Raw genomic sequence first — 115,343 nt, 5'->3', positions numbered from 1 at the left:
GAAATCAGCCCTAAAACCTGCTTTAAACGCGAATGCCAAAGCTCATGCTAAGTACTGCTCCCAAGGTCTAGTTCAAACCTTTCATCCAAAGTACAAAAGCCTTTTCTACACTTTTCATTTGTCAATTCTTGTTCACTTGTTCACTTGTTACTTGATGCTTTTTGCGCTGCGCCATTTTGTCAGCAAACTGACCTTAGTGGATCTCGAGTTGTTTGACTATGCTGCTCCAAGGTAACCATTTAAAAGCTTGGTTGACATCGGGTAAGTGGTTGTGACCGTCCTGCACTACCAGCATTCCCTGTTGCCACACACTGCTGCCGACGGGCAAATGCGTGACGGCTAGACCATCGGTTTCGGCGCTGCCGTCGATGCTGGTTTCGCGGCCATTTTCCATTCCGTTCAAGTTCACGCCAATGCGAAAACGTCCCACTTGGGTATAAGGCGCGCTTGCTTGATAAAGCAGATAACTGTTATTGCCTTGACTGGAGACCACCAGCAAATCTTGTTTTTTACCGTGAATGTTCGCACCTTGGTAGAGTGAAATTCCTTCCACATCGGCGACTAAATCACCCTCGGCCTTGATGATCAGTTTGCCTTCAGTGCTGGCGTTCGGTTTGGCATCAAAGCGCCAAATGCCTTTGTCTTCTTCACCGATAAACAGTGCATGTTGGGCTTCATCGACCACGCAGCCTTCAACTTGGCTAGGGGTATGAATATCCCGCACGAGTTTGATACTGGGGCCATTTTGTTGCCAATCGACACGATATTGGGCGATGCGGCCGGACGTGTTTCTTCATTTTGACCACTAACTTAATGCAGGTCTTTCGTTATTAGTTAATATAAAAGTGAACTTATATTCAAAAAAATGCGTATTAGTTAGCAGATTGTCCGAGGCTATACCTCTGATTTTGCATATTTAAAGCATAGATATTCATGTAAACACGGATTAAGGATGCATATTCTATGTTGTCATTTTTCATTGATTTAACTTTAAGGATAAAATAAGGCTTATGCTGAGTACTTAAAGGCATAAACTCGCGAGTTTTAGAGTGATCCCTGCTAATCTGATTGAGTCTATTTAATGTTATCGCTAGGAATGCCGATGGATAAGAAACCCCTTGAATTGGTTTACCCATTTATAACGGAAGCTTTGCGGCTGAGCGAGAATGGTCTAGCGGTGTTAGACAAGCATAATCATTTTATCTTTTATAATAATACCTTTGCGAAAATGTTTGGTTTTGTTGATCAAGACATGGTCGGCAAGCATTTTGACGACATGATGCGCTTTGCCTTTACCCATAAACAGGGACCGAAAATTGAGCATGAAACCATAGAGGAATGGCTCGAGCTTATTCATGCGAATCAACGTAAATCGGCTTTTAGACGTTTTGAAGTGGATCTGGTCGACGGTAGCTGGTTGCAACTCTCGGAGCAGGTTTATCACAATGGCGATATGGTGATTGTTTGCACGGATATCACCCAGTTAAAACAGGTCGAATTTGCCCTCAGGAATGCGCAAACGGAGTTAAATCGCCTCGCGCTCACCGATGAGTTAACAGGAATTGCCAATCGGCGGCATTTTTTTCAGCAGTTAGAGCACGAAATCAAACGCTTGAGTCGCTTACAGTTGCCATTATGCCTAGTGATGATGGATATCGATAATTTTAAACTCGTCAATGATCGCTATGGCCATCAAGTCGGTGACAAAATCTTGCAGCATTTTACCCAATTCATCAGCGCCCGAACCCGTCCCTACGATATTTTTGGCCGCTTAGGCGGTGAAGAGTTTGCTCTGTTACTGCCAGAAACCACGGTTGATGCGGCCCAGAAAATCGTAATGCGTATGATGTCATCCCTTGCCAATGAAGATATTTCTGCAATCGTGGCTGATTTTCAATATCAATTTTCAGCAGGGGTTAGCGCATTAACCCCTGTGATTATTCACCATGGAATCGATAACAGTGCTGATATTGCAGATGTGGAGCAGGTTGCATTGCCTGTCGAAACAGGAAGTCAGTGCCGCTCGGATGCTGAAAAGCTGGTGGCCGAGGCGGATAAAGCGCTCTATCAAGCTAAAACCCTCGGGCGCAATCGCGTGGTGATATGGGACGATGTGATGTTAACGGGTAACCTGCCTAGCTGAGAAAAGTGCATATTAATCAGTATATTATTTATTCATGGCGCCAGTCATCCATGTGTAACTAAGACTGAGCCGCTAGCCCAGCGTGTCGCTAATCCAACAATAAAACTCAAAGTTGACAAAAACCAGCGCTAATCCAAAAAAAGAAACACGCTTAGCGGGAACAGTACTCATCACACTATCACGCATTCGCTTAACTTAGTGTTGTACTCAAAACGACGTTTTGTTCCTTTGGTTTTTCACCTAAAATAGCCGCCATATCAGTCCACATTGCTTTAGCCTTCAAGGGAAACCGTGTTAATCAATCAGCAATATACCCGCCATGGACCCGATTATCGATTTGGTGAGCAAGTGACATTTCTTGATGTTAAACAAACCTTTGGGTTTAGCCATGTGCGCGTTGGCCGCTGGGTCACGCGGGATGAATCGCGCCTTGCTGCGGATCTGGTGTTTGATTCGCTCGCCGATCTGGCCTTTATCTTAAAGCTGCCGCCTTTGACTTTAGGGCTGCGGGAAACCGTGAGTCTGGCCTTTGGTCATGGCGGCCAAAAGGGCGTGCAGGCCCATTATGCGCCCGCGACTCGGGAATTGGCCTTGGCTAAAAATGCCGGCGCTGGCGCTTTGGCCCACGAATTTTGGCACGCGTTTGACCACTATATTGCCGCTAAGTCCTTCAAATCTTCGTCTAAGCGCTTTCAATGTGCGAGCGATCTTTGGTTATCGGATCTGCCCATCATAGAACATCCACTGAATGCACGGTTATCGGAGATATTCAAGGTGACGTTTTTGAGTAGTGATGGCGATGAGCCCCATGATTATGTGCGCCGAGCGATTGCCATAGATAAAAAACATAGCATGCGGTACTTCGCACGGCCAACTGAAATGATGGCGCGGGCATTTGAAGCCTGTATTGAATCCTATGATGATATTTCTAATCCGTATTTAGTGTCAGGGACACGCTTTTCAGCAATGGCAAAGGAGGGGGCTTATCCCGATGAAGCCCACAGAAAAGTGATTTTTAAAGCTTTGATAAATTACTTCGAGCCGTTAGGAATGGCATTAAGTAAACATCCGCTCGGCTGATTTAAGCTTTTGAAAGTACGTCAAAAACACGGCAAATGGCAGTGTGATGCGAGTACGAGCTTAGTTGGCGAGTCGACAAATTAGAAACTGATTTAACGATTTAACGATTTAACGATTCAACGGTGAGTGAAGGTGTGAGTCGTGCCGTTTTGTTTAGTCGAAAGTGTTTGCCAGCAGTAGGCCAAACTGTGGCGGATAGCATCCAGATATTGGGACGCCTGAGTATCCATTAAATACCAATAGCTGGGTTTTGATTCTGGCATGTGATTAAAAAATAATGCTTCGGCATTGATGACTTGTTTTAAATCTGCATATTTTAGCCAAACGTCGATAGGCGTATGAGCCAGCGCAATCAGCCCATCGAATTGTATGTGTTTTACGGAATATGGAATATCTGCCGATGGGCTTGATTCTTGTAAACGCGCAAGTAAATCAAAGGGATTGCCCGTGTTCATCATAAGCGAAGCTTGGGATGAACTCTCTTTGTCTGTTGTAGCTAAGTTTGCTAAAAAAACCGGTGACAGAGTGAACTCCGGCCAGTCGAGTGCGGGCGCGAACGTCTGCGCAATCCGCCGCTCGCCTAGCCAGTTATGCACCATACAAGGTAAGTGGTCTTCAAGTGGTAAATCATTGGGCCTTGCTAAACTCGGAAACAGCGACATACGCTGCACTTGTACATGCTGAGACAACTGCTGCATCAATACGATTGTGGTTAAGCCAGATGAAGGCCAGCAGCCAAGCTGAGGCGTTAATTCAATCGCAACTTGTGTCAAAGCTTGGGTAAGTAAATCATTTTGCGGGTGACCTTGTACCACAAAAGCATATTTTGATTCGGCAAAACCGCCATTAGCGATATTCACTATCTGATTATTTTGGTTACTTTTCTCATTCCATTGAGTGCCGTTAAAGATAAATGTCGTGCCCGTAGTCGCAGGCTGCCAATTGCCAGAAGCATTCCCAATAATTGTCACTTGCTCGAAGGCAAGTTCGCGCGCCAAAGTGTGCAGTTCGACTCGCGAATGCGGCATCTGCAAATGTTGGTGCATGTGGGTATGAGACTTAGGCATAGGCTGAATATCTGTTTCACGGACTCAAAATGAACTTCATTGTAATGGATATCTCCCTGAGCCCAAAGGCTTAATCCTCTGTCGTTTACCGGATGATGTTTTAACACATGATAGTGCTGCCTTAGGGATGCCGCGCATAAAAGCGATGCGCGGTATCCCTAGTGAGTAAGATGATCAGAAATTGTAGCTCAGACTAAGTTCGACATTTCTCGGCTCGCCGAAGAACCCTTGATCGTAGAAATCGATACTGGAGTAGTACTTTTCATCAAACACGTTTCTAATATTCAAGCGGACAATGGCATCGTCAGTAATTTGATAACTCGCCATCAGGTTGGCAATGAAGTAACTGTCTTGTTCAGAGCTTGCGCCGTTAGGACCTGCATTTTCTACATAAATCTTGCTCTGCCAGCTTAAGTTACCACCCAATGTGAGATCTTCGAGAGCACCATTAAAATGATAAAGCGTGGATAATGTTTGTCGATTATCTGCCTGAGTTAACCGTGGGTGGTGGTATTAATTGGCAGAGTGACAGTTACTCTGAAGGCGGCACAGTGAAAATAGATCAGGAGTCTCACTCCATCGTTAACCTGATGGCCCGTTATAACCTCGCCGATAATATGGATCTGCAACTTAACGTGGAGAATTTATTAGACGAAAAATACTACGCTTATATGTCAGCCTCATCCTCAATGTCCGAAGCTTATAGCGTGTATCACTATGGCACGCCACGTAATGTGACCTTGAGTTTTAATTACCGCTTTTAAGTTTTCCGCTAAACAGGGTAGCCGAGTGATCGGCTACTTCTCCTGCATATTCTATTATTGCTAATGTTTTAATTGCTCGTGCTAGTTCGTATTAACGACTCAGCACTGACATCTATAGATGTTGGACTAAGCCAACCTTTGCTTTGTACCCTAATCCAATACAGTTATCGCCTGAAAGTGAAAGGATGATGTGGTTCAACCAAGTCATGGAAGGACAACACATTAGGTTAGCAGTTTCTCCCTATTTTTTGCAGGCATTATACTGTTCGCAATCAGTGCGGCAACGAACAGAGTCAATGAATAAAAACGGGTATACTCATCATTAATAACCTTATGCTGAGGCTAAATATGCAAATTGAAACGCTTTATGATGTTATGCAATGGACTAAAAATATCCACCAACAACTGCATGTGTTTGCGGCACATTGCGCACTGGAAAATGATAGCGAACGGAGCGAATTACTGCTGGAATATATTTCATCTCACGAGCAGAAAATGGCACGGGTCATCAGACAGTTCGAAGATAATGGCAATAGCAATGCACTTAACACTTATTGTCGACATTTCTATGAAAAAACGGCCATACCTATTCACTTAACAGGTGAACATCCGTTTGAGAAGATGGATACGGATGAAATAGCAATAGCCACACTTGAATATCATAAAAATATTGTTGGACTGTTTGAATATCTACAAAATTGCAGTTCTGCACCTTCCGTAACTGAATTTCTTAGCAATATACTGTCTCTTGAAGAAGCAGAAAAGCGGTTGCTGGCACGTAACATGAAACAAATTGACGATTTATAGCATGTACAGTCCAGGCAGGCTCTGAATTTATTCAGTAGTTAAGGAATTAACTCATCTCAAGCGTTGATGGTAAACTGATATATAGCGGGATTAGCTATATAATAGAACTAGATGCGTTAAAATTCATATTGAAATCTAGTGATAAGTAATTTTTAACGTTAGTCATATCAAGTGTGTTTAGTTTATTGATTTAGTGTGGTTTATTATTTTTGAGATTTGTGAGCGACTACATTGATACAGTCTGTACGCTATCGCACAGACGCACTTTCAAAGAAAGTATAAATTTGGTTATAGGTTTAGATTGATATATCTTCAAAAATTGACATTCACATTAATTAATATAATTCCTGTTATTTAATCTGATGATTTGTGAATATGACTCGGTTACAGCCTTAGTCCACAGTCACAAATAGTTAGATAATAGAAAATAAAAGTAATTCATAATGGATTTTAAATTCACAGTGACATGTTCACTATGGTGCACACTCAAGGATTTACGCGCAAGATAAAGTTCAATATGGCGATAAATCATTCCTATATTAGAATTCATTTTCATTTTGCATCATTATTAATATCAAAATTGATACTATGTGCTTGATGTAAAGCATTGCCAGTGAAATCTTACACTAATAAATCGATATTACTTTCCTTTAACCTAGTATTACTAATGCATTTACTCATTAAGATATTCACTAAAAATCAACCCTGGCTCAGAGCTGATTATGAGCACTTATTATTTAAACATTATATCAACAACTTCAAAAGGAAATTGACCATGAACAAAGACTTGATAGAAGGTTCAATAAAAGATGCTGCAGGCAAAGCGCAGCAAAAAATAGGTGAGATAGTTGGAAACCCCAAACAACAGGTAAAAGGTGTTCAGAAGCAGATAAAAGGTAAAACTCAAAAAACAATGGGTAATGTAAAAGAAGCGGCTAAGGATGTCGACAAACATAGTTAATGTAAGAGGCTTTACGATTAAGTAAGCACCTTAAGCATAAGGTATGACTACTTTATGTGAGTTTTTAAAAGAGTCTTAGTCTGTAGTGCTCAAGTCATATTAATTAAGATTTCTGGTTCGAGTGATATCCATAATGTCTAGGAGACTCTCATGACGGTAGGAACAATATTATTGGTTGTTTTGATTCTGATGTTGATCGGTGCGGTACCGACGTGGCCACACAGTAAAAGCTGGGGGTACGGACCAAGCGGTGGATTAGGTTTGGTGGTATTTATCCTCGTTATACTCCTTCTACTCGTTATACTCCTTCTACTCGTTATACTCCTTCTACTCGGTAAAATTTGAGTTATAAACCCTAAGTGATGTGATACCTCAATATTGAGTCGTCATTTCAATGTAAACAAATAATGAGTGATGTTTTTAGTCGTTTAGAAATGACTGGCATCGCTCGTTTTTCTAGCACAGCAGTGCTCGCGATACTGGCATTTAAAGGTCCCATACTGCTAAATGACTTTACACGCGAGATCGCTTGTTAAGGCCACATCAAGTGTCGTCCTTACGATAATGATAAAAGTCACTAAGCCCGTAGTGATAAACTTTGCACGCTAGTATTCAGCAAGGTTGTATGAAGTGAGCTAAATGGCGAAATAATACATGCAGAAATGGGTATTACAACAACGGCAGCTTAGTAACTAAAGGCGTTTTCTCGTGCAAATCGCTTGCACAAACAACCAGATTGAATGCTTATTTGTGAGCAATAGGTGTATCTGTAAATAAGTAATGTTTTAGCTGTTTATCAAAGCTTTGGTCTTGTCTCCTTATCCATTCCTGTAGCATTGCAGCATGTTCTTTCTCTTCGTCTCGATTATGTTCAAGTATCTCTCTCAACTCATTATTCTTGCACGCATCAACTCTTTGGTTATACCAGTCTACCGCTTCGAGCTCTTCCATCAGTGATGTAAGTGCTCTGTGCATGTCCTTGGTTTTATCTGTGAGTTCAGTGATAGATTCATGAAAGCCTTCATTCGACATTGGGAGTTCCTCGCTAAATGCTGATGGGATCGCTCACTATAGAGCGATTATGATAATTGCAGGTGATTGTCTTAACGCTATTTTTAACGAACAGACGATGAATGTATGATTCTGCAACATTGACCTTCGAGTGTCTGTTCGATGCCGTACTTAGTCAGAGATTTTTAGGAAGCTAGTTTAAAAAGATTGAAGAGGGCGCAACAATTCTACTGCCAATATTGGGTTTAGTAGGGGATATTACGTTTTGGATGTTGAATAGTGTAGATGTTCTGGAGTTTATTTAACTAAATCAAAAGTATAGAGGCAATGGAGGATATGACGATGTGTTTTAAACACGGTTTGATTTAATTTTTTATTGATAATTGGATTACTAACTAGGCGAATAGATGAAATGCAGAATAAGAAATGGTACACCCGAGTGGACTCGAACCACCGACCCCTACCATGTCAAGGTAGTGCTCTAACCAACTGAGCTACGGGTGTATTGTATTATTTTCACGTTTTAGACTCTGTGAAGAGAGTGGTACACCCGAGTGGACTCGAACCACCGACCCCTACCATGTCAAGACGTTAGTATTCATTAATTAGATAAAAGCCAATTTAGCATTATTAACATAACTATATGTTTTATAAAGATCAATATAAATCCAAACTCACTTCTCTAGGTGTTTTGGCGTATTTTCAAGCATTTATTTACTTGATTTTGGCACACTTTAGGCACAACCTGTAAATGTCATTTTTGACCACTATTCCATCGCAGGGTAGGTTTGCAGATGAATCATCAAGTTGAAATCATACGACGTGAATTGGAAAAGCTTCTTGAAGGTGTTCAACTAGAGAGGGTAGATTTGAAGTTCATCAGTCTTGATAAAGATGTGGAGGAATTTGCTAAGAGCTTTAATTTAATCAGCGCATTGAAGCCAAGTTCAGATGATTCATTCGAATCACCAGTTACCATTTTACTCGATGCCTATCAGTCCCCATTTTTGGTTTGTAAAACCGAAGCAGGACATTATCGGGTGTTATCAGGTTTATTAACTTTTCAGAAGTTATGCAAGGCCAAATATGCCAAAAATGGGGATTCAACCGTCCCTTGTTTAGTCCTGTCTCGAAGACCCAAGGCGCAACTGAGACGATTAATTTTAATGAACGATGTAGTGAGGCCGCTGTTAAAAGAATTTGTGGATATTAGCGCCGATACCATTAACTATACATTGCCCCATTTGTTTACGAGTGTAGATCAGCAATCAGTCTTTTTTTCCCCCGAATGGCAGTCATTATTCCCGTCGATTAAAACAAAGACTGAACTATGTCGATGGCTACATATCAGTACTAAATCGGTGAAGTTAAAATGACAATACTTGAACAAAAAGTCCTAAAACACATAGAAGGCTATTGTAAGATAAACGCTATAGAGATCGATGCCGAGACCATTTTAGCTGATCTCCATGAGTTTTTAGAAAGGGTCAATGCGCCTGATGATCTGAGCGCTTTTTTCCAATTAATTGTGTTAATTACTCGTGTGAATAATGTTTCTACTGAAGTAGCGAATTTTATTCAAAAAATGCTGTGTCTTGCGCCTTACATTTATAATGCCTTCCATGCACACCAAATGGTAGTGAACGATTTATCAATAAACAAAGAGTTTTATCGAAACACGTATCGTAAGGGATGGTGTCATGAACGCCCATTTTATGTGCTTTTGATCTGTTCTTGGAAATATAAGGTTGATTACCATTCCTGTGCGTTACTTGCCGCCTTCATCAAGCAGTATTTTGATACCCTTGACTCGCTGACTGATCCTGAATTTGCCACTAAAACGACATCAAGAGAAGAGGAAGCATGCAGTAATTTTCGATTAATGATGGAATTAGGAGATAAGACGTTCGACGCTAGTCGAGTACACATATTGAATTCTCATCTTGATAGCCCAGAATCAATAGCAGCTAATCTCGATAGCATTTTTGCTGGAAAATATAGCAAACTTAATATTTATCCGACGTCCCATGTTAGAGTTCTGCGCCATTTTTTTCGCAATAGTTGGTGTCCCGCCATTAGCCGTACTCGTGGACATGGCGATAAAGATAGAGGACCCAAGAGATATGGAGATCCGGTTACCGACCCCATAGTGGGGACTGATGATGGTTTATCTGCGATATTGCCACAAGATAATATGATTCCAGATAGCGAAGGTCTGGACGAAGATGATTTCTACCCGTCGCAATCATTTGTGATGGCTAATGCTGATATGTCGGAAAAGCGAGACAGAACGGCGTTGCTTGACGTTGCAATTAATTTTAATCCAATGGTTAAGCACCGGACTGAAATTGATGTTACTAGCCGAGTAAGACGATCTCATAACATCGGCATGCAAAATACTCAGTTATTGATGCCTGCCGAACTCTACCTGCTCGCTAAAAAATTATTGGTTTATGGCCGTCGCGGATCAACTCGAGAAACCGCAATAATTCTATGGACTATGCTGATTCTCAGTAAATCGGTTTCAGAGGTCAAAAATCTGTGTGTGTTTCGTGATTTGTCATCTAAAAAACAAGGTCTTTATATCGATCCTAGCGGAAATGGATGGTGGTGTTTTCCTCTATCGCACTCAACAGGACCTCGTCTGAACCAAATAGGGCTAAGAAAAACGGTTGAAGATGTCTTTACTGCGTGTCCAAACTTTTTGGTTAAATTAATCACCATTCACATGGGAGCACGTTTAGTCGGCAATCTTATTGAGGACGTTGACGTTGAAAAAATTGAGTCTAAATTGGCCCAAAAGCTGGCGAAAATTTCTGACAACTCCGGTGGTGGGCGTTTAAGTCTTAAAAGATTAACCAACTTTGTATGCAATTACATCAACTCTACAAATGTGATAGATCCCATTTATATCGATTTTAGTTATGCAGTTAATATGTATACAACTCGAGTCGCCCGCAGTTATTCAAGTGTTCGAGATCAAAAACGCTGTGAGCAGTTATTGCATTTTTGGAACGATGTTGAAAAGGGGATCTCCGTTTACAGTGGTAACCAACTTACAGTCAGCTTATTTGAGTTGAGATACTGGCAGCAAGACGAGCAATATTTGGGCTCGACATTTACTCCTACACAAGCCACTATCCAGCAGTTGATAATCCATTTGTCTTTGCAAACAAAGGCGTTATTCCCAACACCTCAACACAGGTTAGAGGATATTTTAGCCTATCATAATGCATTTGTAGCTTACACTGCATGGATGTTGCTGTTTGGTACCGGCTATCGTGCGGCTTGGAATCCATTACCTACCTTGGCTTTGTTTCTACCTTCTTTTAATTTGATGGGAATAAGCGACAAAGACGATAGCGACTTTACTCATTCACGTATTGTCGCAATCCCATCAGTGTTAACGGCTCAATTAGTCGAATATCGAAGGCACCTTGGCTGTTTGCGCGGATTGTTGCGGCTATTAATGCCACAATTATGCAGCGAACTAGACAATATAATCGATGTTGATCGGCAAGTATTAAGCTATGACAATTTACAAGCCTCAGCTTGGTATACAAAGATAAGAAACTCCCGAAGTCAACATGGTCCATTTTTTTTCTTTCAAAAGCAAAAGTCAGGAATTGTTACCCGCAGCTTGTCTCCTTCACAATTAATTAGCGTACTAAAGGAAAAAAACTCCATACCAGCCAATGCAGGTCGTCACTGGTTAAAAAGTAGTTTATTAGATCAAGGAGTCGATCCTGAGTTAATCAACTTTCAAATGGGTCATTGGCAAGCTGGTGAAGTACCAATAGGAAATTACTCAGCGTTAAGCCATATCGAAGCCATTAATGAATTAGTGCCTATCTTAGATAAGTTATTCAGGGAGGTAGGATGGCAACCACTAAAGTCAGTGCTTTCATAATCCAGCTATCAAAAGAGGGGAAGCTACATCCATTATACATAGAATGCCGCACCGCATTTTTAAAAAGCATATCGCCATCTATTGCTGTAAAAAATAAAAAGTCAGAAAAAATTGAAAACGAATTTTTTGCATCCTATCACAATCTGCTCGGGCATCTAAAAAAGGAGATTAAACTTTCTGATAACGCTTTTTTACCAGAAGAGTTAGAAAACGTGCTTGCCGCATTGAAGCCTGAAGTGCTAAGCAAACAAGCACAACTTCTCATACTGCAATCTATACTCAACTATGCCAAAAAGTTCTTAGACATAGACTCGCCAAACATTCCTTCAATCATCACGTTAAAACGTGATAAACCGATGTTGACCCCGGTAGATTTGACAAAATTACCCATAGTCGAGCTCATTAACACTCAATTAAGCAGGGAGTTGATAGCGCCTCATAGAGATTTAGATGACAAGGCTAAGTTGGGGAGACTATTACTCGTCTTATATTGCACAGTGAACATAGAGAAAACTGAACATTTACAGCTTATGGTTGAATACCCACAGGACATATTCTACGTGGGAGGAATTTGTTATTGGCAATGCCAAAATATCAAAATAAATTCGCCACGGTATGTGCTAAGTGATATGGCTGTCATGGCTTTACAGCAATGGCATAATGTGCACCATAGCGCGTCTTTCGCAATAAAGCCCAGTCAGTTCAAAGCTGCTTTAGTGCATTATCTTAATTACGGATCGTATTTCGATTGGTCAGATATATCACTATTGAAGCTAAGGGTGCTGCGACGAATTGATAACGTCCTCCGTTATGGCCCGGTTCAATATCGTATGTACATGTTACCTGGCGCTTGCCAGCCATTGCCCACACATGCGTTTGTACGTATCCTGACAGGAAAAGTTTATGCAAACGCCGAACCGTACCTTTCAGAAGCCATTTCTGATAAAACCAAGGCTTTTCGTGATTGGTCCGTTGTCACGAACGAGAAAACTTCTTTTGTGTCGATGGAAAAGACCCTCGAACAATTAGATAAGGTATATACCGAGCTCTGCTATCTTGTAGATAGCAACAAACCTCGAGCCGATTGTCTTGGGGCTATAGCAATCATTCTGGATCAACAATCATCTAAGAGTAATCCATACTTTTGGATTTTATGTGCATGGCTGTATTCGTTACTAAAGACAGGTGGTACGCACAAGCGGCGGCTAAAAGTCTCGACAACTATTGATTATGTCAAAAGTTTAAGCCGGCCATTTCTAATCATTTTTTGCACAAGCGATATTTACTTATTGTCTGGTGAGGATTGGGCTGAGAAATTAAATGATGCTGCTGACCATTTTTCTTCGGCACAGCGAAAAAAATATATCTACTATTTTGCGCAGTTTCTGAGTGATTCAGGCTTTGTTCGAGATTTATGTTTATCTGATATTGAGGTGTTTGGGAGCTCCAGTGAGGTAGATAGCAACCTGATTTCCCATGAGCATGTGCAAGTCATGTTGTCCTATTTAGATCATCAATCGGCACATTGTCCGGCGCACCACGATGCCTATTTTCTTTTGTGTTTCTGTTTTTACAGTGGATTACGTCGAAATGAAGCCGCCAAGTTAACCTGGGGGGATTTTACATTCTCTCTGACTGAACCAACCCATAACGACTTTGATTATGTTCAGCTTTCAGTGAGACCTAATAAACATAGGACATTAAAAACGACCTCCGCCAGAAGAGAGTTACCTTTAGACGCTTTGTGGCCGAAAACGGCATTGAGTAAGTTGCGATACACTTATCGAATCATCCATGGAGCAGGGGCTAAGAATAGCACCTTACTATTTGATAATCAGAGAAGAGTGAATCAGGCTTATGACTTAATAACAGACTTAATGCGTCATTACACCCAAGATCAAAGTTTACGTGTACATCATTTACGACACAGTTTTGCTAATTGGACCTGGTGTCGTTTGAATGCCAGCATCATAGATACGGGCAGGCGACATTTGACCTTGTTCAATGATGAGTTTTTTGATGAAAAGTATCTAAAAAGGTTGCAAACTCGTCTTTGCTATAGTGATAACACCCGCAAGAAAATGTTTATCCTGTCTCATATGATGGGCCATAAAGACGTGCAATCGACGCTAAATAGTTATCTTCATTTAAAAGACCTATTGTATTACCTGCAGCACAATTCGCGCTTTGAACTGACAAAATACTTTACATCAGAGTGCGTGGGTCGTGTGACACTGCAACCCCTTGAACCAGGATTGAGTCTAGCTGAGCGCATAAACTACTACACTCAGGACGTAATGCACAAACTTGCCATTAAACCAGCTCAACAAACAGTCAGCCTAGTGATGCCAAGTTTAGCGAACTTCTCTGTCAATATAAAAACAGACTTAACTATCAGTAGCTTAACTTGGGCCAAAGCATTAAATGCGTTACATACATCATCGACCACCGAAGTTGCCGCGCACTATGTGGTTCCATTAGATCAATTACAAAAGTTACTCAGTAATGCCGAGGCTATTCATAAGAATTATCCTCGCAGAGGTAGGCACTTACCCTTAATCCCTAAGTTTCCGCGTATAGACGTTTCAGTTGTTAACATCCAACAAAATAAACATTTAGCTAATTCAACACGTGTGTTTATCTTTTTATGTAATAAATTGGATAACAACATTAGTGAAGGTTCATTGACCTTAGAAAATATTCGCCTAGGGATAGAAATTTTGCGGTATGCGGTTCCCGGTAAAAATTACGCCTTACGCTGTCCAGACTCAAATATTTCAAGAATGTTTATCCGCCTATGTCAATTGCTGGATTTAAAAGTCAGGCATTTACAGTTTCGCTATCATAATGCAAACCTAGCCCCTGAAAAGTCTAATCTTATCCAGGCTAGATGGAGGAAGACACTTATCAAACATGGTTTTAGTGACACTAACTTTGTCGTTGCTAGTGAGAGTGAAGGGCTTTATTTAGGCAAGCATGATGGTAATGGGTTTCTAGAGATAGCCGTAGTTAACAATTCATATAAGCGAATACAAAGACATCAAAGCATATTCAGTTTTTTACATTTGCTGCTTATTTTGAGCTATTGATGTAGATCTTTTTTGAGGTTTATGCCAACGAAACTCTGATGGAACAGTTGTCACATTAGCATTTTTTATCGTCATTTATCATTAAGATTGCTCAACTTAATTTAATCTTCGGATGACAGAATCACCGACTTTTCTAAAATCATAGTGGGCGGGTAATGACTTAAACTGATCACGTACATACCCCGATTGTGCAGAGCTGCGGTCTGCTTGCTGAAGTACGTATTCCATTGCATAGCGGACTTTATGGCCATAGGGTTTTGCAGCAAGTAAGTCGCTCAGTAGAGCAAATACCTTACTGTTGATGGTGCCCAGTTCACCCAGAGGCTTAGCTAGAATCGCGAAGTTGTAGCTCTCATGTGGGCCAGGCACATAATGTTCAATGTGCTGGTTTAACATGGCATAAATTTTACCAATATCATGAAATAACCCCGCTACCAGTCCTGTCTGACACTCGATTTCTGAATGCTGTAGATGTTTGGCATTGTGATAGGTCATCTCAGCGACCTCTATGCTATGTTCAAATAGTCCATTGGCATAGGAATGGTGATGCTGATAACTGGCTTTGGCCTTGATAAATATCTTAAGAATGTCTGTTCTCTCAAAGATAAAATTGACGAAGGGCTGTAGTTCAGGACAAGTCACTAGGCTTAATAACTTCAAAAAACGACCTAGCAACTTCTCTTTTGTCGAACCCAGTAGCTGAGTTAACTGAATATATTCATTTTCACTGTAACGAGTGAGTATGGGTTTCATCGCACAGATAACGACATTGCCTCGGCTATCATGAGTAATGTTCATTTGAGCTAGCCCATAGTTGAATTGACATGTCCTGGCAATATCTGCAGATGTGATGGCATGTATTGTCTTTTGGTTTGAAATAAATTCACAGTTAGCAGTAGGTAGATGACCACTGATTTTAATGTCTTTAACCCATGCAAATATAACGTTATTCATAATGGGGATCTCCTGATGTAGCTAGCTGAATTTGTTTTACTAAGCGGTCGAAAGCACTGCCGTCCTGTCTTGTGATATTGGGTACATAACGGCTATACACCTCGAACAACATTTTGGTCGTGCTATGCCCCATTTGTTTAGCAATCCATTCAGGGCTCTCGCCAGCTGCTAACCATAAGGTCGCGCAGGTATGTCTCGTCTGATAAGGGCGACGACGTTTTAGGTTCAAAGCGGTTAATGCCGGATACCAGATCCGCTTGGTGACATTTCGATGATCGAGTGGCTTACCTTGAGAGTTACAAAAAACGTACGTCAATCTCCCTGTCTGGCCGAATTGACGCTTAAGCGCCTCAGTTACAGGTTGAGACAATTGAATACTGCGATAAGATGCCGATGTCTTGGGTGTTTCGACATTGCCATCAACCAGAGTCTCTTGAACTAATATCTCACCACGCTCTAAATTGACGTATTGCCATTTAAGACCATCGATCTCAGCAGTTCTCATCGCGGTAAAAAAACGCACCGTATAGTAGTCACGAAAATCTTCTCTAACGTTAGATAAAAACAGCTGTACATCTGCTAATGAGAAAGGCTCTATAGGTGTTTTATCAATTTTTAACGGCCTAATATTGGTAAATGGCGTTGGAAACTCAAAACGAAGAGCCGCTTCGTTTAAGATCCCTCGCAGCGGAGTCATAACATGATTAATCCAGTCATTACTGAGTTTACCTTGCCTTCCTTTCCGTTTCGGTTCACTGATACTAGCCCGATATTTAATCAACTGTGGGCGGGTGATTTCGTCTAAACGAAAATGACCGAATTCAGGCATCAAGTAACGCTCAAATATCATAGCGACATTCTTGTAGTGACTAATTTTCCACTGTATCCGGTTCTCAGCCAGCCATTCAGCGGTAAATAAACTGAATGTGGGGATATTGCTGAGTAATGTTGATCCACTGTATTTTTGTACTTCGACTAGATTGTTCTCGATAAGCACATCAGAATCGACAAAATGTGAGCATCGTGGACTTGATGGAAAATAATTCCTAAATACAAATCTATTTAATCTTATCTCGGCTTCCATTGTGTTAAGCATTCCCATTAGACGAGAACGGTTCAGCCGGTTATCGAGCAATGTGGTCTGTTCGCGACACCTAACGCCCTGATAGGTAAAATCAAATAACAATTTACCATTTCGTGCACGAATATTAGCCATGACATACACCTCCTCTAGCCATTGGAATGATGAATTTAGCAGGGGAGCTTGGTTTAAATAATTCCATTTCAATTACTTCCCAGATGTAGAAAATTTTTCGACCACCGAATGGCTTTATGTAATGAACCCCTTCGATGAAAACATTATCTTTCAATGTATGGTTGATATAAGGCGCGCTAAACTTTATTCTTTGAGAAAGTTCTTTTGCATTGAGTAATGTTTGTGGCATAAACACCTCGAAATGTTCTTTGGGTTGATCAAATGTTCTTGATAGGAACATTTAAGCATGGCGGCGATGTTCTTACAAGGAACATTTAAATGTTTTTACGTATTTTAAGGATGGAATTGAGTGATTAGATTTAAAATCAAAGAGTTAATTGCTGAAAAAGAATTCAGAGAGCGAAGAAAAATCACACTTCAGGAAGTCGCAGATTCAGCTTGTGTTAATCGAACGGCCTTATCTAAGATGATGAACCCAAGCTACGAATACTCGACGACGACCAAAGCCATCGACTCTTTGTGTCACTATTTTTGTTGCAAAGTAGAGGATGTGATTGAGTACGTAGAAGATTAATAGCTGCGTTTCTTAGTAGTAAATAAAATTATTTGATGTAATATTATTTACAAACTAATGGATGAGTGACCACATTGAACATACTACTTACCTGGCTTGGTAATAAAGACCTTGAAAACATGCAGTCTGACAAGGGCGCCGCAATTGTAACCTTGGCAATAAAATCCAAAATTCCCTTCGATAAAATAGTTATTTTATCCAATAAAGATGAACAGCTGTGGCCACAATTTGAACGCTATTTAAAAAAACAACTGGCCATTAATCAGCGTCCTTTTCACGATATTCAAGTCTTTAAAGCCCATATAAATAGCCCGATTGATTATCAGTCAATTGCAAAAACTAGCGAACATTGGATAGCAAAACTGAGTGATGAAGCGCAAACGCTTTCAATAAACCTCACATCCGGCACGCCAACCATGACCACTTTGTCAGTGCTTATAGGTAAAGGAAAGCCCAATACCCACTTTTTACAAACCACCCCAGATAATCAATTAATTGAGGTGGATATCCCCCTCGATTTTATTCATACCTATGTCAAATCTGCCGCTAAGAACATTGCCTCGAGTGCAAGTGCTTTATCCATGCACAGCACAGCGTTTACAGCTTTAACTGCCCAATCACCCGCCATGAAAGCCCTTATTGTTAAAGCTCAAAAAATTGCCGCCGCTGAAGTCCCTGCATTGATTTTAGGTGAAACGGGTACCGGAAAAGAATTAATGGCTCATGCCATCCATAAAGGAAGTTTAAGGGCCAATAAACCCATCAGAATCGTCAATTGTGGCGCTTTTGCGCAAAACTTGGCAGATTCTACATTATTTGGCCATAAAAAAGGGGCCTTTACGGGGGCGGACAAAGACTATGCTGGTCTATTTGAGCAAGCCGATGGCGGCACGCTTTTTCTCGATGAAGTAGGGGAGCTGCCTCTTGATATTCAAGTTAAATTGCTACGAGCCTTACAGCAAGGTGAGATTAATCGCCTTGGAGACAATAAACCCATTTATGTGGATGTGAGAATCATTGCGGCCACACATCAAGATCTACAACAACAGATCGCCGCTGGCCAGTTTAGAGAAGATCTGTTTTATCGACTCGCGGTCGGCATTATCCAAATGCCAGCACTAAGAGAGAGAAAGCAAGATATCCCAAAATTAGTCAATCAGCTCATTAGCCAAATTAATCACGTTGGGTCCAAACATCCTCAGTATCAAAGTAAGAATATTTGCGAAAAAGCAATAGAGTTTATTTCCAATCAAGCTTGGCCAGGTAATATTCGTGAGTTATGGAGCACATTAAATCGGGCCTGCTTATGGTCCGACTCAAGCATTATCACAGCTAACGATCTTGCAGATGCCTTGCTTGCATCACATAAACCACAACAAGCCACTGATATATCTATGTCTCTTCACGATAAAGTTGATATAGTTCAACTCACTGATGATATTCAAAAAAACTATGTCAAAGCCGCGTTAAAGGCCAGTGGCAATGTAAAAAAGCAAGCCACGCAAATGTTGGGCTTAAAAGATCATCAAACGCTAACCAATTGGATGAAGCGTTTGCAGATTGACATAGAAAAATAACCATCGCGGCAGATTGGCATTGTTATTGCGAATGCAGTAGGGACATAAGGAAGCAACACGGAATGAAGCAATCAATGAATTTTGAGCATATTCAAACAAAATGGCCACAGCTCCATCAATTAGCAGCATTTGCTGAAGAGTATGCGATATCAGATCCACAAAGTGCATTGGTTAAACTTCGCTGTTTTGCTGAACAGGTTGTCGGCTATTTTTATAAAGAACTTCAATTACCTGCTTTTCCCAATTCAAATATCTATGACAAGCTCACATCGGATGATTTCACTAGCGTAGTCCCCAATTTAATTACCGATAAACTTCACGCAATACGCAAAAGCGGTAATCAAGCGGCACACGAAGGTCGAGTCGATCAACAACAAGCTATTTGGATTTTAAAAGAAAGCTATTATGTTGCCTGTTATCTATTTATGGCTTACGGAAATGGGAAACAAGCTGATTGCCCAGAATTTACTGCGCCAGAACAAAAGCAGCCCTTAAATCAAGGTGATGCTGAATTTACTAAAAAAAATAAACAACTAGCACTACAGCTGAGCCAAAATGAAGCTCGGCTCAAAAAAGCGTTAGAAGAATTAGAGGCGTCTCAACAAGCACAAAAACAAGCCCAACAAGAAGCCGAAAGACTCAAGCAAACGATAAATGAAGCAAAAGTCGGTGAAATTAAGGCGCTTAACAAACTTATCACTGCAAGTTTTAACTTTAGCGAAGCAGAAACTCGTGCGCGGATCATTGACATGGATCTACGGGCTGCTGGTTGGCAGGTGTCTCTTGATGAAACGAGCACAGATGAAGTAGGTAAAGAAGTACAGGTAACTGATCAGCCTACCAGTACAGGCATAGGTTATGTAGATTATGTGCTTTGGGACGATGACGGAAAACCACTCGCAGTAATAGAAGCGAAGCGGACTCGTGAATCTGTCGAAAAAGGCAGGCAACAAGCTAAGCTTTATGCCGATGCACTCCACAAACAGTACAATCAACGACCGGTTATATTTTACTCTAACGGTTACGACATCCGTATATTAGACGATGTCCAAGGCTATAACAGTCGTAAACTTTACGGCTATTACTCTAAAGACTCGCTGCAATATCTAATTAAACAGAGAGGCCTTAAAAAAGATTTAAATCAAACACCAATCGATACCAATGTCGCAGGCCGTTTGTATCAAATGGAAACAATCACTCGTGTATGTGAACGTTTCGCCGATAAACATCGCAAATCTCTTATCGTACAAGCAACCGGCACAGGAAAAACGCGTGTATCTATTGCGCTGGCTAAACGGCTACTCGATGCAGGCTGGGCCAAACGCGTACTGTTTTTATGTGACCGTAAAGAGCTACGTAAACAGGCGGGCAATGCCTTTAATGAGTTTACCAATGAGCCACTATACATCGTAGGTAAAACCAAAAAAGAGTTAGCTACAAATTCAAGGGTATTCATTGCTACTTACCCTGGCATGATGAGTATTTATCAAAAATATGATGTTGGTTATTTTGATTTAATTGTCGCTGATGAATCACACCGTTCTATCTATAATATTTATGGTGATATTTTTAAATATTTTGATGCACTAGAGGTCGGCTTAACCGCCACACCTGTTGAAATGGTATCGCGCTCAACGTGCCAGTTATTTGGTTGTGATTTCAAATTGCCTACGGCTAATTACCCATTAGAAAAGGCGATTGAAGAAGGTAACTTAGTACCTTATAAAATTGTTAGTTTAACCACTAAATTTTTACGCGAAGGTATCAAAAAAGATAACCTCACAGATGAACAAATCGCACAATTAGAAGATCAAGGCTTTGACCCTAACGAGTTAAACTTTGACGCTAAACAAGTCGATGAAGCGGTAAAAAATAAAGACACCAATCGCGTTATTTTACGTAATTTAATGGAAAAAGGCCTGCGTGATAGTGACGGTCAACTACCTGGTAAAACCATAGTATTTGCCCGCAACATTGCTCATGCTGAACTCCTGTCGCAGCTGTTTGGCGAAATGTATCCTCAATTAGGCAGTAACTTTTGTCGCGTTATCCATTCAAAATATGAACGGGCAGAAGAGTTAATTGATGACTTTAAATCAAATGAAGTAAACAGTGCTCGCATTGCTATCTCAGTAGATATGCTCGACACCGGAATTGACGTTCCAGAATGCGTAAATCTTGTATTTGCCAAACCCATTAAGTCAAAAGTCAAATTTTGGCAGATGATTGGTCGTGGCACACGCCTATGCAAAGATCTCTACGGAAAAGGCAAAGATAAAACCCACTTCTTAATTTTTGACCACTGGGAAAACTTCAACTACTTCGATATGGACCCAAGCGAAGAAGATGTAAAACAGGCTAAATCTCTTACGCAAAAACTGTTTGAAAGCCGTCTGTTACTGGCTGAAACCGCGCTTAAAAAGGCAGACATAACGACCTTTGATGCCGTGATAAAGCTTATCCATCAAGATATTAAAGCACTTGATATGAACACTATCGCGGTGCGCGATAACTGGCAAGTGGTTGAATCCTGTAAAGATGATAAAACGCTTAACCAATTTGCGCCACAAACAAAAGCCAATTTGTTTGAGTATATTGCACCACTAATGCAATGGCGTAACATAATGGGGCAATCTGAAGCCTATAAATTGGATAATGAAATTGCCACCATTCAAATGCTAATGTTTACCGATCCCAATCAAATAGATCTTGTTAAACAAAGTTTAATGGGCAAGGTAGAGTCATTACAAATGCACCTAAATGAAGTGCGTGCAAAAGCGAAAGATATTGCCAACATTCAAACCCGTACATACTGGGACTTGCTAACCTTTGATGCATTAGAACAAAGTCGTTTAGCACTGCGCAGTATCATTCATTTACGCGACAAAACTGCTCAAGTTCCAACAGTTGATTATGTTATTGACGTAAAAGAAGAGGTTAGTGAAATACGCGAAACAACACGACCAACAAAAATTGTCTCTATCGACTATCAAATATTTCGTCAAGAGGTAGAAAAAACACTTTCGCCATTGTTTGCAACGGACCTAGTTCTGCAGAAAATTCGCAATGGCGATCCGGTAACAGAGGATGATTTAGCAAAACTAAACTCCCTTGTGCATACCCAAAATCCGAACGTTGATTTAAATACCCTAAAAGATTTTTTCCCTGAATCAACCGCCACGTTAGACAAAATATTGCGCACTATTGTCGGAATGGATAAAGACAATATTGAAACAAAATTTACTGAATTTGTTCAACAAAGCCATACCCACATGAATGCCAAACAACAGCGTTTTATTAGCATGTTGCAAAATCATTTAATTCGTTATGGGTCGATACAAATATCCCAACTTTATGATGCACCATTTACTCAAGTCCATGACATGGGATTAGATGGGGTATTTAGCGAGCAGCAAGCAGATGTTATTCAAGATTTCATTACTCAATTTGATGTTCAATTAGGCAATAAAATCTATTTAATTGAAAAAAATCAAGAATTTAAACAAATGATATGACAGGGAGTCATTCAAAATGAATCAATTAATAACCCCATCACAATGGCTTGGTCAATTTCTAAAAGACAGAGGATTACGGCAACCTACAGGTAAGCCATTATATGAATATCAAGCAACTGAAGCTGAATATACGTTACTTAAAGAACTAGTTTTTAAGCATAAAGACAGTAAACTTCATGGATACAATAATATTTCATGGGCAGCCATTTTTTGCTTGTATTGCTCCGTATGGTATCAGCGTAACTATGAAAGCAATGATGGTTGGAGTTGGCATGCTATATGGGTTGATTTGGGGGATGAATTAACTCCGTCTCAAATTGAAAAAACAGTGCTTAAAGGTATTGAATCTTATTGGCTGAGACCTATAAAAACTTACACCGAACGCCGTAATTTTTTAGGTACTCTGTTTTCAGAAGGAGGACTTCCATTTAAATTGTTAAGTAACAATGACAATAAATTTGGGCAAGTCCTTAAGCGGATTTTGAAAAATGTCGCGGTAGCAAAATTACTTGGAGAACCAATTGAAAAGCTTGTAGCCATCAATGTTCAATCGTTACCTCAAGCATTTAATGAACAAGAATCTATTCAATTAATCACTTTAATGACAGAAAAACTGGTCAATCTTGTGGATATTTTTGCATTAGAAAACAAATCAAACCCCGCAGACTACCTAGATAATGTTTCACCCAAATGGCGCGAAGATTTCCCAATTCCTCTAGATAACAGTATTGGAACAAACATCGTTAACTCTTGGTTATTACAAGCAAGTCATGAAGGTTTTAAACGCACCAAATTTAATAAAAAGTTATTAACAGAACATTACCTAAATATAAATGAGCTAACCATCACTACAAAATTGCTTTTACCTGATGAACTCATAATGAAAACACAACCACATCAACTTAAATCAAACCGATTAGAGTTGTTTTTGGCGGAATCAACCCAGGATTTACAAAATTTAGGTGTTTCATATATAAATGGAACAGGTGAGTCCGCATTAATCAAAGTTAGAAATCGAAGTATTAGGGTGTTGAGAAAATCATCCGAGACTCAATTGTCAGTTGTAGCTAGGCAAGGTGGAAGCGAAATTGCTCGATGGTTATTGGATAACACTAGTGTGTTTCTCAATGAGATGCCAGTTGGATTTATCAAGCAAGATGGCGAGTATAAATATGCTGGTCAAGCCACATTTAGTCACAAAGAAGAGTTGTATTTAATATTACCAAAATCGTCTAATTACAACATCATTAACGGTGAAGTTTCGTCATGGCCACAAAATATTCATAGTTCAAAACCCAATTTCATATTACTTCAAGGTGAAATTGTTATAACCCTTGACGATGATAAATATCGTGTTAAATCATTGAATACATCAACAGCCGAGTTAGGACTTAACCTATTCGGGGACATGATAACTTACGACACGGAACCTAGTGCGACGTATCTAGGACTGCCTAAATACCGGTTTATAGACAGTGACCTTTCTTTGGATCATGTTTTAACTGAATACATAAGTGGCCAACCTAAGTCAGAATTAATGTTGCACGAACTTTATGGTCGCCAAACATTTGCATTAAAAAACCAACATGGTGAAACCTTATTCCGAAAACGAATAGGCCTGTTACCTCCTGGAGTGAAAATTTCAACTAAAGCAGGAATACAGATCGGTCAGGGTGAAATAAATATAACAACAAAAAACAAAATGATTTACAGCATATCAACCGATAGAGTGACTTTTATCAAAAAAGATACACCCGACGGAGTTTGTTTACAGTTATCTTGTGACGGACTACCCCCATCAGAGTTGACCCTAAGTATTACACCAAACTTAATGGCTACCCCAATTCATATAAAGCTGCCTTATCCAAGACAAGGAGCATTTGTATTTGATGCTATAGGGGAGCCTCTCAAGAAGCACTTATCAATAGATGATCTGCTCGGCAGTCGTTTACATTTGTTTGCATCAGCTGAATGCTCTGCTAACTTCGAAATAGATATTGTTTTAGAAAACCAAGGTCGATCGCCACCATACTTTAAACATCAATTCCGTGTTGGTGAACAACCTACAATTATAAGTTTACATAGTTTTAAAGATGAAATTAACGAATTACTTTCTTTAGCCCCAGATCTGGATGCACAGGTCACAATGACCATTTCGAGCTTCTCTGGCAACTTAAAATATAAAATATATCGTTATAGTAGCCGAATATACGAAACTGAAGATAAACGTTTTTTTAAAATTTCAGCGGAAGGTCAAAATGTTGTAGCCGGTGCAGAGTTGTTACTAATGCAAATGAGCAATCCTGAAAGAACACCCACAAAAATAGAAGCATTAATTAGTGAAGGCATATCCACTGGTCATTATGAAATGCCGCAAGTAGATAAAAATGAAGGTCCATGGTTAATAGTACCAAGCTCAAATAGTGCGACAAATTTCAGAGCAAAATTGCTCGTAGGTCATGACAGTAGCAATCATATGTCAGAAGACGAAGCTGATCACGATCAAGTAAAACAACAGGTGAACTCACTACAACGGGCTGTTCAAGCATATCATCCTAAATTTAATACTCACGTGATAGCTGATGTTGTAATGCAAATGGCTGATAACCTACAACATAGTGGATGGGAGTTTTTGGTTAAACTCTTCAGCAACTATCAAAATTTGTCCTTAACAACATTCCAAGTTTGGCGTGAAATTGTGGCAAACCCCAAAGCATTAATACTGTGTTTTTATCGTTTCGAAGCTAATCCACAATTTATGGCGCGAATAGAATCAGAGTTTCCGGTTCTATGGCAAGTGACACCACCAGAATTATTCATCCAAACTTATAAACAAGTTCTCGATTGGTTAGAGCAAAAAGGTGTCGATAAACAATACGTAAAAATGATAGCAGAGCCTTGGTATGAATCTATTTTGTATCATATACCAGGTTTTAGCGAAGAGTTAGTGAGTTATCTGATTACAAATAAGATTGACCCCAAACTTAAGCTACCACTACCAATAATGAACATAGCTGGACAGGATTGGCTACAAGACCTATTACGAGAACACAGTGAAAACGATGTGTGGCCTGATAGTGAAGGTTACGAATTAAGTAAATGGTATCAAAATAATTCACTCGGACAGATAGATATTAACAGTCTACATAACTTCCAAAACTCTGTTATTTATTTACCTGTGTTCTTAGCTGCTGTATCAACGGGTAAAGCTAATTTATCAGACATTTATGATAGTTCATCAAATGCAATTTTTAAGTTGAAGAAAGTACGTGACTTTGATCCTAATTGGTTTGCAAGCATGTATACATTCCATTTATTAACGTTTTCAGAATTGATTTAAGGCTTTATTATGGAATATTTTTCACAGCTAACGAAGCAAGCAGCAGAGCGTGCACAAGAAGCGTCATTGAGTGTATTTGGTATTAGTAACCCATCCTTAAGAACACACCTAAAAAGTGTATTAAATCAACCGAGTGGCAAAGGCGAGTCTTTATTATCTTCACCTTTATTTGAACATACTTTTGGTTGGGAGCCTGCAAAAGTCAGTATATCTGAATTGAAAGGCACACTACTGTCTAAAGAAGTCATCACAGCACTCGATCATACAAATAATGGGCGCTATCGATTCAATGCAGAGTATTCGCCATTTACTCATCAATTGAAAAGTTGGCAAATGTTGTTAAATGATAATCCTCAATCTGTTGTCGTAACCAGTGGTACTGGTTCAGGTAAAACAGAATGTTTTATGGTACCAGTGATTGAAGATCTTTATCGGGAGATAAAGCAAACCAATGAGCCCCTTGTGGGCGTCCGAGCGCTATTTTTATATCCACTCAATGCATTAATCAACTCTCAAAAAGAGCGTTTGGATGCTTGGACTAAGCACTTTGGCAACAACATGCGTTTTTGTTTGTACAACGGTAATACAGAAAATTTGAAGGCTAAAGTTTCATCAGCTCAAAATTTAGTACCCAATCAGGTTTTGTCACGTGAATTAATGCGAGAAAAGCCAGCACCCATTTTAGTCACAAACGGCACCATGCTTGAATACATGATGGTGCGACAAGTTGATGCTCCTATCATTGCAGCATCAAAAAAACAAAAATCACTAAGATGGATTGTACTTGATGAAGCACATACTTATGTAGGGTCTCAAGCCGCTGAGTTGGCTTTGCAATTACGACGAGTATTAATAGCCTTTGGTGTTGAAGCAAAAGATGTTCGATTCGTGGCAACATCGGCTACGATCGCCGGTAAAGATACCGCTAATCAACTCAAAAAATACTTAGCTGACCTGGCTGGTGTTAACCAAGATCAAGTTACCGTGATTGGTGGCCAAAGGGTCATTCCACAAATACCCCGACTTGAAGAGAAACATACCAGTATTAAAGACTTAATGTCTATCCCAGCAGATGAAACGGTAAAAAAAGAAGATTTTAGTTTGGACGTTTCACGCACTAGGTTTGATGCTCTAGCCAGTTCATCAATTGCTAAAGCGATTCGAACTGTGTTTGTGAACTCATCAATACCTCAAACATTAGAAGACATAAATCAGAAAGTGTCTAATCTATTGGGTGATAAACCTTTTGATGAACAAACTTTATTGCTTTGGATAGATTTACTGACGGCGACCAAACCCGCGCCCAATAAAGAAGCATTTTTAAAAGTCAGAGCGCATTATTTTCAACGTATGTTCAGTGGATTATTTACCTGTATCGATCCTAGCTGTTCGAAAAAAGCAGATACAGAGCTTAAAACAAACTGGCCATATGGTTACGTTTATTCAAAAAGTAGAACTCATTGTGATTGTGACACTAAAGCCCCAGTGCTTGAGCTAGCTTTTTGTAATGAGTGCAATGAACCGCATCTATTGGGGGCAGATAAAAATGGAAAATTAAGTCAATGGCAGCAAGATGCTGGTGATGAATTTTCACTGACTGTAGAAAGTAACGATGATGATGATGAATCAAAAGAAACTAAAAAATCTTCTTCAAGTATTTCAAAAATTGTTTTGTCTAGTAAACAAGATAAAGCAGACAAAGATGATAAACGATATTTTTCACCAATCAAAATTGATATTAAAACTGGTGAAATTGCAAGTTTAGCCTCCAACAGCGTGCCTTATTTTTACAATGAAACAACGCAACCGATATGTTCGAATTGCAGCTATAAAGGGTTTAGTGGTCATTTACCCTATCGCCGGAGTATTCTCGGTGCGCCATTTTATGTAGCTAACGTAGTTCCAACCATTTTAGAATATTGCCCTGACCATGAAATGAAGCCTGGAGATCAAGAAGGTCCTCAATCTTTACCCGGAAGAGGTCGGAAATTAATTACCTTTACTGATAGTAGGCAAGGAACAGCCAGAATGGCTGTTCGGATGCAACAAGAAGCGGAACGTTCAAAGTTGCGTGGATTAGTTGTAGACATCCTAAAAAAAGCTCAACTTGAAGCACCTATCCAAGAAAAGCCAAATGCAGATGCCAAACCCGAAGATCTTTTTGCATTAGCAAAACAAATGGCCTCTATGGGACTTAAAGACAAAGCAAATGAACTAAATGAACTTGCTGCATCTTTATTGGCAGGTACTGCAAGTAAACTCAACCTGATTACATTGTCTTGGTCTCAAATGATAGACAGTTTGATTGCACATGGCAGTGTAAGCAAAGCAATGCTTCAATATAATAAATATGCAAATCCAGAAGTGTTTGATGGTTCTGCAGGACCAAGAAAGCTTGCCGAGCTGCTGCTTGTTCGTGAGTTTGCTCGTCGTCCTAAACGTCAAAACAGCTTAGAAACTCAAGGAATGGTTAAAGTTAGCTACCTTGGTCTCGATAAAATTACTAGTTTACCCAGTATCTGGCCAGGGTCGATTGAGGATTGGCGTGATTATTTAAAAACGTGCCTCGATTTTTATGTCCGAGAAAACAGTTATATAAATTTAAATGAAGACTGGAAAAGTTGGATTGGAAGTAATTTTGCAACAAAAACGTTAAGAAACCCTTTATCTAATGAAGATGATGAAAATAGAGTTAAGAAATGGCCACAAATTAAAGGTAATCAATTAAACAGACTAGCTAAGTTACTAGTGTTGGCTTTTAATCTAGATATCGAAAAAAATATAGATAAAGATATTATTAATAATATATTGCGTGATGCATGGGATGCCCTAACAGAAGGACTTCACCCCATATTAAGCTATGAAGGTAATCAGTTCTTTTTAGACCGCAGTAAAATGACTTTTTCATTCGTTGAAAAAGCTTTCATTTGTCCAATTACTAATAAACTTATAGATACAACGTTAAGGTCTATTACCCCGTATCTACCGAGGGATCTGAATAGTGGTAACTTTAGATGTGAAGAAGTCAATTTCCCAGCAGCTTGGAGCTTCTCGGCTAAACAAGAAGATTTTCAAATTGGCGTTAATAAAATTAGAAGATTAGTCGCTGACAATGTAGATGTGCAGTTATTACGTTCTCGAAACCTCTGGACAGATATTAACGATAGAACTATCGAAGGTGGCTTTTACTACCGCACTGCAGAACATTCGGCGCAGCAGTCATCTGAACGTCTAAAAAATTATGAAAAATTATTTGAGCAGGGCAAAGTTAATGTGCTGAATTGTTCGACCACCATGGAAATGGGTGTCGATATCGCCGGTATTTCAGCCGTTGTTATGAACAACGTGCCACCGCACCCAGCTAACTATTTACAGCGAGCAGGTCGAGCAGGGCGAAGCAAAGAGTCCCGAGCTTTAGCTTTTACATTGTGTAAATCTAACCCACACGATACTCAAGTATTCAACAATCCGGCTTGGCCATTCACAACATTAATATCGGCGCCGATTGTCTCACTTAACTCGGCGCGATTAACACAACGTCATGTTAATGCATTTTTACTGGGTATTTTTTTAACACAAGAAGTAGGTCATACCGAAAAAGAGAAAACATCACTCAATTTAAGCTGGTTTTACGAAAGTGAAACCTTGAGTATTTGTGATCGATTTAAAGCCAATATAGCAGCCCAAATAGATTCATTTGAGAAAGATATTTCACGACTAACTAAGGGGACAGTTTTAGAAGGTCGATCAATCCAGTCATTAGTCGATGTAACGGTTAATAGCATTGAAGAGCTTCAAACTGCTTGGTTAAAAGAACTTCATAGTGTTGAAAAAGAACTCAGCAGCACTCAAAAGGATGGCCCTTATGCATTTAGACTAGGCATGGAATTACAACGTCATCGTCGCGAGTACTTGTTACGTGAGCTAGCAGCAAAAGCATTTTTACCCGGTTATGGATTCCCTACAGATATTGTCAATCTGGATAATTCCAATATTGAAGATTTCATACGTGAGCAAAAAGGACGTAGCAAAAATAATGCTGAACGAGAAGACAATATCTCTCGTTTGCGTGGCTTACCGTCACGCAATCTAGCAATTGCCATACGTGAGTATGCACCAGGTGCTGAAATGGTCATCGATGGCCGTGTATTCCGTTCTGCTGGCGTATCGCTTAACTGGCAAAATATTGCTGTTGCAGACGCTAAAGATGCCCAAAAATTTGATTTAGCATGGCGCTGCGTTAGCTGCGGGCAAACAGGTTATACAACAGAAATTCAAACGTCTGACAGTAACCTGTGTTGTTCTCATTGTGGCCATTCAATAAAAGTTGAAGACAAATTAAAAGTGCTTCAGCCCACAGGTTTTGTCACCGATTTCTATGCATCGCCAACAAACAATATTACCACTCAACACTATATCCCTGTTCAACCAGCTTGGGTCAGTGTTAATAGTCCAATTCACCCGTTACCTAATCCTAAACTGGGTTTTATGCGCTACGGTACAGACGGAAGTGTATTTAACTACAGCGCAGGCGAACACGGTAAAGGCTATGCAATGTGTCTGAGTTGTGGACGCGCAGAATCCCTTACCGCACAGGGTGAATTCCCCACAACATTAACACCTGAAAAGCCACATAAACCAATCCGCGGATCTAAAAAAGATAAAAATGATGGCCGTCACCACGACTGCGAAGGGTCTTCACATATTCACAAAGATATTTATCTCGGTAGTCAAACTAAAACCGATGTACTGGAAATAGTACTTTGCCACCCAAAAACCGGTGAATATCTAAACGACACCGGACCAAATACAGAAAATAGATCAATCGCATTAACCCTTGCAGTTGCCACGCGTAACGCACTCGCAGCAAGTTTAGGCATATTGAATAATGAAATGGGTTATACAATAAAACCTACGTTAATCAATACACAGCCGGTATTAGCAATACAACTTTATGACACGATAAGTGGAGGAGCAGGCTTTGCCTCTAGTGGGTCTACCATGATTGCCGCTATCCTATCAAAGGCCTATGACACGCTTCACTGTAAAGATCAATGCGACAGCCTATGTGCCGCTTGTTTACTTGATGCCGACACGCGTCACGATGTCGATAATCTAAATCGCTTAATGGCTCTGGATTGGCTAACAAAAGATTTCAGTCTAAGTTTAGCTATACCTGAGTCAATGCAGCTGCTTACCCAATCACAACATGCAAGCCAAAGTGCATTTGAAGAAATACACATAGCGTTGAATAAGCAGGCTACGGCTATATCTTTGTTTTTATCAAACGATCCAAATGAATGGGATTTAGCGGCAAGTACATTTAGACGAAAGCTAAAGCAGTATGATAATTTCAATGATGAGCTTTCATTAAATATCGTAATACCTTCTGACGTACAGTTAGCATCATTCGAGCAAGTCATAATTGACGACTTACTTCAACTTCATGCCAAAGGCGTTAAGCTTTATCAAGGTAACCCAAGTGTTTCAGCTGTAAACGGCGACAGCGGCCATATATTGGCGCAAGTTCATAACAGTGATGGAGTATTTACCATCGCCAGTAATAACCTCACTGTGGCAAACCCAGATCAAAATTGGTTACAGCATAGAGATAACTCATATTTAATTAAATCAAACCTACATCAAGATGTGTCTATAGTGTCTATTGATACCTCTGTGTGGCAAAAAACCGCAAAGGTAACCCAAATTGCGGTAGAGCTAACTAAAGAATGTAATGGTCTGTTAACTGAATTTGGCCAACATTTTTGGCAAGCCTTAAAAGATAACAACGAAGTGCTTAAACAGGCTTTAGACTCGCAACACATTGAAACCATTCAATACAGTGATCGCTACCTTCAAAATCCTTGGTCACTGCTAATGTTGGGGGAATTACTTAAACCATTTGCTACCGTGTCACCAAGAGTCGACATTTTTACTTTATATAACAGAAAAGATTCTATTGGCTCCAAGGTCGAACATGATTGGGACGACCAGCAAGAAATGCGTGAGATGTTTGAACACTGGTTTAAATTGGGGTTAAAAATGCCTATCAATTTAGATGTTGCGACTTATAGAGGCAACATACAACATCGTCGAGAACTGGTTCTAACATTTGCCTCAGGATTAAGCTTCTCAATACGCTTTGATCAAGGCTTAGGTTACTGGAAACATGATCTCAAGTATCACAATGCAAAATTTGAATTTTATGATGTCCAAGATCAATTAATCCAATTAACTAAAATCTATGACACTGTTAGTGTCAAAAACAGTTTTGATTGGTCAACCGATATTTACGTTAACCAGATAACGTAATAAACCTAAACTGATTAATTTACTAGCACACACATCATCTTGGCGATAAAACACTTATCGCCAAGGGTAAAACTGACTAGCATAGGCTCTATAGCCAAGTAAGCAGCACATCAACAATAAGAGTACACCATGATCACAGGTCAACTAAAAAGCAAAATCGACAAGCTATGGGAAGAATTTTGGACCGGCGGCATTACCAATCCGTTAACGGTTATCGAGCAAATTACCTTTTTAATGTATGCCCGCATGCTCGACATGAACGAACAAGTTGACGAAAAACGAAGTGCACGAACTGGCCAAGCGTTTAACCGTCGTTTTAATGATGCGCAGCAACACCTGCGTTGGCAAAATATTCGTCATTTAGGTGCCGAGCAGCTATACAAAACAGTTAAAGATGAACTCTTCCCGTATTTTGGTTCAAGCTCTGCAGCATCAGTAAAAGAGGGCAACGAAGGCTCGTTATTTTCTGAGTTTATGAAAGATGCCCAGTTAATGATCCAAAAACAAAGCTTATTGGTAAAAGCGGTTGAAATGGTTAATGACTTGCCACTTGATAACAGCGATACCAAAGGTGATTTGTACGAGTATTTGCTCAGCAAACTGACCACCGCCGGCATTAACGGCCAGTTTAGAACGCCGCGCCATATTATTCGCGCCATGGTAGAAATGCTAGACCCAAGCACAACCAGCCGTATTTGTGACCCAGCGAGTGGTACCGGTGGCTTTTTATCCATTTCTTACGAATACCTGCTCGAAAAATACACCTCAAAAGACTGTATAGAACGTGAACCATTATTTGATGAAGACGGTAAACCGCTTCTAGACAATCAAGGCCAGCAGCTTGAAAATATACTATTTTCTGGTGATTTAATCGATCAACAAGCACGCCAACACATAGACACCGACATGTTTCACGGCTTTGATTTTGATGCCACCATGCTTCGGGTTGCCGCAATGAACCTAGTGATGCACGGCATTAAACAACCCGACGTGCATTATCAAGACACCCTAAGCCAACGCTTTAGTGAAAACTTCCCACAGGATTCAAAAGAAAGCTTCGATATCATTCTTGCTAACCCGCCATTTAAAGGCAGTTTAGATGAAGAAGACGTTTGCCCTGAGCTGCTGCGAAAAGTCAAAACTAAAAAGACAGAACTGCTGTTTGTTGCCTTAATCGAGCGCATGTTAAAAATTGGCGGTCAATCGGCCACCATCGTGCCAGACGGTGTGTTATTTGGCTCATCCAATGCCCACCAGCAGTTGCGTCAATTATTAATCGAAAGCAACCAACTTGAAGCGGTCATTTCATTACCTAGTGGGGTATTTAAACCTTACGCTGGTGTGTCTACTGCTATCCTTATTTTCACCAAAGGCGGCAGCACCGATCATGTATGGTTTTATGATGTCCAAGCTGATGGTTTTTCGCTAGATGACAAGCGAACGCCAATCAAAGACAACGACTTACCAAGCCTAGTGAGTGAGTTTAAAGCCCGTGATAAAGCCATTGCTCAAACCGCTGAAAATGACAAAACTCAAAAGGCATTTTGGGTCAGTAAAGACGATATCGTAACGAACAAATATGACTTGTCGATCAATCGCTACAAAGAAGTGGTGCACACTGCCGAAGTCTATGACGACCCAAAAGTCATCCTAACCAAGCTTAAAGCCCTAGAAAACGATATTCTAAAAGACTTAAATGAGCTGGAGGCAATGCTGTGAGTTGGGGATATGAAAAATTAAGCATTATTGCACCTTCAAAGCCATTAAAGCATCCTGTCATATCAAATTCTGAAAAAGTGTGGATGCTTAATTTGGATATGGTTGAGGCTAATAGTGGTCAAGTCATAGGTAAACAAAAGTCACCACTATCTACAGCGGGTTCATCGACTCATTGGTTTGATACATCACATGTTTTATATTCTAAATTACGACCATATTTAAACAAAGTGGTAATGCCTGATGAGGAGGGGCTTGCTACAACAGAACTTGTTCCTTTAAAACCCGATAGTAAAAGGCTAGATCGTGCATATTTAACCTATTACTTACGTTCTAAGACATTTGTCGATTGGATCAGTGAGCAAGTAGCGGGCGCCAAAATGCCACGAGTGTCAATGAATGTGTTTTGGAACCACGAAATTCCAATTCCTTTCCCTGACGATCCGGCTAAAAGTTTAGCCGAGCAAAAACGCATTGCCTCAATTTTAGATAAAGCCGATGCCATCCGTCGCAAACGCAAGCAAGCCATCCAACTTGCCGACGACTTCCTCCGCAGCGTCTTCCTCGACATGTTCGGCGATCCCGTCACCAACCCAAAAGGCTGGGAAGTTAAAGAGTTAAAGAAATTAACAATTAAGTTAGGAAGTGGATCAACTCCTAGGGGGGGTAAAGAAGCTTACCTTGAAGAAGGAATTTCTTTAATTCGTAGTTTAAATATCCATGACAATAGATTTGTTCATAAAAATCTGGCTTTTCTATCTGACGAACAAGCTGAAAAACTTAAAAATGTGGTAATCGAAAAAAATGATCTTTTGTTAAATATTACTGGAGCTTCAGTGTGTAGAGCTACCTTAGTTGATAACAAAATTTTACCTGCTCGAGTAAACCAGCATGTTTGTATAGTGAGAGTTAAAGAAGACGTTATATTACCCACTTATATAGCAAGGCTAATCACTGCTAAAAGCTATAAACAAAAGCTAATGAGTATTGCGACTGCGGGAGGCGCTACAAGAGAAGCGCTGACTAAACAACAAGTTGAGTCGCTTGAGATAATCGTACCGCCAATAGAGTTGCAGAAGAAGTTTGAAATGATAGTCATTAAGATTTTAGATATGCTTGAAAATGCAGAAACTCAAAATAAAAAACCATTATTTGATTCATTAAGCCAAAAAGCCTTCGCTGGCGAGCTATAACTAAAAACAATCAATACCCAAAATACTAAGGGAGTAGTAATAATGTTGGATTTTTTGCCATCGCATTGGTTGATACCTCAATCACTGCTTGGGGTATCGTTTTGGCTTGCGCTATTGATAGTGTTTATTATTGCGCTGATAACCATTATTTCGCGTACGCTTAAAAGTAAAAGCAGAGTAGAGCAAGTCAGGCAGATTATTAAGGGTGAAACTATCACCACGCTTTATGATAATAGCCTGACTATTGCTGAACGAGCGAGCGCATCAAAAGATAAAATAGTGCATAGCTTGTGGCATGAATTTAGCGAAAGTTTAGTACAAGATGATCGCACCCAGCGCGTTTATAATACCCTAGATGCAGAGCACTTTTTTAATCATAAAACCCTTTCTGCTGGGTTAACCTCTAACAGGTTATTAGCTGCAACCCCTTCATTTTTAACTGCAATTGGTGTGTTAGGTACCTTTATGGGCCTGACTATGGGCCTGCGTGATATTCATATTGAAAGTAACGATATTGAAGTATTAAAAGCCGGTATTGCTAGCATGATGAGCGGCGCGGCGTTTGCCTTTGTGACCTCTGTTTGGGGGGTGGGTTTAAGCTTACTGCTTAACTTTATAGAGAAAATAGCCGAACGGACCATTTTAAGTAACATTATCACCGTACAGCAAAAAATTGATTTTCTTTATCCTCGTTTACCTGCTGAAAAGTCGTTAGTTGATATCTCTAAAAACACCAGTGAAAGTAGTCAAGCTCTGCAAGAGCTTCATGAGCGTATTGGCGACCGTTTGCAAGAAACCATTTCTGGCGTCAGTGACAGCATGCAAGAAGCATTTACCAATGCGTTAAACAACGTAATGGCACCTGCAATGCAATCATTAGTGAGTAATGCCAGCCAGCAAACCAGCGGGGTGTTAGAGCATCTTATTGGTAACTTTACCGAAAGCATGCAAGCAGCAGGTAGAGGCCAAGGCGAGCTCATGCAAAAGTCGACTGAGCAAATGCATGAGGCGGTTAGTCGTTTAAGCGAGCAAATGAACGCGGTACTTGAACAAAGCAGCAAACAATCACAGCTAATGGCAGAGCAGCAGGCTGGAGCATCTTCACAATTTAATCAACAGCTTGAAGCAATGCTGAGCCAAAGCGAACAACGCCAGCAGGCGATGGAGCAAAAGCTGTTTTCAGCCATTGAGTCACAGCAGCAGTCGCAAGCTGCACGTGAAGCAAGCCATGTAGATAACTTACAGTCGGTATTAGGTGATTGGTTAACTGAGCAGTCGCAAACGTTAACGCAGTTATCTGAGTCTATGAGCCAAGTGCAAAATGCTATGGGTGAATCAAATCGTAGTTTTGTGAGTGATATTACTAGCCAAAATGAAAAGACCACTGCACAGCAACAAGCCTTTACCAGTGGGTTAGAAACCAGCTTACAAAGCTTTATGCAGAACTCAGCACAGCGCCAACAAAAGCTTGAAGAAAACTTTAGTTCGTTATTACAAAACCAACAAGTTGAGGCATCTAAACGAGATGAGCAATATCGTGATCAGCTGCAATCTCAGCTAAGCAAATGGTTAGCGCAGCAAGACCAAATGCTGACGTCAATGACCGATGCGGTAAAACGGACACAAACCCATATGGATATGGTTGTTGCACAACATAAAGAAGTCGTAGGCGAACTTAAAACGGTTGCACAATCATCGGCGACAAGTAGCCAAAACTTGAGTAATAGTTCAAACCAAATTGCCATGTTATCCACTAATTTAGTGAAGGCCACTGAGCTGTTTGATACGCGTTTAGCTGACATGACGGACACAATTGAAGATATTTGTGCTCAAAATGATGAATTAGCAAACCATGTCATTGAACAAGCAAAAATATTAAAAGAGCTTGAAACGTCGCTTGTGACAACAACAGAACAGTTTGGCGATACTGCAAAGTTAGCCTTTAATGGTTTCACTGAAATGAAAACACACCAAACCGAGTTCATAAAAGGAATTGAGTCTTCATTTGAAGGTTTAGGTAATACATTAGCTAAACAGGTATCGGATATTGAGAAACAAACAAATGAATGGCTACGCAGTTACTCAGCAGAAGTAAATACCCAAGTTAAAGAACGCATGGAAACCTGGAATACAACAACACTTGAGTTTAGCGACCAGATGCGCAGAACAGTGAGTTCAATTTCTGACTTAGTGGATGAATTGGAGCAAAGCTAATGCGGATATTTAGAACAGACGACGTGAGTGTAGATGAGGAAAACCCCTATTGGATGTCGTTTTCTGACATTTTGTCTGGGTTGTTAATTTTATTCATTTTAGCGTCTGTTGTGTTAATGGTTGAGCTTATGGAAGCCAAACAAGAGCTTGAAAATAAGCAACAAGCATTTACCCAAGAGTTAGAAATGTTGCACTTAGCTGAAGGGGTTCGTAAAACGATATTACATGAAGCCGCTGATTTATTAAGGCAACGTGGCATACAAGTGACCGTTAGTGAAAATGAAACCGTGTTAAGTATTCCTAACGATATTTTAGGGTTTGATAGCGCCGCATTTAATATTAATCCTCAATTTGAACAAACCGCGCTTGAAATTGGCGAAGTGCTTTCAATGGTGATTAATACAGACAAGCGTGAGCAATTTCTGGATACCATTTTTATTGAAGGCCATACCGACAGTAAAAATTTCAATGGCATGCTGGGCAAAGGTAATTGGGGGTTATCTACTTTTCGAGCGATTTCACTGTGGGAGTTGTGGAGCCAATCATTACCGAGTCACCTTAATTTAGCGAGTATTAACAACAAAGATGGTAACCCTCTTTTTTCAGTAAGTGGCTATGCAGCAACACGAAGAAAAGTAGTTGATGAACTGACAGATGTAGATTTTGGTGCCAATAGACGAATTGATATTCGCTTCACTATTCGTAGACCTACAAGTTCGGAATATGAATCAGTAAGAAGTCGTTTGGAGATGCAGTAATTATGCTGTTTTTACCCCCTAAACCAGAGCTCGCCCAGTTTAACTGGGAGCGTATTACAAAGCAGTGGAGCAGCCTTACATTACAAACTAAGACAATTGCTGATGGTGCAGGGCAAGGTGAAGAGTTTAAGGCTCTAGAACAGCAAGTTAGTGGTTTTGTGGTTAATGGGGATGTTGCGCAATTAAACCATACACTGCTTAAACGCAAAGGCGTTAGGGTGTTAACTCAGCTGTGGATTGATAAACAAGAGATAAGAAAAGGCTCATTAAACGAAGCGACCATTGATTACATTCAAGCTAAGCACCCTAAGCTTGGCATGTCGTCGTTAATGAATTTAATTTCGTTAGTTTATCGTTATTTTGATGCCTTGGTTGATGGCAATATTTTTAATAAATTAACAGCATGGATTAAGCAACAAATAGCGCAACGTTTAGATGAGCGGAAAAAAAGCAGTGATACCATTATATCTGTTCTGAATAGTGCAAAATGGTTGTTTGATTTAACTGCCCCTAAGGCGTTAGTGAATCTTGCAAAACAAAACCACTTAGATCTTAGTGAACAATTAAAAAAATTGCGTTTAAACGAGTTACCACAAGGGCGTTTTTTAGATGTATGTCATGCTCAATACTACCTAGACACACTAAGGGAAATACCCGTTGGTGAGCCGAACGATATTCTACACGAACTATTAAAGCGTGATGTTGCAACCATGCCTTTTGAAGAGGGCAAACGCATTGGCCACATCGCACTTGAGATTATTATTGACCGCTCTGCCGGTGCACCAAGTGAAGTGTGGCAAAATTTCGTGCTCAATTTAGCGGGTGATCCCCGTATTGCCAATACCGCAAAAAACTATCGTGAGTGGTGGAAACCCATTGGTGAACATAGAATAAAAGCGGTAACAAGCTGGCTTGCTAAAGAAGACCTAAGGTTATTTTTGGGCGCTATTGCAGAGTACGCTAATCACACTGGTGATGAATCACTCAATAGGATGTACCCTGCGCGGAAACGATTTTTAGAGGGGCTTTACGAACATGGCTTTGTTCGTAATGCACGACTAATGCTTGGCTATCAAGCTGAAAATACAGTAAAAAGAGTACTTGGTAAGAGCTTAACGACCAGTTATATCAAATTAAAAGCAATGCCACAGACGTCAATTATTTATTTAGATTGTGGTGACTTTCATATTGTTGAAGGCTCGCATAATTTTAAATTATGGATTTATATGGGCTTACCTAGTGAGAGGGTAACAAATTACTCGTTAACCGAGTTAACTCATGGCGAGCTCACAAATCGCTTTCCAGCTGAATTTAATGAAAGGTTACCTAACGGAAAATACTTGGCTATTCAACATTCACCAACGTCTTGGCAAAAAAATGCCATTGATTTTTTGACGGATAATGGTGTTGAACTGGATTTAGAGAAACTGTTTGATAGCGATAAGTACAGAAGGTATGTCAATCGTTATGGATTGCCTGTTGTTAAGAAGAATACACAAGAAAATAATCTTTTAGAGGTTAACTTGTTAAAAGCTTTACACGCTTACCAACCTATTACGGCTAAAGAGTTAGTTAAGGTTTTAGACAATGAATTTTCGATGTTTGCAGATCGCCCGACAGTTAACGCTAAGCTTTATACAATGTTATCACAAAAGAAAGTGACTCGAGACGAGAGTTTTTGTTGGTATCTTGCCGACTGAAATGTGATTGACACTAGTAATATTTAAAAGGAATTAAAACATAAATGTCACTTGTTAGCTTAATAAAAGGGCTTTTGCCTAACAATAATAATAGTCATTTAGCAGACGATAGATATTCCTTAGTGTATGACTCATATGGCGTTAACTTTGTAACTGACGAGGCTTCTTACCATTGTTTAAACAAAGGTGAGGGCGGCGGCAGTCAGCTCATTGCGCATGTTGTGTTAAAAATGCTCCAAGAAAGAGACATCGCACAAACGATACCTAATGGCTTTAGAGTGGATAGCGAGCAAGCTTGTTTACTCGACCCAGAAGATGCCGAAGTTCTTGGACTGCCACCTTTTTGTAGTCACGATTTTGACATTGATATTCAAGGTAGAACAACTAAAAGTAGTTTTACATTACAGTTGTTTGCAATGCTTGGTCATCAAAAATATCCCGTCAAAAGAAAAGGGCCCATACTGGCTTTTAGTGAGCAAACACAGTTTTTAATGACACCTGAGCAGCTTAATGCTGTTTTGGCTGTAGAAGATCATTCATCTCTTACACCAGATGACCGCACTGAACTTAATAATGTTTTGGCTATCGCCAGGTTACAACAAGCGGTAAAAGACGGTTTAAAACTCGATTTAAAGCAGTTTGATAAATTTAATTTAGTCCAACCAGAGCAAATTACTGTTACCGCTAACCAAAAAGCAGATGGTAGCTTAGAGCTTAGCCCAAGCTTTGGTGATGGCTCATCGATTGAAGAACTGCAAAATCGATTTGCTCAGTTACAAGGTGACGGACAGGTAATGCGAGTAAAAGATCGCATTGTGTTGTTGTCAGATGATAAAAAACAAGCCATAAAAGAAGTGCTGCAAAATCGGACCATTCCAGCACATAAAGTCGCAGAATTTATTAAAACACCATCCGCTTTTTTAGATGCATCCATTCTTAATCTTGATTTAGGTTTTTCCATTCGTGTTTATGGTATCGGCAAGATGGTTCATATTCCCTTTGGGCAAGATAATGATGGAAGTAACGGCTGGTTTTCAACTAATGCTGCGAGTGAACCTCCAGAGCGTTTAGTTAGGTTGCTTGAATGTGAAGAAGATATAGCTTCTTTTGAACAAAGTTACGAGCAAGCTAAAGGGCAAAATGCCGACAGTGTCATTGTTGATGATGAAATCATTGATATTCGTGATGAGCAGCGTGTAAATGAAGCGCTTGCAGAGGTAAGGGACAATTTAGCAAATCCTATTAATGATACTGACCTACCTGGTTTTGATGATATTCCGGACCGTAAAGAACAAGTGTCTTTATTGCTAAAAGATGCAGAAGATCATAATCAAGATATTGTAAATAAGGTCGCACAGTTAGACCGAAAAATTAATTTTGATCGCAGTAATTTAGCCAGAACCCCTTTCCCTCATCAAGAGTCTGGTGTTAGCTGGATGATGTCGTTACTTAAATCGGCGCAAATGGATAACTATGATGATATGTATCGTGTTCAAGGCGCCTTGTTAGCAGATGATATGGGGCTGGGTAAAACGTATATGACGCTAGTGATGTTAGCGGAATATTTAACAATGCAAAAACAAAACAACAAATCTGAAAAGCCTATTTTAATCGTCGCTCCACTTAGTTTATTAGAAAACTGGGAGCAAGAAGTGGCAGTAACGTTTAAGCATTCGCCATTTCGAGATATAAAAGTATTACAGTCAGCAAGGGATTTGAAAGAGTTTAAAGTTCAAGGGGCTGAACGAGAGTCCATGCAGCTTACTACTGTGATGAATGAATCACATGCTGATCATAAATCTATTCGTTACGCCCTACACGTGGGTGCTGATGCAGCTACTAAACGCTTAGATATGGATAGACGTATCGTTATTACTACTTACCAGACTCTACGAGATTACCAGTTTTCTTTGTGTGTAATTGATTGGGGGGTTGTAGTGTTTGACGAAGCTCAAAATATTAAAAACCCTAATACGCAAGCGACACGCGCAGCAAAGGCGTTAAAAGCTGACTTTAAACTACTCGCAACGGGCACGCCTGTTGAAAATAGCTTAAGTGAGTTTTGGTGCTTAATGGATACAGCACAACCAGGATTATTAGGTGATTGGAGCTATTTTAGAGAGCGTTGGATTAAACCTATTAGTAATGCTAATGAAGAAGAAAAAACTGAGGTACGCTTAGACGTTGGACATGATTTACGCTCCTCTGTTGGGCAGTTTATGTTACGCCGTACCAAGGAAGAAGAATTAACTGGAATGCCAAAGAAAACTATAAAAACAGGTATTCATAAAGATCTTGCTGACAATATGCTATTTGCACCCGAGCTCGCTCGTAATATGAGCGGTGGTCAGTTACTTGGCTATAACCAAATTGTTGAAGACTACAGAAAAGCCAAAGCAAAGGAAGAGGGCGGCACTCATGCTTTAGCAGTACTTCAGCAATTAAGAGCGGTTAGTTTACACCCAAGACTGAATGAGATTTTTAAAGCGCCGCCAAGCACAGCGAAAGAAGCGCTGCATAAAATGCAGGAATCTGAAAAGTTGCTTATGTTGATAGATATCTTGGCAGATATAAAAAACAAACAAGAAAAAGTCATTATTTTTGCGACGACTAAAAAGCTTCAGGCAGTGCTTAAAATTTGCTTAGACAAAATTTATGCGTTACAGATTCATGTCATTAATGGTGACAGTAAAGCGATGGCAACGAAGAAGGACCAACTGTCGCGTAAAGGAATGATTACCGACTTTGAGTCGAGACAAGGCTTTAATATTATCATTATGTCACCGGTTGCTGCTGGCGTAGGATTGACCGTTGTTGGCGCAAATCATGTAGTGCATCTAGAGCGCCATTGGAACCCGGCAAAAGAAGCTCAAGCAACAGATCGAGTCTATCGAATTGGTCAGGAAAAACCTGTTTTTGTTCATTTACCCTGCCTTTTACATCCAGAGTATGATTCGTTTGATGTGAATTTAGACAAGTTATTAGCTAAAAAAACGATGCTCAGTGATGCAGTAGTAACGCCAGAAGCCGTCAGTGAACATGAGCTTATGTCTTCAATGGGCTTGTAGGGAATATTTAAACATGTCACAGGGAAGCTGCTATTCATCGATTCTTATATCTAAATTTGATTCGTTGTTGTGATTCTTGTAACGGGAACGATAAAAAAAGTATGAAATTATTACTATCCGCAACCAATGCACTCAACAAATGGCTTAAAGCCGACTTGTCTCGCTTGCCTGAGAAAGATGGCCAGAGAGTAGGGGTCCATAGCTTAGCGTCAGATAATCACACCTGTTGCTGGCAAGTACATATTATCGATAATGCCTATAAATCACGTCACAAAACCATTATTGCCTGTGAAGCAAACAGCCGTTTTACTGTATTTATACCCGCTGATACAAAACTAACGCTGGATGAATTAGCAGCACGCTTGCAAATGGAGTGGCAATATTCATTAGCAGAAACCTTGCAGCAGCTGCGTGCCATCCCAAGTAGTGATATTGCTATGCTATTCAGTGAGCTATCTAAACTGAACATGGATACTCATTGGGTTAAAAATACCGATTTAAGCATTAGCGGCCATATTAGTGATGCCGCACTTTGGGTTAGCCAAACGTTGGCGGAGCAGGAGCTTAATGAGCTGCCTTCCGATTTGTGCACCGATTTATCGATTCATCTAAACACTCAAATGAAGCGAGCTAAAAATCAAAAACAAAAATTTCTACCAATAGTAAAGATGATGGATTACTGCCAAGATATTTTAATGGAACCGCAACCACTACCAGCAAAGCCAGATTTAGCATCTGTTACTAATACGGCTGAAAATAGTACTCTTGCTGGCGACAAGATAGTGCAATTGAGTGATTACAGAAAGTAATAATAATTACCAATTGTTAAGATTGATTACCTGGTTTAATTGGTGTGATTAAACAAATTTGTCGCAAGAAATTGAAATATAAGTGTTTAAATAACTTATAGCTGTTGGCGTGATTGTGGCGCAGTTCTGGCATTAGTCGTCATACATTTATTGAAAAGGTATGAGCAATGTCCAAGCTGTTGTTACTGTTAGCCCTGTTAATGGTGATTTTGATCATCAACGCCATCGCCTTGCTAGTATACCTTGTCAAAGGCGACACCTATGAAGTGCCAGTTAGCAAAAACATTGCTAGCCAAGATACTAAGCTTAAACAGCAAAAACAGTTAAAGGATTAATATGACTAGCTTAGGAATAGTATTAAACAAAGGTAACAAGCCGAATTCAATTAAATGGATATGCTGTGTATTCAGCAGTATTTTTTATGATTATTTAACTTTTCTATCAAAAAAAATTGAGTTCAGCAAAGCTTCATGCTTGAATACAAGCCTCTGAAACAAGGATGTTTTTATGCCACTAGATCTCTCTAATACCTTAGTCGTTGGTATTTCAGCCACGGCCTTATTCGATATGGCGGAATCTGATCAAATTTTCAGAAAAACCTTTGAATCAGATCCTGATACTGCCATTGAAAAATACCGCGAGTTTATGCTGGCACACGAAGATGAACCGCTAAAACCTGGGACCGGTTACCCTCTGATCAAAGCTTTACTTGGCCTTAATCAATATCAGCAGGGCAATAGCCCTCTTGTTGAAGTTGTAGTGATGTCACAAAACAGCCCAGATACCGGTCTTCGGGTGCTTAATACTATTCGCCACGACAAGCTCAACATTACCCGTTCAGCCTTTACCGCGGGCGAAACCGTAGCCGATTATCTCGATGCCTTTGATGTGGACCTGTTTCTCACCACCAATGTTAAAGATGCTCAGCAGGTGATTGATTCTAAGAACTGCGCCGCGGCAATATTAAAAGCGCCGCCAACGGATGCACCGGAAATACCAGAGGGTCAAGTCCGCATCGCCTTCGATGGTGATGCCGTATTGTTTTCCGATGAAAGTGAATTAGTTTACAAAACCCAAGGCATGGAAGCCTTTCATGCTCAAGAAGACGCAAAACAAAATATCCCAATGGCAGAGGGGCCTTACGCCAGTTTATTGCATAAGTTGTCTCGCTTGCAGGATAGATTACCCATTCGCGTTGAATACTCACCGATCCGCATTGCATTAGTCACTGCTCGTAATAGCCCTTCGGAGATGCGAGTAATTAAAACCTTAAGGCATTGGGGCGTGTATGTTGATGAAGCTTTTTTCTTAGGAGGAGTAGAGAAGACTAAAGTGTTAAAAGCCTTTCGGCCTCACATCTTCTTCGATGATCAGGACGTGCACCTTGATGCTGCTGCTAATTTAGTTCCTTCCGGAAAAGTCCCTTATCTAAGCGATTCAGCATTGTCTGAAAAGTTAGCAAGTGATCTCATATCAAAACACAGGGAGTAATTAATAATGGTTATGCCACATGGAAATATGGCTTGGCAGTGTGAGAACTGCGGTTGGAAAAAAGAGCAATACTGTAGATCTGATGTCATCATTGGGCCTCCACAAGAGTGCCCAGAATGTAAAAATACAAATTTTAAGTTTATAAAAATGCCTCAGTCATTGAACTATCAACGACTTGTTTAGCTTGCTGTCTCAAGATTGGTCTAAAACGGGCTTGATAGTTTAGAGTGAAAATGACATGGCATTTTACTGGTAAGCAATACATCATAGACAACAGCTATCACCTACTGTGAAATAACTACGTGTATAACCTTTTTTCAGTGTATTCAGGTGGCAAAAAAGCTCTTCTAGTAAAGGCGCCTAGAGTGCACTTAATGAATTTTGTAGAGATTCTATTGTTAAAGCTGTAATGGATTGAAAATACTAGCCCCTTTGATGAGTAGCAACCGAGAACAAGACAACAAAAAAATTTGGGCCGAGTACAATTATTGTTTTTTCCGAAAATAAATGGAAGTTTACTTGGCTATGTTAGTCAGTTTTTTAGGAAAATAAATGTGTAATAGTTTTACTGAATCGCGTGCTGAAACGAAGACATCTGCTAATTTTAAACAAAAAGAGAAACCATCAATACAGAGGGGTGAAGATCCTGAACCGAGTGTTGTCGATGTCTGGTATCCGATCTGTGTTTATACAGTAACTGTTCAATATAAATTACTCAGTGAATTAGGTGAGCTTTCACACTTTATCTTGAGTGTGATGGATTCACATAACTTAAATTTAACTCAGATTGAAGAGATCACCGATCTTAGTCAAGTACAATTATTCTCGGTGATTGAGCGACTAAAAGGTTTACAGCTACTTAATGAGGATGGCATAACAGCTAAAGGGAAAATGCTTGCCTATATATTACGCCATGTCCATGATAAAGAGTTGACCCTTGGACTCGATCGTCATTACCATCATTCATATAATGACATAGACATGTTGATTGTGCCTGGAGAATCATCTGAACTAAAGAATATTCCACAAAATGTGTTTGTTATCCCTGCGGTCCGTCAGGCTAGATATAACATGACTGAAGACTGTTTTGCCCAGGCTGCGCGTTTTCAAAGAAAACTGCCTGAGCTATTACCAAAATTAATTCCTGAATTTGAAACCTTGTTAAGCCAACTTGGTGAACGTTGGGGGCTTGAGTGGAATGTTACAATACGCCAGATTGATAAAAATAAAGGTCTATGTCAAAGCCTGCCCCTGAAAATGTATCTAAATATTAAAGAACAGGATAAGACTCATTTAATCTTATATACACCCGCATTAGTATTGAACACTCGGTTTACCCTGGCTGAAGGCTTTGACTGGGATGATAATTTAACTCCACCAGAAGACGTTTGCACGGTATATTCCGATGTTGATAAGCAAATTTACGAGCACAATAATGTTGTTGCTTCTTCAAACCCTGAGTTTACCTTGCAGGGTGAAACTTATTCACTCAACTTAGATGTTGCGAAGAACATGATCACATCAGGTTCGAGCCAGCTAAACACTGGTCATGAGCTGTTTTCACGAAACCATAGCTTCACTAAAGCCTGGCAGCTACATCAGTACACTTATCATGAGTTGATGGATAATTTGATTCACTCAGATTTAATCAGAGGATAGCGATGAAAACACTAGAGAAATATTCATCATTAACTGAGCATTTATTTAATGACAGCCGTGTTCAACGCTATGGAATGATGTTGGTTAAACATGGTCTAAAAGGGGCAGCGAAAAAAGTTAATCCAGCCCTGATGGTGATAGATGCCGGAATGGCGGTACTTGATGCTTGTAATAGCTATCTTAAATACGCCAAAGAGTGCGAAGTCACACGCCAAATTGTGGCTGAAAATAGATTAATTGAGGCACAGCTAAGTCAGCAACTTGAGATCCTGAAACTTGATCATAAACTGATGCTTGAAAGTAGCGAAATAAGATACCAGGCGTTAGCTAGAGCTGTTGCCGAAAGCTCGGTAGCAGTTATGCAAATGCAAAAGTCCATAAACCAATCGCTTAAGCACGCACATAAAATGCAACTTCTTGTCAGAGCCGAAAGAGAGAACGGTATATCTTTTGAACAGTTACAGGCGTTGCAAAAGCAACTAGATGAATTTATCCGTTCAGCCATGATGTGTGTCATGAGTGCAGTAGAAGATTAATGGAAGAAAAGAGAATAAAACAATGAAAAAAGTACCACCAATCCAAGGGCAACATATCCCACGCTCTAATCAATCGCGATCTAGCACGATGATTAAAAGCAATAATTCAAAAATTGATCTTAATGAGGTGCTTAGGAAGCTTGACGGTGCTCAACTAGTAGAGTTAGGCAGTAAGGTACTTGATACAGCCAAGAGTGGCATTGATCTATTTAAGGAAATTGAAAAAACCTCACAGATACGCGCTCAAATTTCACTGGATATGGAAAAAGTGGAAGCAGGCAAGCAAGCTGCTAACTTAGACTTTAAAATTAAAATGGCTGGATTTGATACCGAAGATAAAATTGACCAGCGCAGGCATTCAGAAAGAATACTTGAACTATCAGAGTTTGGTAAAAAGCAAAATGATGAAGATGGCCAAATTATGAAAATATTGGCGTTGGTGGAAACTGGGACAATTTCTGCCGAGCTGTTGGCAGAATTAATTAACCAAACTAAAAGTTGAGGGTTAAATGCCATTTCCATTATTTGCTGTTGCTGGGGCCGTTATGCTTACTGCAAGTGCAGTAGCTTGGTATTTTAACCAAAAAACAGATGAAGAAAAGCATCGTCAGGGAAGGGCTTATCAAGAGCGCGACAATATTCGGTCACGTTTTGAAAGTGCTGCGGAGCAAGAGTCAAGCTATTTTACTGAAGAGCAAATAAAACAAGCTGAACGAGATAAGACGCTGCTGTTAGCCGAAATTGAAAAGCTATCTGAAAAGATCACACCGATTTCAGAATCCTTGAGTGAATTATACAAAATTATCCAATCGGAAATTGCTGCTGAGACGACGAGTCCTTATCGTCGCTCTGCTTTATTAAGGGAGTATGCTCGGATACAGGATGCCCAAAAGCGCCTGATTGAGTACCGAAAATATTTAGAATTTGAAAAGAAACAAATTATTAATTATTGGCAACAGCAGAAATACGGGCAACTTATCGATTTAGATTTGGCGGATGCTTTGTTACCACTGGAATGGTTGTATGAAGGAAAGCTTGTCTTAGCTGAATTGTCCGATATTGGCAGGCAGCAACCCAAGTTTGAACATCGGTTGTTGTTTAATGGAAACCGGGAGCAACAACAAGCGCTAGCGATAGGCTACGGTGATGACTTCCCAATTTTAGTTGTTCGTGAAGGCAACAAAAAAGACGGCGCATTTTTTGGGTGCGTCGCGAAGGGTCTGTGCTTTCACGATCATATTCGCTCAAATACGCCTGCGTATATGGTTGTAGAACGATATTTAGCCAAAGATAAATCCTATTTAGGAACCCTGTTTGATGGGTTGATAAAAGTTCAGTTACCAGAAATGGCTCTGTTACATCCTTCTTTGAAGTGTATCTCAGGTCAAAAGCTGCCCGTGTTTTTTGATTCGTTTGATTCTACTCTCTCATGTAATCCTGCTGGAAAGCCAAATCAAAGAGGCCGAATGCCTTTACCGACAGTTAGTGCCAAGCCTCCTGCTTTTCTTGGGCAAGATCATCTTGAGCTATACATTGAGGTGGAGGAACAACAATTAGAGTGCATTACTGATGAGCTGTTTTACTCTGAGCAAAGCCAATGGACTTTAATCGGTCATGACTTTGAAACTAATGAAGTGGTTCTTGGCAAAGCGAGTGTTCAATTAAGTTGTGTGCCAACAGCTACAAGTGATGGTTTAAGTGTTATTAAGGCGTCTCAACATAAAACTACACAGATCGGTGTTGACCTACCTTTCGACTTTATTCTGGCGTCAAAAGAGATCGAACCAAATAAATATTTTAGCTGGTCCTATGGTTTAGAGCAGTTGTATACCTTTGTGAGTCAGGCACTAATCGATAAAAACTCAACCCAAGAGCGACTACAACAAGTCGAATTTTTTAAGCGCTGGCAGAGAGTTGTTGATTATCAGAGAAAAGTTGAGAGTGAAAGAACTGTCGAATTTGATGTTACTCCGGAGTTGGTGGAAAACAGCAGTTATATTTTGAGGATCTCGAAAGAATCGATACAGCAAGCGTACATCGATGAAAGTTCGGTTACTTCATTTATCAAAGATATTGAGATGGATGAGTACCTTTCTTTAAATCGATCTTTTCGCTTGCAGATTTGGGACGAAGAACGAGGCGGCTATCTACCCGCTATTGATCGTAATAAAATATACGATAGTGAAATATCTGTTACTCCCGAACAGTCTGTCGAAATAAGAGCTACTTTGTTCAAGTTTAATAATATCAACCTAGAACAAAAACAAAAGTTCAAGTTTTCTATCTCCAAACCCAATAGCGCGTTACAAAGGCAGCAACAAGCGCTGGATGCTTTATTTGAGGACAGATTAGTTGAATTACGCCTTAAAGACATATTTTTATCTCCATCAAGCTATAAGCCAGAATATATAGCACATTGGAAAAATAAAGATATTGAATGGCGGGACTCACTAAGGCCAAGCCAGCAGGAGGTTGTAAAAACAGCCCTGTCGGCAAAACATATAGCGATGATTCAGGGGCCTCCGGGCACAGGGAAAACAACTACTATCGTTGAGATGTTGTATCAACTTATCTCTCACAATCCTCATCAGCGTATTTTGGTTGTCTCACAGCAAAATACTGCAGTAGATAATGCCATTATAAAATTTAAGAAAAAATATCCAGAACTGATTGCTGACGGGGTGAATATTGTTCGAATCGGCAATCCAGGAAAGCTTGATGATGAAATCAAGGAAGATCATTTTGGCAGACTCTATGATGAGTTTTTGTCAAATAAACTGGACACTATAAGCAGCAAAGTGCATTTACTAGAAGATACCGTTAGAAATGCAACCTATGAATGGGCCGCGTTGCTAAAAGAAATGCAAGCTAAGTCAAGTAGCAATAAGGTTTCAGATGAATTTTTTACAACCATGCTAGCAGACAAAAATTTGATTGGCGCAACCTGTGTTGGCCTGGCGGCAAGGAAAGCGGGTCTGGACCATTTAGAGTTTGATGTTGTTATTGTTGACGAAGCCGGTCGCGCAACGGTCCCAGAGCTGCTAATTCCCTTGCTACGTTCAAAAAAGGCTATTTTGATTGGGGATCATCATCAATTACCACCGAGTATTTCACCTGTTCTTAGGGATGATTCGGCAAAAGAAGAGCTCGAGTTTCTGAAAGAAACTTTCCTAGAAAGCAGTTTTTTTGAGGTGTTATTTGAGCAACTCCCAAACGATTGCACTGCTTCATTGCAAGAGCAGTTCAGAATGGCGTCTCCTATCGGAGATCTCGTTGCTGAGCTGTTCTACACAACGAACGGTGAACGTCGTCTTTTCAATGGTGCTGTTGATGCGAGTAACACAAGTGATTTTGTACATCCTGCTTGTTTAATTTGGCAGGATGTCAGGGGTGAGCAGAATAGGCCGCATAATTCTACCAGTATAGAAAATCACGATGAAGCGATTGCAATTCGAGATTTTTTGCGTCAAATAGCCGGTAAACAAAAAGTACCTATAGACGTTGCAGTCATAACACCTTACGGTGCGCAAAAAAGGAAAATACGTCAGTTGTTAACTAAAGATGGTGAGAGTCAAAATTTGATTCACCTTGGTAATCTTAAAATAAAAGTTGATACTGTGGATAGTTTTCAGGGCAGTGAAGCTGAATTAGTTTGCTATTCGACTGTCAGGACTTATGGGGCGCTACAATTTTTGTTAGATCGAAAACGTTTGAACGTTGCTTGCTCAAGGGCTAAGCAAAATTTGGTATTTTTCGGCCACAGTCAGTTTTTAAAAAATTGGAATCCTAACAACGGAGAAATAAATTTATTTTCGGAGATACTCAAAAGAACAAAGTTGATTAGCATTGATATAAATACCAGGAAAAAAATATAGCATAATGCTAATCTCCCCTTCCATAAACCAAGCATGACAAGGACAGCTACTTGGTTTATTATTTTTTAGCTTAAGAAAACCTCTGTGGCAAATGATTAACCACGAATTAATATGATTTAAACTGGTACATGTTATGGTTCTACGGGTTCAAGCTTCATCGCTTAGTGTATGAATGTTCTGATCTAATCCCATCGGACACTTAATCTTGAGAAGTATGGTCAATAAATTAAGAGGTCAGGTATTCCACTGTGACTGAGGCTTGAAACACGATTGAATTTTTAAAGTGACTCAGCCTACAAGGAAGTTTTTGAAGCAAGATGTGATGGCTTACATGAAATATTACAACTTGGGGTGACTTCATTCTGCTAATGATGATCTGTTATCTGTAGAGTTTAAAAATTCTCAACTTAAAGTGTACAAAGCGGTGTGCCTATCCTGGTGGTGGTCAGCGTCACAAACGGCAAAAGCTTCTTGTGCCAACATGTTTGGCACAAAACGGGCACAAATTATAAAAAATGCCAAATTTTCAAGTTACTGCGATAAATGTGGGTTAAGCAATCGAGGTATAATCAGAGAGCTAAGGAGGAGGGCATGTTTGAATGTCACTGCAAAAAAATGTGTTTAGGCACGAAAGTTTTACATTAGGCACAAATAAAAATTGAGAATCTTAATGGAAGATTATAGTAAATTGAAGTTTTATAGGGAGTTAAAGCAAGAAATGGTACACCCGAGTGGACTCGAACCACCGACCCCTACCATGTCAAGGTAGTGCTCTAACCAACTGAGCTACGGGTGCACTGTTTGAATTTCACTTTTTATACTCTGTGAAGAGAGTGGTACACCCGAGTGGACTCGAACCACCGACCCCTACCATGTCAAGGTAGTGCTCTAACCAACTGAGCTACGGGTGTATCGTAAATTTTAACTTGCTATTCAAAAGCGTTGCGCCTTGGAACGAGCGCTATATTAGGGGCATAGCGCAGAGCTGGCAAGCAAAAAAATCAAATTTGTAGTCAAATGGTGAATTGCTGTGCAACTTGTCCAGTGTTTCAGCAAAGTCGCTGATAAAACCGCAGTTTCTTATCCGTTTATACCAATCGTATAAAATATCTGCTCATTCAGCGGGAGTTCAACGCGCTTTAGACAAGGCGAAGGCTAGGGCATAGTGGTGCTCTGTCTAAAGCCTTAAACGCAGTATAAAGCGCGTTGCCATGCCGTTAACATCAGCCGGCCTTCGGGAGCCACACAGGCATCCCACTCCGGTGTTGCATTGACTTAAAAGGGAATGACCACTTCTGCGTCAATGCGCCTTGGATTGAGATGCCTGTGAGGCTCTGAACTGATTGTGATTGGTATTAGAGAAGGCATCGAAATCAAACTGATAAACAAAACGGCGAGCATCGATGCTCGCCGTTAATGCTATCAATGATGCACACTATCACCATCGATGAGGCTCAAATGCACGCCATGTTTTTGGATATAACGCAGTCGAATGAAAAATAGCAGCGCCGCCGAGGTGAGACCTGCAATCAATCCGGCCCAGAAACCATGGGCGCCCATGGCAGGAACGATATGATCCGTATAAGCCAAGGTATAACCGAGTGACATCCCTATGCCCCAATAGGAAAACAGCGTGATATAAAAGGCACTGCGGGTATCTTTATAACCACGTAGGGCTCCGGCGGCAACCACTTGGACTGAATCCGATAATTGATACAGTGCCGCCATTAACATCAAGCTGCCGGCTAAAGCGACAACTTCAGGATCACCATTATAAAGCTCTGCAATCTGGAATCTAAATATGACGGTCAAGACTGCAGTTGATAATGCAAGGGACAGCGCCAGCCATAAACCTACTTTGGTAACCACTGCGGAAATATCGGCGCGATCACGGCCTAAGTAGTAACCAATTCGAATCGATACCGCGATACCAATAGATAACGGCAGCATAAATACGATGGCAGAAAAGTTCAGTGCTATCTGGTGACTTGCCACCACAGTTGCGCCTAATGGGGCGAGTAACAGCGCGATAATGGCAAATAAACTCACTTCAAAAAACAGCGCCATTGCTATCGGCATGCCGAGTTTGGTCATTTTTTTCATCGTTTCAAAGTCAGGACGATGAAATTTACTGAAAGGAGCCAAGGCCGCGAATTTCTTATGCAGCTGCATATAAATCGTCATGGCAATCAGCATGGCCCAAAAAACCAAGGCAGTGGCAATACCGCAGCCAGCGCCACCCATCGGAGGTACGCCAAAGTGTCCGTAAATAAAGATGTAGTTGGCGGGGATGTTCACTGCTAAGCCGACAAAGCCAATGACCATAGTCGGTAACGTGTAAGAAATCCCTTCACTACAGCCGCGCAGCACTTGATAAAGCACAAATGCGGGCGCACCCCATAAAATACCGTCGAGATATCCAATGGTTAAGCGGTATAATTCGGGTTCTAAATCCATATGGCCAAGCACAAAGGGCGCTGATGCGAGGAAAATCATCACGCCAATGCCACCAATGATGGCAAGATAGGCACCTTGAAAGGCCAAAGGTTGGATGGCTTTTTGATTATTCGCTCCATTGTAGTGGGCAAATAAAGGCGTAAAAGCCATCAGCAAACCTTGGACAAACAGAATAGCGGGTAACCAAAGGCTAGTGCCGACCGCCACAGCGGCCATATCAACCGCGCTAACACGGCCCGCCATAACGGTATCAATAAAGCCCATCATGGTCTGAGTGACCTGAGCTATTAGCACCGGCAGCGCCAATTGGATTAAACGTTTGGCTTGATAGCCTGAATTATTCATAAATACAGCCTTTAACGATTAAGCGAGCAGAAAATGTTTACAGGTATAGTTCAAGCCACCTGCGAGGTGGTTGCAATACATAAGAAAGATGGCCTAAATACCCTTGAGGTAGCGTTCGAACCTGATTTGCATGAGGGACTTGCGATTGGTGCAAGTGTGGCAAATAACGGGGTATGTCTTACTGTGACTCAGGTCGTTGATGATAGGGTATTTTTCGACGTAGTGGAAGAGACCTTGCGACTGACGAATCTGGCTAATTTGTCTATAGGTCAAAGCGTTAATGTTGAGCGTTCGTTGACTTTTGGTAGTGAAATTGGTGGTCACATTCTCTCTGGCCATATTCATACCAAGGCTAAAGTCGTCGATATTAGCCATACAGAACAGCATTATGATCTGACACTGGGCATTGAGCCTAAATGGATGGATTACATTTTTTATAAAGGTTTTGCTGGCGTTAACGGCTGCAGCTTAACGGTAGGCGAGGTGAGTGACTCCGGCTTTAAGTTGCACTTAATTCCTGAAACCCTAAAGCTGACCAATTTAAGTCAGTATAAAGTGGGTGATGAACTTAATATTGAGATCGACAGCCAAACGCAAGTTATCGTCGACACAGTCGAGCGCGTGCTGGCCAGGCGTTTTAACGAACAAGCACGTTAGTCTCGTGACATCGCAGCCTTTAGTGCAATCTCGTTTAATAGATTTGCTCGTCGTCTGAATCGATATACAGCTCAACGGTACGTCTCAATTCGTCGATATGTAAGCGTAAGTGAATGGGATTACAACAAATTCGGCAATCATCGTAATAATCTTGATCTCCGCAGCTGGCATCGATACTGATATCTTGATGGTGCCCGCAGTGGGGACAAGCAATAACTTTGTTCATGACTCTCATGGTGTAACTCCTTATAGCTAATAGAAGAAAGCCACAATAGAGCAGAGCCCCAATAGAATAGAGCGAATCACTCAGTTCAATCAGTACATCTCACACTTAGTTCGTTCATCGCACCTATTGTTGTGCGCGTTGGTCATGTTCAAACCTGAGTGCTGTTTATGCGCGTCCTATTCGAGTGCTTCTATTTAAGTGCTTCCTATTTGAGTATACAGCAGAGTGCAGTGCGCTGACTTAGACGAAGTCGGTCTCAAAACGCAGCATGATAGACCTTCTGGTTAAATGCTTTGCTTAGTGGATCAATAACCCTTTTAGCATTTAGTCCTTAACCGTGACTAACCCTTCCATTTCGCTGCTGTGTAACACGCCATCGCGGGCATTTTGGGTAATATTCAGCGTTAAACGCTGCATCTGTAGCTCAAGCTCACTTTTAATATCAACGAGTAATACTTGAGTATCGATCTGAGGTTCGTTTGTACTTATATGCTGCGGTTCAGGTAAAGCGGCGGCTGTGTTCGTGAGTGCTACAGCCAGTAGAATGCAGTTCAACATATCAACTCCCTTGTCATGTTTTCAGTGATGGCTAATAAACTGGCGCCAGAATAGGGGAGTTAGATGACCGCTAAGTTACCAAGACACTGCAAAATCATGAATTTGCTTTTTGCTTTCAATCCCAATTCTGGCCAATATGCTTGCGCCTTTTAGCTACAATCCCTTAGAATAAACGCCCTGCTACGCAAGGCGGCTAAGACTCCTGTACTGTCTTAACCTAGCGAGCATTTCTCTTACATTAACTAAAACCAAGTGGCCCTACGTGTGGGTCACCACTGGAAAGGACATTTCATGCCTGTAATTACACTTCCCGATGGTAGCAAACGCGAGTTTGCTCATGCTGTATCGACCCTCGATGTTGCCGCCGATATTGGCCCAGGTTTAGCGAAAGCTTGTATCGCTGGCCGCGTTAATGGCGAATTAAAAGATGCTTGCGATCTCATTGAAACCGATGCAGAACTATCAATCATTACCGCCAAAGACGAAGAAGGTGTTGAAATTCTTCGCCATTCTTGCGCGCATTTGTTAGGTCACGCGATTAAGCAAATGTGGCCAGAAACCAAGATGGCGATTGGTCCTGTTATTGATAACGGCTTCTACTATGATATCGACCTTGAGCATAAGTTGACTCAAGATGACATCGATGCCTTAGAAAAGCGCATGCTTCAACTGGCCAAAACTAACTATGACGTAGTTAAACGTGTAGTTAGCTGGCAAGAAGCGCGCGATACATTCGCGGCGCGTGGCGAAGATTATAAGATTGCCATTCTGGATGAAAACATCAGCAAAGACGCGACGCCTGCGCTGTATCATCACGAAGAATACACTGATATGTGTCGTGGACCGCACGTACCTAACATGCGTTTCTGCCAACATTTCAAATTAATGAGCATTGCTGGCGCTTACTGGCGTGGTAACTCAGAAAACAAGATGTTGCAACGTATCTATGGTACTGCTTGGGCTGACAAAAAAGCCTTGAGCACACACTTAACCCGTCTTGAAGAAGCGGCTAAGCGTGACCACCGTAAAATCGGCAAGCAGCTCGACTTGTATCACATGCAAGAAGAAGCACCAGGTATGGTGTTCTGGCATAACGACGGTTGGAGCATCTTCCTCGAATTAGAAAGATTCATTCGCCGTAAGTTAAACCAATACACTTACCAAGAAGTAAAAGGTCCATTAATGATGGACCGCGTGTTGTGGGAACGTTCTGGTCACTGGGATAAATACTCAGAAGCCATGTTCACGACCAGCAGTGAAAACCGCGAATATGCAATCAAGCCAATGAACTGCCCAGGCCACGTGCAGATCTTCAACCAAGGGTTGAAATCTTACCGCGACCTGCCATTACGTATGGCTGAATTTGGTTGCTGTCACCGTAATGAACCTTCTGGTTCGTTACACGGATTAATGCGCGTACGTGGCTTTACCCAAGACGACGCCCATATTTTCTGTACTGACAGCCAAGTTCAAGAGGAAGTGAGTGCTTGTATCCAGATGGTTTACGATACATACGCCACCTTCGGCTTTGAAAATATCGTGGTAAAACTGTCGACTCGCCCAGAAAAACGTATCGGTGACGATGCGATGTGGGACAGAGCGGAAGAAGCGCTTAAGCAAGCTCTGCGTGACAATAATATTGAATTCACCATTTTGCCAGGTGAAGGCGCGTTCTACGGACCAAAAATCGAATTTACTTTACACGATTGTTTGGACCGTGCGTGGCAATGTGGTACTGTGCAGCTCGATTATGCGTTGCCAAGCCGTCTTGGTGCAACTTACGTTGCCGAAGATAATAGCCGTCAGACCCCAGTGATGATCCATCGTGCCATTTTAGGCTCTTTGGAACGATTCTTGGGTATCTTGATAGAAGAATATGCAGGACGTTTCCCAACTTGGTTAGCCCCAATGCAAGTTGTCGTGATGAATATCACTGATAAACAGGCTGATTATGTTGAAGAAGTCGTAAAATTCTTCAAAGAACAAGGTATTCGAGCGTCTTTTGACTTGAGGAATGAGAAAATAGGCTTTAAAATACGCGAACACACCTTAAGGCGTGTCCCTTATTTGTTGGTCGTTGGCGATCAAGAAATGGAAAATAAGGAAGTAGCGGTGCGTACCCGTGATGGTATCGATTTAGGTAAGATGCGACTTGAAGATTTCGCCACTAAAATCCATCAACAGATTTCGCTCCGTAGTCTCAAATTGTTGGAGGAATAGGTCATAAAGATCAAAAAAACAGCAGGGCGTCAGCCGGCCCCTAATAGAATCAATGAAGAAATAACAGGTGTACCTGAAGTACGCTTAACTGGCATTGATGGTGAAGCTATTGGTGTGGTAAGCATCAGAGATGCTCAGAATTTGGCAGATGAAGCAGGTGTAGACCTGGTAGAAATCAGCCCAAATGCTGAACCTCCAGTATGTCGCATTATGGACTACGGTAAGTTCCTTTTTGATAAGGCTAAGTCAGCCAAGGAACAAAAGAAGAAGCAAAAGCAGGTTCAGGTTAAGGAAATTAAATTCCGTCCTGGAACTGACGAAAACGACTATCAGGTAAAACTACGCAACCTGATACGTTTTCTGGAAGACGGGGACAAAGCGAAGATTACGCTACGTTTCCGAGGTCGCGAAATGGCACACCAAAACCTGGGTATGGATCTATTGAACCGTATCAAGGCTGATTTGGACGAGTATGCGGTTGTTGAATCTTTCCCGAAAATGGAAGGTCGACAAGCAATTATGGTGCTAGCGCCTAAAAAGAAATAAGTAGGGCAAAACTTAAAGTAGCAAAGGCCTATGGCCTTTGCTCGCCTTGCTTTTTATTAAACATCCCAATGCGGAGTTTTAGAAATGCCTAAAATGAAAACAGACAAGGGTGTAGCGAAGCGTTTTAAGAAAACCGCTAATGGTTTCAAGCGCAAGCAAGCACACTTACGTCACATTTTGACGAAAAAAAGCACTAAACGTAAACGTCACTTACGTGCCAAATGTTTAGTATCAAAAGCTGACGTTCCAGCAATCGCGCGTCAATTACCTTACGCTTAATTTAGGAGTTTAGAAAATGCCAAGAGTTAAGCGTGGTGTAACCGCTCGTGCTCGTCACAAGAAAGTTTTAAAACTAGCTAAAGGTTATTATGGCGCTCGTAGCCGTACTTACCGTGTTGCTGTTCAAGCAGTAACTAAAGCTGGTCAATATGCTTATCGTGACCGTCGTCAGAAAAAACGTCAATTCCGTCAACTTTGGATTGCACGTATTAATGCTGCCGCTCGTCAAAATGGTCTGTCTTACAGCCGTTTCATCAACGGTCTGAAAAAGGCGTCTATCGAAATCGATCGTAAGATTTTGGCTGACATCGCTGTATTCGACAAAGTTGTATTTGCAACTTTAGTTGAAAAAGCAAAAGAAGCGTTAAACTAAGAAATTAGTTTGTTGCTGTAGAGAAGGGACCATTTGGTCCCTTTTTTTGTGCGCCATTTTTGACTTAACCCAATGATGTTATTTACCTAAACACTTATAAGCGCTCATCTAAAAGCATCGTGAAGCAAAGACACTAACACGCGTGAACAGTGCTAATTGGTAAGCCCGCAAAAAAATTTGCTATCTCTTAACGATTTTGGGCTAAAAAAATAGCAGGCTTAGCCTGCTATTCGTTGAAAAATCGAGTCTAGTTACTTTTTAGCGTCTAAATAACGCTCAGCATCGAGTGCGGCCATACAGCCTGTGCCCGCAGAAGTAATCGCTTGACGATAATGTTGGTCCATCACATCACCACAAGCATAAACACCTTCGATACTGGTTTGCGTGGCGTTACCTTGCAAACCGCTCTGTACTTTTAAATAACCGTGGTTCATTTCCAACTGGCCTTCAAAAATACCGGTATTAGGACTGTGACCAATGGCGACGAACACACCAGCAACGGCTAAGTCAGTAATAGAGCCATCTTTGGTGCTCTTCATCTTCAGGCCGTTCACCCCCATAGCATCACCAACCACTTCATCCATGGTTTGATCTAAGTGAAGGATGATGTTGCCATTAGCAACTTTGTCCATCAGACGGTCGATCAGAATTTTTTCTGAGCGGAAGGTGTCACGACGGTGGATCAGATGCACTTCAGCGGCAATATTGCTTAAGTACAATGCTTCTTCAACGGCAGTGTTACCGCCACCGATCACAGCGACCTTTTGATTGCGATAGAAGAAACCATCACAGGTCGCACAGGCTGATACACCGCGGCCCTTGAATGCTTCTTCTGACTCTAATCCTAAGTAACGGGCAGAAGCGCCAGTTGCGATGATCAGCGCATCACAGGTGTACTCACCGTTATCGCCTTTCAAACGGAAAGGGCGCTCAGTTAGAGTCACTTCGTTGATGTGATCGAACAAGATTTCAGTATCGAACTTTTCAGCATGCTTCTGCATACGTTCCATCAGCGCTGGACCGGTTAAGTCATCCGCGTCACCTGGCCAGTTTTCAACTTCAGTCGTAGTGGTTAATTGACCACCTTGCTGCATACCTGTGATCATCACAGGTTTTAAATTAGCACGCGCAGCATAAACGGCTGCGGTATATCCTGCTGGGCCTGAACCCAAAATCAATAAGTTACAATGTCTGACCTGGCTCATTTTTATCTCCGTGCCTTTAGCAAATTGCAAGGATTGTAGGGAATTTACCTGTGGGGGTAAAGTGTTGGAGGGCGATTCTTTTAGATTGCGCTAATCGAGTCAGTGCGCTTTGGTATTCAGAGTGTCAGTTTTACTTTACTGCGGCGAAATAAACAGCTTGAGAGGGCATCACTAGCGAAAGCACGGGACAAGTTTGGATACGGGAGATTATCGATTCGCATGCTTGAGCTTTGGTTCTAGCCAATAAAAAATCGGCCTCAACAGAGTCAAGGCCGATTTGGATCATTTGCTAGGTAAAGCAAACGCAATGTTACATCGAAAGCTTAAACTACCTAAAAGCTTATGCTAGTAATGCAACTGGAGAGGTGAACGCTAAGTTCAGGGCGTGAGCCACTTCCTTACAGACTACTTTACCGTGCATCACGTTTAAGCCATTGAGTAAGTGCTTGTCTTGCAACAGCGCTTCTTTATAGCCTAAGTTAGCTAACTTAAGAATATACGGTAGCGTTGCATTGTTAAGTGCGAAAGTTGAAGTACGAGCAACCGCACCTGGCATGTTCGCCACACAGTAATGCACAACATCATCAACGATATAAGTTGGATCTTGGTGAGTGGTTGCGTGTGAAGTTTCAACACAACCGCCTTGATCGATTGCTACGTCAACGATGGCACTGCCCGGCTTCATACGTGAAATCATGCTACGGGTAACCAATTTGGGTGCCGCAGCACCTGGGATCAGTACGCCACCGATCACAAGATCGGCTTCAATAACATGACGTTCAATTGCATCAGCAGTAGAGTAAATGGCTTTTACGGCAGAGCCGAATTGCACATTTAAGCGACGCAGTGCATCAATGCTACGGTCAAGTACAACCACATCAGCACCCATGCCAACCGCCATTTGTGCAGCGTTAGTACCGACCATACCGCCGCCAATGATAACGACTTTAGCCGGTTCAACCCCTGGAACGCCGCCCAGTAACATACCGCGACCACCAGAAGATTTCTCTAATGCCATAGCGCCAGCTTGGATGGACATACGGCCAGCAACTTCTGACATTGGGGCAAGTAAGGGCAGGCCACCACGGTCGTCAGTCACAGTTTCGTAAGCGATACATACGGCACCACTTTTAATTAAATCTTCAGTTTGCGGTAAATCTGGCGCAAGATGCAGATAAGTAAATAAAATCTGATCGTGACGCAACATAGCGCGTTCAACTGCTTGAGGCTCTTTTACTTTTACAATCATCTGCGCTTTAGAGAAAACTTCAGCAGCAGTCGCTAAAATTGTGGCGCCAGCATCAATATAATCTTGATCTGAAAAACCAATACCTGTGCCAGCATTTGTTTCTACAAAAACTTCGTGACCTTTGATCGCTAACTCGCGAACACTAGAAGGAACCATACCGACACGATATTCGTGGTTTTTAATTTCCTTGGGAACACCAATAATCATCTTTGAGCCTCAATTGCCTGAAAACCCACTTTTAATGGGCATAATTGTTATTTTATCGTGACCTGAACGTGATTAATTCAGGGATATCTAGTATAGTATCGGCGACGCAGTTTATGCTGCTGAACTTTCGGCATACGTAGAATAAAATGTTGTTTTAGTGATAAAGCAAGGTTAAATAAATGGCATATAATAAAAAGAGTCCTGTAAAAGACTTGGATCGCATCGATCGCAACATTCTTAACGAATTACAACTTGATGGCCGCATTTCTAATGTGGAATTATCAAAAAGAGTCGGACTTAGTCCAACTCCGTGTTTAGAAAGAGTGAAACGACTCGAAAAGCAAGGTTATATCAATGGCTATACCGCATTGGTCAATCCTCATTTCCTGGGTGCATCCCTACTGGTATTCGTGGAAATCACCTTAAGCCGTGATACTCCCGAAGTGTTTGATAAGTTTAACCGTGCAGTGCAGTTACTCGACGACATTCAAGAATGTCATCTGGTTTCAGGCGATTTTGACTACTTACTGAAAACTCGTGTTTCAGATATGTCGGCTTATCGTCGCTTGTTAGGTGAAACCTTGTTGAAATTACCTTCTGTTTCCGACACGCGCACTTATGTCGTGATGGAAGAGGTTAAACACACCAGTCGCGTAGCGATAAATCATCTACTCTCAGATATCTAAATTACCCTGATTGTTTGGTTTTACAATAAGGGGCTTAGGCCCCTTATTTATTGTTCAAGTCAGCACAACTATCCCGTTTAACACCTACGACGACTAACCTTGTTATAGCCCTTAAGTTCGCCAACTTAGGGGCTTATTTTTGTGGCATTTTTAAGCAGAGTTGTTAACGGAAGTGTTTGTGTAATAACTCATTCCTCTCCAAAAGCACACTTAAACACCCCAATAGGTTAATTTTTGCCAATCATGGCCAATTCTGCACAGAAAAACAGGCTAATGTGCTCCACATTTAGTGGGATTCTGGTATCGTTAGGCCACCTGTTTTCACTTTTTATGGATTACGTCGTTTGTCTCAAGGAAATAGTGTACGCACGCTCACTGGCCTGCAACGTCTGCTGGAAGGCGGACTCATCATTTGTTGTGTCCTCGCCACTTATATTTTACTCGCATTGACGAGTTTTAGTCCGTCTGATCCTGGTTGGAGTCAGTCGCATTTTCAAGGCGATATTAAAAACTGGACCGGAGCAGTAGGGGCTTGGATAGCCGATATTCTGTTATATTTCTTCGGCGTCACGGCTTACATCATGCCAATCATTGTCGCGTCGACCGGCTGGCTGCTGTTCAAACGCGCCCATCATTTGCTCGAAGTTGATTACTTTTCAGTGGCCCTGAGATTGATTGGATTTTTGCTGATCATCCTTGGGTTTTCTGCATTAGCGAGTATGAACGCCAACAACATCTACGAGTTTTCGGCAGGCGGAGTGGCGGGCGATGTGATCGGCCAAGCCATGCTGCCGTATTTCAACAAACTCGGCACCACCTTATTGCTGCTGTGCTTCTTAGGTTCTGGCTTTACCCTGTTGACGGGGATCAGCTGGCTGACCGTGGTCGAGAAAATCGGCTTAATCTCTATTTGGATTTATAAGAAACTTAAATTATTACCGCAAGCGATGAAACGTGAGCGTGAAACCGAAGATACCCGTGGTTTTATGTCTGTGGTTGATAAGTTTAAACAGCGCCGCGAATCACAATACGTGCTTGAGAAGCCGCCAGTCTTTGCAACGCCAAAGGTGCGTGAACGTCATATTGGCCGCAGAGCCGAAATAACCCCAACCCTGTCTACTGCCGCAGATGATGGGTTTATTACCGAAAGCATTAATACTGACGAAATTGCACCACAAAAAACCAAGCTATCGGCCCTTGCAAAAATTTTGAGTTTGAATGGCAGTAAAAGCAAAAATGCACAAAGGGTTGAGCCTCAAATCGATCAAGAGGATTTTGCCGCCCATGGCAATTTTGAAGCGCCACCTTGGTTAGCCGAACCTCAACATGCAAGAAATGATGAGCAAGAAAGAGCCGACTTCAATTCGCATTCATTCGATCACGACGACAATGAGCCTGTGTTTAACAGCCAAATCTTGACGGAAGATGACGATGAAAGCTTAGGTTTTACCGATGATGACGTCATTGATTTTGATACAAAAGCCTCAACAGGCGCCGTGAATCAAGCCCAGCGTAAAAAGCAGGATCAAAAAGCGAAGATTGTAGATGGCATTGTGGTGTTACCGGGACAAGAAGATAAACCCGCGCCGAAAAAACCAATGGACCCGTTACCCAGCATCAATTTGCTTGATGTGCCAGATCGTAAGAAAAACCCGATTAGCCCTGAAGAGTTAGATCAAGTCGCTCGTCTAGTTGAAGTGAAGTTAGCCGATTTCAACATCATCGCCAATGTGGTGGGTGTGTATCCAGGGCCTGTGATCACGCGCTTCGAATTAGAATTAGCGCCTGGCGTTAAAGCGTCAAAAATCTCTAATCTGTCGAAGGATTTAGCCCGTTCACTGCTGGCTGAAAGTGTGCGCGTGGTTGAAGTTATCCCGGGCAAGGCTTATGTCGGACTCGAGCTGCCGAATAAATTCCGTGAAACCGTGTTTATGCGCGATGTGTTAGATTGCGCCGCCTTTACCGACAGCAAATCCAACTTAACTATGGTGTTAGGTCAAGATATTGCCGGCGACCCAGTCGTGGTTGACCTTGGAAAAATGCCACATTTGTTAGTTGCTGGTACCACAGGTTCAGGTAAGTCTGTGGGCGTAAACGTGATGATCACCAGCTTACTGTACAAGTCTGGCCCAGAAGATGTGCGCTTTATCATGATCGACCCAAAGATGTTGGAACTGTCTGTCTATGAAGGCATTCCGCATTTGCTCTGTGAAGTGGTTACCGATATGAAAGAGGCCGCCAATGCACTGCGTTGGTGTGTGGGCGAGATGGAACGTCGCTACAAGCTAATGTCTATGATGGGCGTGCGTAACATCAAGGGCTATAACGCCAAAATTGCCGAAGCGAAAGCCAATGGCGAAGTGATTTTAGATCCTATGTGGAAGTCATCCGACAGCATGGAGCCTGAAGCGCCTGCGTTAGATAAGCTGCCATCGATTGTTGTCGTGGTCGATGAATTTGCTGACATGATGATGATTGTCGGTAAGAAAGTTGAAGAGTTGATTGCCCGTATCGCGCAAAAGGCCCGCGCTGCAGGCATACATTTGATTCTGGCAACCCAAAGACCGTCAGTGGATGTGATTACTGGCTTGATTAAAGCTAACATTCCGACACGTATGGCGTTCCAAGTGTCATCGCGTATCGATTCGCGCACCATTTTAGATCAACAGGGTGCTGAAACCTTACTCGGTATGGGGGATATGTTGTTCTTGCCACCGGGTACTGCGGTTCCAAACCGTGTCCATGGCGCCTTTGTTGACGATCATGAAGTTCACCGCGTCGTTGCCGATTGGTGCGCCCGTGGTAAACCGCAATATATCGATGAAATTCTCAATGGTGCCAGCGATGGTGAGCAAGTCTTACTACCGGGTGAAACTGCAGAAACCGATGAAGAATATGATCCACTCTACGATGAAGCCGTCGCCTTTGTGACTGAAACCCGTCGCGGCTCGATTTCAAGCGTACAGCGTAAATTTAAGATTGGTTATAACCGTGCAGCGCGCATTATTGAACAGATGGAAGCCCAAGGTATCGTTTCGGCTCAAGGCCACAACGGTAACCGTGAGGTCTTAGCGCCGCCGGCACCAAAACATTATTAAGCCGCGCTGAGGCGTGGCTTTGATACACCCAAAGGTTTTACAGGGTAAGGAATAAAATGAAAAAACGATTATGCGCTGTGTTGTTAGCTTCACCTTTACTATTTAGCGCGACTGTGTTTGCCGATGATGCGCAGCAGTTAAGAGACAAGTTGATTGGTACTGCTTCACTAAAAGCCGATTTCAAACAAACCGTGACTGACGTCAATAAAAAGGTCATTCAGACGGGTTCTGGTATCTTTGCCTTGGCGTATCCAAATCAGTTTTATTGGCATTTAACTCAACCCGATGAATCGCAAATTGTCGCCGATGGTAAAGATTTATGGATTTACAATCCCTTCGCCGAAGAAGTGGTCATCATGGATTTTGCTGAAGCCATTAATGCTTCGCCTATTGCTTTGTTAGTCCACCGCGACGATGCCACTTGGTCACAGTATTCAGTGACCAAGCAACAAGACTGCTATGAGATCAAACCTAAAGCGATTGATTCGGGCATATTGTCCGTCAAGGTGTGTTTCAAAAATGCCCAGTTAGCCAACTTTAATGTTGCCGATGACAAAGGTAACTTGAGCCAATTTGATTTGAGCAATCAGCAAGCGATTACTGATAAAGACAAAGCGCTGTTCAGCTTTGTGCTGCCTGACAATGTCGATGTCGATGTTGATGATCAACGTCGTAAAACAGCGCACTAGGCGATAGCGTGAGCAGTTTATCCTTTAATTTCGCCCCCGACTTTCGTCCCTTGGCCGCACGTATGCGGCCAAGAACGATCGCTGAGTACATAGGCCAAGCCCATTTACTGGGTGAAGGCCAGCCGCTACGCAAAGCATTGGAAGCGGGGCGCGCCCATTCCATGATGTTGTGGGGGCCGCCGGGCACAGGTAAAACGACCTTAGCCGAATTAATTGCACATTATTCAAATGCGCACGTTGAACGCATCTCTGCGGTCACCTCTGGCGTCAAAGATATTCGCGCGGCGATTGAGCAAGCGAAAGCCGTGGCTGAATCCCGTGGTCAACGCACGTTATTGTTTGTCGATGAAGTCCACCGATTCAATAAGAGCCAGCAGGATGCATTTCTGCCATTTATTGAAGATGGCACTGTGATTTTTATCGGTGCGACCACTGAAAACCCATCCTTTGAAATCAACAATGCGCTGCTCTCGCGGGCACGGGTTTATCTTATCAAGCGCTTAAGCCATGATGAGATCGCCCACATAGTGACTCAAGCCTTAAGCGATACCGAGCGAGGCTTAGGCCAACGCCAATTTGTGATGCCAACCGATGTGCTCACCACACTGGCGCAACTTTGTGATGGTGATGCCCGTAAAGCGTTAAATCTAATTGAGTTGATGAGTGATATGCTCATCGACGGTGGCACCTTTACCACTGATATGTTGATCCAAGTGGCGGGGCACCAAGTTGCCGGATTCGATAAGAACGGCGATCAGTTTTACGATTTAATCTCAGCCGTCCATAAATCAATCCGCGGTTCAGCACCCGATGCGGCGCTGTATTGGTTTTGTCGAATATTAGAAGGCGGCGGCGATCCGCTGTATGTCGCAAGGCGCTTACTGGCAATTGCCTCTGAAGATGTCGGCAATGCCGATCCTGCGGCGATGACCATAGCGCTTAATGCCTGGGATTGTTTTCACCGTGTTGGCCCAGCCGAAGGTGAACGAGCAATAGCACAAGCCATTGTTTATCTTGCCAGCGCGCCTAAGAGTAATGCTGTCTATACCGCATTTAAGGCCGCGCGTGAGTTAGCTCGCGATACTGGGCAAGTCGAAGTGCCGCACCATTTACGCAATGCACCGACTCAGTTAATGAAAGACATTGGCATGGGAGCAGGGTATCGATATGCCCACGATGAAGCCAATGCCTATGCCAGTGGTGAAAATTATTTCCCCGAATCCCTGCAAACAGCGCAGTTTTATTTTCCGACTGAGCGAGGGTTCGAGAAGCGAATCAAAGATAAGTTGGCGCAATTAGCCCTGTTAGATCAAGCCAGCGAGCACAAAAGATATGAATAATCTCTTACTTGTGGCGCTAGGTGGTTCAATTGGGGCTGTTTTTCGCTATCTTATTTCAATATTCATGATCCAAGTATTTGGCAGCAGTTTTCCTTTTGGTACACTGTTGGTTAATGTCCTCGGTTCATTTTTAATGGGCGTAATTTACGCACTGGGGCAAATGAGTCATATCAGCCCAGAACTCAAAGCGCTGATCGGTATCGGCCTGTTGGGCGCTTTGACAACGTTTTCGACTTTCTCTAATGAAACCTTATTGCTGTTGCAAGAAGGGGATTGGCTGAAGGCGACTTTGAATGTGGTGTTGAATCTAAGTCTATGTTTATTTATGGTGTACTTAGGTCAGCAACTGGTTTTTTCTCGCATTTAACTATTAAGAATATATCACATGTTAGATCCTAAATTTTTGCGCAACGAATTAGAAGTTACCGCTGAGCGACTGGCCACCCGTGGCTTTATTTTAGACATAGCTCACCTCACTCAATTAGAAGAAAAGCGTAAGTCACTGCAAGTGGCTACCGAAGAATTACAAGCGTCGCGTAATGCCATCTCCAAATCTATTGGCCAAGCTAAAGCCCGTGGTGAAGATGTTGAAGCGATAATGGCGCAAGTGGGCGATTTAGGTTCACAGCTGGATGCCAAAAAGATTGAACTGGCGGCTGTGCTTGAAGAAGTGAATGCCATTGCCATGTCAATGCCAAACCTGCCAGACGAATCCGCGCCAATCGGTGCCGATGAAACGGAGAACGTTGAAGTTCGCCGCTGGGGCACGCCACGCACTTTTGATTTCCCAATTAAAGATCATATCGATTTAGGCGAAGGCCTAAACGGTTTAGATTTTAAAAATGCAGTGAAAATCACTGGCTCACGTTTCATCGTGATGAAAGGCCAAATTGCCCGTTTAAACCGCGCCATTGGTCAGTTCATGCTGGACTTGCACACCACAGAGCACGGTTATACCGAAGCCTATGTGCCGTTACTGGTTAATGAAGCAAGCTTACTGGGCACAGGTCAACTGCCTAAGTTTGGTGAAGACTTATTCCACACTAAACCTGCCACCGAAGAAGGCCAAGGCTTAAGCTTGATCCCAACTGCCGAAGTGCCATTAACCAACTTAGTGCGCGATAGCATTGTTGATGAAGACGAGCTGCCAATTAAGTTAACCGCGCATACCGCATGTTTCCGCAGCGAAGCGGGCTCATACGGCAAAGATACCCGTGGTCTGATCCGTCAGCATCAGTTCGATAAAGTTGAAATGGTGCAAATCGTTAAGCCGGAAGATTCAATGGCGGCGCTCGAAGCGCTAACCGGTCACGCTGAAACTGTATTGCAACGTTTAGGTCTGCCGTACCGTACTGTGATTTTATGTACTGGCGATATGGGCTTTGGCTCAAGCAAAACCTACGACATCGAAGTCTGGTTACCGGCACAAAACACTTATCGTGAAATTTCTTCTTGTTCAAACATGAAGGATTTCCAAGCACGTCGTATGCAAGCACGTTACCGCGTGAAAGCAGATAATAAGCCCGCGTTACTGCATACTTTAAACGGTTCCGGTTTAGCTGTGGGTCGTACCTTAGTCGCTATTTTAGAAAACTATCAAAATGCTGACGGCAGTATCACAATCCCTGAAGTGCTGCGTCCCTACATGGGCGGCTTGACTCAAATAGGCTAATGGAACGCAAAATAATACTATGGATAAAGGCCAGCGCTATCTCCGTTGGCTTTCCTATACCGCTGTCATTGCTGTATTTTTTGCGGTGATGTTGGCGACCATAGGCAAAGCCGTCTGGGTTGTGCTAGAAAACGTCAAATAACCCTATTAACTTTGTTCAAGTAAAAAGAAAGGCATGTTTCCCAAGGGAACATGCCTTTTTGTTTGTGCCATATTGATGTTCAATGCTCATATTTGACGCTTACGTTCAATATTGAGTTAAGTGTGATGACTTAACCTATACGATTAAATGCATTTAGCTGGCTTTGGCAGGCCCGCAATTTTGGTAGCTTGTTTTGCTGGCCCAATAGGAAACAAGGTATATAAGTACTTTGAATTGCCTTTGTCTGGCCCTAAAGCTTGGCCAATAGCTTTGACTAATACGCGAATAGCAGGGCTCGTTTTGTATTCAAGATAAAAATCGCGAACAAAGTTAATCACTTCCCAATGGGCGGGCGTAAGCATGATTTGCTCTTCTGCCGCCAATAGTAAAGCCATATCTGGTTGCCAATCGTTGAGATCTTTTAAATAACCTTGATGGTCACGGGCGATTTCTGCGCCATTAAATTGCAATGGATTTACCACGTTATCACCTTGTCATGGAGTAATGATTGAGCCACAAACTCATTGTAATCGATAAGCGTCACGTTCTTTAAACGCTCAGATAGGCCGCGTGCGACGACATCGTCTTTTAAGACCATGAGCTTGAAGGGCGATAATGCCATTGCCCATTGACGCAGCAGTAACGCGTTCACGCCATCGCTCGATAGTAGAATCGCATCTTCCTTACAGGCGTAACGTAAGCAGAGTTTCAACGCACTATCTCGGCTGGGAGATGTTTGAATATGATGTAAAATCATCAGAATACTAAGACCTCATCCACCCGTTTTAAATGGGCTGCTATGGCTTCATCGTTGACCACAGTAACAGGAACTGACAGTAAGCCATGGCTTAAGCCGTAGTCGGCTAAGGATTGCTTACAGACAAATACCGACTCGATATCGTACAGCGGCAGTGCTTTAAAGGTAGAGATGTAATCTTTAGCGCCGATAAGCTCAGGCTGTTGATCTTTAATCAAATGCAGCACACCTTCATCGACAAACACTAAACTTACTTCTTGCTCAAAGCTAGCGCTTAGCAGGGCGAGATCTAAACCTTCGCGGCCACGAACAGTACCGTGTGGCGAACAGCGAAATAGGATACACAATTTTTTCATAGTCACCCTGAGAGTTAAAAACTGATCAAACGATCGGCCGATTCAATGCCGGTGACAAGCTCGCCTAAACCGCCCATGATAAATGACTCGCCCACATTCCAGTGGCTTAGGCCATTCTCGCTAGCATCTTGCTTGCTTACAATCCCACGGCGCAGCGCTGCTGAAACGCAATTGACTAACGGGAACTGATGGGATTGCGCGAGCTTTTTCCAGTCACTGATCACATCGTTTTCATCGGAGGCGGGTAAGCTTAAATCTGTGGAGTTATACACGCCGTCTTGATAAAAAAACACACAGATAATCTGATGCCCAGCCAAAAGTGCAGCTTGGGAAAAGCGTAAGGCGTTAACACTCGCCGACGTGCCATAAGCGGGCCCGTTCACTTGGATAATAAATTTGCTCATTTAAAATAAAAATGGCCCAAAAAGTAGGGCCATTCTAACGCAAGTTAAGCTAAAAATCGCTAACTAGGATTAGTCATCGTTGCCTATGCCCATAAGGTGCAACAGCGCGATGAAGAGGTTTAAGAAGTCTAGGTATAATGAGATAGTTGCGCGAATGTAGTTCGTCTCGCCACCGTTCACAATACGGCTAGTATCAAACAGGATAAAACCTGTCATTAATAATGCAATACCGGCATTAATCGCCATAAAGGCAATGCTGTTACCCATAAAGATGTTAATTACGGCAGCGGCAATCACCACAATCAAGCCAGCAAACAAGAATCCACGTAGAAAAGAGAAATCTTTCTTAGTGGTCACAGCATAGGCTGATAACGCAACGAAAATCACTGACGTTAACCCCAGTGCTTGCATGATCAGCTGTGGACCGTTTGCCATGCCTGCATAGTGATTCAGCATGTAGCCCAGTGACGCGCCTTCCATACCAGTAAAGGCAAATACCCAGAAGATACCCGCTGCAGACTCGGCTTTACGTAAGGTCACAAACAACAGCACTAGGCCACCAATGGATAAGCCAATGGAGAGTAATGGACTGATATTTAATGCCATTGCCAAGCCCGCGCACAGGGCAGAGAAGGCCAATGTCATAGACAACAGCATATAAGTGTTTTTAAGAAGTTTGTTCACTTCCAGTGTTGACGCACTTGTCGAATATAAGGTTTCTTGGGTCATGTTGATCTCCGTTGACACATTTCCAAACTGATCATTTTGATTATTTACAGCACACTAAGTTCCCGTAAAATCCTAAAACGAACTTAACTGCATTCATGATACCGTACCTGAGATACGGGTGAAAGTCATAGAACCATGAATAACAAATTGTTAATCTTAAAAATTTTGCCTCATCTCACAGATCAATCTTAAGTGCTAAGCGCTGAGGATTGAGATGGCTGCATCCGTATCTTTATCCACTCAGCACATGAATGCTTGGTTAAAACTTAATTGGCTTGATAAATAGGCCTGCTGAACTTAGGTGCACTTACAGTAAATTTCAAGTTCAATGTTAATTTCAATGCCGATTTCAAAGACAAGTCCAATGCTAATTTCAATGCCAAGTATAAGGACTAGATCAGCATATTGAGTTTAAACCAAGCTTAAGCCAGCCACTCTTTATGCAATTTTTCAGTATCGCCCAGATATTCCAGCACCCAAGCGAGCGCAGGCGACATCTTGTCGGCATTCCACGCGAGACAGCATGGACTAGTCTGCTTAGGATTTTCTAGCTGTTTCTCAACCAGCGCACCCGCTTTAATAAACACACTTGCTAAGTGCACTGGCATATAACCAACGCCTAAACCTTCGCGGAAACAGTTAATGGCGCGGATCCAATCGGGGACAACAAGGCGACGTTGATTTTCGAGCAGCCAAGTCATACGTTTTGGAATTTCCCGAGAGGTGTCTTCTAGGCAAATCGAGGGGAAAGGGCGCAGCTCATCGTCGCTTAGCGGACGGTCAATATTGGCCAATGGATGATTTTTGCTGACTAAAAAAGCCCACTCAATATCGCCCATGTCTTTATATTGGTACACGCCGCCGACCGGAATTGCGGTTGTTGCACCAATTGCAATGTCACTGCGGCCCGTGGCAAGTGCTTCCCAAACGCCGTTAAAGACCTCAATGCGAATAATCAATTCAATATCATGGAAATGCCGATAGAAGTCAGCAATCAATACGCTGATCCTATCGGCACGGACGATATTATCCAGCGCGATGGACAAGGTCGGTTGCCAACCGTTGGCTACGCGCTGCGTGCCACGCTTCATCTCGTCCATCTGCGTAAGCAAGGTTCTGGCTTGCTTAACAAAATGTTCACCCGCAGGCGTTAAGGTTACGCTGCGATGGTGACGTTCGAAAAGAATGACGCCGAGTTCTTCTTCTATTTGCTTGACCGCGTAGCTCACGGCAGAGGGCACTTTATGCAGCCGATTCGCCGCCGCGGTGAAACTTCCTACACGAGCCACAATATCTATGAGTTCTAGCGCTTGTTCTGAGAGCATAGCTGACGTCCGTTCCAATGAAAATAATTGATAGCACAAGTCAAAAATAAACGTTTCCAATAGATTTAACAAGTCATTAGACTGCACGCTTTAGTCAATCCGACCCGATTATTTTATGAAAACGTCTAGTAACACCTTTGTAAACATAAAGTTCTTTATGTTTCTATTCTATTTAGCCATGTTGAGCATGCTCGGCTTTATTGCCACTGACATGTATTTGCCTGCTTTCAAAGCAATTGAAGGCTCGCTTAACAGTACCCCGTCACAGGTGGCGATGTCGCTGACCTGTTTCCTGGCGGGTCTTGCCTTAGGTCAGCTACTTTATGGCCCCTTAGTCAATAAAATCGGCAAACGTTGTGCACTGATTTTTGGCCTAGTGCTATTTGCCGTTGCCAGCGTGTTTATTGCCAACAGTGATTCTATCCTAATGCTCAATACCGCGCGCTTCTTCCAAGCGATTGGCGCCTGTAGTGCAGGGGTTATTTGGCAAGCGATTGTGGTTGAACAATATGATGCTGATAAAGCCCAAGGTATTTTCAGTAACATTATGCCACTGGTCGCATTATCGCCTGCATTAGCACCGATCCTTGGCGCTTACATTCTGAACGAATTAGGCTGGCGTGCAATCTTTATCTCTTTGTGTGTTATCGCTTTTCTACTGATATTGATGACCTTGTACTTTGTGCCAGGCAAGCGTCAGCATACACACAGTGAACATGCTGCGGTATCTTATGGGCAAATTTTGAAAAACACCCGCTATTTAGGCAACGTCGTGATCTTCGGCGCCTGTTCCGGTGCTTTCTTTGCTTATCTAACCGTATGGCCGATTGTGATGGAAATGCACGGTTATCTGCCAACTGAAATCGGCCTTAGCTTTATCCCGCAAACCATCATGTTTATTGTCGGTGGTTATGCGAGTAAGTTACTGATAAAACGCATTGGTGGGCATCAAACGCTGAATATCTTGTTGTCGATTTTCGCAGCCTGCGTTATTTCGATCATCATGTTCACGCTGATTTTCCCAGCAAGCACTATTTTCCCACTGCTTATTTCGTTCTCGATTTTGGCCGCAGCTAATGGCGCCATTTACCCGATAGTCGTGAACAGCGCGCTACAGCAATTTAGTCAGAATGCCGCTAAGGCCGCAGGATTACAGAACTTCTTGCAGATCAGCATTGCCTTTGGTGCATCTAGCTTAGTCGCTATGTGGGCAAGCCTAGGTGAAGTAGCGATCGGTTGGGGCATCCTATGTTGCGCTATCTTAGTTGTGGTCGGCTATGTGCTGAAGAGCCAACAAGGGTGGGGCGATTTTGCCAAACATTTCACGAAGCCAGATCCCGCACGTGTTGGCATAGTGGCCGATGTGAAGCAAAATCCAGCGGATTGAGTGTAATAGCAACAATCGGCACATAATTGAGAGTTAGTGCTTTACAGTCAACACACTTACTTATATTATGCGCCTCGTTCGGAGGGGTGGCAGAGTGGTTTAATGCACCGGTCTTGAAAACCGGCGTGGGTTTATAGCCCACCTAGGGTTCAAATCCCTACTCCTCCGCCATATTTAGTCAAAAAGCCGCTAAGCAATTAGCGGCTTTTTGCATTTTAGCTATTCTAGCTTTGAGTTTCTGATTCGAAACGCAGCGCCTCCATCATAGTTTACCAACAAGGCCATCAGCACTGATGGCCTTGTTGGTTTTTGTCATTTAACTCTAGATTTGCTCATTCAAGATGATGCACTGACAATCTCAGCGATCATTACACTTTGGGTAATTTGTGTTGGATCATGGCCAGCGCAAAGGCGTTCCAGTCTGCATTAGCATAGCTACTCACCAGATCCCGCAGGATTGTCGGTTCGCTGGCGTTATCCACCTGTTGCGAAGTTATCGACAAATTCAGCGCATTGCAGTAATCCTGCCGCTCCACCACAAAAAACTGCTTCTTGTAGGGGAGTAACAATGTGCTCTCAGCTTGCGTATTAAAATCACGCGCGGCTAAATAGCCAGTAAACCAATGATTAAGTAGCGTCTCGCATTGCTTAGTGTGGAATAAGTTTCCCCAATCATCCCCGAGTATGGCTTGACCCGACAGGACTCGCTGGCAATGATAAAAATCGATAAAGCCTAGCTCACGAGCAATCACTTGTTGGCAATGCTTTAACTGGAGATCTGAGTGTAAGATACCCAACTTCGCTATTAAGGTTGTGACTCTTTGCTTGGCTGACGGCTCACCCTGCTGACAAGCTTTGAGCAGCTTCTTAGCGCGAATTTTGGTTTCATTTAATGCGATAGCACTTGAGTCTTTCATATTGGCTAACTTCATTTTGCATTACCTCCATGACTGACTCTATTTGCTTGCGGCACGTGAATGAAAGGCCAAATACTGATGATCAATAAACTCAAGAGACAAGCTAAGATGTCCGCGATTGGAAAGGCCATCCATAACTCAATCAAAGCGTTTGGCATGATCTTAATGTTTAATGCACCTGTGATAAATGAAATATCTGTGAAGGATAGTTGAGGTAACAGAACCAGCAGGGGCAGTAATAAACCATAGATTTTTATCCCAGATAATAGCAATGCAAGCTTAGGGCGGTTTGTGCCTTGATACACAGCAATCGCAATACCTGTGATCCCCGCCAAAGGTAAGGCGATAAACGTCACACTCGAAATCTTAACACAGGCGGCAATGAGTGCGAGGTCATCGGTGAAAACACCAAATACTGAGGTAGGAAACCCCATAAATATGATTGTCACTACACTCAGATAACAGCAGGTCAAGACGATTCCCCATTTAGCACACGCTAATACCCGAGAAGATGCCATCGCCCCATAGTTATAGGCACTGATCGTTTGTGCTGCACTGGTGAGAGCCATGAGCGGCAGGGCGATAAAGATATTAAAGCGTCCGATCAAACCATAAGCGCTAATCATGTACGCGACCTCATTCGCTGCTGGCGTATTGGGCACTACATTGGCTAAATGACTGACTAAAATATGATTTACCAATGAGATCACGCAGGCAATCCCAAGATATGACAATAATATCGGGCTACCCAAGCCAAGAATCGCTTTTATCTCAGTGAAGTTGAGCTTTATCTGCTCCATTCTAAAACAAATGGGCTGGGCAGCTTGCCTATGAAGCGCCTGCTTATTGGCAAAGCGGTTATTGGGGACAAAATAGACGACGGCGATAAATAGACTCACACACTGGCCCGCCACCGTTGCCCACGCCGCACCACTTACGCCCATCTCCAATACGGCAATAAAGAGTGTATCGAACAGAATGTTCATAACCGCCGACAACAAGATAACCAGCAGCATCACCACGACTTTGCCTTGTGCTCTGAGTAAATCGCCGCTAAGGGATAACAAAAAGGTGAACAGACTAAAACAGAGAATGGGTTGTAGATACTCTGTAGCAGCTAAGGCAAGTGTTGAGCTTACCCCAATAAACGCTAATAGATTATCGAGCTGGGCGAGTGAAACGACAGTGACGATCACGCCGCAACATAGGGCTAACGCGAAACCGGTGTTCGCGATTTGACTCGCCTTATCAAATTCGTTTGCCCCTAAAAATCGGCTCACTAAGGTCGCAGTCCCATTTCCTATCATGCAGGCTAAAGCGAAAATCATCATTTGTAACGGGAAGGCAATCGTTACCCCAGCCAATGCATCGGCGCCGATGTATTTCAAAATAAAATAAGAGTCGACTAAGTTGTAACTGCCGCTGAGCATCATGGCGAATGCCATGGGTAACGCAAAACGTAAATACAAAGTAGGGATAGCTAACGTACCTAAGGACTCTGTTGACTGAGAGCCTGAGTGATATTTCCCGTGGGAGGCTGTTTCGGTGGCTGCTAAGGGCACAATGTCAGAAGGTTCAACATTGATACTGGCGGGTTTGAAAGTGTTGGCGGTTGCATGTTTCACAAACAATTCTCCTAAGTTTATTGGCATTCCGCTAAGCCAAACTTATTTGATTGCTGTGGGTTCGATATGAAATCGATTCGCAACGCTGTTAATTTATCAGAGTGATATCATCTTTTGCGGACAGGCTTCTCTGCAACCTGCACGTATTATTCTCACTCATCCGCTCGATGTCAATCACCAGATTAACCACGCCCCCCAAAAAATCGCCACAAGCGAAACTTTTCAACCCTTTAAGTGGGATGAAAAGGCCTGCCTAACTTTGGTGAGCCAATGGCAGATAAGCAACCTTTACTCGTTCCAAGTGGTGAGTTTTGGCCATTGAAAGCCCAAGTTGAAGGGGTGAAATACCGAATTGTTAACCATGATACTGACCAGTGCCTCATTACCAATGCCAAGGGCAATGTCAGCGTTAGCCGTTGTGACGATAAAGCCAGTACTTGGGTGGTTGATCCCACCAATGACGGACTTTATCGATTTGCTAACGTGGCCGAAGGCACCTTTCTCACCCAAGAAAATTGCCAAGACAGTGAAGCCTTGGGCGTGAGTGCTGCGCCTTGGGTTGCTTCCCGTTGCCAACGTTGGTCAGTGGATGCCAGCCATGATGGCTGGTTCCGTTTTGCCAATGAGCGTTCTATTCAAAATCTGCAAGCCGCCAATTGCACTACCCAAAAGGGCGCAGCTGTGGTTACCTGTGAAAACCGCGTCAGCGATTGTACTGACTGGCGGATTGAACCGGTATCTCATTTAGCGATTGTAAATGCCCACAGTGGACGAGTGGTGTCGGCGCAACAATGCGACGTTAAAGCCAATGCCAATGTGGTTCAACATGAATATACCGCCAATGCCTGCCAGCAATGGCAAGCAACATCCACCAGTGATGGTTATTACCGCCTGCAATCGAAGCAGCTAACGGCGAACAAACAAGCCCAATGCTTAGTGAGTGTTGATGGCAACTTGCAGCTGGGTGGTTGCGAGCAGGCGGACAGTGAATGGCGAACTGAGTTTATGCCAAATGGTTCACTGCGTGTGGTATCGCGTAAGGGCGGTTCATCGATGAAAGTGGCAGGCGAGTCCTATGCCAATGGCGATAATATCGTTGAGGATGTCTGGAAAAATACCATTTCGCAGCAGTTCTATTTCAGAGAGGTGAAATAGCAACAAATAGTTTGTAACGGGTGCTTGAAATGTCGTTTGAGTTGAGGTCGCTTAACGACATCTTGGTTGAGCCAGCGTTGCTCGGCGCTAAGCAGTAACTGATTCAGTTACTGCTTTTTTTATGTCTCTACCACTGGCTATTCGCCTGCCAAATTAATCGAATGGCCAACAGCGTCAGTACAATGCTAAAAGCCGTTTGAAAATGTTTATCGGCGACACGTTTCAGCATTTTAAACCCAATCCACGTGCCTACGGTGCCGCTTAACATCATGCACACCAACAGCGGCCACCAATTTGCTAGGGACACCCCCATGCCTTCAAACACCACAATTTTAGCCCCGTGCTGCAGTGACATCGCCATGGCAAAGGTTGCGACGGTGCGAAAACGGTCAACTTCCAATTGTTTAATAAACGCCGCAACTAATGGCCCAGTAGCGCCTGCAAATAACGAGATAAACGTGGTTATGGCGCCTGCGGCAAGCGTCCCTAAAGTACCAAGCACCATTTTTGGCAGTTTGGGACCCCAACATGAATAAAGAATAAATGCAGCAATGGTGAGGTACATAACTGATGGTGGCAGCGCCACCAACACAACACTCCCCAATAATGCCCCTAATATTGCGCCGGGGAAAAATGCCGCTATAAGTCGCCATTCGATATAGCGCCAGCCTAGAGCAGCACGGCCACCGTTCGAACCCAATTGCACCACGCCATGTAATGGAATAATCAGTTGCGGCGGTAACACTTGTGCCATCACGCCTAAAAGCATAACGCCACCACCAATGCCAAAACAGGCCGTAAAAAAAGAGGTAAATGCGGCGCTTAGGGTGAGTAGGGCAAATATATCGACGGGGATCGCATCAAAGAAAAACCATGAAGAGGGCATAAGTCGTATTCGAAAAATGTGAGGGTGCTAACAGTAGCAAAATCGCCTGAGGCTTTCAAAGCTCATAAGCTGCCACTTAGCACAGCCTTGAGCCATTGGATGAGATGAAAAAATAAAGCGGCTTTGATTTAATCAATCTGAGCCGCTTACGATTATCCATGTGACTCAATTTATTAAGATAGATTCTTAAATGGTTTCTTGAAATAATTTCTTAAAATGCTTCTTTAGAATGTTTGTTTAGCTGAGCGCTTGCGCTTAACTTTTAGGAGTAATGCGAATGATAAACTCATCATTACCCTGAAGTTTAATTTCCGTTTTAGCGGATAAAACCACCCAATCCAACCAGTATTGCCATAGGTGAGCCCAACATGGACTGGCTCATCACCAGCGCAAAACATTCATTAAGTGCTGAAGTGGTTCATACTCTCATGATGAGGTGTCTGTACGTGAATAATTGCGGGCAAGCATAGCCAAAACGCTAAAGCATTCACGTAGGAAGAAAATTAAGCCCATAAGGGTAGTTTTTCCAGATTGATAATAATTTCAACGAGAAAGGTCATTTTCATTCGAACAAATATTTTCATTGCGAAGATAAATTACCACATTATCGGCCCTAATCCCTTTCACACAATGCTGCGCACAATGTATATTATGTTAAATATTACTAATGTTTATTATATTTCACCCGGGTGTGTTCGTGGCCACTCAGAATGAGATTTCGCGGCAGACTGAGAATTCCTCTTATACTTATATCTAGAATGTAATCTAACCTATTGATACTTATGCACCATTCAATCAGAAGTCTTCTATCGTAGATGCGAGTTAGGAGCTTCAATGTGTAGAAATCTCAACTCATGTGATATGGATACCGTTTTACTAAATCTCCATACCCTTGAATAACATGGTTATTATGTAGTGCCTGAGATTCTCAATCTGTGTGGCCGTAAACAATAAGCCATGGCTTACTTAGTTACTCTATGCCTTTTAAATGATCGATTGGTTTATTGAATGCACTTTCATGACGTTCGATTTGGCTTGTGTGCAAATACTGCGATGTGGTGTCGATACTTTCGTGTCCAGCGTCGGCTTGTACATGGGATAACGGTCTGCGGTTGATATTGATATCGTGCGTAATGCCTGTGTGGCGAATATTATGGGCCGTGAGTTTACGCATTTGCGCACCGTCTTGTGCAAAGCCATCGGCCTCAATACTTTCTGCCGCCAGATTGATAATACTTTGAATTTCATCGCGGACTTGACGAATGCCAAGATTGGCATTGAGGATTCCGACATCTCGACCGCGGCCAGCGGCTTTGTGCCGTACAAACAAAGGATGGTTCTCGTTTGGCGCTGGATAATCTGTTAATCCTAAAAACTGACGATATTTTACTAAAGCATCGAGTAAAGCTTTTGAGATTGCCACGCTGCGCCTTTTACCGCCTTTACTCAATGGAATATGAAAACTCCAAATACCCGTTTGTTGATTGTGCTTAAACTGATCCATCACCGGTGAATAACCTGCACGTGCAGACACATCTGAGATGCGTAAATAGCAGCAATAAATCAATGAAATCAGAAATAAACTTCTTTGATGTAATTCTGGCGATGCTTCTGCCAGCGCGGTTACAGTTGCCATAATGTATGACCACTGCAATTCAGTGAATGCGAGGCTGTTTTCCTCTTCATGACTCTGGCGCTGATATTGCCGATTGGCCGCGAACCGACTGTGATTCAGCCAGATCTGCGCAGGATTACGCTCACAATATTCTTCGCTTGTCAGGTACGAGTAAAACGAAGACAAAATGGCCATTTTTGTTTTTAACGCATTGTCGCTTAATGCATAAGGCTGGATTTGTCCGAGTCGTTTTTTACCGACAAATGGCCGCCATTGCGGGTTTGGAACCCGTTCATCATGCATTTTATCAAACTTGAACTGCGGCACATTAAAATAGCCAATCAGTGCTATGGGCGGCGCTTGGCAGTAATCAACGTAATGGCTCATGTCTTTGCGTGTGACTTCAATGGGCGACATTGAAACCACATCAAAACACCAATGCAGAAACGTAGTGAGCTCGCTGCGATAGGCTTTATAGTTGTTTTCGTTGTGCTTTTGTTCAAACAACCAATCACTGGCGTGCTCGATCACTAAGCCCGCATCAGCCACCTTTTTCATGCTGATTTGGGTGATATATTGGTTAACAACACTATTGCCAACTTGTATGAATTCAAATGAGTCAAATAGCGGGATTACTGGAGGAAGTTGCATATCACATCTGAATTATAAGGGTTTCTTATATGATAATACTTAAACGCAAATGCCGATAACGTTATTTATCGGCATCAAGATAGGTCAGATTTTTAGTGCAAGTTGAAAACGTACATTGCTGACACGTAATGCGCTTTTGGCAACAAATCAGGCATAACTGCCACACTTGCTGTTTAGATTGACTGTCCAAGCACCTAAAATCTGCCGCACAGAGGTGTCCATCCTGTATAAGCTGTCCCAGTTTATGGGTTGAAATCGATAAATTAATCTGCTGACTCATGCCCTTACCCTCCTATCATTGTGTGATATTAACAGAATACACAAATGATAACCGTTATCAACAACTCGGTTGGAGGTTTGCCACTCACCTCGCTATTTAATGTAAGATTTTGCACTTCTTTGAAATGTGTCTACTACACTGATTATGTGATCATTATTTTTATTTGAATGAGGTATCGGATGCTGATTGATCTTGCAAAGAAAAACCCGCTGTTTTCCGGTAAAAAGCCTACCGAGACAACTGAGTCAGGTATTCCTTGGAAGGTATTAGTGGTCGATGATGAACCTGATGTTCATACCGTCACTAAGCTTGCCCTCTCCCGCTTTAAACTCGATGGCCGCGCCCTCACCTTTATCAATGCCTACAGTGCTGAGCAAGCAAAAGAGTTACTCAATCAAGAACGTGATATCGCCATCGCCTTTATTGATGTTGTGATGGAGAGTGATCATGCAGGCTTAGAGTTAGTGAAATGGATCCGTGAAGAACTCCAAAATAAAACCACACGATTAATCCTGCGCACGGGCCAACCTGGTCAAGCACCTGAAGAAGACGTTATCGTCAATTACGATATTAATGATTACAAAGCCAAAGCTGAACTCGATTCCCGTAAACTCATGACCAGCGTCTACTCTGCCCTTCGCTCCTATCGCGATATTATGGAAATTGAGCAAGCAAGGCGTACCCAAATCAACCACCGTAAAGGCTTAGAAAGAGTACTAGAAGCAACATCTGGATTATTTGAGCTGCGCACCCTGCATAAATTCGCAGATGGACTGCTTACTCAAGTCGCCACCCTGCTCAATCTGGATTCAGAAACCCTACTGCTAACGTGCAATGCTATTGATGCGATCAGCGGTCATCTTGATCCCGTGAATATTGAGATCCTCGCGGGCACAGGCCAGTTTTCCAATAAAAACCATATTACTCAATTGCCGGAGCATATCGACCGCTTACTGCGCAATGCGCTCACTCAAAAACGCTGCCTTTATGAAGACAACTGTTTTGTCGGTTACTTCCCCACAAAAAGTGGGTTAATCAATCTACTCTATATGGATAGTATTGATAAAATTGATGATCTTGATAAGAAGCTCATTGATATTTTTGCCATCAACGTCGGCGTTGCATTTGAAAACTTGCTGCTCAGTCAAGAAGTTGAAGATACCCAATCTGAGCTCATTCTGCGTTTAGGGGATGTGGTTGAAAGCCGCTCAAAAGAAGCCGCCAATCACGTGAAACGTATGGCGGAATATTGCTCCCAACTCGCTTTACTCGCTGGTTTACCTGAATACGAAGCCGATTTACTGCGCCGCGCCTCACCTATGCATGACATAGGTAAAATAGCGATCCCCGATGCGGTTCTGCTCAAACCCGGTAAGTTAGACGATGAAGAATGGCAAGTCATGCGTCAGCACCCTACGATTGGTCATCAGATTTTGGCGAATTCAGAGCGCCCTATCCTCAAAGCTGCATCGATTATTGCACTGCAACACCATGAAAAATATGATGGTTCTGGTTATCCCGCCAATTTAAAACAAGACGAAATTCATATTTTCGCGCGGATTGTGGCTATTGCAGATGTGTTTGATGCACTTTCCCATGCACGCTGCTATAAAACAGCTTGGCCTTTAGAGGAGGTGTTAGCTGAAATGCGTAAAGGCGCCGCAAAACACTTTGACCCACACTTATTGCAGCTTTTTATCGATAATGTGGATATTTTTGTCAAAGTAAAAGACAACTGGAAGGACAATTAAGCTGCGCTAACCAGAGGTAATTGTCCGAATGCTTTGAAGGCAATGTAACGAATTATCAAGCTAGTCTTAGCCATTGTCATCAGCGAGAAAATCAAACACTGCCGTTTTAGTTTCGCCATTAACGTTGAAACTAACAAAGCCGCGCCAAACCATATAACCACTGCTACAAGAGCCATATACCATTTGACCAATATAAGTCATTTCGTCGGTTTGCTTCACATTTACGGGAATAACGCCCATAAACATATCTCTTCCTTCTAAGCGGATTTGCACATCGGTAATGGGCGAAGACGCTAATAGCGTTAATGTTAATGGCTTTTCGCTCGGTGCATTTGCTGGCGACAGACTAACAGTGAGTTTGATATCGCCCACTTGTTTAACACAATCCCCTGCCGAAAATTGACAAAGTGAAGGATCAAGACTGCTTTTAAGTGTGACTTGCTTAGCATCTTCAGTGCAAGCTGTGAGATTGAAGAGAATTAACGCGATGAATAAATAGGGATTAGGACGATTTAGCACAAAGATTAACCTTATGACGCAATATGTTAACATTCTATGGCGTAGGTTGATCTAGATCAACTTTCTACACCCCTTCTTTGGTATCTTTTTTGATATTGCTCAAGTATCATTGCGAAACCTCATATTTGAGCAAAAATATGCAGGGTAACGCATTGACATGACTCAGCAACCTGAATAGGGAAGCTGAGTTTTATGTCATTTTATAACAGGTAAAGCTTGTCTTTACTAAAAGTAAAAGTAATAAGCAGTGGAAGCATTATGATGAACCATTCCCAGCCAACAGGCGCTGATTACAATTACGCCATTGTCCGCCAATTTGCCTTAACCACAGTTTTGTGGGGTATTGTTGGTATGTCAGTCGGCGTATTAATTGCGGCTCAGTTAATCTGGCCTCAGCTGAACTTTGACACTCCTTGGTTAACGTATAGTCGCTTGCGACCATTACACACCAATGCGGTGATCTTCGCGTTCGGTACATCAGCCCTTTTTGCAACATCCTATTATGTCGTACAACGCACCTGTCAAACCCGACTATTTGCACCTAAGTTAGCCGCATTTACGTTTTGGGGATGGCAAGCCATCATTCTGTCAGCAGCCATCACTTTGCCAATGGGTTTCACCCAAGGTAAAGAATACGCTGAATTAGAATGGCCTATCGATATCGCAATTACTATCGTTTGGGTGTCCTACGCTATTGTGTTCTTCGGTACTATTATCAAACGAACGACTTCGCATATTTACGTGGCGAACTGGTTCTTTGGTGCCTTTATTATTACCGTTGCCGTACTACACATAGTTAACTCTATGGCAGTACCAGTCAGTCTGTTCAAGTCATACTCTCTGTATAGCGGCGCTGTCGATGCTATGGTGCAGTGGTGGTATGGTCACAACGCTGTAGGTTTCTTATTAACCGCAGGCTTCTTGGGGATGATGTATTACTTCGTACCTAAGCAAGCGGGTCGTCCTGTGTACTCTTACCGTCTATCTATTGTCCATTTTTGGGCTTTGATCGCACTGTATATTTGGGCTGGTCCTCACCACTTACATTACACAGCTTTACCTGACTGGACTCAGTCTTTAGGTATGGTGATGTCACTGATCCTATTCGCACCTTCTTGGGGTGGTATGATTAACGGTATCATGACCTTGTCTGGTGCTTGGCATAAACTGCGTACTGACCCTGTATTGCGTTTCTTAGTCGTTTCTCTGTCTTTCTACGGTATGTCTACCTTCGAAGGTCCGATGATGGCAATTAAGACAGTTAACGCACTATCACATTATACAGACTGGACTATCGGTCACGTTCACTCCGGCGCGCTAGGCTGGGTTGCAATGGTGTCTATCGGTTCTCTGTATCACTTGATCCCTGTATTGTTTGGCCACGGCCGTATGTACAGCATCAAGTTAGTCAACGTCCATTTCTGGTTAGCGACTATTGGTACTGTGCTTTACATCGTCTCTATGTGGATTTCAGGTGTAATGCAAGGTCTGATGTGGCGCGCAGTGAATGCTGACGGTACTTTGACTTATAGCTTTGTTGAAAGTCTTGAAGCTTCATATCCTTTCTACTTTGTACGTTTCCTTGGCGGTTGTTTCTTCCTGACCGGTATGCTGATCATGGCATACAACGTGATCCGTACTGTGAAAGCCTCTAAAGATTCATTGCCAGCATTGGCTGAACCAACAGCGGCTTAAAGGAGCAAACTCGATGAAATTTAATCATGAGATAGTTGAAAAAAACATCGGTTTGTTAGCGATCTTTACCGTTATCGCTATCAGTTTCGGTAGTCTGGTTGAAATCACACCGTTGATTTTTCAAAAAGATACGACTGAGCCAGTTGAAGGTTTAAAGCCATACACTGCCCTGCAAATTGAAGGCCGTGACATCTATGTTCGTGAAGGTTGTTATAACTGTCACAGCCAGATGATCCGTCCTTTACGTGCAGAAACTGAACGTTATGGTCACTACTCTGTTGCGGGTGAATCGGTTTGGGATCATCCATTCCAATGGGGTTCTAAGCGTACAGGTCCTGATCTTGCCCGTGTTGGCGGTCGTTACAGCGATAAATGGCATGAAGTTCACTTAATCGATCCTCGTGCTGTAGTACCTCAATCGAATATGCCAGGGTTCCCATGGTTAGCCGAAAACAAGTTAGACGGCGAACTGACGGGCGATAAGATGACTATCCTACGTAACATGCATAAAGGCGGTTACAAAGGTAATGATCTTTATACCGATGAAGAAATCGCAGGCGCGCAGCAAGCTGTTGCAGGTAAGACAGAGCTGGAAGCCTTGATTGCATATCTTCAGTCTTTGGGTCACGCACTCAAATAAGGAGGCAATATATGGATTACGGCACATTACAAGGCATTTTAACCATCATTGTGATGCTGACCTTCGTCGGTATATTTGCTTGGGCATATAGCTCGCGTCGTCAAAAATCATTTGATGAAGCAGCTAACCTTGTGTTTTCCGATGAGGAAGTCAGCAAGGTATCGAAGGACTCAGGAGAGAATAAGTGATGAGTAGCTTCTGGAGTGTTTGGATTACCGTACTCTCGTTAGTCGTGATCGCGGGTTGTTTTCTATTGCTCCGAGTGTGTTCTAAGAACACCACCGGCGTAAAAGAAGGCGAATCCATGGGTCACAGTTTCGACGGTATTGAAGAACTCAATAACCCACTGCCAAAATGGTGGAGTTATATGTTCTATATCACTATCGTGTTTGGCTTGATCTATCTAGCCTTATTTCCTGGTTTAGGTAACTACAAAGGCCTTTTAGGCTGGACGAGTTCTAACCAAAGCATTGGTACTGAACAAGGTATTAAAGCCGATTCTGCCGCAGCCATTGAGCTTGCAGCAAAAGAAGGCCGTTATGTTCAGTATGACCAAGAAGTAAAACACGCTAGTGAAAAATATGGCCCAATCTTCGCGGCTTACTTGGCAACACCACTAGAAGAATTAGTGAAAAACCAAGAAGCGTTGAAAGTGGGCGGCCGTTTGTTCCTACAAAACTGCGCACAGTGCCATGGCTCTGACGCACGTGGTAGCAAAGGCTTCCCTAATCTCACCGATGGTGACTGGTTATATGGTGGCGACTTAGCCACGATTAAAACCACGATCATGGGTGGTCGTCATGGCATGATGCCGCCGAAAGGTGGTTTGCCAATCGATGACAGCGAAATTGCGGGTTTAGCTGAATACGTTGTTAAATTGTCTGGTCGTGAGCACGATGAAACACTCGCTGCTCAAGGTCAAGGCTCATTCATGAAAGGTTGTTTCGCGTGTCATGGTATGGACGCTAAAGGCAACAAATTCATGGGTGCTCCAAATTTAACTGACGATGTTTGGTTATATGGCGGTAGCCGCGGCGTGATCGAAGAAACCATTAAACATGGTCGCGCAGGTGTGATGCCAGCGTGGAAAGACGTTCTCGGTGAAGAGAAAGTTCACGTAATCGCAGCTTATGTTTATAGCTTGTCAAACAAGTAATTAGATATGAGTAACGCTAAGGCCTCGAAGACTTCGAGGCCTTTTTTTTAAAGTGCTAATACCAGCTTTTAACGGTAAAATGGCGCAAATTTTTTGAATGGGTATCTGACATGAACGAACAACAAGCCTGGTATAAGCAGTTCTGGCCTTGGTTTTTAATTATTCTTCCTTTATGTGCTGTCATCGCAAGTTTTACCACGCTAAAAATTGCCCTTACTAACTCGGACTCGTTAGTCGCCGAGGATTACTACAAAGAAGGCAAAGCCATTAATATGGACTTGAGTAAAGTGAAGTATGCCAAACAGATCGGCATGAACTTTTCGCTCGAACAAGCCAATAATGAAATTCTACTGACGCAACAAGGTGGCCCCGCTTCTCAAGCAGCCCTAAAAGTCGAGTTCTACCATCCCACTATTGCCGACAGAGACATCAAGCTCACCGCAACGGCCGATGCCAGTAATGTGTATCGCATTACCGTGCCCGCCACACTGACTGGCCCTTGGGAAGTGCGTCTTGAAAGTTACGATGGCAAATGGCGCATTCATCAACGCGTTGAATTAAAAGATCACGTCCAACTTTGGCTGAACTGATTGTGGTTGAATAAGTAGCACTATGACGTATCCAAGTTGTTTTCACTGCCAAGAGCCCGTGCTGACGGGCCAGCAGTTTGTGACCCGCATCAATGATCGTGATGAACTCATGTGTTGCCCTGGCTGTCAGGCGGTTTCTCAGGCGATTGTGGATGCGGGATTACTCAGTTACTACAAGTTCCGCACTGAACCCGGCAGTAAACAGAACGCCCTCGTCCCCGAAGCCTTAACGCAATTTAGTGCCTATGATTTACCCGAAGTGCAGCAAGACTTTGTCCATTCTGAGGACAATATCGAGTCAGTGTCGCTCTCTATCGATGGCATCACCTGCGCGGCCTGTGCTTGGTTGATTGAGCACAAAGTAAAACAACTAACGGGCGTAAGCCAAGTGCTTGTTAACTCTACCACCCAACGCGCTATGATCAGTTGGGATAAACGCACGGTAAAACTCAGCGATATCCTAGGGCAAATTAGCCGCATCGGTTATCAAGCCGCGCCCTATCAAGTCGATGAGCAAGAGCTCAACAACAAACTCAATAGCCGTAAGTTTTTATTGCGCTTAGGCTTAGCGGGTTTTGCGACCATGCAAGTCATGATGTTCGCCCTCGCCCTCTATACAGGCTATTTCACCGATTTAGATGTGCAATATCGGGATTATTTCCGTTGGGTTAGCATGATTTTTGCCACACCCGTGGTGCTTTACTCGGCGCAGCCCTTTTATTTCAGTGCGATTCGTACCTTACTCAGCGGCAAACTCAATATGGATGTGTCTGTCTCCATTGCGATTGGCGGCGCATACGTTGCCAGTTGTTTTGCCACAGTAAATGGCACCGGCGAAGTGTATTTTGAATCTGTGTCCATGTTTACCTTCTTCCTGTTACTCGGGCGCTACTTCGAGCAGAAAGCCAGACAAAAGGCCTCGGTCAGCTCGAGTAATTTGCATAAGTTAGTGCCGCTCACGGCGCACTTAGTGAACGACAATGGTCAGGAAGAAATTCCCGCCAAAAAGTTACGTCTCAATGATGTGATCCTCGTCAAACCGGGTGAAATGGTGGCCGCTGATGGTGTGGTGATTGAAGGTCACACTAGCATCAATGAAGCTATGCTCACCGGCGAGCAAATGCCGATTGAAAAAACTGTTGCTAGCCAAGTTTACGCAGGCACCATCAACGTCGACCAACCCATCAAAGTTAGCGTCACAGCGCTAGGGCAAGACCAACTTGTGGCTGAGATTATTCGACTGCAGGAGCTTGCATCCAATACTAAACCTGCAATTGCGCTCTTAGCCGATAAATTATCGCGTTATTTCTCGGGCACAATCCTGACCATAGCGATAATCACCTATTTGGTTTGGCATCAAATTTCCCCAGAGGATGCCTTTTGGGTAACGCTATCGGTTCTGGTTGCTACTTGCCCTTGCGCCTTAGCACTTGCCACACCGACAGCAGTCACCTGCGCGACCGCTATTTTCACTCGCCTTGGGATTATTACTCGCAAAGCCGGTGTATTTGAAAAACTGCCACAGATCAAACATGTTGTCTTTGATAAAACCGGTACCCTCACCTGTGGTACCCTCTCTATCGGGCAAACGCAGTGCATGGCAGATTTAACCAAGACGCAAGCCTTAGCCATTGCCGCAGCGCTGGAAACAGGTTCTCGCCACCCGATTGCAGCGGCATTTGCCGTATTTGCCGATAATGCATTGGTTACCGAAGAGGTTCACCATGAAGTCGGCTTTGGCGTTCGAGGCCGAATTGATGGCACTGATTACTTAATTGGCAATGCAGTATTTACCGGCGCGAGTATTGATAGTCGTGACCCAACCCAAAAGATTTGGTTAGCACGTTCATGCAATGAGCAGCTTGAAGTACTGGCAAGCTTTGAAATTCAAGACAATATTCGCCAAGACAGCAAAGCCACGGTTGAAATGTTAAAGCAGCAAGGTTGCCGCATCAGTATTGCCAGCGGCGATAGCTCAGGGCATGTACATCAACTGGCAAAAGAGCTGGGGATTGACGATGTGCACAGCGGCTTAACGCCTGCTGATAAGCTTGCCCTCGTGACCCGATTACAACAGCATAATCGGGTTGCCATGTTTGGCGATGGCATCAACGATGCGCCTGTGCTTGCGGGGGCTGATTTGTCGGTGGCCATGGGCAGCGGCAGTGCTATCGCGAAAAACAGTGCCGATTTAATTTTATTGGGGGATCATCTGTCCCGCTTCACCCAAGCCGTTAGCGTCGCGAAACTGACGACACAGATTATCAGACAAAATTTAGCGTGGGCGCTGGGTTACAACGCCCTAATTTTGCCCTTAGCCGTCACTGGCCATGTGGCACCTTATATCGCCGCCATTGGCATGTCGGCGAGTTCTTTGATTGTGGTCGGTAATAGCCTGAGATTATTGCGGGTTAAAGTGTGATCACAATAAAAGTAAAACCAGAATAGTAAGAGGTCATTATGGAAATTATTTATGTGCTCATCCCCATTGCCATGATCTTTGTCGCCATCGCTGTAATGGTATTTTTTTGGGCGGTGAAATCCGAACAATTTGACGATTTAGACCGCCAAAGTGTGTCGATATTATTCGACGAAGACACTGTTAAACCAAACAGCCATCCCGTGCCTGAGAAAGAGAAAGCCGAGGCAGCGCAAGAAAAAGGCATGCCGCTGTGATTGAGTACGCAGTGATTGAGTACAATGTCACTGGGGCTTTTCTGGTAGGCCTCATGGGCGCCGCACATTGCTTTGGCATGTGTGGCGGTTTAGTGGGCGCTTTCTCAGCCCAAATCCCCAATGGCAAAACAGGCAATCTGCTGGCGCATCAGCTCAAATATCTACTGAGTTACAACCTTGGGCGTATTTTGAGTTACACCTTAGCGGGCGCCTTAGTGGGCGCTTCGGCGGCAGGTCTTGGTCACTTATTTGAACTGGATACTTATCTGATTGTGCTGCGTATCTTTGCCGGACTGATGATGATCGCAACTGGGCTGTATATCGCCAAAATTTGGGTTGGAATCGTGCAGATTGAGCGCGTTGGCCAATGGTTATGGCAATATTTAAAACCCATAGCGCAACGCCTTGTGCCTATCCAAAATCCGAGCCAAGCGGTCATGGCAGGATTCATTTGGGGCTGGCTCCCCTGCGGCCTCGTCTATAGCACCTTAACTTGGTCTGTAGCTTCTGGCTCTGCCAGCCAAGGTGCCTTAATTATGTTGGCCTTTGGCTTAGGTACTTTACCCGCCCTATTGAGTGCTGGCGTGGCAGCAAAACGACTCGCTGCTTGGGTTCAACAGAAAACCGTTAGACTATTGAGCGGCTTACTGTTAATTGCGTTTGGTGGTCAAACTTTATATATCGCACTCGCGCAGCTAAACTAGCCCAAGTGAGTGAATTGGTTTAACATGGCTGCAGTGGATAAACTTGAGAATCAACATGACAATTGAACAAAATAAGAATCGTCGTCCTGCCGCTAGCGGATGCACAATCCATTGTCACGATTGCAGTATGGGTACCCTTTGTATTCCTTTTACCCTCAATGCAAGTGAGCTAGATCAGCTCGATGATATTATTGAGCGTAAAAAGCCAATTCAAAAAGGCGAGCAAATTTTTAAATCGGGTGATGCGTTAAAATCCCTGTTTGCGATCCGCTCTGGCACCATCAAAAGTTACACTATTACTGAGCAAGGCGATGAGCAGATCACCGGCTTCCACTTAGCGGGTGATGTGATTGGTTTTGACGGTATCCACGCCCAGTTGCACCAGAGTTTTGCACAGGCACTCGAGACCTCCATGGTCTGTGAAATCCCCTTTAATATCCTCGATGAACTTTCAGGCACTATGCCTAAATTGCGTCAGCAGATCATGCGTCTGATGAGCAATGAGATCATGAGCGATCAAGAAATGATCCTGCTACTCAGCAAGAAAAATGCCGAAGAACGTCTGGCAGCCTTTATCAGTAATCTGGCTAATCGTTTTGGTAGCCGTGGCTTCTCGCCCAAAGAATTCCGCTTAACCATGACCCGCGGTGACATTGGTAATTATCTCGGTTTGACCGTAGAGACCATCAGTCGCTTACTTGGGCGTTTCCAAAAATCAGGCTTGATTGAAGTTAAGGGTAAGTACATTACTATCCTCGACTCGCAAGAGCTGAATCTATTAGCGGGTAATTCGCGCATAGCGAGATAGTTCACCGCAAGAGTGTTTGCTGCAAAAAAATTGAGTGCAGCATAATAGTTAAGTGCAAGAGAGTTACGCGCTAGGTCCTTGTCATGAATGGCAAGAACAATTCAGTTGAAAAACCGGGACTGGCTAGACATGTCATACAGATTAAGGCATGATTTTTAAGCGAGTTTTAATCAATTTCGAATGAGTTTGATCTAGAACAATACAGCTAACTGCCAAAGGCTCATGATGATATTGAGCCTATGACTAAAGGAACCTCCCATGAAGGATTATCAAAAAATACTGGTTGTGGTTGACCCTACCACAGAGAATCAAGTTGCCCTCGCACGAGCGGTGACCTTGGCCAGTAAATGCAACGCTCAAGTCACTGTGTTTCTTTCTATCTTCGACTTTTCCTATGAGATGACTTCGATTCTGTCGAATCAAGAGCGCGAAGCCATGCGTCAAGGCGTCATAGATCAACGTCTCGCTTGGATCCAAGACTTACTCGCCGCTTACACTCATCTGCAACTCAATATTGATACCCAAGTCATTTGGCATAACCGCCCCTTCGAAAGCATTATTAATCATGCAATTTCAGGGCAATACGATTTGATTGTTAAAGGCACCCATGCCCACGACAAACTCAAAGCGGTGATCTTCACCCCAACCGATTGGCATTTAATGCGTAAAGCCCCAGTGCCTGTGTTGATGGTGAAAGCCCATGACTGGCCAGCGGCGGGCAAAATCCTTTGCGCTGTGAATGTGGCAACCGAAGATACCGATCATCAAATGCTTAACGGTAAAATCATCGAGCATGCGAAAGATTTAGCGGATAAGTTCTCTGCCGAAGTGCATTTAGTCAATGGCTATCCCGGTACGCCGGTAAACTTAGCCATTGAATTGCCGGACTTTGATGCCCAGTCCTACAACGAAACCATTCGCATGCAGCATGAGCAGCGCGTGAGTTACCTTGCTGGCGCTTATGATATCGATCCAAATCATTGCCATGTGAAAGAAGGTTTGCCAGAGGATGTGATCCCTGAGCTTGCTGAAAAACTCGATGCCGAATTAGTGATCTTAGGCACTGTCGGTCGCACCGGTTTTTCAGCGGCACTGATTGGTAATACTGCAGAGCATGTTATTGATAGTATCAACTGCGATTTACTGGCCATCAAACCCGACGGCTACAAATCACCGTTAGAAGAAGCCTAAGCGATACGCGGCACTTTACCCCGCCAAAGATAGCTGGAATAATACGCGCCCTGAAACTGAGTTACTGGGCGCTTTTTTATGCTTGAAGCTATATCTGAAGTTACGGCAAATCCTATGTCTGAAGAATTATCAAAAAAACACACTACCCGTCTGAATAAATTACAGAAACGTCTGCGTCGTGAAGTGGGTAGCGCAATCGCCGATTACAATATGATTGAAGATGGCGATAAGATCATGTGCTGCCTCAGTGGCGGTAAAGACAGCTATGCGATGCTCGATATTTTGATGAATCTGCAGCAACGCGCGCCCATTCAGTTTGAAATCATTGCGGTTAATTTAGATCAAAAGCAACCCGGCTTTCCTGAACATGTGCTGCCAGCTTATTTAGATAAGCTCAATGTGCCTTATCACATCCTCGAGAAAGACACTTACTCGATAGTGAAAGATAAAATCCCTGAAGGTAAAACTACCTGCTCCCTGTGCTCTCGCCTGCGTCGCGGCACGCTCTATGGCTTTGCCCAGCGCATCGGCGCCACTAAAATCGCCCTAGGCCACCACAGGGATGACATTATCGAGACCTTGTTCTTGAACATGTTCTTTGGCGGCAAGATGAAAGCTATGCCGCCAAAGCTACTGTCGGATGATGGCGCTAATGTGGTCATTCGCCCTCTGGCCTATTGCCGTGAAAAAGATCTCGAAGAATATGCCAACTTAAGAGAATTCCCGATCATCCCTTGTAACTTGTGTGGCTCGCAGGAAAACTTAAAGCGCGCCGCAGTCAAAGACATGCTTAATCAGTGGGATAGACAATACCCTGGTCGTATTGAAACGATTTTCACAGCAATGCAAAACACCGCACCATCGCAGGGTGTTGACCGTGAGCAGTTCGACTTTGTGTCTCTAACGCGTGACCCTAACGCGCCTATGCGTGGTGATGTTGCCGAAGCCAATCTACCCGCATTCGATTTCCTTGATATCGCCAACAGCGGCCGTATTGATTTGGATGCGGCAAAACGCATTGATATCGTTAACACTTACGAAGTCTAACTCAGGCTGAATTTAGCGCCCTAGTCAGTAAAACAAGTTAACCCAACGAAAGTAAGCAAGATAAATTAGCTAAACAAAAATGCCCACGTAATGTGGGCATTTTTATGGCTACAAAATAAGTTAAGACTCCCGACACTATCTTTGAGCCCGCGATTCTGAATCGATTATTTCAAGATGCCAATTCAACGAGGCAAAGAGGATTACTTCACCCAAGGACTCAACACTAATGGCTGAGCACTGAAGCTTAGCGTAGTGATGTTTTCAAGCTCATTCGCGGCTAATTTATAACTGCCCTTAACGGCTTGTTCACGGCCATTAAGGTGTACATACACTTCTTGCTCGGGTTGGAATTCAAAGTTAAGGCCGGCAATGGACTCCCTAAAATAACGCATCGGGAAGCCTTGCATGGCGCCAAGCAGCGTGTCCATTTCGGTCACAATTTGCTGTAAACGCGCTTTATCGTACTCGGCTAATGTTTGCTTAGCTCTGACTTGCATCGCGATAGCGCATCCCTCAGCACTGCCGGCAAAATTGAGATTAACCAAGGCACGCTGATCTTTTAAATCATCATCTAAGGGAATAAATAACCGCTGAGCATCGGTATACGTCAGTGGCGTTGATGTTTTTTCACTGGAAATAGAACCGCTTTGGATCAAACAGTTCTTTTGCATTGGAACACTAAAAGCCACTTCTACGAGTTGATAACCGCCCTTGTTAACTTGTTTTAATCTATCATAAAAACCTTTATATTCAAGGGATACAGTTTCAGCAGCGGCGCTAGTTGCCAGTAAACAGAGGCCACTAAACAACAGTTTTTTATACATCGACATTCACCAAATATTTTTCATTATGACGTAACATATCAAGCAGCTCATCAATATAAGCTTCTTGTCTTTCAGAATAATTCACGAGTCCGTAAATCAATTGATCCGCAGTCGGCTCTAGTTCCTGTGAGCGTAAATCGGCGCGGATAGAACGAAATAGCGCGTAGGCTGTATTGGAATTTAAATTGCGCATGTAGGACGAAACGGACTCGTCGACCGATGAAAACACTTTAACCTCATGGCTCTTACCTGTTCCCCGTGAAGATGGCACTATGCCGCAGCCAGCAGTAAAACACCATTCACCAAAAAAGTTAAAGCCTTCACGGGCAAAACGTGAGCTGCCCCAACCGGATTCATTCGCGGCTTGGATCAGCACCATAGATTCAGGCACAATATCGACGCGCTTTAGTAAGCTTGCTAAGGATTTAGCATCGACGTTTCGCGCCGCATATTGGTATTTGTCGAATAGCGTATTGAGCTGCCCGAGTTGGGTCTCAGATAAACTCTTGCCATTCTCAACCAAAGCGAGCATTTCACTGACAAACTCACGTTCCATCGAGATGATGGCATTCTGCTGCTGCACAATCGGCCGCAGAAAATCAAAAAAGGCTTTCTTCTTTTCGGTGATATCGTTGATCGCAGAGAAGTCAGGAACTTGCGTAACAGGATCGACAGCGTCAACGAGTTGGGTCGCAATGGCAGATGAATCATTTATGTTCGGAATGATCCAAACACGCAATGCAAAAATCGCCACGATGACCATGGCTAATGCCAATGTAAATGAACCAATTCTACCCGTTTTCAATAGTTCACCTTAAGTGTGACGCCCGTATTGGGCAAATAAAGGGCGGATTATAAGCTAATTGTCAGATTTAACGAAATTTGCCCGCCGTCACTGTCATTAAATCAAGTACCAGGCTCATTAACTCAGGTACAATATTGCGCCTGAGGCGCCGCTCTTGAGCCCTATGTCTGCCATACATGCGTGCTTACCGTATGGCAGTCGATAATGGGTGCAAGCTTTCGACTGAGCTTTTATACTAAGGTTCCTTAACGCAGTGACATTGCACAGCAGCACTTACGTCATCCTGTTTTGTACGTACAGTAACATTCATATTTTCGGGTATTCAGGAAGGAAGAACCCAGATGCAGCATTTGATGTTAAATCAATTTGAACGTGTCGTCGCCATTGGCGGAGGCCATGGTTTAGGCCGAGTATTATCTTCACTCGATTTTTTAGGCAGCCGTTTAACGGGGATTGTCGCGACCACAGATAATGGTGGCTCGACCGGTAGACTCAGAGCTGAGCAGGACTGTATTGCCTGGGGCGATTTACGCAACTGTTTATCTCATCTAGCCAATCGCCCTTCCGTCGGCTCACAGCTATTCGAATACCGTTTCCAAGGTGAAACTGAACTCAGCGGCCATAATCTGGGTAATCTCATTTTACTGGCGCTTGATCAACTGTGCGTTCGTCCATTAGAAGCGGTTAATCTTATCCGTAACTTACTCAAGATTGAAACCCAGCTGATCCCTATGTCTGAGCAACCCACACACTTAGTGGCTCTGCAAGCTTGTGGTAGCAAAGTCTTTGGGGAGATCAATGTCGACAGTATGGATGAAGCGCCTATCGCGCTCTGCCTTGAGCCGCAGGTCGATGCCACCTTTGAAGCCTGTGAGGCCGTTCGGCACGCAGATTTAGTTATTTTAGGCCCTGGCAGCTTCTTAACCAGTATCATGCCGCCGCTGCTGTTACCTAAGTTCGCCAAAAGCCTCGCCGCAACTAAAGCGCAGGTGATCTTTATCGATAACCTGGCCGAAGAAGCCTCACCCGCGGGTCGATTTAGCATTGAGCAACGTATCGCTTGGTGTCATCAAGTGATTGGTAAGCCCATCATTCACAAAGTGTTACGTCATGGCGAACAAACGCGTTTAGGGCCACGGATCAACTATTTTCCGTTGAAGAATCGCCATAACCCGAACTTGCATGATCAAGCGAACTTATTAGATGCATTAAGCGCCCTAGTGCGGATCAAATCTGAGCTCACGCTGCAATCGCATGAACCTCTTGCGCTTAGCTGCTAATCACTGAATAGCCTGCACGTGCTGACACAATAAAAAACATAAAGGACAGCAAATGCTGTCCTTTATGTTTGAAGGCTAAAGAGAAATTCCTTTAGCCTCATTCTATAACCTAATAAGCCTTACAAGACTTGGGCGATGGCTTTACAGATCACTGGCATATTGGTCTTAGTCATTCCTGCAACGCTAATGCGTCCTGAACCAACGATATAAACCCCAAACTCGTCTTTCAAGCGCGCCACTTGGGCTTTATTCAAACCAGAGAAACTGAACATACCATTTTGGCGAGAAATAAAGCTAAAGTCCTGAGTCACGCCTTCAGCCTTTAAGCTGTCAACGAACAGAGTACGCATTTCGGCGATACGCTCACGCATCTCTTTGACTTCCTGCACCCACATGGCTTTCAGGGCTGCGTCATTTAAGATAGTGCTGACAATCAGTGCGCCATGTGCTGGCGGGTTAGAATAGTTTGCACGTATGGTACGTTTCACTTGGCTAAAGGCACGCACGGCAGCATCAGCATCTTCAGCCACCACAGTTACGGCGCCGATACGTTCGTTGTACAAACCAAAGTTTTTAGAGAAAGAGTTAGCAACCAGCAGCTCAGGCACTTTTGATGCCACTAAACGCAGACCTGCGGCATCTTCTTCAATTCCAGCACCAAAACCTTGGTATGCAAAGTCAAACAATGGCACAAGTTTCTTATCGGCACACAATTGGGCTACGAGTTCCCATTGCGCCAAGGTTAAATCGATACCGGTTGGGTTATGGCAGCAACCATGTAGCAGCACGACATCGCCTGCACTCGCGTGAGACAAGTCCGTCATCATGGTATCAAAATCGATATCATGGGCTTCTGCTTTGTAATAGCCGTACTCTTTAACCGTTAAACCCGCGGTTTCAAAAATATTCTGATGGTTAGCCCACGTTGGATTGCTCACCCAAATAGTGTGCGAATCGGTATTACGCAGTAAAAACTCAGCAGCAATACGCAGTGCACCTGTACCACCAGGGGCTTGCGCTGTGGCAGCACGGCCAGAAGTGGTTAACTCACTGCCCTCACCGAATAACAATGTTTGTACAACATGGTTATACGCTTGCACGCCTTCAATGCCTAAGTAGTTTTTGGTCTTCTCTTGCTCAAGTAAAATAGCCTCGGCTTTTTTCACTGAAGCCAGCACTGGGGTTTGTCCAGCCTCATCCTTATAAATACCGACACCCAAATTGACTTTATCCTGACGGGGATCAGCCTTAAAGGTATCGGTTAAACCAAGAATCGGATCAGCGGGTGCGAGTAATACCTGAGAGAAAATCATGACTACGTATCCTAATATGCGCGTGTAGGGGAAATTTCGGCTTATTTATACCACTGTCTTTAAGGGGGTAATAGCTACTTAAGCACCTTCTTAGGGAAATTCTTACACTATTGTAGATTTACCAAAAAAAAGTGTCTTTTGTTATGCAATTATAAGCAGAAATATGAAATTACTTATATAAAGTTATTTATAACATCTAGATCACAAAAACCTGCTGTTTTATATTGTAGAAAAGAATCGCGCGCTGACATCGCAATACTGAATGCCGGAAATGTGAGCTGAACCCATGGCCAATCCTAACTGGACCTAGCCTTAGAATAATCAGAAATGACACGAGGTGACGCATTGTGGAGTTCGGGCTTTGAGATACGATAAAGCAAAAAAGCCCTGACGTGAGTCAGGGCTTTTCTGTTTTTTGGTACCCGAGGCCAGACTTGAACTGGCACGCTGTTACCAGCGAGGGATTTTAAATCCCTTGTGTCTACCGATTCCACCACTCGGGCAAACTCTTTATATTAACGACTGGAATCATGTCATTAATACGTTAATCTATGGAGGCGCGACCCGGAGTCGAACCGAGATCGACGGATTTGCAATCCGCAGCATAGCCATTCTGCCATCGCGCCCAAACTGCCAAATTTATTAAAATTTGGAGCGACATATCGGGTTCGAACCGATGACCTATACCTTGGCAAGGTATCGCTCTACCAACTGAGCTAATGTCGCCTATCATTGCGCTTAATCATTAGAAGCCATGCTAGGCATGCTTTCCCCTGACTGCGGATTGGCATTCTACCGATTTAGACCTCAGAGTCAATCAACAATTTTTAAAAAATGATCTAAGCCGCATCGTTTGCCCAATAAAGCGCCACAAGTCCGCGAAGTTGATGTTTCCTTCATCAATTTAGGCTTTTTTGCCGATACTGACGCCGATGCGGCAGATGATTAAGTGAGGCAGAAAAGCTGTGGTTGATTGTGAGGATTGAGTCGAACTCAATTAAATTGCCTGAGTATAGAAAACAAAAGCGCCCTGCTGGGCGCTTTATGTGACGGTTATGATTTACGGAGCTAACTTATGCTGGTAGAGATAGCGTCGTTAAACCTAACATAGTTTGCATTACGCCAACTACTTGGCAGCTGTAACCAAACTCGTTGTCATACCATACATAAAGAATGGCACGCTTGCCTTCTGCGATAGTCGCTTGTGAATCAATCACGCCCGCGTAGCGAGAACCCACTAAATCGCTCGATACAATCTCAGTAGAGTCGGTGTAATCGATTTGATTTTGTAGCGGTGATTGCAGCGCCGTATCTTTCAGGTACTCGTTCAGCTCATCTTTACTGGTTTCAGCATTCAAGTTCATGCTGATGATGGCCATAGAGACGTTCGGCGTTGGCACACGAATCGCGTTACCGGTTAACTTGCCCGCTAAGACTGGCAGTGCTTTAGCAACGGCTTTAGCGGCGCCTGTTTCAGTGATTACCATGTTTAATGGTGCACTGCGGCCACGACGGTCAGCGGTGTGATAGTTATCAATCAAGTTTTGATCGTTGGTATAAGAGTGAATCGTCTCAACGTGACCATTCTCAATACCATATTTATCATTCACGGCTTTCAGTACCGGCGTAATGGCGTTGGTTGTACAGCTTGCCGCAGAAACGATAATGTCTTCTGGGGTAATGTCGCCTTCATTCACACCGTAAACGATGTTCTTGATTGCGCCTTTTGCAGGAGCTGTCAACAACACTTTGCTCGCGCCTGGGCTCTTAAGATGTAAACCAAGACCCGCTTCATCTTTCCAAATACCTGTGTTATCAACAACGAGTGCATCGCTGATATCGTATTTAGTGTAATCCACTTCATCAGGCGAGTTCGCGTAAATCACTTGGATGTAGGTGCCATTGGCGATGATGGCATTATTCTCTTCGTCAACTTCCACAGAGCCATTGAAGGGCCCATGGACTGAGTCACGGCGCAATAAACTGGCACGTTTCTCTAAATCACCTTTCTTACCGCCACGTAATACGATAGCGCGCAATCTTAACTTATTGCTGCGACCTGTGCGTTCAATCAACAGGCGTGCTAATAAGCGACCGATACGGCCAAAACCATAAAGCACGACATCACGCGGCGCGACATCATCAGCATGGTCGATGGCATCGGCCAACTCTTTTGCCATATAGTTTTCAATTTCGCTGACATCGGTGTGATCGCGCCAGTAATTGACTGCAAGCTTACCAATATCCACTTTACATTGTTTAACTGCGAGTTTGCTCAAAGCTTGAACGAAGGGGAAACTCTCGCGTAAACGTAATTTTTCACCGACATGACGACGAACTAAACGGTGCGCTTTAATGATTTCAATCGTAGAAGCATTGAGTAACGGCTTGCCGTAAACCACGACTTCAACGCCTTGGTTACGGTACAACTTGCCTAACAAAGGCTGCATTGCCTCTGCCATTTCAAAACGTTCTTGCCAACTTTGTAGGTGTTTATCAGCGCTCATTTACAGATCCTTTATCTCACTTTTCAATAAAATGTACTGAAAGGTTTGAGTAACATGACGAAAAGACCAATAATCTAATGCGGGTTTTAGGGAAAACCCTGTTTTGGTCGGCGCCATTGTAATGAAAGTCGCGCTTTGTTGCCAGTAAGATATTTTCTGTAAATCTGTAATTTTATTAGAAAAATTATCGTTTGGAGAGTGTTTTGAGACAAAATCTAGTAATAATTACATCATTTACCTTAGGGATGAGCTTTTTCGGTCTTTTTGGTTGTGATAATGACCGAAATATCTCAGCAATTTGTAAAAATAATCCTGAAATTTGTGCCGATTTGCATAAGGACGGCTGGTGTTTGGCCGAAAAAACCAAACTTATTCAGAACCGCTACGAGTTAAAAGACATCGAAAACCCCACAGGCAAACAACTCTATCTGCAATTGACCTATCTTGAGGATTACAGCCGCTGCATTGAACTCGCCTCTGGCGTGCAACATATCATCCACACCAATCGCACCGCTGATAGAGCCAGAGCCTTTAGATTAAGCACCCAGAATTTAAGTTTGCTGCAAGAGCAAACCCGCGAGCGACAAGATCCTTTCATGTCCTATTACCAATGGACGCGCTTTGGCGATACCGCGGCGCTAAATCGATTGTTAGAACATGAAAACGCCGGCGAAGTGACTGACTCTTTCTTACTTGCCCAAGTCGCCACCTATTACAGCAATCGAAATGCCATCAAAGCGCAACAACTCTATCTTAAAGTCTTTGCAGACATCCAATACGATGATTTCGACGTTAACTGGTTACTTGGGCTCGCATCAGCCTATCGCCAGCAACAGGTATTCGATAAAGCCTATATGCTGACGAAGGCAAATTTACTACTTACGCAGCAGAAGTATTCAGAGGAAAAAATGCTAGCCTTGCTCGGTGGCAATAAAACGCTGGCGACTGAACTCGATTTAAAAGCCCAAGCCCTTATCGATGCGCTAAAAAACGGGACTTATCCTCAGAGTCCAGTAAGACAATGGCTTGATCCTCAAGCGGTTGACCAAGCGCCGACGACAACCGAGGCTGTGCCGCCTGCGCCTGTCGAAAAAACCGACTAAGCAATCGATGGCAAAATGTTTGCCATCTTGTAATTTTTTACCCAATTAACGCGTAAAAAATGGTGATTTCGCGACCGATGTAAAAAAAATACCTAATTTGTTAATCAAGACAGCGGTAAAATGCCGATTTAACTTGACGATAGCTGTCAGTTTGGTAATTTTACTACCAGTTGAATTTTATAATCACCAGAGGGATATGAGATGACTATCCGTGTAGCAATAAATGGCTATGGCCGTATCGGTAGAAACGTATTACGCGCCTTGTACGAAAGCGAAAAAGCTTATCCAATCAAGATTGTCGCTATTAATGATTTAGGCGACGCTTCAATCAACGCTCACCTGACAAAATACGATTCTGTTCACGGTCGTTTCAATGCCAAAGTTGACCATGATGCCGAAGCTATTTATGTGAATGGCGATAAGATCCTCACTTTCCAAGAACGTGATCCTGCAAAACTGCCATGGGCTGAGTTGCAAGTTGACGTGGTTTTCGAATGTACCGGTATCTTCACTTCTAAAGAAACTGTTCAACCACATTTAACCGCTGGCGCGAAGAAAGTGATTATTTCTGCTCCAGGTAAAAACGTCGATGCCACTGTTGTTTACGGTGTGAACAACAACGTGCTGACGTCAGACATGACAGTGATTTCAAATGCTTCTTGTACAACTAACTGTTTAGCGCCTTTTGCTAAGCCGTTAAATGACGAGATTGGTATTGAATCAGGCCTGATGACAACCATTCACGCTTATACCAACGATCAACGTTTATCTGACGTGTACCACACAGATTTACGTCGTGCCCGTGCTGCAGCACTGTCAATGATCCCAACTAAAACTGGCGCAGCAGCTGCTGTAGGTTTGGTTGTACCTGAATTACAAGGTAAATTCGACGGTTTAGCGGTTCGTGTACCTACAGTTAACGTATCACTGGTGGATTTATCTTTCATCGCTGCCCGTGATACGACAGTTGAAGAAGTGAATGCCATTATTGAACGTGCTGCCAGCGTTGCGCCATTGAGCGAAGTGTTAGCGGTAAATAAAGAGCCATTGGTGTCTATCGACTTTAACCACAATGCGTTCTCTTCAAACTTTGACGCCACTCAAACCCGTGTGAACGGTCGTTTAGTGAAAGTGATGTCTTGGTATGATAACGAGTGGGGATTCAGTAACCGTATGTTAGATAACGCGGTTGCACTGATGAACGCAAAGTAATCTAGTCACTAGATTCTGCGTTACTCAATCAAGCCTCGCATTTGCGGGGCTTTTTATTGCTTTAAATTCCAGCCATAAAAAATCCCCACTCTATGGCGGGGATTTTTATGACACTGGAGAACAGCTAAAGAAGGGACTTAGCCATGTTTAGGCATTACCCTTCACTTTCATATTCAGTGTCTTAGCAAAATCCAACATGCGCGTCAGCGGGATCAGCGCTTTAATTCTTAAGTCTTCATCCACAAAAATCTCATGGGTGGTTTTATCGCTGTCGGCGAGTGATGCTTCAATCGCCTGTAGACCGTTCATCGCCATCCAAGGACAGTGAGCGCAGCTTTTACAGGTTGCACCGTTACCGCCGGTTGGCGCTTCGATTAAGATTTTACCTGGCGCCGCCTGCTGCATTTTATAGAAGATGCCGCGATCGGTTGCCACGATAAAACGCTCATTCGGCATAGTCTGCGCGGCTTTGATCAGCTGACTGGTCGAGCCAACGGCATCGGCCATCGCCACCACACTGGCTGGCGACTCTGGGTGCACAAGGATAGCCGCATCTGGATAAACGCTTTTCATATCGCGCAGCGCGTTCGATTTAAACTCGTCGTGAACGATACAATCGCCCTGCCACATCAACATTTCGGCGCCCGTCTGTTTAGCAATATAACTGCCTAAATGACGGTCTGGTCCCCAAATGATCTTTTTGCCTTCGCTGTCTAAGTGCTCAACGATTTCGAGGGCAATACTGGAGGTCACCACCCAGTCGGCGCGCGCTTTAACGGCAGCCGAGGTATTGGCGTAAACCACCACAGTATGATCTGGGTGCGCGTCGCAGAAAGCACTGAACTTATCGATTGGACAACCTAAGTCCAATGAACAAGTGGCTTCTAAGGTCGGCATTAAAATGGTTTTTTCTGGGCTTAAAATCTTGGCGGTTTCGCCCATAAACTTGACCCCAGCAACGATTAAGGTTTTTGCTGGGTGATCGCGGCCAAAACGCGCCATTTCTAAGGAGTCTGAAACGCAGCCGCCGGTTTCTTCGGCAAGGGCTTGGATTTCAGGATCAGTATAATAGTGGGCAACCAGAACGGCATCTTTTTCAATGAGCAGTTGTTTGATACGCGCCTTGTAATCGGCTTTTTGCGCATCGGACAAAGGAACTGGCTTAGGCGGAAACGGGTAATCAATGGTTTCTATGCTGGGGGCAAACTGACTCATAACACATCCATAAGGATAACTACGTCCGGGAATTATACGTAATCGGGATCAAAAGATTAACCCATTTGTGCAAAGCAAATAAAAAAGGACGCTCTAAAGCGTCCTTTTACTGTCAAATCTGCGTGCCAGCGGCTTAGCGCATGGCCAATAACATCTCTTGCGGCTGCTCCAGATATTGTTTCCACAGATTACAGAAGCGAGCAATGGTACCGCCATCGATCACCCTGTGGTCGCCAGACCAGCTTACTTGCATGATTTGGCGGGCTTCGACTTCCCCTTTCGCGTTAAAACGCGGCAAGGTTTGCAACTTGCCTAAGGCGACTATCGCCACTTCAGGTTTATTGATAATAGGCGTCGCCACTGTGCCACCTAAGGCGCCAATGTTAGAGATGGAAATCGTGCCGTCTTTCAGATCCGCTGGCGCCACACGGCCACTGCGGGCAGCTTGGGTCAGGCGGGTGATTTCTGCCGCCACTTCTAAAATACTCTTGTCCTGCACATCTTTGATGTTTGACACCAAGAGACCGACTTTAGAATCCACCGCCATGCCGATATTATGACGTGCCTTGTAAGTCAGCTCAGTGCAATCAGCATTCACTTGGCTATTCATCACTGGGAACTGACTTAACGCGAGTGACATCGACTTCATGAAGAAAGGCATCATGGTCAGCTTCACTTCATCGGACGAATACTTCACTTTCATGCTTTCACGCAGTGCAACTAAGTCTGTTAAATCAAACTCTTCGCAATAGGTAAAGTGCGGAATGCTCGATACAGATTCAACCATCATGCGTGCCATCACAGCTTTTACGCCACGAATAGGCTCGACCGTGTCAGCGCGTTGAGTCACTGTCGATGTTGGGACTTGGGTTTGAGATGCTTGAGCTGGCGCCTCTTTTACCTGAGTCGTACTTGGAGTAGAAACATTGCTCGCGCCTTGTTGGAAGCGAGTGATGTCTTCCTTATACACACGGCCGTGCTTTCCTGTGCCAGGTACTTGGCTCAAATCGATATCTAACGACCGCGCCATACGACGAACCGCAGGGCTGGCCAAGGCTTTACCTTGACGAGCAGGTTCTGCACTCACTATCTGCGCTGTTGGTGCCGCATTGGCCACAGTATCAGTGTTTGTTGTCGCAGGTGCAGAAGCCGCATGTTCAACTTCAATGGCAAATAAAGGCGCATGCACTTTAGCTAGCTGACCTTTGCGATAATGCAGTTTGGCAATTTTACCCGCTTTAATGGCAGGAATTTGCACCAGCGCTTTATCTGTCATCACGTCGGCAATCGGTTGATCTTCCTCAACCCAATCACCTTCGCTCACTAGCCATTCGACGAGTTCACATTCAACAATACCTTCGCCGATATCCGGTAGTAAGAATTCTTCAATGCTGACGGATGAACTGGATGACGTATTGGCAGTTGTTGCCGCCACAGGCTCAGTCACTTTTGCAGTCGTCGCAGCAGGTTCAGTCGCAATAGACTCTTCACTCGCGATTTCAACGGCACCTTCAATTTGTACGGCATAGAGCGGCGCATGCACTTTCGCAATATCGCCCTTGGCGTAATACAGCTTAGTGACCACGCCCGCAAATGGCGCAGGGATTTGCACTAGGGCTTTGTCTGTCATGACATCGGCAATCGGCTGATCTTCAACGACTGTGTCGCCTTCTTTGACCAACCATTCAACCAATTCACATTCCACTACACCTTCGCCAATATCCGGCAAAATAAAATCTTTAATCATACCGGACTCCTAGAAGGTCACTGATGCTTTGATGGCTTCAAACGTTTTGAACGCATCAGGCATGTATTCTTTTTCATGAATGAGTGGGTACGGGGTATCTAAACCACAAACGCGGCTGATGGGCGACTCTAGATATAAGAAGCATTCTTGCTGGATTGTCGCGGCAATTTCACCGGCAAAACCACCAGTTAATGGCGCTTCATGGTTAACCAGCAAACGTCCTGTCTTTTTAACTGAATCGGCAACGGTATCGATATCCCAAGGTGACAAGGTGCGTAAATCGATAACTTCACAAGAGATCCCTTCTTTAGCGGCCATGTCGGCGGCTTTTTCAAGGATTTCCATTTGCGCGCCCCACGCCACTAAGGTGATGTCTTTACCTTCGCGAACCACTTCAGCCTTACCCAGTTCAATTTCATAATCGCCCGCTGGCACTTCGCCAACCGATGCGCGATATAAACGCTTAGGCTCAAAGAAGATCACTGGGTTTTTGTCACGAATTGACGCCAACAGCAGGCCTTTGGCTTGCTCTGGGTTACGTGGCACCACCACTTTCAATCCCGGTGTCTGGGTAAAATAAGCTTCGGGTGATTGAGAGTGATAATGGCCGCCAGCGATGCCGCCGCCATAGGGCGTACGGAACACTAACCCACCGACATCGAATTCATTGCCGCTGCGGTAACGGAACTTGGCCGACTCGTTGACGATTTGATCGAACGCCGGAAAGATATAATCGGCGAATTGGATTTCCGCCACAGCAGTCATGCCATTTGAGGCTAAACCATTGGCAAAACCGGCAATACCTTGCTCTGTCAGCGGGGTATTAAAGCAGCGATCGCGACCAAATTTTTCTTGAAGACCGGAAGTGGCGCGAAATACCCCGCCAAAGTGACCCACATCTTCACCAAAAACCACCATGCGCTCATCGGCTTGCATGGCGATCGACAAGGCCTCATTGACGGCCTGTAACATATTCATTTCAGCCACGGCTTATAGTCTCCCTGCACTTTTTGGATAGGCTTGCGGATATTTTTTGATATGTTCTTTAAGATCGGCGAGTTGCCTTCTCAGCACTGGCGTCGGCTTGTCGTACACATCTTCAATAATTTCATCCAGCATAGGCACAGGAATTTTTTCAGCCACTTTTACCGCAGCCAATACTTCTTCACGATATTTCTCATGCAGTTTCACATCATCCGCTTCAGCTAACCAACCTTTGTTGATAAGCCATAATTTGAAGCGTTTAACCGGATCGTGTTGTTGCCACTTGGCTTCTTCATCTTTCGAGCGATAACCTGATGGATCGTCTGATGATGAATGCGCGCCGAGACGGTAAGTCATGGCTTCAATCAGCACAGGGGCATTATGCTCAATCGCATAGGCACGGGCTTGCTGTGTTGCCGCTAACACGGCCAACATGTCATTGCCGTCAACACGAATGGTGTGCATGCCATAACCCACACCGCGACTCGCAATACCGTTACCGGCAAACTGCTCTTCAGTTGGGGTTGAAATGGCGTAGCCATTGTTACGGCAGAAGAAAATCACTGGACACTTCAATACTGCGGCCATGTTTAGACCGGCATGGAAGTCCCCTTCAGATGCAGCGCCTTCGCCAAAATAGCAAACCGCGACGTTGCGCTTACCTTGCATTTTTAAGCTGTAGCCCACACCGGTCGCCTGCGGGATTTGTGTCGCAAGGGGTGAAGAAATCGTTTGATAATGCAATGCCGCACTGCCGTAATGGATTGGCATTTGGCGACCTTTACCAAGATCTTTCTCGTTACTGAACATCTGATTCATAAACTGTTCAGTGGTAAAGCCGCGATAGCGCAGCGCCGCATGCTCACGGTATTGCGCGAGGATAACGTCTTCTTGATCGAGTGCGGCTACACTGCCGACAATCGCCGCTTCTTCACCTGTACAGGTCATATAGAAGCTGATGCGCCCTTGGCGCTGGGCACCTAACATACGTTCATCGAGTACCCGAGTGAATACACAGGTATCGTAAATTTTAGTGGCTAAGGTTTCATCTATCACAGGCAAAACCGCGGTTTCATAAGTGGTGCCGTCGGCTTGTAGAATTCGAAGGATAGGAATGTGTAGCGATGCCTTATCCAAGAAGCCGACACGGTGCACTGTATCAGTGTTGAGTGTTGCTTTGCTCATATTGTGCTCTTGTTATCTCATTACGCACCAAAGCGTTTTGATGCGTCTGTTTATACGAATATGCCCGACGAACATTACGTTAACGTAAACTACCTATCAACCATTGGCATAGCTCAAACCACAAGTTATCCCTGCCTCGCATGTATATATTGCTTTACAAGCCTAACGCACGTCCGCATTCACTGCAGGGATCAGGCAAATCACAGTGCGATTGCCAATAGGCACTTTGGCATTAGGGAACACGACAGACTCAAACTCATGTTCCACTTTAATTTCTTGCCCACCTTCCCGCGCTAATACAAAGCCCTTCGGGAAAGATCTGAAGTTTTCGACATCGGTTGCGAAGGTAAATTCAAAATCATCGAAATGTTTATTGATGACGCGGCACACTTGATACAAGTTAACCTTATCGGCATCAAATGCATCTAACTCCAACGGCTTAGCGGTGATCAAGCGCATAAACATTTCATGGGTCGCAATAAAACGAGTCATGTCGTTCTGCCCCATGGGATACACTTTGCCAAGCTCAATGGTAAAGGCATCGGCGCCGTAGCGTTCGGAGGAAAAATAGCTAAAGGTCGTGGTCGGTTCGTGGTGAAAAAGTACCGTATCGACGCCGCTTGCGGCTAAAAACATGATTTGCTCGCCGCTAAAGGCACGCCCTGGACGATATGGATAAATAGCGAACTTTTCATGCTTCGAGGCGCGCATCGCCGTGTGCAGATCATAATGAATGCGCTGACGACCATCGGCAACCGCGGTATAAAAACGGTCGATATAGGCTTCGAGTTTTTTGGCGCGCACTCGCTCAGGATTGACTAATCCCGGAGGATTGGAATGCTCACCACTAAAGAGACGATTCATGTTCTCATCGATAATCCGCGTGCCGTTATTAATCGCTAATGGATTACCAATCAGGAATAAAGTGCGCTGTTTAGCAATGATCTTTTGCTGTAAAAGCTGCTTAATTAAGCCATTGCAGAGTTCAATGGGCGCGGTCTCGTTACCGTGAACACCGCAAGAAAGGACAACATCTTTTCCTTCATTCTGGGCGGGCTCAAAAACGATAACGCCGGTATCCCAGACTTCAACTTGGGTATGGTCGCCTAAGCTAAATGTAAACTCGCCATCGAACTGTTCAGGATGGGCTAAGGTGAGCGCTAAAAAATCCTTTGAATCTAACAGAGCTTGTAACACAGAATTCTCCTTATAATGGTGTGTAACAGTAACGGCGCAATAGCATCAGTGCAGATAGCAATAACCACTCAAGCATTCATCTCACCGCGGTTAGGCTGACTCGCACCTTAAAAAGCGGCTTCAATACTAACACATGTTTTTAATGCTGTTCTCAGACATTTATCGCCATAGGACCCAGTTTTGAACGGAATAAGATCAACGCGGCGCTTTGCTATGCCGAGTGTAAATTTCCCATCACCTTATCGAAAAATCGTCCAGCATAAATATTCCTGCTAGAGGCTTGCTTTTGCGCGCGAGTTTTATCACAATCCTTAGCCATCTAGACTTCTATTGGATTTAATTATGGCGTTAGCAACCTTTGGTGCCGGCTGTTTCTGGGGCGTAGAGTATTTTTTTAGACAAGTGAATGGCGTATCGAATGCCACCTGCGGCTATATGGGCGGCAATAATAGCGCGACGACCTATGAAGAAGTCAAAAAAGGCAAAACGGGCCACGCCGAAGTGGTACAAGTAGAATTTGACCCTGCCTTGGTCAGTTATGAAGCTTTACTCGACGTGTTTTGGAAAAACCACAATCCAACCAGTCTGAACATGCAAGGTGGAGATATAGGCACTCAATACCGCAGCACGATTTTCTTCCATGACCGTGAACAAAAAGCCGCGGCAGAAGCCTCAAAATTAGCTTTTGCCCGCTCAGGTCGTTGGGGATTGCGCCATATCGTGACTGAAATTGTGCCATTACAACAGTTCCATGTGGCAGAGGAATATCACCAAAATTACATTGATAAGAATAACTTACCGAGTTGTCATATCGAGTACTAAATACAGTCAAATCAGCATGAGATCAACTACTCATAACTGACATTAGACACAAACAAAAACGCACTCAAATCTGAGTGCGTTTGTTTTTGATACTTTATAAACCTACTGCTGCATTAAGCGTTCAGCGCCTTATCAATTAATGCCTGCGCATCTTTGATGATTTCAGCTAAATGCTGCTCACTGATAAAACTCTCGCCGTAGATCTTAAATAACGCTTCCGTGCCCGATGGACGCGCCGCAAACCAACCATTCGCCGTAGTCACTTTGATGCCACCAATGGCCGCATTATTGCCCGGCGCATGAGTTAACACGTTTTCGATTGCCTCACCCGCAAGCACAGTGGCATTTAAGGTTTCTGCATTCAATAACGCAAATTTGGCCTTGTTTTCAAGACTTATTGGGCTATCGATACGCTTATAGAAACTTTGGCCAAATTGTTTTACTAGCTCTTGATGGCGTTGACCTGGAGTTTTACCTGTCACCGCAAGAATTTCTGCGGCAAGTAACCCTAAAATGAAGCCGTCTTTATCTGTACACCACGTAGTGCCATCACGGCGTAAAAATGCCGCGCCAGCGCTCTCTTCACCGCCAAAGGCGATGGTGGCTTCGGCTAAACCATCGACAAACCACTTAAAGCCCACAGGCACTTCGAGTAATTTTTTGCCGTGGAAAGCACAGATTTTATCGATAAGCGCACTCGAGACTAAGGTTTTACCTATGGCTAAGGTATCGCTCCAATCCGGTCTTTGCGTCAGTAAATAATCAATAGCGACTGCAAGGTAGTGATTAGGGTCCATCAAGCCGGTACCAGGGCAGACAATGCCGTGACGGTCATAGTCAGGATCGTTACCAAGGCATAAATCATAAGATTCTTTATGGGCGAGTAACCCTGCCATCGCATAGGGAGACGAGCAATCCATGCGGATTTTGCCGTCTTTATCCAGCGGCATAAAGCTAAAGCTTGAGTCAACTTTATCATTAACTAAGGTGATATCGAGCCCATAACGCGCGGCAATCGGTGCCCAATAGAAAATCCCTGAACCACCGAGCGGGTCCACACCGATACGCAGCTTAGCGTTGGCAATCGCCTGCATATCGATAACATTCTCTAAATCAGCCACATAGGGCGTGATCAAATCAATGGCGTTGACATAGCCTGAGGCCAGCGCTTCGGCATACGCTAATTTTTGCACTCCAGCTAACGCTTGGCGCAAGTAATCATTGGCACGCGACTCAATCCAAGCCGTGATATTTCCTTCTGCTGGTCCGCCATGGGGTGGATTGTATTTGATCCCGCCATCTTGAGGCGGATTGTGGGAAGGCGTGATAATCAAACCATCGGATAGTGCCGCACCTGTGATATTGGCTTCACGATTGGCGCAAATCACCCCATGGGACACCACTGGTGTTGGCGTGAAACCATCATTCTGCTGGATATGCACTGTGACTTTATTTGCCGCCAGCACTTCAATGGCCGATAAATAAGCGGCGTAGGATAACGCATGGGTGTCAATCCCAAGGATCAACGGCCCATTGATATTCACCGATTGGCGATAATCCACCACAGCTTGGGTAATCGCCCAAATGTGTTGTTGGTTAAAACTGCCATTAAAGGCGCAGCCTCTGTGCCCAGAAGTGCCAAAGGTGACGCGTTGTTGTACGTCATCCATATTTGGCGTGATGCTGTAATAATGGCTCATCAGTTTTGGAATATTGACCAGATCCGTCTGATTAGCGATTTGTCCTGCCCTTTGATGTATTGCCACCTATGGCTCTCCTGCACTCAATTACAATTAAAAACAATGATTAAACTTAGCTCAATAGCTGATGAAACGGCTCACCCGCGGATTAAACGCGCTCGGCGATGCCAGCTGCAACCGTTGCATCACAGCCAAATTGCACTAAGACTTCAGATAAAATGGTGCGTTTCTTGGCGGTATTGTTGTTGCTTGTCACCCAGAAACCACTGGTACCGATTTCTTTAGGATTCGCCGAGGCACTCGCTTCGAGTAATTGCTCTTTCGAGCGGGCAAAATACAAACGATCGCGCCCTTGGATCTGCAGAATTTGCGAGAACTGCTCTGGGGCTAATTGATACAGACTTTCGAGCAAAAAGAGGAAACGCCCTACCGCGCCTTTTTGTTGCGATAACAGATGTTCATCGACTAAGCGGCTGAAGTCATTCATAGCAGGTGCGGCTTGCACCGCAACAGCTTGAATCGGCTCAGCCTCTAAACTTGGTTGGCTTATCGCCAAAGGCTGAGGTGGTTCGACCGCATCGACGGACAGGCCGAGTAATCGACGAAGAATGTCAGAGGCGCTCTCACCAATACGTTCTGTTTTGCTGGCAATATGACGATAGAGCTCTTCATCAACTTCGATATATTTCATAACCTTAATTATCCTTTGTTATTCGACAGGCTTAACCGAAAAAAGTGTACCACAGCGATCGGGGCAGATCATTGCGATCGGTTACCAGTGTATCCATGTCTATCAATCTGATAAAGCGCCATTATTCTAAAAATGCGTGAAATAGCACAGCAAACTAGCAGATAATCGACAATTGCCGAAAAAGCGCCCAAGTTCATCGCCGCATACACGCCAAAGTAGCAACTGACTTGTCAAGCCAACGGCATTAAGGGCACAATTCGCGCCACGTTAAGCTAAACACATCCAACAGGAATCACTATGAACTTTGTTTCTACAGGCCAAGGACCCGCAGTACTCTTGATCCACGGCTTGTTCGGCAACCTAGATAACCTCAAAGGCCTAGGGCAAGTATTAGAAAGCCAGTATCAGGTTATTCGTGTCGATGTGCCCAATCATGGTTTAAGTGAGCATTGGGATGAGATGGATTACCCTCGCCTCGCCACAGCCATGGTTGCATTACTCGACGAACTGGCTATTGAACGCGCCCATATTGTGGGTCACTCCATGGGCGGTAAAATCGCCATGGCGACAGCGTTAGCTCATCCAGAGCGCATTATCAGCATGGTGGCAGCAGATATTGCCCCCGTCGCCTATGAGCCAAGACATGACTTAGTGTTTGCCGCATTAGAAAGTCTGCCCTTAGAAGGTCATACCGACAGACGCTTTGCCCTTAACCACTTAATAGACAAAGGTATCGACGAAGCCACGGCACAGTTTTTACTCAAAAACCTGCAACGTACCGATACGGGTTTTCGTTGGAAGCTGAACTTAATTGGGCTAAAGGCTTGTTATCCGAACATTATTGGCTGGCACAATCAGGCGCCGAATCCAGTGCAAAGCTATAGTGGCCCGAGTCTATTTATTCGCGGTGGTGACTCAAATTATGTCACTGGTGAGCACAGAAGCGCTATCATGGCGCAATTCCCTGCAGCGCAAGCGAAAACCCTCGAAGGCTGTGGTCATTGGTTACATGCACAGAAACCCGCCATCTTTAACCGGATTGTGTCTGAATTTATTGACAAACAAGCAATGTAAATCAGCAGCAAACTTGACCTAAAGCATATGGCAGCCGCCATCTTGATGTGATATATTCGCGCCTCTTTTGGCCTTAGAACACTCTCGAGGACTAAGAAAGTATGTTATCTCAGTACATGGAACAAATTGAAACCATCGGCCTGAACCTGTTTTTTGCCTCGATATTTTTCTTTATCGGCATGGCCATCCACGATGTGCTTAAACAAGGTAACGTGCCGAAATTTGGTCGATTTATTGTTTGGTTAGTGTTATTTCTCGGCTGCGCCGGGTTTATTGTAAAAGGTATTATCCAGATCACTTGGGAAGGCTCAGGGATCGGTTAACAATAAGAACATGGCAAAAGAAGCGACAGACAGAACCACCATTGACCTTTTTGCCAATGAAAAGCGCCGGGGCCGCCCACGAAGTAATCCTTTGTCCCGTAGCCAGCAGCTTAAGGTCAACAAACGCAATCAAATCCAGCGCGATAAAGCCAACGGATTAAAGCGAATAGAGTTAAAGGTGTCACAAGATTTGTATGACGCCTTGAATGAGCAGGCATTGGCCAGTAACATCAGCCGTAGCCAGTTAATCGAATTAATTCTTCAGCAACAAGTTGAGTGCTGAACGAGTACCAGCAAGATTAACGTAATAAGTGAACTAGACATTAAAGGATAGACAATGGCAACTGTAGGTCTTTTTTTCGGTAGCGACACAGGTAACACCGAAGCCGTAGCCAAGATGATCCAGAAAAAACTGGGTAAAAAAATGGTTGAGGTGAAAGATATCGCCAAAAGTACCAAAGAACAGATTGCAGAGTATGACTTGCTGCTGTTCGGCATCCCAACCTGGTATTACGGCGAAGCTCAATGTGACTGGGACGATTTCTTCCCTGAATTAGAGCAAATTGATTTTACTGACAAACTTGTCGCTATTTTTGGTTGTGGTGATCAAGAAGACTACGCTGAGTATTTCCTTGATGCCATGGGCATGGTTGGCGATATCGTTCAGGCGCGTGGTGGTATCATCATTGGTCACTGGCCAACTGCAAGCTACAACTTTGAAGCCTCTAAGGGTCAAGTTGATGACGACCACTTTATTGGTTTAGGTATCGATGAAGATCGTCAGCCAGAACTGACCGAAGAGCGTGTCGATGCTTGGGTTAAGCAAATTTACGAAGAAATGTGCTTAGCTGAATTAGAAGACTAATTGGGCTAACCATTCGATTAAAGCGGCCTTAACGCCGCTTTTTTTATGCTTATATTTCTGAATAAGAATAACGACTTACCACACTCATGACCAACACACCCCGCTCCACCCATTGGGATATCTTTTGTACCGTCGTCGATAACTATGGCGATATTGGCGTCACTTGGCGTTTAGCCAAACAAATGGCTAATGAGTACCAGATTCCCGTTAATTTGTGGGTCGACGACCTCGCAAGCTTCTCGCATATCTTACCGACACTCGATCCACTAAAAGCCGCGCAGACGTTTAATGGTGTGAATATTATTCATTGGAATAAGCCTTTACCCGTAGCGTTTGTCGCAGGA

96 protein-coding genes, 7 tRNA genes and 2 pseudogenes (1 of these 105 cut by a window edge) are annotated in these 115,343 nt (G+C 43.3%); 64 read left to right on the top strand and 41 right to left on the bottom strand.

Features of this window, described 5'->3' with window-relative positions:
- Window positions 1-193 precede the first annotated feature (193 nt).
- Window positions 194-724 carry a phytase gene (locus tag KV201_RS04430; protein ID WP_226058627.1) on the bottom strand — a complete coding sequence of 177 codons (531 nt, stop codon included), beginning with the start codon at window positions 722-724 and terminating at the stop codon, window positions 194-196.
- Between the two features lie 378 nt (window positions 725-1,102).
- On the opposite strand from KV201_RS04430, the gene KV201_RS04425 reads away from it, so the two are divergent.
- Together KV201_RS04425 and KV201_RS04420 are read left to right on the top strand one after the other, a co-directional pair.
- Window positions 1,103-2,143, top strand: a complete 1,041-nt coding sequence (locus tag KV201_RS04425; RefSeq protein ID WP_063882949.1) for a sensor domain-containing diguanylate cyclase — start codon at window positions 1,103-1,105, stop codon at window positions 2,141-2,143.
- 291 nt (window positions 2,144-2,434) lie between these two features.
- On the top strand, window positions 2,435-3,223 hold the full coding sequence (locus KV201_RS04420) for a CLCA_X family protein (RefSeq protein WP_226058626.1): 789 nt from the start codon (window positions 2,435-2,437) through the stop codon (window positions 3,221-3,223).
- A gap of 116 nt (window positions 3,224-3,339) precedes the next feature.
- On the opposite strand, the gene KV201_RS04415 is transcribed toward KV201_RS04420, so the two are convergent.
- Both KV201_RS04415 and KV201_RS04410 read right to left on the bottom strand, forming a co-directional pair.
- Complete coding sequence (locus KV201_RS04415; RefSeq protein ID WP_226058625.1) at window positions 3,340-4,290, bottom strand: hypothetical protein; 951 nt, start codon at window positions 4,288-4,290, stop codon at window positions 3,340-3,342.
- Window positions 4,291-4,464: 174 nt separating this feature from the next.
- On the bottom strand, window positions 4,465-4,716 hold the full coding sequence (locus tag KV201_RS04410) for a TonB-dependent receptor (RefSeq protein ID WP_226058624.1): 252 nt from the start codon (window positions 4,714-4,716) through the stop codon (window positions 4,465-4,467).
- Between the two features lie 47 nt (window positions 4,717-4,763).
- Between KV201_RS04410 and KV201_RS04405 the strand changes: the two are divergent.
- The 4 genes and pseudogenes from KV201_RS04405 to KV201_RS04390 all read left to right on the top strand — a co-directional run.
- Window positions 4,764-5,054, top strand: a pseudogene (locus tag KV201_RS04405) (TonB-dependent siderophore receptor); the annotation flags it as partial.
- 348 nt (window positions 5,055-5,402) lie between these two features.
- On the top strand, window positions 5,403-5,861 hold the full coding sequence (locus KV201_RS04400; RefSeq protein WP_012197187.1) for a hypothetical protein: 459 nt from the start codon (window positions 5,403-5,405) through the stop codon (window positions 5,859-5,861).
- A gap of 775 nt (window positions 5,862-6,636) precedes the next feature.
- Window positions 6,637-6,822: a CsbD family protein gene (locus KV201_RS04395; RefSeq protein ID WP_006081662.1), complete on the top strand. Its 186-nt coding sequence runs from the start codon at window positions 6,637-6,639 to the stop codon at window positions 6,820-6,822.
- Window positions 6,823-6,972: 150 nt separating this feature from the next.
- Complete coding sequence (locus KV201_RS04390; RefSeq protein WP_226058623.1) at window positions 6,973-7,167, top strand: DUF3309 family protein; 195 nt, start codon at window positions 6,973-6,975, stop codon at window positions 7,165-7,167.
- Between the two features lie 399 nt (window positions 7,168-7,566).
- Here the strand turns inward: KV201_RS04390 and KV201_RS04385 are convergent, their stop codons facing one another.
- Entirely contained in the window at window positions 7,567-7,854 is a 288-nt protein-coding gene (locus KV201_RS04385; protein ID WP_012587635.1) for an encapsulin-associated ferritin-like protein, read from the bottom strand.
- 406 nt (window positions 7,855-8,260) lie between these two features.
- A tRNA-Val gene (locus KV201_RS04380) sits at window positions 8,261-8,337 on the bottom strand.
- A gap of 290 nt (window positions 8,338-8,627) precedes the next feature.
- Here KV201_RS04380 and KV201_RS04375 point away from each other — a divergent pair.
- Genes KV201_RS04375 through KV201_RS04365 form a run of 3 tightly spaced genes read left to right on the top strand, consistent with a single transcriptional unit; the run spans window position 8,628 to window position 14,832 of the window.
- A complete protein-coding gene (locus KV201_RS04375) occupies window positions 8,628-9,209 on the top strand; it encodes a hypothetical protein (RefSeq protein WP_226058622.1) in 582 nt (193 codons plus the stop codon).
- The gene (locus KV201_RS04370; protein WP_226058621.1) at window positions 9,206-11,743 is read left to right on the top strand and encodes a hypothetical protein; all 2,538 of its coding nucleotides are present in this window, start codon (window positions 9,206-9,208) and stop codon (window positions 11,741-11,743) included. Before KV201_RS04375 ends, KV201_RS04370 begins: the two co-directional genes overlap by 4 nt.
- Complete coding sequence (locus KV201_RS04365; protein WP_226058620.1) at window positions 11,713-14,832, top strand: tyrosine-type recombinase/integrase; 3,120 nt, start codon at window positions 11,713-11,715, stop codon at window positions 14,830-14,832. The genes KV201_RS04370 and KV201_RS04365 overlap by 31 nt, the downstream gene beginning before the upstream one ends.
- A gap of 96 nt (window positions 14,833-14,928) precedes the next feature.
- Here the strand turns inward: KV201_RS04365 and KV201_RS04360 are convergent, their stop codons facing one another.
- From KV201_RS04360 to KV201_RS04350, 3 genes are all read right to left on the bottom strand, one after another.
- The gene (locus KV201_RS04360; RefSeq protein ID WP_226058619.1) at window positions 14,929-15,630 is read right to left on the bottom strand and encodes an HDIG domain-containing metalloprotein; all 702 of its coding nucleotides are present in this window, start codon (window positions 15,628-15,630) and stop codon (window positions 14,929-14,931) included.
- Between the two features lie 148 nt (window positions 15,631-15,778).
- Window positions 15,779-17,002, bottom strand: coding sequence for a tyrosine-type recombinase/integrase (locus KV201_RS04355; RefSeq protein WP_226058618.1), 1,224 nt, complete (start codon window positions 17,000-17,002; stop codon window positions 15,779-15,781).
- Window positions 16,995-17,231, bottom strand: a complete 237-nt coding sequence (locus tag KV201_RS04350) for a hypothetical protein (protein WP_226058617.1) — start codon at window positions 17,229-17,231, stop codon at window positions 16,995-16,997. Before KV201_RS04350 ends, KV201_RS04355 begins: the two co-directional genes overlap by 8 nt.
- A gap of 120 nt (window positions 17,232-17,351) precedes the next feature.
- Here KV201_RS04350 and KV201_RS04345 point away from each other — a divergent pair, with 120 nt between their 5' ends.
- The 19 genes and pseudogenes from KV201_RS04345 to KV201_RS04255 all read left to right on the top strand — a co-directional run.
- Entirely contained in the window at window positions 17,352-17,576 is a 225-nt protein-coding gene (locus tag KV201_RS04345; protein ID WP_226058616.1) for a helix-turn-helix transcriptional regulator, read from the top strand.
- A 65-nt stretch (window positions 17,577-17,641) separates the two neighbouring features.
- On the top strand, window positions 17,642-19,153 hold the full coding sequence (locus KV201_RS04340; protein ID WP_310795097.1) for a sigma-54 dependent transcriptional regulator: 1,512 nt from the start codon (window positions 17,642-17,644) through the stop codon (window positions 19,151-19,153).
- A 62-nt stretch (window positions 19,154-19,215) separates the two neighbouring features.
- Window positions 19,216-22,668, top strand: coding sequence for a DEAD/DEAH box helicase family protein (locus KV201_RS04335; RefSeq protein WP_226058614.1), 3,453 nt, complete (start codon window positions 19,216-19,218; stop codon window positions 22,666-22,668).
- A gap of 16 nt (window positions 22,669-22,684) precedes the next feature.
- Window positions 22,685-26,008: an STY4851/ECs_5259 family protein gene (locus KV201_RS04330; protein ID WP_226058613.1), complete on the top strand. Its 3,324-nt coding sequence runs from the start codon at window positions 22,685-22,687 to the stop codon at window positions 26,006-26,008.
- Between the two features lie 9 nt (window positions 26,009-26,017).
- Window positions 26,018-32,320 carry a DEAD/DEAH box helicase gene (locus KV201_RS04325; protein ID WP_226058612.1) on the top strand — a complete coding sequence of 2,101 codons (6,303 nt, stop codon included), beginning with the start codon at window positions 26,018-26,020 and terminating at the stop codon, window positions 32,318-32,320.
- Between the two features lie 129 nt (window positions 32,321-32,449).
- Window positions 32,450-34,039, top strand: coding sequence for a class I SAM-dependent DNA methyltransferase (locus KV201_RS04320; protein ID WP_226058611.1), 1,590 nt, complete (start codon window positions 32,450-32,452; stop codon window positions 34,037-34,039).
- The gene (locus KV201_RS04315) at window positions 34,036-35,229 is read left to right on the top strand and encodes a restriction endonuclease subunit S (RefSeq protein WP_226058610.1); all 1,194 of its coding nucleotides are present in this window, start codon (window positions 34,036-34,038) and stop codon (window positions 35,227-35,229) included. The genes KV201_RS04320 and KV201_RS04315 overlap by 4 nt, the downstream gene beginning before the upstream one ends.
- A gap of 42 nt (window positions 35,230-35,271) precedes the next feature.
- A complete protein-coding gene (zorA, locus tag KV201_RS04310) occupies window positions 35,272-37,443 on the top strand; it encodes an anti-phage ZorAB system protein ZorA (protein ID WP_226058609.1) in 2,172 nt (723 codons plus the stop codon).
- The gene (locus tag KV201_RS04305; protein ID WP_226058608.1) at window positions 37,443-38,201 is read left to right on the top strand and encodes an OmpA family protein; all 759 of its coding nucleotides are present in this window, start codon (window positions 37,443-37,445) and stop codon (window positions 38,199-38,201) included. The genes zorA and KV201_RS04305 overlap by 1 nt, the downstream gene beginning before the upstream one ends.
- A 2-nt stretch (window positions 38,202-38,203) precedes the next feature.
- Window positions 38,204-39,901, top strand: a complete 1,698-nt coding sequence (locus tag KV201_RS04300) for an EH signature domain-containing protein (protein ID WP_226058607.1) — start codon at window positions 38,204-38,206, stop codon at window positions 39,899-39,901.
- 44 nt (window positions 39,902-39,945) lie between these two features.
- Window positions 39,946-42,969 carry a DEAD/DEAH box helicase gene (locus tag KV201_RS04295; protein ID WP_226058606.1) on the top strand — a complete coding sequence of 1,008 codons (3,024 nt, stop codon included), beginning with the start codon at window positions 39,946-39,948 and terminating at the stop codon, window positions 42,967-42,969.
- Window positions 42,970-43,070: 101 nt separating this feature from the next.
- On the top strand, window positions 43,071-43,778 hold the full coding sequence (locus KV201_RS04290; protein ID WP_226058605.1) for an amino acid adenylation: 708 nt from the start codon (window positions 43,071-43,073) through the stop codon (window positions 43,776-43,778).
- Window positions 43,779-43,945: 167 nt separating this feature from the next.
- Window positions 43,946-44,113 (top strand): hypothetical protein, encoded by a 168-nt coding sequence (locus tag KV201_RS04285; protein WP_226058604.1) that lies wholly within the window; start codon window positions 43,946-43,948, stop codon window positions 44,111-44,113.
- 172 nt (window positions 44,114-44,285) lie between these two features.
- Complete coding sequence (locus KV201_RS04280; protein WP_226058603.1) at window positions 44,286-45,269, top strand: 5'-nucleotidase; 984 nt, start codon at window positions 44,286-44,288, stop codon at window positions 45,267-45,269.
- A 552-nt stretch (window positions 45,270-45,821) separates the two neighbouring features.
- Window positions 45,822-46,928 carry a hypothetical protein gene (locus KV201_RS04275; RefSeq protein WP_226058602.1) on the top strand — a complete coding sequence of 369 codons (1,107 nt, stop codon included), beginning with the start codon at window positions 45,822-45,824 and terminating at the stop codon, window positions 46,926-46,928.
- A 2-nt stretch (window positions 46,929-46,930) separates the two neighbouring features.
- Window positions 46,931-47,464, top strand: a complete 534-nt coding sequence (locus tag KV201_RS04270; RefSeq protein ID WP_226058601.1) for a hypothetical protein — start codon at window positions 46,931-46,933, stop codon at window positions 47,462-47,464.
- 22 nt (window positions 47,465-47,486) lie between these two features.
- Window positions 47,487-47,966 (top strand): hypothetical protein, encoded by a 480-nt coding sequence (locus tag KV201_RS04265; protein ID WP_226058600.1) that lies wholly within the window; start codon window positions 47,487-47,489, stop codon window positions 47,964-47,966.
- 7 nt (window positions 47,967-47,973) lie between these two features.
- Entirely contained in the window at window positions 47,974-51,339 is a 3,366-nt protein-coding gene (locus tag KV201_RS04260; RefSeq protein ID WP_226058599.1) for a DEAD/DEAH box helicase, read from the top strand.
- Window positions 51,340-51,598: 259 nt separating this feature from the next.
- Window positions 51,599-51,754, top strand: a pseudogene (locus KV201_RS04255) (IS3 family transposase); the annotation flags it as partial.
- 304 nt (window positions 51,755-52,058) lie between these two features.
- Here KV201_RS04255 and KV201_RS04250 read toward each other — a convergent pair.
- The 3 genes from KV201_RS04250 to KV201_RS04240 form a co-directional block, all read right to left on the bottom strand.
- Window positions 52,059-52,135, bottom strand: a tRNA-Val gene (locus tag KV201_RS04250).
- Window positions 52,136-52,173: 38 nt separating this feature from the next.
- A tRNA-Val gene (locus KV201_RS04245) sits at window positions 52,174-52,250 on the bottom strand.
- Window positions 52,251-52,761: 511 nt separating this feature from the next.
- On the bottom strand, window positions 52,762-54,141 hold the full coding sequence (locus KV201_RS04240) for an MATE family efflux transporter (protein ID WP_006081659.1): 1,380 nt from the start codon (window positions 54,139-54,141) through the stop codon (window positions 52,762-52,764).
- A 33-nt stretch (window positions 54,142-54,174) separates the two neighbouring features.
- Here KV201_RS04240 and KV201_RS04235 point away from each other — a divergent pair, with 33 nt between their 5' ends.
- A complete protein-coding gene (locus KV201_RS04235) occupies window positions 54,175-54,798 on the top strand; it encodes a riboflavin synthase subunit alpha (protein ID WP_226058598.1) in 624 nt (207 codons plus the stop codon).
- A 34-nt stretch (window positions 54,799-54,832) separates the two neighbouring features.
- On the opposite strand, the gene KV201_RS04230 is transcribed toward KV201_RS04235, so the two are convergent.
- Window positions 54,833-55,033, bottom strand: coding sequence for a CPXCG motif-containing cysteine-rich protein (locus KV201_RS04230; protein ID WP_006087488.1), 201 nt, complete (start codon window positions 55,031-55,033; stop codon window positions 54,833-54,835).
- Window positions 55,034-55,348: 315 nt separating this feature from the next.
- A complete protein-coding gene (locus KV201_RS04225) occupies window positions 55,349-55,582 on the bottom strand; it encodes a hypothetical protein (RefSeq protein WP_226058597.1) in 234 nt (77 codons plus the stop codon).
- A gap of 291 nt (window positions 55,583-55,873) precedes the next feature.
- On the opposite strand from KV201_RS04225, the gene thrS reads away from it, so the two are divergent.
- The 4 genes from thrS (at window position 55,874) to rplT (ending at window position 59,000) form a co-directional block, all read left to right on the top strand.
- On the top strand, window positions 55,874-57,802 hold the full coding sequence (thrS, locus tag KV201_RS04220) for a threonine--tRNA ligase (protein ID WP_011846833.1): 1,929 nt from the start codon (window positions 55,874-55,876) through the stop codon (window positions 57,800-57,802).
- Window positions 57,803-57,805: 3 nt separating this feature from the next.
- Window positions 57,806-58,348 carry a translation initiation factor IF-3 gene (gene infC / locus KV201_RS04215; RefSeq protein ID WP_012089240.1) on the top strand — a complete coding sequence of 181 codons (543 nt, stop codon included), beginning with the start codon at window positions 57,806-57,808 and terminating at the stop codon, window positions 58,346-58,348.
- Between the two features lie 84 nt (window positions 58,349-58,432).
- Window positions 58,433-58,627, top strand: a complete 195-nt coding sequence (gene rpmI / locus KV201_RS04210; protein ID WP_006081653.1) for a 50S ribosomal protein L35 — start codon at window positions 58,433-58,435, stop codon at window positions 58,625-58,627.
- 16 nt (window positions 58,628-58,643) lie between these two features.
- Complete coding sequence (gene rplT, locus KV201_RS04205) at window positions 58,644-59,000, top strand: 50S ribosomal protein L20 (RefSeq protein ID WP_006081652.1); 357 nt, start codon at window positions 58,644-58,646, stop codon at window positions 58,998-59,000.
- Window positions 59,001-59,251: 251 nt separating this feature from the next.
- Here the strand turns inward: rplT and trxB are convergent, their stop codons facing one another.
- On the bottom strand, window positions 59,252-60,205 hold the full coding sequence (gene trxB / locus KV201_RS04200) for a thioredoxin-disulfide reductase (protein WP_011846834.1): 954 nt from the start codon (window positions 60,203-60,205) through the stop codon (window positions 59,252-59,254).
- Between the two features lie 340 nt (window positions 60,206-60,545).
- Entirely contained in the window at window positions 60,546-61,661 is a 1,116-nt protein-coding gene (gene ald / locus KV201_RS04195) for an alanine dehydrogenase (RefSeq protein WP_226058596.1), read from the bottom strand.
- A gap of 179 nt (window positions 61,662-61,840) precedes the next feature.
- Here ald and lrp point away from each other — a divergent pair, with 179 nt between their 5' ends.
- The 7 genes from lrp (at window position 61,841) to KV201_RS22510 (ending at window position 69,288) form a co-directional block, all read left to right on the top strand.
- On the top strand, window positions 61,841-62,347 hold the full coding sequence (gene lrp / locus KV201_RS04190; RefSeq protein WP_006081649.1) for a leucine-responsive transcriptional regulator Lrp: 507 nt from the start codon (window positions 61,841-61,843) through the stop codon (window positions 62,345-62,347).
- A 344-nt stretch (window positions 62,348-62,691) separates the two neighbouring features.
- On the top strand, window positions 62,692-65,445 hold the full coding sequence (locus KV201_RS04185) for a DNA translocase FtsK (RefSeq protein ID WP_226058595.1): 2,754 nt from the start codon (window positions 62,692-62,694) through the stop codon (window positions 65,443-65,445).
- A gap of 56 nt (window positions 65,446-65,501) precedes the next feature.
- Entirely contained in the window at window positions 65,502-66,134 is a 633-nt protein-coding gene (gene lolA, locus KV201_RS04180; protein ID WP_226058594.1) for an outer membrane lipoprotein chaperone LolA, read from the top strand.
- Window positions 66,135-66,142: 8 nt separating this feature from the next.
- The gene (locus tag KV201_RS04175; RefSeq protein WP_226058593.1) at window positions 66,143-67,474 is read left to right on the top strand and encodes a replication-associated recombination protein A; all 1,332 of its coding nucleotides are present in this window, start codon (window positions 66,143-66,145) and stop codon (window positions 67,472-67,474) included.
- On the top strand, window positions 67,467-67,841 hold the full coding sequence (crcB, locus tag KV201_RS04170; protein ID WP_006081645.1) for a fluoride efflux transporter CrcB: 375 nt from the start codon (window positions 67,467-67,469) through the stop codon (window positions 67,839-67,841). The genes KV201_RS04175 and crcB overlap by 8 nt, the downstream gene beginning before the upstream one ends.
- A gap of 18 nt (window positions 67,842-67,859) precedes the next feature.
- Entirely contained in the window at window positions 67,860-69,146 is a 1,287-nt protein-coding gene (gene serS, locus KV201_RS04165) for a serine--tRNA ligase (protein ID WP_226058592.1), read from the top strand.
- A gap of 19 nt (window positions 69,147-69,165) precedes the next feature.
- Window positions 69,166-69,288 carry a hypothetical protein gene (locus KV201_RS22510; protein ID WP_006081643.1) on the top strand — a complete coding sequence of 41 codons (123 nt, stop codon included), beginning with the start codon at window positions 69,166-69,168 and terminating at the stop codon, window positions 69,286-69,288.
- 143 nt (window positions 69,289-69,431) lie between these two features.
- On the opposite strand, the gene KV201_RS04160 is transcribed toward KV201_RS22510, so the two are convergent.
- The 6 genes from KV201_RS04160 to punR form a co-directional block, all read right to left on the bottom strand.
- Entirely contained in the window at window positions 69,432-69,770 is a 339-nt protein-coding gene (locus KV201_RS04160) for a TusE/DsrC/DsvC family sulfur relay protein (RefSeq protein WP_226058591.1), read from the bottom strand.
- Entirely contained in the window at window positions 69,764-70,045 is a 282-nt protein-coding gene (gene tusB, locus KV201_RS04155) for a sulfurtransferase complex subunit TusB (protein WP_006081641.1), read from the bottom strand. Before tusB ends, KV201_RS04160 begins: the two co-directional genes overlap by 7 nt.
- On the bottom strand, window positions 70,045-70,401 hold the full coding sequence (gene tusC, locus KV201_RS04150; RefSeq protein WP_012089236.1) for a sulfurtransferase complex subunit TusC: 357 nt from the start codon (window positions 70,399-70,401) through the stop codon (window positions 70,045-70,047). The genes tusB and tusC overlap by 1 nt, the downstream gene beginning before the upstream one ends.
- 14 nt (window positions 70,402-70,415) lie before the next feature.
- On the bottom strand, window positions 70,416-70,805 hold the full coding sequence (gene tusD, locus KV201_RS04145) for a sulfurtransferase complex subunit TusD (protein WP_226058590.1): 390 nt from the start codon (window positions 70,803-70,805) through the stop codon (window positions 70,416-70,418).
- A 69-nt stretch (window positions 70,806-70,874) separates the two neighbouring features.
- Window positions 70,875-71,534: a Bax inhibitor-1/YccA family protein gene (locus KV201_RS04140; RefSeq protein ID WP_006081638.1), complete on the bottom strand. Its 660-nt coding sequence runs from the start codon at window positions 71,532-71,534 to the stop codon at window positions 70,875-70,877.
- A 422-nt stretch (window positions 71,535-71,956) separates the two neighbouring features.
- Window positions 71,957-72,859: a DNA-binding transcriptional activator PunR gene (gene punR, locus KV201_RS04135; RefSeq protein WP_011846842.1), complete on the bottom strand. Its 903-nt coding sequence runs from the start codon at window positions 72,857-72,859 to the stop codon at window positions 71,957-71,959.
- A gap of 115 nt (window positions 72,860-72,974) precedes the next feature.
- On the opposite strand from punR, the gene punC reads away from it, so the two are divergent.
- Both punC and KV201_RS04125 read left to right on the top strand, forming a co-directional pair.
- Window positions 72,975-74,246 (top strand): purine nucleoside transporter PunC, encoded by a 1,272-nt coding sequence (gene punC / locus KV201_RS04130; RefSeq protein ID WP_226058589.1) that lies wholly within the window; start codon window positions 72,975-72,977, stop codon window positions 74,244-74,246.
- Window positions 74,247-74,326: 80 nt separating this feature from the next.
- A tRNA-Ser gene (locus tag KV201_RS04125) sits at window positions 74,327-74,417 on the top strand.
- Window positions 74,418-74,614: 197 nt separating this feature from the next.
- Here the strand turns inward: KV201_RS04125 and KV201_RS04120 are convergent.
- Together KV201_RS04120 and KV201_RS04115 are read right to left on the bottom strand one after the other, a co-directional pair.
- The gene (locus tag KV201_RS04120; RefSeq protein WP_226058588.1) at window positions 74,615-75,178 is read right to left on the bottom strand and encodes a hypothetical protein; all 564 of its coding nucleotides are present in this window, start codon (window positions 75,176-75,178) and stop codon (window positions 74,615-74,617) included.
- On the bottom strand, window positions 75,175-76,788 hold the full coding sequence (locus KV201_RS04115) for an MATE family efflux transporter (protein WP_226058587.1): 1,614 nt from the start codon (window positions 76,786-76,788) through the stop codon (window positions 75,175-75,177). The genes KV201_RS04120 and KV201_RS04115 overlap by 4 nt, the downstream gene beginning before the upstream one ends.
- 270 nt (window positions 76,789-77,058) lie before the next feature.
- On the opposite strand from KV201_RS04115, the gene KV201_RS04110 reads away from it, so the two are divergent.
- Window positions 77,059-77,943 carry an RICIN domain-containing protein gene (locus tag KV201_RS04110; RefSeq protein WP_226058586.1) on the top strand — a complete coding sequence of 295 codons (885 nt, stop codon included), beginning with the start codon at window positions 77,059-77,061 and terminating at the stop codon, window positions 77,941-77,943.
- Between the two features lie 127 nt (window positions 77,944-78,070).
- On the opposite strand, the gene KV201_RS04105 is transcribed toward KV201_RS04110, so the two are convergent.
- From KV201_RS04105 to KV201_RS04095, 3 genes are all read right to left on the bottom strand, one after another.
- On the bottom strand, window positions 78,071-78,829 hold the full coding sequence (locus KV201_RS04105) for a sulfite exporter TauE/SafE family protein (RefSeq protein WP_226058585.1): 759 nt from the start codon (window positions 78,827-78,829) through the stop codon (window positions 78,071-78,073).
- 970 nt (window positions 78,830-79,799) lie between these two features.
- On the bottom strand, window positions 79,800-81,095 hold the full coding sequence (locus tag KV201_RS04100; RefSeq protein WP_226058584.1) for a site-specific integrase: 1,296 nt from the start codon (window positions 81,093-81,095) through the stop codon (window positions 79,800-79,802).
- 61 nt (window positions 81,096-81,156) lie between these two features.
- Complete coding sequence (locus tag KV201_RS04095) at window positions 81,157-81,375, bottom strand: hypothetical protein (protein ID WP_126491965.1); 219 nt, start codon at window positions 81,373-81,375, stop codon at window positions 81,157-81,159.
- Window positions 81,376-81,554: 179 nt separating this feature from the next.
- Between KV201_RS04095 and KV201_RS04090 the strand changes: the two genes are divergently transcribed.
- Window positions 81,555-83,126 carry a DUF3369 domain-containing protein gene (locus KV201_RS04090; RefSeq protein ID WP_226058583.1) on the top strand — a complete coding sequence of 524 codons (1,572 nt, stop codon included), beginning with the start codon at window positions 81,555-81,557 and terminating at the stop codon, window positions 83,124-83,126.
- A gap of 66 nt (window positions 83,127-83,192) precedes the next feature.
- Here KV201_RS04090 and KV201_RS04085 read toward each other — a convergent pair whose 3' ends face one another.
- Entirely contained in the window at window positions 83,193-83,645 is a 453-nt protein-coding gene (locus tag KV201_RS04085; RefSeq protein WP_012587699.1) for a hypothetical protein, read from the bottom strand.
- A gap of 258 nt (window positions 83,646-83,903) precedes the next feature.
- Between KV201_RS04085 and ccoN the strand changes: the two genes are divergently transcribed.
- The 11 genes from ccoN to ttcA all read left to right on the top strand — a co-directional run bounded on the left by ccoN (window position 83,904) and on the right by ttcA (window position 94,152).
- Window positions 83,904-85,340 (top strand): cytochrome-c oxidase, cbb3-type subunit I, encoded by a 1,437-nt coding sequence (gene ccoN / locus KV201_RS04080; RefSeq protein WP_006081607.1) that lies wholly within the window; start codon window positions 83,904-83,906, stop codon window positions 85,338-85,340.
- A gap of 13 nt (window positions 85,341-85,353) precedes the next feature.
- Window positions 85,354-85,980: a cytochrome-c oxidase, cbb3-type subunit II gene (gene ccoO / locus KV201_RS04075; protein ID WP_006087156.1), complete on the top strand. Its 627-nt coding sequence runs from the start codon at window positions 85,354-85,356 to the stop codon at window positions 85,978-85,980.
- An 11-nt stretch (window positions 85,981-85,991) separates the two neighbouring features.
- On the top strand, window positions 85,992-86,168 hold the full coding sequence (locus tag KV201_RS04070) for a CcoQ/FixQ family Cbb3-type cytochrome c oxidase assembly chaperone (protein WP_006081605.1): 177 nt from the start codon (window positions 85,992-85,994) through the stop codon (window positions 86,166-86,168).
- Entirely contained in the window at window positions 86,168-87,136 is a 969-nt protein-coding gene (ccoP, locus tag KV201_RS04065) for a cytochrome-c oxidase, cbb3-type subunit III (RefSeq protein WP_012587700.1), read from the top strand. Before KV201_RS04070 ends, ccoP begins: the two co-directional genes overlap by 1 nt.
- Window positions 87,137-87,246: 110 nt before the next feature.
- Window positions 87,247-87,726: a FixH family protein gene (locus KV201_RS04060; protein ID WP_006081603.1), complete on the top strand. Its 480-nt coding sequence runs from the start codon at window positions 87,247-87,249 to the stop codon at window positions 87,724-87,726.
- Window positions 87,727-87,748: 22 nt separating this feature from the next.
- Window positions 87,749-90,148: a heavy metal translocating P-type ATPase metal-binding domain-containing protein gene (locus KV201_RS04055; protein WP_226058582.1), complete on the top strand. Its 2,400-nt coding sequence runs from the start codon at window positions 87,749-87,751 to the stop codon at window positions 90,146-90,148.
- 38 nt (window positions 90,149-90,186) lie between these two features.
- A complete protein-coding gene (ccoS, locus tag KV201_RS04050) occupies window positions 90,187-90,402 on the top strand; it encodes a cbb3-type cytochrome oxidase assembly protein CcoS (protein ID WP_012587702.1) in 216 nt (71 codons plus the stop codon).
- 11 nt (window positions 90,403-90,413) lie between these two features.
- Entirely contained in the window at window positions 90,414-91,106 is a 693-nt protein-coding gene (locus tag KV201_RS04045) for a sulfite exporter TauE/SafE family protein (protein ID WP_226058671.1), read from the top strand.
- A 55-nt stretch (window positions 91,107-91,161) separates the two neighbouring features.
- Complete coding sequence (gene etrA / locus KV201_RS04040) at window positions 91,162-91,914, top strand: electron transport transcriptional regulator EtrA (protein WP_006081599.1); 753 nt, start codon at window positions 91,162-91,164, stop codon at window positions 91,912-91,914.
- A gap of 258 nt (window positions 91,915-92,172) precedes the next feature.
- Window positions 92,173-93,105, top strand: a complete 933-nt coding sequence (gene uspE, locus KV201_RS04035; RefSeq protein ID WP_006081598.1) for a universal stress protein UspE — start codon at window positions 92,173-92,175, stop codon at window positions 93,103-93,105.
- Window positions 93,106-93,183: 78 nt separating this feature from the next.
- Window positions 93,184-94,152 (top strand): tRNA 2-thiocytidine(32) synthetase TtcA, encoded by a 969-nt coding sequence (gene ttcA, locus KV201_RS04030; RefSeq protein ID WP_012089202.1) that lies wholly within the window; start codon window positions 93,184-93,186, stop codon window positions 94,150-94,152.
- Between the two features lie 200 nt (window positions 94,153-94,352).
- Here ttcA and KV201_RS04025 read toward each other — a convergent pair whose 3' ends face one another.
- Window positions 94,353-94,976: a DUF2987 domain-containing protein gene (locus tag KV201_RS04025; RefSeq protein ID WP_011839896.1), complete on the bottom strand. Its 624-nt coding sequence runs from the start codon at window positions 94,974-94,976 to the stop codon at window positions 94,353-94,355.
- Window positions 94,969-95,781, bottom strand: a complete 813-nt coding sequence (locus tag KV201_RS04020) for a glucosaminidase domain-containing protein (RefSeq protein WP_226058581.1) — start codon at window positions 95,779-95,781, stop codon at window positions 94,969-94,971. The genes KV201_RS04025 and KV201_RS04020 overlap by 8 nt, the downstream gene beginning before the upstream one ends.
- A 341-nt stretch (window positions 95,782-96,122) precedes the next feature.
- Here KV201_RS04020 and KV201_RS04015 point away from each other — a divergent pair, with 341 nt between their 5' ends.
- Window positions 96,123-97,061, top strand: a complete 939-nt coding sequence (locus tag KV201_RS04015; RefSeq protein WP_226058580.1) for a YvcK family protein — start codon at window positions 96,123-96,125, stop codon at window positions 97,059-97,061.
- 119 nt (window positions 97,062-97,180) lie between these two features.
- On the opposite strand, the gene KV201_RS04010 is transcribed toward KV201_RS04015, so the two are convergent.
- The 5 genes from KV201_RS04010 to KV201_RS03990 all read right to left on the bottom strand — a co-directional run bounded on the left by KV201_RS04010 (window position 97,181) and on the right by KV201_RS03990 (window position 100,881).
- Window positions 97,181-98,374: an amino acid aminotransferase gene (locus tag KV201_RS04010; RefSeq protein WP_226058579.1), complete on the bottom strand. Its 1,194-nt coding sequence runs from the start codon at window positions 98,372-98,374 to the stop codon at window positions 97,181-97,183.
- A 416-nt stretch (window positions 98,375-98,790) separates the two neighbouring features.
- A tRNA-Leu gene (locus KV201_RS04005) sits at window positions 98,791-98,877 on the bottom strand.
- Window positions 98,878-98,926: 49 nt separating this feature from the next.
- Window positions 98,927-99,000, bottom strand: a tRNA-Cys gene (locus tag KV201_RS04000).
- A gap of 24 nt (window positions 99,001-99,024) precedes the next feature.
- Window positions 99,025-99,100: transfer RNA gene (locus tag KV201_RS03995), tRNA-Gly, on the bottom strand.
- Between the two features lie 347 nt (window positions 99,101-99,447).
- Entirely contained in the window at window positions 99,448-100,881 is a 1,434-nt protein-coding gene (locus KV201_RS03990; RefSeq protein WP_011839899.1) for a glyceraldehyde-3-phosphate dehydrogenase, read from the bottom strand.
- Window positions 100,882-101,084: 203 nt separating this feature from the next.
- Between KV201_RS03990 and KV201_RS03985 the strand changes: the two genes are divergently transcribed.
- Window positions 101,085-101,984, top strand: a complete 900-nt coding sequence (locus KV201_RS03985) for a DUF2989 domain-containing protein (RefSeq protein ID WP_071939821.1) — start codon at window positions 101,085-101,087, stop codon at window positions 101,982-101,984.
- Window positions 101,985-102,185: 201 nt separating this feature from the next.
- Window positions 102,186-103,196, top strand: a complete 1,011-nt coding sequence (gene gap / locus KV201_RS03980; protein ID WP_006081590.1) for a type I glyceraldehyde-3-phosphate dehydrogenase — start codon at window positions 102,186-102,188, stop codon at window positions 103,194-103,196.
- A 147-nt stretch (window positions 103,197-103,343) separates the two neighbouring features.
- Here gap and nadA read toward each other — a convergent pair whose 3' ends face one another.
- From nadA to astE, 5 genes are all read right to left on the bottom strand, one after another.
- Complete coding sequence (gene nadA / locus KV201_RS03975; RefSeq protein WP_226058578.1) at window positions 103,344-104,411, bottom strand: quinolinate synthase NadA; 1,068 nt, start codon at window positions 104,409-104,411, stop codon at window positions 103,344-103,346.
- Between the two features lie 133 nt (window positions 104,412-104,544).
- Complete coding sequence (locus KV201_RS03970) at window positions 104,545-106,158, bottom strand: dihydrolipoyllysine-residue acetyltransferase (RefSeq protein ID WP_226058577.1); 1,614 nt, start codon at window positions 106,156-106,158, stop codon at window positions 104,545-104,547.
- Window positions 106,159-106,167: 9 nt separating this feature from the next.
- Window positions 106,168-107,145, bottom strand: coding sequence for an alpha-ketoacid dehydrogenase subunit beta (locus KV201_RS03965; protein ID WP_012089197.1), 978 nt, complete (start codon window positions 107,143-107,145; stop codon window positions 106,168-106,170).
- A gap of 3 nt (window positions 107,146-107,148) precedes the next feature.
- Complete coding sequence (locus tag KV201_RS03960) at window positions 107,149-108,327, bottom strand: thiamine pyrophosphate-dependent dehydrogenase E1 component subunit alpha (RefSeq protein ID WP_226058576.1); 1,179 nt, start codon at window positions 108,325-108,327, stop codon at window positions 107,149-107,151.
- 162 nt (window positions 108,328-108,489) lie between these two features.
- Window positions 108,490-109,524: a succinylglutamate desuccinylase gene (gene astE, locus KV201_RS03955; RefSeq protein WP_226058575.1), complete on the bottom strand. Its 1,035-nt coding sequence runs from the start codon at window positions 109,522-109,524 to the stop codon at window positions 108,490-108,492.
- Window positions 109,525-109,866: 342 nt separating this feature from the next.
- Here astE and msrA point away from each other — a divergent pair, with 342 nt between their 5' ends.
- The gene (gene msrA, locus KV201_RS03950; RefSeq protein WP_226058574.1) at window positions 109,867-110,346 is read left to right on the top strand and encodes a peptide-methionine (S)-S-oxide reductase MsrA; all 480 of its coding nucleotides are present in this window, start codon (window positions 109,867-109,869) and stop codon (window positions 110,344-110,346) included.
- A 113-nt stretch (window positions 110,347-110,459) separates the two neighbouring features.
- Here the strand turns inward: msrA and pgm are convergent, their stop codons facing one another.
- The gene (gene pgm, locus KV201_RS03945) at window positions 110,460-112,112 is read right to left on the bottom strand and encodes a phosphoglucomutase (alpha-D-glucose-1,6-bisphosphate-dependent) (RefSeq protein ID WP_226058573.1); all 1,653 of its coding nucleotides are present in this window, start codon (window positions 112,110-112,112) and stop codon (window positions 110,460-110,462) included.
- Between the two features lie 82 nt (window positions 112,113-112,194).
- A complete protein-coding gene (gene seqA, locus KV201_RS03940) occupies window positions 112,195-112,737 on the bottom strand; it encodes a replication initiation negative regulator SeqA (protein ID WP_226058572.1) in 543 nt (180 codons plus the stop codon).
- Window positions 112,738-113,034: 297 nt separating this feature from the next.
- Here seqA and KV201_RS03935 point away from each other — a divergent pair, with 297 nt between their 5' ends.
- From KV201_RS03935 to earP, 5 genes are all read left to right on the top strand, one after another.
- Window positions 113,035-113,811: an alpha/beta fold hydrolase gene (locus KV201_RS03935; protein WP_226058571.1), complete on the top strand. Its 777-nt coding sequence runs from the start codon at window positions 113,035-113,037 to the stop codon at window positions 113,809-113,811.
- 101 nt (window positions 113,812-113,912) lie between these two features.
- The gene (locus KV201_RS03930) at window positions 113,913-114,134 is read left to right on the top strand and encodes a DUF2788 domain-containing protein (RefSeq protein ID WP_006081578.1); all 222 of its coding nucleotides are present in this window, start codon (window positions 113,913-113,915) and stop codon (window positions 114,132-114,134) included.
- A 10-nt stretch (window positions 114,135-114,144) separates the two neighbouring features.
- Window positions 114,145-114,417, top strand: a complete 273-nt coding sequence (gene ybfE / locus KV201_RS03925; RefSeq protein ID WP_006081577.1) for a LexA regulated protein — start codon at window positions 114,145-114,147, stop codon at window positions 114,415-114,417.
- Window positions 114,418-114,471: 54 nt separating this feature from the next.
- Window positions 114,472-114,999, top strand: a complete 528-nt coding sequence (fldA, locus tag KV201_RS03920; RefSeq protein WP_006081576.1) for a flavodoxin FldA — start codon at window positions 114,472-114,474, stop codon at window positions 114,997-114,999.
- Between the two features lie 86 nt (window positions 115,000-115,085).
- Window positions 115,086-115,343, top strand: partial view of an elongation factor P maturation arginine rhamnosyltransferase EarP gene (gene earP / locus KV201_RS03915; RefSeq protein ID WP_226058570.1) — the 5' end (the start) only. It continues 921 nt past the right edge of the window; 258 of the gene's 1,179 nt are visible here — the first part of the coding sequence; it begins with the start codon at window positions 115,086-115,088; its stop codon lies off the right edge, out of view.

The organism is Shewanella sp. SR1 (genome assembly GCF_020447145.1).
Taxonomy (GTDB): Bacteria; Pseudomonadota; Gammaproteobacteria; order Enterobacterales; family Shewanellaceae; genus Shewanella; species Shewanella baltica.
Note: the sequence above shows the minus strand (reverse complement) of the source record. Positions and strands in the feature narration are given on the sequence as shown.

Coding starts and splice junctions, on each gene's coding strand:
- KV201_RS04425 (WP_063882949.1), top strand. CDS start 1,103: ATGGATAAGAAACCCCTTGAATTGGTTTACCCATTTATAACGGAAGCT.
- KV201_RS04415 (WP_226058625.1), bottom strand. CDS start 4,290: ATGCCTAAGTCTCATACCCACATGCACCAACATTTGCAGATGCCGCAT.
- KV201_RS04400 (WP_012197187.1), top strand. CDS start 5,403: ATGCAAATTGAAACGCTTTATGATGTTATGCAATGGACTAAAAATATC.
- KV201_RS04395 (WP_006081662.1), top strand. CDS start 6,637: ATGAACAAAGACTTGATAGAAGGTTCAATAAAAGATGCTGCAGGCAAA.
- KV201_RS04390 (WP_226058623.1), top strand. CDS start 6,973: ATGACGGTAGGAACAATATTATTGGTTGTTTTGATTCTGATGTTGATC.
- KV201_RS04385 (WP_012587635.1), bottom strand. CDS start 7,854: ATGTCGAATGAAGGCTTTCATGAATCTATCACTGAACTCACAGATAAA.
- KV201_RS04375 (WP_226058622.1), top strand. CDS start 8,628: ATGAATCATCAAGTTGAAATCATACGACGTGAATTGGAAAAGCTTCTT.
- KV201_RS04370 (WP_226058621.1), top strand. CDS start 9,206: ATGACAATACTTGAACAAAAAGTCCTAAAACACATAGAAGGCTATTGT.
- KV201_RS04365 (WP_226058620.1), top strand. CDS start 11,713: ATGGCAACCACTAAAGTCAGTGCTTTCATAATCCAGCTATCAAAAGAG.
- KV201_RS04360 (WP_226058619.1), bottom strand. CDS start 15,630: ATGAACATTACTCATGATAGCCGAGGCAATGTCGTTATCTGTGCGATG.
- KV201_RS04355 (WP_226058618.1), bottom strand. CDS start 17,002: ATGGCTAATATTCGTGCACGAAATGGTAAATTGTTATTTGATTTTACC.
- KV201_RS04350 (WP_226058617.1), bottom strand. CDS start 17,231: ATGCCACAAACATTACTCAATGCAAAAGAACTTTCTCAAAGAATAAAG.
- KV201_RS04335 (WP_226058614.1), top strand. CDS start 19,216: ATGAAGCAATCAATGAATTTTGAGCATATTCAAACAAAATGGCCACAG.
- KV201_RS04330 (WP_226058613.1), top strand. CDS start 22,685: ATGAATCAATTAATAACCCCATCACAATGGCTTGGTCAATTTCTAAAA.
- KV201_RS04325 (WP_226058612.1), top strand. CDS start 26,018: ATGGAATATTTTTCACAGCTAACGAAGCAAGCAGCAGAGCGTGCACAA.
- KV201_RS04320 (WP_226058611.1), top strand. CDS start 32,450: ATGATCACAGGTCAACTAAAAAGCAAAATCGACAAGCTATGGGAAGAA.
- zorA (WP_226058609.1), top strand. CDS start 35,272: ATGTTGGATTTTTTGCCATCGCATTGGTTGATACCTCAATCACTGCTT.
- KV201_RS04305 (WP_226058608.1), top strand. CDS start 37,443: ATGCGGATATTTAGAACAGACGACGTGAGTGTAGATGAGGAAAACCCC.
- KV201_RS04300 (WP_226058607.1), top strand. CDS start 38,204: ATGCTGTTTTTACCCCCTAAACCAGAGCTCGCCCAGTTTAACTGGGAG.
- KV201_RS04295 (WP_226058606.1), top strand. CDS start 39,946: ATGTCACTTGTTAGCTTAATAAAAGGGCTTTTGCCTAACAATAATAAT.
- KV201_RS04290 (WP_226058605.1), top strand. CDS start 43,071: ATGAAATTATTACTATCCGCAACCAATGCACTCAACAAATGGCTTAAA.
- KV201_RS04285 (WP_226058604.1), top strand. CDS start 43,946: ATGTCCAAGCTGTTGTTACTGTTAGCCCTGTTAATGGTGATTTTGATC.
- KV201_RS04280 (WP_226058603.1), top strand. CDS start 44,286: ATGCCACTAGATCTCTCTAATACCTTAGTCGTTGGTATTTCAGCCACG.
- KV201_RS04275 (WP_226058602.1), top strand. CDS start 45,822: ATGTGTAATAGTTTTACTGAATCGCGTGCTGAAACGAAGACATCTGCT.
- KV201_RS04270 (WP_226058601.1), top strand. CDS start 46,931: ATGAAAACACTAGAGAAATATTCATCATTAACTGAGCATTTATTTAAT.
- KV201_RS04265 (WP_226058600.1), top strand. CDS start 47,487: ATGAAAAAAGTACCACCAATCCAAGGGCAACATATCCCACGCTCTAAT.
- KV201_RS04260 (WP_226058599.1), top strand. CDS start 47,974: ATGCCATTTCCATTATTTGCTGTTGCTGGGGCCGTTATGCTTACTGCA.
- KV201_RS04240 (WP_006081659.1), bottom strand. CDS start 54,141: ATGAATAATTCAGGCTATCAAGCCAAACGTTTAATCCAATTGGCGCTG.
- KV201_RS04235 (WP_226058598.1), top strand. CDS start 54,175: ATGTTTACAGGTATAGTTCAAGCCACCTGCGAGGTGGTTGCAATACAT.
- KV201_RS04230 (WP_006087488.1), bottom strand. CDS start 55,033: ATGAGAGTCATGAACAAAGTTATTGCTTGTCCCCACTGCGGGCACCAT.
- KV201_RS04225 (WP_226058597.1), bottom strand. CDS start 55,582: ATGTTGAACTGCATTCTACTGGCTGTAGCACTCACGAACACAGCCGCC.
- thrS (WP_011846833.1), top strand. CDS start 55,874: ATGCCTGTAATTACACTTCCCGATGGTAGCAAACGCGAGTTTGCTCAT.
- rpmI (WP_006081653.1), top strand. CDS start 58,433: ATGCCTAAAATGAAAACAGACAAGGGTGTAGCGAAGCGTTTTAAGAAA.
- rplT (WP_006081652.1), top strand. CDS start 58,644: ATGCCAAGAGTTAAGCGTGGTGTAACCGCTCGTGCTCGTCACAAGAAA.
- trxB (WP_011846834.1), bottom strand. CDS start 60,205: ATGAGCCAGGTCAGACATTGTAACTTATTGATTTTGGGTTCAGGCCCA.
- ald (WP_226058596.1), bottom strand. CDS start 61,661: ATGATTATTGGTGTTCCCAAGGAAATTAAAAACCACGAATATCGTGTC.
- lrp (WP_006081649.1), top strand. CDS start 61,841: ATGGCATATAATAAAAAGAGTCCTGTAAAAGACTTGGATCGCATCGAT.
- lolA (WP_226058594.1), top strand. CDS start 65,502: ATGAAAAAACGATTATGCGCTGTGTTGTTAGCTTCACCTTTACTATTT.
- crcB (WP_006081645.1), top strand. CDS start 67,467: ATGAATAATCTCTTACTTGTGGCGCTAGGTGGTTCAATTGGGGCTGTT.
- serS (WP_226058592.1), top strand. CDS start 67,860: ATGTTAGATCCTAAATTTTTGCGCAACGAATTAGAAGTTACCGCTGAG.
- KV201_RS22510 (WP_006081643.1), top strand. CDS start 69,166: ATGGATAAAGGCCAGCGCTATCTCCGTTGGCTTTCCTATACCGCTGTC.
- tusB (WP_006081641.1), bottom strand. CDS start 70,045: ATGATTTTACATCATATTCAAACATCTCCCAGCCGAGATAGTGCGTTG.
- tusC (WP_012089236.1), bottom strand. CDS start 70,401: ATGAAAAAATTGTGTATCCTATTTCGCTGTTCGCCACACGGTACTGTT.
- tusD (WP_226058590.1), bottom strand. CDS start 70,805: ATGAGCAAATTTATTATCCAAGTGAACGGGCCCGCTTATGGCACGTCG.
- KV201_RS04140 (WP_006081638.1), bottom strand. CDS start 71,534: ATGACCCAAGAAACCTTATATTCGACAAGTGCGTCAACACTGGAAGTG.
- punR (WP_011846842.1), bottom strand. CDS start 72,859: ATGCTCTCAGAACAAGCGCTAGAACTCATAGATATTGTGGCTCGTGTA.
- punC (WP_226058589.1), top strand. CDS start 72,975: ATGAAAACGTCTAGTAACACCTTTGTAAACATAAAGTTCTTTATGTTT.
- KV201_RS04120 (WP_226058588.1), bottom strand. CDS start 75,178: ATGAAGTTAGCCAATATGAAAGACTCAAGTGCTATCGCATTAAATGAA.
- KV201_RS04110 (WP_226058586.1), top strand. CDS start 77,059: ATGGCAGATAAGCAACCTTTACTCGTTCCAAGTGGTGAGTTTTGGCCA.
- KV201_RS04105 (WP_226058585.1), bottom strand. CDS start 78,829: ATGCCCTCTTCATGGTTTTTCTTTGATGCGATCCCCGTCGATATATTT.
- KV201_RS04100 (WP_226058584.1), bottom strand. CDS start 81,095: ATGCAACTTCCTCCAGTAATCCCGCTATTTGACTCATTTGAATTCATA.
- KV201_RS04095 (WP_126491965.1), bottom strand. CDS start 81,375: ATGAGTCAGCAGATTAATTTATCGATTTCAACCCATAAACTGGGACAG.
- KV201_RS04090 (WP_226058583.1), top strand. CDS start 81,555: ATGCTGATTGATCTTGCAAAGAAAAACCCGCTGTTTTCCGGTAAAAAG.
- ccoN (WP_006081607.1), top strand. CDS start 83,904: ATGATGAACCATTCCCAGCCAACAGGCGCTGATTACAATTACGCCATT.
- ccoO (WP_006087156.1), top strand. CDS start 85,354: ATGAAATTTAATCATGAGATAGTTGAAAAAAACATCGGTTTGTTAGCG.
- KV201_RS04070 (WP_006081605.1), top strand. CDS start 85,992: ATGGATTACGGCACATTACAAGGCATTTTAACCATCATTGTGATGCTG.
- ccoP (WP_012587700.1), top strand. CDS start 86,168: ATGAGTAGCTTCTGGAGTGTTTGGATTACCGTACTCTCGTTAGTCGTG.
- KV201_RS04060 (WP_006081603.1), top strand. CDS start 87,247: ATGAACGAACAACAAGCCTGGTATAAGCAGTTCTGGCCTTGGTTTTTA.
- KV201_RS04055 (WP_226058582.1), top strand. CDS start 87,749: ATGACGTATCCAAGTTGTTTTCACTGCCAAGAGCCCGTGCTGACGGGC.
- ccoS (WP_012587702.1), top strand. CDS start 90,187: ATGGAAATTATTTATGTGCTCATCCCCATTGCCATGATCTTTGTCGCC.
- etrA (WP_006081599.1), top strand. CDS start 91,162: ATGACAATTGAACAAAATAAGAATCGTCGTCCTGCCGCTAGCGGATGC.
- uspE (WP_006081598.1), top strand. CDS start 92,173: ATGAAGGATTATCAAAAAATACTGGTTGTGGTTGACCCTACCACAGAG.
- ttcA (WP_012089202.1), top strand. CDS start 93,184: ATGCTTGAAGCTATATCTGAAGTTACGGCAAATCCTATGTCTGAAGAA.
- KV201_RS04025 (WP_011839896.1), bottom strand. CDS start 94,976: ATGTATAAAAAACTGTTGTTTAGTGGCCTCTGTTTACTGGCAACTAGC.
- KV201_RS04015 (WP_226058580.1), top strand. CDS start 96,123: ATGCAGCATTTGATGTTAAATCAATTTGAACGTGTCGTCGCCATTGGC.
- KV201_RS04010 (WP_226058579.1), bottom strand. CDS start 98,374: ATGATTTTCTCTCAGGTATTACTCGCACCCGCTGATCCGATTCTTGGT.
- KV201_RS03990 (WP_011839899.1), bottom strand. CDS start 100,881: ATGAGCGCTGATAAACACCTACAAAGTTGGCAAGAACGTTTTGAAATG.
- gap (WP_006081590.1), top strand. CDS start 102,186: ATGACTATCCGTGTAGCAATAAATGGCTATGGCCGTATCGGTAGAAAC.
- nadA (WP_226058578.1), bottom strand. CDS start 104,411: ATGAGTCAGTTTGCCCCCAGCATAGAAACCATTGATTACCCGTTTCCG.
- KV201_RS03970 (WP_226058577.1), bottom strand. CDS start 106,158: ATGATTAAAGATTTTATTTTGCCGGATATTGGCGAAGGTGTAGTGGAA.
- KV201_RS03960 (WP_226058576.1), bottom strand. CDS start 108,327: ATGAGCAAAGCAACACTCAACACTGATACAGTGCACCGTGTCGGCTTC.
- msrA (WP_226058574.1), top strand. CDS start 109,867: ATGGCGTTAGCAACCTTTGGTGCCGGCTGTTTCTGGGGCGTAGAGTAT.
- seqA (WP_226058572.1), bottom strand. CDS start 112,737: ATGAAATATATCGAAGTTGATGAAGAGCTCTATCGTCATATTGCCAGC.
- KV201_RS03935 (WP_226058571.1), top strand. CDS start 113,035: ATGAACTTTGTTTCTACAGGCCAAGGACCCGCAGTACTCTTGATCCAC.
- KV201_RS03930 (WP_006081578.1), top strand. CDS start 113,913: ATGTTATCTCAGTACATGGAACAAATTGAAACCATCGGCCTGAACCTG.
- ybfE (WP_006081577.1), top strand. CDS start 114,145: ATGGCAAAAGAAGCGACAGACAGAACCACCATTGACCTTTTTGCCAAT.
- fldA (WP_006081576.1), top strand. CDS start 114,472: ATGGCAACTGTAGGTCTTTTTTTCGGTAGCGACACAGGTAACACCGAA.